Annotated in this window: 93 protein-coding genes, 1 tRNA gene and 1 pseudogene; 53 read left to right on the top strand and 42 right to left on the bottom strand. The window is 71.1% G+C overall.

What is annotated here, in order from left to right; translation table 11 throughout:
- Nucleotides 1–30 precede the first annotated feature (30 nt).
- Genes ACIBTV_RS04640 through ACIBTV_RS04625 form a run of 4 tightly spaced genes read left to right on the top strand, consistent with a single transcriptional unit; the run spans nucleotide 31 to nucleotide 6674 of the window.
- Nucleotides 31–3198 carry a type 2 lanthipeptide synthetase LanM family protein gene (locus ACIBTV_RS04640; protein ID WP_396702369.1) on the top strand — a complete coding sequence of 1056 codons (3168 nt, stop codon included), beginning with the start codon at nucleotides 31–33 and terminating at the stop codon, nucleotides 3196–3198.
- Entirely contained in the window at nucleotides 3186–5420 is a 2235-nt protein-coding gene (locus tag ACIBTV_RS04635; RefSeq protein WP_396702367.1) for a peptidase domain-containing ABC transporter, read from the top strand. The genes ACIBTV_RS04640 and ACIBTV_RS04635 overlap by 13 nt, the downstream gene beginning before the upstream one ends.
- Nucleotides 5402–6025 (top strand): flavoprotein, encoded by a 624-nt coding sequence (locus ACIBTV_RS04630; protein ID WP_396702365.1) that lies wholly within the window; start codon nucleotides 5402–5404, stop codon nucleotides 6023–6025. Before ACIBTV_RS04635 ends, ACIBTV_RS04630 begins: the two co-directional genes overlap by 19 nt.
- Nucleotides 6018–6674 carry a DUF3105 domain-containing protein gene (locus tag ACIBTV_RS04625; protein WP_396702363.1) on the top strand — a complete coding sequence of 219 codons (657 nt, stop codon included), beginning with the start codon at nucleotides 6018–6020 and terminating at the stop codon, nucleotides 6672–6674. Before ACIBTV_RS04630 ends, ACIBTV_RS04625 begins: the two co-directional genes overlap by 8 nt.
- Before the next feature lie 41 nt (nucleotides 6675–6715).
- Here ACIBTV_RS04625 and ACIBTV_RS04620 read toward each other — a convergent pair whose 3' ends face one another.
- The 4 genes from ACIBTV_RS04620 to ACIBTV_RS04605 form a co-directional block, all read right to left on the bottom strand.
- The gene (locus ACIBTV_RS04620) at nucleotides 6716–7432 is read right to left on the bottom strand and encodes an alpha/beta fold hydrolase (protein ID WP_396702361.1); all 717 of its coding nucleotides are present in this window, start codon (nucleotides 7430–7432) and stop codon (nucleotides 6716–6718) included.
- Between the two features lie 114 nt (nucleotides 7433–7546).
- A complete protein-coding gene (locus ACIBTV_RS04615; RefSeq protein ID WP_396702359.1) occupies nucleotides 7547–8251 on the bottom strand; it encodes a hypothetical protein in 705 nt (234 codons plus the stop codon).
- Nucleotides 8252–8272: 21 nt separating this feature from the next.
- Nucleotides 8273–8482, bottom strand: coding sequence for a hypothetical protein (locus ACIBTV_RS04610; protein WP_396702357.1), 210 nt, complete (start codon nucleotides 8480–8482; stop codon nucleotides 8273–8275).
- Between the two features lie 111 nt (nucleotides 8483–8593).
- Nucleotides 8594–9028 (bottom strand): VOC family protein, encoded by a 435-nt coding sequence (locus tag ACIBTV_RS04605; RefSeq protein ID WP_396702355.1) that lies wholly within the window; start codon nucleotides 9026–9028, stop codon nucleotides 8594–8596.
- A gap of 102 nt (nucleotides 9029–9130) precedes the next feature.
- Between ACIBTV_RS04605 and ACIBTV_RS04600 the strand changes: the two genes are divergently transcribed.
- From ACIBTV_RS04600 to ACIBTV_RS04590, 3 genes are all read left to right on the top strand, one after another.
- On the top strand, nucleotides 9131–9649 hold the full coding sequence (locus ACIBTV_RS04600) for a GNAT family N-acetyltransferase (RefSeq protein ID WP_396702353.1): 519 nt from the start codon (nucleotides 9131–9133) through the stop codon (nucleotides 9647–9649).
- A gap of 35 nt (nucleotides 9650–9684) precedes the next feature.
- Nucleotides 9685–9812: transfer RNA gene (locus tag ACIBTV_RS04595), tRNA-OTHER, on the top strand.
- 54 nt (nucleotides 9813–9866) lie between these two features.
- Nucleotides 9867–12026 carry a hypothetical protein gene (locus ACIBTV_RS04590; protein WP_396702351.1) on the top strand — a complete coding sequence of 720 codons (2160 nt, stop codon included), beginning with the start codon at nucleotides 9867–9869 and terminating at the stop codon, nucleotides 12024–12026.
- 163 nt (nucleotides 12027–12189) lie between these two features.
- On the opposite strand, the gene ACIBTV_RS04585 is transcribed toward ACIBTV_RS04590, so the two are convergent.
- Nucleotides 12190–12456: a helix-turn-helix domain-containing protein gene (locus ACIBTV_RS04585; RefSeq protein WP_091588259.1), complete on the bottom strand. Its 267-nt coding sequence runs from the start codon at nucleotides 12454–12456 to the stop codon at nucleotides 12190–12192.
- Nucleotides 12457–12529: 73 nt separating this feature from the next.
- Between ACIBTV_RS04585 and map the strand changes: the two genes are divergently transcribed.
- The 6 genes from map to ACIBTV_RS04555 all read left to right on the top strand — a co-directional run bounded on the left by map (nucleotide 12530) and on the right by ACIBTV_RS04555 (nucleotide 19203).
- Nucleotides 12530–13348, top strand: coding sequence for a type I methionyl aminopeptidase (gene map / locus ACIBTV_RS04580; protein ID WP_396702349.1), 819 nt, complete (start codon nucleotides 12530–12532; stop codon nucleotides 13346–13348).
- Nucleotides 13349–13472: 124 nt separating this feature from the next.
- Nucleotides 13473–14360 (top strand): SdrD B-like domain-containing protein, encoded by an 888-nt coding sequence (locus ACIBTV_RS04575; RefSeq protein ID WP_396702347.1) that lies wholly within the window; start codon nucleotides 13473–13475, stop codon nucleotides 14358–14360.
- A gap of 111 nt (nucleotides 14361–14471) precedes the next feature.
- Nucleotides 14472–15788, top strand: coding sequence for a hypothetical protein (locus ACIBTV_RS04570; RefSeq protein ID WP_396702345.1), 1317 nt, complete (start codon nucleotides 14472–14474; stop codon nucleotides 15786–15788).
- An 84-nt stretch (nucleotides 15789–15872) separates the two neighbouring features.
- Nucleotides 15873–17018: an acyltransferase family protein gene (locus ACIBTV_RS04565; protein WP_396702343.1), complete on the top strand. Its 1146-nt coding sequence runs from the start codon at nucleotides 15873–15875 to the stop codon at nucleotides 17016–17018.
- Nucleotides 17015–18160, top strand: a complete 1146-nt coding sequence (gene alr / locus ACIBTV_RS04560; protein ID WP_396702341.1) for an alanine racemase — start codon at nucleotides 17015–17017, stop codon at nucleotides 18158–18160. The genes ACIBTV_RS04565 and alr overlap by 4 nt, the downstream gene beginning before the upstream one ends.
- Entirely contained in the window at nucleotides 18157–19203 is a 1047-nt protein-coding gene (locus ACIBTV_RS04555; protein ID WP_396702339.1) for a D-alanine--D-alanine ligase family protein, read from the top strand. Before alr ends, ACIBTV_RS04555 begins: the two co-directional genes overlap by 4 nt.
- Before the next feature lie 21 nt (nucleotides 19204–19224).
- On the opposite strand, the gene ACIBTV_RS04550 is transcribed toward ACIBTV_RS04555, so the two are convergent.
- The 9 genes from ACIBTV_RS04550 to ACIBTV_RS04510 form a co-directional block, all read right to left on the bottom strand.
- Nucleotides 19225–19755, bottom strand: coding sequence for a hypothetical protein (locus tag ACIBTV_RS04550; protein WP_396702337.1), 531 nt, complete (start codon nucleotides 19753–19755; stop codon nucleotides 19225–19227).
- On the bottom strand, nucleotides 19752–21230 hold the full coding sequence (locus tag ACIBTV_RS04545; protein ID WP_396702335.1) for an ATP-binding protein: 1479 nt from the start codon (nucleotides 21228–21230) through the stop codon (nucleotides 19752–19754). Before ACIBTV_RS04545 ends, ACIBTV_RS04550 begins: the two co-directional genes overlap by 4 nt.
- The gene (locus tag ACIBTV_RS04540; RefSeq protein ID WP_396702333.1) at nucleotides 21227–21919 is read right to left on the bottom strand and encodes a response regulator; all 693 of its coding nucleotides are present in this window, start codon (nucleotides 21917–21919) and stop codon (nucleotides 21227–21229) included. The genes ACIBTV_RS04545 and ACIBTV_RS04540 overlap by 4 nt, the downstream gene beginning before the upstream one ends.
- Before the next feature lie 16 nt (nucleotides 21920–21935).
- Nucleotides 21936–22898 (bottom strand): phosphatase PAP2 family protein, encoded by a 963-nt coding sequence (locus ACIBTV_RS04535; protein ID WP_396702331.1) that lies wholly within the window; start codon nucleotides 22896–22898, stop codon nucleotides 21936–21938.
- A gap of 101 nt (nucleotides 22899–22999) precedes the next feature.
- Nucleotides 23000–23332, bottom strand: coding sequence for a hypothetical protein (locus tag ACIBTV_RS04530; protein ID WP_396702329.1), 333 nt, complete (start codon nucleotides 23330–23332; stop codon nucleotides 23000–23002).
- 136 nt (nucleotides 23333–23468) lie between these two features.
- A complete protein-coding gene (locus ACIBTV_RS04525; protein WP_396702327.1) occupies nucleotides 23469–24050 on the bottom strand; it encodes a sigma-70 family RNA polymerase sigma factor in 582 nt (193 codons plus the stop codon).
- 446 nt (nucleotides 24051–24496) lie between these two features.
- A complete protein-coding gene (locus ACIBTV_RS04520; RefSeq protein WP_396702325.1) occupies nucleotides 24497–25258 on the bottom strand; it encodes an oxygenase MpaB family protein in 762 nt (253 codons plus the stop codon).
- A 232-nt stretch (nucleotides 25259–25490) separates the two neighbouring features.
- A complete protein-coding gene (locus tag ACIBTV_RS04515; protein WP_396702868.1) occupies nucleotides 25491–29873 on the bottom strand; it encodes a S8 family serine peptidase in 4383 nt (1460 codons plus the stop codon).
- 259 nt (nucleotides 29874–30132) lie between these two features.
- Nucleotides 30133–33504: a S8 family serine peptidase gene (locus ACIBTV_RS04510; protein ID WP_396702323.1), complete on the bottom strand. Its 3372-nt coding sequence runs from the start codon at nucleotides 33502–33504 to the stop codon at nucleotides 30133–30135.
- A gap of 509 nt (nucleotides 33505–34013) precedes the next feature.
- Here ACIBTV_RS04510 and ACIBTV_RS04505 point away from each other — a divergent pair.
- From ACIBTV_RS04505 to ACIBTV_RS04495, 3 genes are all read left to right on the top strand, one after another.
- The gene (locus tag ACIBTV_RS04505) at nucleotides 34014–35546 is read left to right on the top strand and encodes a hypothetical protein (protein ID WP_396702321.1); all 1533 of its coding nucleotides are present in this window, start codon (nucleotides 34014–34016) and stop codon (nucleotides 35544–35546) included.
- 5 nt (nucleotides 35547–35551) lie between these two features.
- Nucleotides 35552–36469, top strand: a complete 918-nt coding sequence (locus tag ACIBTV_RS04500; protein ID WP_396702866.1) for a ricin-type beta-trefoil lectin domain protein — start codon at nucleotides 35552–35554, stop codon at nucleotides 36467–36469.
- A gap of 76 nt (nucleotides 36470–36545) precedes the next feature.
- Entirely contained in the window at nucleotides 36546–40139 is a 3594-nt protein-coding gene (locus ACIBTV_RS04495) for a right-handed parallel beta-helix repeat-containing protein (protein WP_396702319.1), read from the top strand.
- 40 nt (nucleotides 40140–40179) lie between these two features.
- On the opposite strand, the gene ACIBTV_RS04490 is transcribed toward ACIBTV_RS04495, so the two are convergent.
- Both ACIBTV_RS04490 and ACIBTV_RS04485 read right to left on the bottom strand, forming a co-directional pair.
- The gene (locus ACIBTV_RS04490) at nucleotides 40180–42966 is read right to left on the bottom strand and encodes an ATP-binding protein (RefSeq protein ID WP_396702318.1); all 2787 of its coding nucleotides are present in this window, start codon (nucleotides 42964–42966) and stop codon (nucleotides 40180–40182) included.
- Between the two features lie 218 nt (nucleotides 42967–43184).
- A complete protein-coding gene (locus tag ACIBTV_RS04485; RefSeq protein ID WP_396702316.1) occupies nucleotides 43185–44066 on the bottom strand; it encodes an SDR family NAD(P)-dependent oxidoreductase in 882 nt (293 codons plus the stop codon).
- Between the two features lie 377 nt (nucleotides 44067–44443).
- Here ACIBTV_RS04485 and ACIBTV_RS04480 point away from each other — a divergent pair, with 377 nt between their 5' ends.
- The 6 genes from ACIBTV_RS04480 (at nucleotide 44444) to ACIBTV_RS04455 (ending at nucleotide 54317) form a co-directional block, all read left to right on the top strand.
- On the top strand, nucleotides 44444–45241 hold the full coding sequence (locus tag ACIBTV_RS04480; protein WP_396702314.1) for an acetoacetate decarboxylase family protein: 798 nt from the start codon (nucleotides 44444–44446) through the stop codon (nucleotides 45239–45241).
- 137 nt (nucleotides 45242–45378) lie between these two features.
- The gene (locus ACIBTV_RS04475; protein ID WP_396702312.1) at nucleotides 45379–46479 is read left to right on the top strand and encodes a hypothetical protein; all 1101 of its coding nucleotides are present in this window, start codon (nucleotides 45379–45381) and stop codon (nucleotides 46477–46479) included.
- A 21-nt stretch (nucleotides 46480–46500) separates the two neighbouring features.
- Nucleotides 46501–46902 carry a tautomerase family protein gene (locus tag ACIBTV_RS04470; RefSeq protein WP_396702310.1) on the top strand — a complete coding sequence of 134 codons (402 nt, stop codon included), beginning with the start codon at nucleotides 46501–46503 and terminating at the stop codon, nucleotides 46900–46902.
- Between the two features lie 74 nt (nucleotides 46903–46976).
- Nucleotides 46977–48713, top strand: coding sequence for a ubiquinone-dependent pyruvate dehydrogenase (gene poxB / locus ACIBTV_RS04465; RefSeq protein WP_396702308.1), 1737 nt, complete (start codon nucleotides 46977–46979; stop codon nucleotides 48711–48713).
- Between the two features lie 211 nt (nucleotides 48714–48924).
- Complete coding sequence (locus tag ACIBTV_RS04460; RefSeq protein WP_396702306.1) at nucleotides 48925–50979, top strand: DUF5010 domain-containing protein; 2055 nt, start codon at nucleotides 48925–48927, stop codon at nucleotides 50977–50979.
- A gap of 113 nt (nucleotides 50980–51092) precedes the next feature.
- On the top strand, nucleotides 51093–54317 hold the full coding sequence (locus ACIBTV_RS04455) for a glycosyl hydrolase family 95 catalytic domain-containing protein (protein ID WP_396702304.1): 3225 nt from the start codon (nucleotides 51093–51095) through the stop codon (nucleotides 54315–54317).
- A gap of 61 nt (nucleotides 54318–54378) precedes the next feature.
- On the opposite strand, the gene ACIBTV_RS04450 is transcribed toward ACIBTV_RS04455, so the two are convergent.
- On the bottom strand, nucleotides 54379–55227 hold the full coding sequence (locus ACIBTV_RS04450; protein WP_396702302.1) for a hypothetical protein: 849 nt from the start codon (nucleotides 55225–55227) through the stop codon (nucleotides 54379–54381).
- Nucleotides 55228–55391: 164 nt separating this feature from the next.
- Between ACIBTV_RS04450 and ACIBTV_RS04445 the strand changes: the two genes are divergently transcribed.
- Entirely contained in the window at nucleotides 55392–55760 is a 369-nt protein-coding gene (locus tag ACIBTV_RS04445) for a RidA family protein (RefSeq protein WP_396702300.1), read from the top strand.
- A gap of 60 nt (nucleotides 55761–55820) precedes the next feature.
- Here the strand turns inward: ACIBTV_RS04445 and ACIBTV_RS04440 are convergent, their stop codons facing one another.
- On the bottom strand, nucleotides 55821–56738 hold the full coding sequence (locus ACIBTV_RS04440) for a helix-turn-helix transcriptional regulator (protein WP_396702298.1): 918 nt from the start codon (nucleotides 56736–56738) through the stop codon (nucleotides 55821–55823).
- Between ACIBTV_RS04440 and ACIBTV_RS04435 the strand changes: the two are divergent.
- Together ACIBTV_RS04435 and ACIBTV_RS04430 are read left to right on the top strand one after the other, a co-directional pair.
- Nucleotides 56686–57231, top strand: a pseudogene (locus ACIBTV_RS04435) (SDR family NAD(P)-dependent oxidoreductase); the annotation flags it as partial. The gene ACIBTV_RS04440 and the pseudogene ACIBTV_RS04435 sit on opposite strands and share 53 nt — an antisense overlap.
- A gap of 61 nt (nucleotides 57232–57292) precedes the next feature.
- Nucleotides 57293–57778, top strand: coding sequence for an SDR family NAD(P)-dependent oxidoreductase (locus tag ACIBTV_RS04430; RefSeq protein ID WP_396702296.1), 486 nt, complete (start codon nucleotides 57293–57295; stop codon nucleotides 57776–57778).
- 42 nt (nucleotides 57779–57820) lie between these two features.
- Here ACIBTV_RS04430 and ACIBTV_RS04425 read toward each other — a convergent pair whose 3' ends face one another.
- The 3 genes from ACIBTV_RS04425 to ACIBTV_RS04415 form a co-directional block, all read right to left on the bottom strand.
- Nucleotides 57821–58519, bottom strand: coding sequence for a VOC family protein (locus ACIBTV_RS04425; protein WP_396702294.1), 699 nt, complete (start codon nucleotides 58517–58519; stop codon nucleotides 57821–57823).
- Nucleotides 58520–58574: 55 nt separating this feature from the next.
- Nucleotides 58575–58994, bottom strand: a complete 420-nt coding sequence (locus ACIBTV_RS04420; RefSeq protein ID WP_396702292.1) for a hypothetical protein — start codon at nucleotides 58992–58994, stop codon at nucleotides 58575–58577.
- A gap of 161 nt (nucleotides 58995–59155) precedes the next feature.
- Complete coding sequence (locus tag ACIBTV_RS04415) at nucleotides 59156–61198, bottom strand: hypothetical protein (protein WP_396702290.1); 2043 nt, start codon at nucleotides 61196–61198, stop codon at nucleotides 59156–59158.
- 145 nt (nucleotides 61199–61343) lie between these two features.
- Here ACIBTV_RS04415 and ACIBTV_RS04410 point away from each other — a divergent pair, with 145 nt between their 5' ends.
- From ACIBTV_RS04410 to ACIBTV_RS04400, 3 genes are all read left to right on the top strand, one after another.
- Nucleotides 61344–61946 carry a class I SAM-dependent methyltransferase gene (locus tag ACIBTV_RS04410; protein WP_396702288.1) on the top strand — a complete coding sequence of 201 codons (603 nt, stop codon included), beginning with the start codon at nucleotides 61344–61346 and terminating at the stop codon, nucleotides 61944–61946.
- 50 nt (nucleotides 61947–61996) lie between these two features.
- Nucleotides 61997–62833, top strand: coding sequence for an alpha/beta hydrolase fold domain-containing protein (locus ACIBTV_RS04405; RefSeq protein ID WP_396702286.1), 837 nt, complete (start codon nucleotides 61997–61999; stop codon nucleotides 62831–62833).
- Nucleotides 62834–63018: 185 nt separating this feature from the next.
- Nucleotides 63019–63459 carry a VOC family protein gene (locus tag ACIBTV_RS04400; protein ID WP_396702284.1) on the top strand — a complete coding sequence of 147 codons (441 nt, stop codon included), beginning with the start codon at nucleotides 63019–63021 and terminating at the stop codon, nucleotides 63457–63459.
- A gap of 69 nt (nucleotides 63460–63528) precedes the next feature.
- Here the strand turns inward: ACIBTV_RS04400 and ACIBTV_RS04395 are convergent, their stop codons facing one another.
- Together ACIBTV_RS04395 and ACIBTV_RS04390 are read right to left on the bottom strand one after the other, a co-directional pair.
- A complete protein-coding gene (locus ACIBTV_RS04395; RefSeq protein ID WP_396702282.1) occupies nucleotides 63529–64026 on the bottom strand; it encodes a YcxB family protein in 498 nt (165 codons plus the stop codon).
- Nucleotides 64027–64067: 41 nt separating this feature from the next.
- The gene (locus tag ACIBTV_RS04390; protein WP_396702280.1) at nucleotides 64068–64820 is read right to left on the bottom strand and encodes a phosphotransferase family protein; all 753 of its coding nucleotides are present in this window, start codon (nucleotides 64818–64820) and stop codon (nucleotides 64068–64070) included.
- A 106-nt stretch (nucleotides 64821–64926) separates the two neighbouring features.
- Here ACIBTV_RS04390 and ACIBTV_RS04385 point away from each other — a divergent pair, with 106 nt between their 5' ends.
- Nucleotides 64927–65502, top strand: a complete 576-nt coding sequence (locus ACIBTV_RS04385) for a GNAT family N-acetyltransferase (protein ID WP_396702278.1) — start codon at nucleotides 64927–64929, stop codon at nucleotides 65500–65502.
- A gap of 69 nt (nucleotides 65503–65571) precedes the next feature.
- Entirely contained in the window at nucleotides 65572–66414 is an 843-nt protein-coding gene (locus tag ACIBTV_RS04380) for a hypothetical protein (protein ID WP_396702276.1), read from the top strand.
- A 70-nt stretch (nucleotides 66415–66484) separates the two neighbouring features.
- Here ACIBTV_RS04380 and ACIBTV_RS04375 read toward each other — a convergent pair whose 3' ends face one another.
- The 3 genes from ACIBTV_RS04375 to ACIBTV_RS04365 form a co-directional block, all read right to left on the bottom strand.
- On the bottom strand, nucleotides 66485–66931 hold the full coding sequence (locus tag ACIBTV_RS04375; protein WP_396702275.1) for a GNAT family N-acetyltransferase: 447 nt from the start codon (nucleotides 66929–66931) through the stop codon (nucleotides 66485–66487).
- 77 nt (nucleotides 66932–67008) lie between these two features.
- A complete protein-coding gene (locus tag ACIBTV_RS04370; protein ID WP_396702273.1) occupies nucleotides 67009–67500 on the bottom strand; it encodes a DinB family protein in 492 nt (163 codons plus the stop codon).
- Between the two features lie 87 nt (nucleotides 67501–67587).
- Nucleotides 67588–68085: a DinB family protein gene (locus ACIBTV_RS04365; protein ID WP_396702271.1), complete on the bottom strand. Its 498-nt coding sequence runs from the start codon at nucleotides 68083–68085 to the stop codon at nucleotides 67588–67590.
- Nucleotides 68086–68300: 215 nt separating this feature from the next.
- Between ACIBTV_RS04365 and ACIBTV_RS04360 the strand changes: the two genes are divergently transcribed.
- From ACIBTV_RS04360 to ACIBTV_RS04345, 4 genes are all read left to right on the top strand, one after another.
- Nucleotides 68301–68678, top strand: a complete 378-nt coding sequence (locus tag ACIBTV_RS04360) for a YciI family protein (RefSeq protein ID WP_396702269.1) — start codon at nucleotides 68301–68303, stop codon at nucleotides 68676–68678.
- Between the two features lie 31 nt (nucleotides 68679–68709).
- A complete protein-coding gene (locus tag ACIBTV_RS04355) occupies nucleotides 68710–69954 on the top strand; it encodes an RNA polymerase sigma factor (RefSeq protein ID WP_396702267.1) in 1245 nt (414 codons plus the stop codon).
- Nucleotides 69955–70091: 137 nt separating this feature from the next.
- The gene (locus ACIBTV_RS04350) at nucleotides 70092–70781 is read left to right on the top strand and encodes an AraC family transcriptional regulator (RefSeq protein WP_396702265.1); all 690 of its coding nucleotides are present in this window, start codon (nucleotides 70092–70094) and stop codon (nucleotides 70779–70781) included.
- Between the two features lie 55 nt (nucleotides 70782–70836).
- Nucleotides 70837–71496 carry a dihydrofolate reductase family protein gene (locus ACIBTV_RS04345; protein WP_396702263.1) on the top strand — a complete coding sequence of 220 codons (660 nt, stop codon included), beginning with the start codon at nucleotides 70837–70839 and terminating at the stop codon, nucleotides 71494–71496.
- Between the two features lie 48 nt (nucleotides 71497–71544).
- On the opposite strand, the gene ACIBTV_RS04340 is transcribed toward ACIBTV_RS04345, so the two are convergent.
- Both ACIBTV_RS04340 and ACIBTV_RS04335 read right to left on the bottom strand, forming a co-directional pair.
- Entirely contained in the window at nucleotides 71545–71964 is a 420-nt protein-coding gene (locus ACIBTV_RS04340; protein WP_396702261.1) for a VOC family protein, read from the bottom strand.
- 126 nt (nucleotides 71965–72090) lie between these two features.
- Nucleotides 72091–72981: a pirin family protein gene (locus tag ACIBTV_RS04335; protein WP_396702259.1), complete on the bottom strand. Its 891-nt coding sequence runs from the start codon at nucleotides 72979–72981 to the stop codon at nucleotides 72091–72093.
- Between the two features lie 88 nt (nucleotides 72982–73069).
- Between ACIBTV_RS04335 and ACIBTV_RS04330 the strand changes: the two genes are divergently transcribed.
- On the top strand, nucleotides 73070–73414 hold the full coding sequence (locus tag ACIBTV_RS04330) for a winged helix-turn-helix transcriptional regulator (protein WP_396702257.1): 345 nt from the start codon (nucleotides 73070–73072) through the stop codon (nucleotides 73412–73414).
- 221 nt (nucleotides 73415–73635) lie between these two features.
- On the opposite strand, the gene ACIBTV_RS04325 is transcribed toward ACIBTV_RS04330, so the two are convergent.
- On the bottom strand, nucleotides 73636–74298 hold the full coding sequence (locus ACIBTV_RS04325; RefSeq protein ID WP_396702255.1) for a nuclear transport factor 2 family protein: 663 nt from the start codon (nucleotides 74296–74298) through the stop codon (nucleotides 73636–73638).
- A gap of 521 nt (nucleotides 74299–74819) precedes the next feature.
- Here ACIBTV_RS04325 and ACIBTV_RS04320 point away from each other — a divergent pair.
- From ACIBTV_RS04320 to ACIBTV_RS04305, 4 genes are all read left to right on the top strand, one after another.
- The gene (locus ACIBTV_RS04320) at nucleotides 74820–75281 is read left to right on the top strand and encodes a nuclear transport factor 2 family protein (RefSeq protein WP_197677525.1); all 462 of its coding nucleotides are present in this window, start codon (nucleotides 74820–74822) and stop codon (nucleotides 75279–75281) included.
- Nucleotides 75282–75647: 366 nt separating this feature from the next.
- A complete protein-coding gene (locus ACIBTV_RS04315; protein ID WP_396702252.1) occupies nucleotides 75648–76394 on the top strand; it encodes a DsbA family oxidoreductase in 747 nt (248 codons plus the stop codon).
- Nucleotides 76395–76462: 68 nt separating this feature from the next.
- Nucleotides 76463–77446 carry an NADP-dependent oxidoreductase gene (locus ACIBTV_RS04310; protein ID WP_396702250.1) on the top strand — a complete coding sequence of 328 codons (984 nt, stop codon included), beginning with the start codon at nucleotides 76463–76465 and terminating at the stop codon, nucleotides 77444–77446.
- Between the two features lie 50 nt (nucleotides 77447–77496).
- Nucleotides 77497–78255, top strand: a complete 759-nt coding sequence (locus ACIBTV_RS04305; RefSeq protein ID WP_396702248.1) for an SDR family NAD(P)-dependent oxidoreductase — start codon at nucleotides 77497–77499, stop codon at nucleotides 78253–78255.
- 243 nt (nucleotides 78256–78498) lie between these two features.
- On the opposite strand, the gene ACIBTV_RS04300 is transcribed toward ACIBTV_RS04305, so the two are convergent.
- Both ACIBTV_RS04300 and ACIBTV_RS04295 read right to left on the bottom strand, forming a co-directional pair.
- Nucleotides 78499–84741: a hypothetical protein gene (locus ACIBTV_RS04300; RefSeq protein WP_396702246.1), complete on the bottom strand. Its 6243-nt coding sequence runs from the start codon at nucleotides 84739–84741 to the stop codon at nucleotides 78499–78501.
- A gap of 449 nt (nucleotides 84742–85190) precedes the next feature.
- A complete protein-coding gene (locus ACIBTV_RS04295) occupies nucleotides 85191–85871 on the bottom strand; it encodes a DUF305 domain-containing protein (RefSeq protein WP_396702244.1) in 681 nt (226 codons plus the stop codon).
- Between the two features lie 279 nt (nucleotides 85872–86150).
- Between ACIBTV_RS04295 and ACIBTV_RS04290 the strand changes: the two genes are divergently transcribed.
- From ACIBTV_RS04290 to ACIBTV_RS04280, 3 genes are all read left to right on the top strand, one after another.
- Nucleotides 86151–87920 (top strand): LVIVD repeat-containing protein, encoded by a 1770-nt coding sequence (locus ACIBTV_RS04290; protein WP_396702242.1) that lies wholly within the window; start codon nucleotides 86151–86153, stop codon nucleotides 87918–87920.
- Nucleotides 87921–88019: 99 nt separating this feature from the next.
- Nucleotides 88020–88583, top strand: coding sequence for an adenylate kinase (locus tag ACIBTV_RS04285; protein WP_396702240.1), 564 nt, complete (start codon nucleotides 88020–88022; stop codon nucleotides 88581–88583).
- 141 nt (nucleotides 88584–88724) lie between these two features.
- On the top strand, nucleotides 88725–89312 hold the full coding sequence (locus tag ACIBTV_RS04280) for a DinB family protein (protein ID WP_396702238.1): 588 nt from the start codon (nucleotides 88725–88727) through the stop codon (nucleotides 89310–89312).
- Between the two features lie 43 nt (nucleotides 89313–89355).
- On the opposite strand, the gene ACIBTV_RS04275 is transcribed toward ACIBTV_RS04280, so the two are convergent.
- Nucleotides 89356–90729: an amidohydrolase family protein gene (locus ACIBTV_RS04275; protein WP_396702236.1), complete on the bottom strand. Its 1374-nt coding sequence runs from the start codon at nucleotides 90727–90729 to the stop codon at nucleotides 89356–89358.
- A gap of 266 nt (nucleotides 90730–90995) precedes the next feature.
- Here ACIBTV_RS04275 and ACIBTV_RS04270 point away from each other — a divergent pair, with 266 nt between their 5' ends.
- Nucleotides 90996–91463, top strand: a complete 468-nt coding sequence (locus tag ACIBTV_RS04270) for an SAM-dependent methyltransferase (RefSeq protein ID WP_396702234.1) — start codon at nucleotides 90996–90998, stop codon at nucleotides 91461–91463.
- 460 nt (nucleotides 91464–91923) lie between these two features.
- Here ACIBTV_RS04270 and ACIBTV_RS04265 read toward each other — a convergent pair whose 3' ends face one another.
- Nucleotides 91924–92541, bottom strand: a complete 618-nt coding sequence (locus ACIBTV_RS04265; protein ID WP_396702232.1) for a TetR/AcrR family transcriptional regulator — start codon at nucleotides 92539–92541, stop codon at nucleotides 91924–91926.
- A 29-nt stretch (nucleotides 92542–92570) separates the two neighbouring features.
- The gene (locus ACIBTV_RS04260) at nucleotides 92571–93431 is read right to left on the bottom strand and encodes an aldo/keto reductase (RefSeq protein WP_396702230.1); all 861 of its coding nucleotides are present in this window, start codon (nucleotides 93429–93431) and stop codon (nucleotides 92571–92573) included.
- 267 nt (nucleotides 93432–93698) lie between these two features.
- Here ACIBTV_RS04260 and ACIBTV_RS04255 point away from each other — a divergent pair, with 267 nt between their 5' ends.
- A complete protein-coding gene (locus tag ACIBTV_RS04255) occupies nucleotides 93699–94238 on the top strand; it encodes a sigma factor (RefSeq protein WP_396702228.1) in 540 nt (179 codons plus the stop codon).
- 46 nt (nucleotides 94239–94284) lie between these two features.
- Here ACIBTV_RS04255 and ACIBTV_RS04250 read toward each other — a convergent pair whose 3' ends face one another.
- The gene (locus ACIBTV_RS04250; protein ID WP_396702226.1) at nucleotides 94285–94953 is read right to left on the bottom strand and encodes a GntR family transcriptional regulator; all 669 of its coding nucleotides are present in this window, start codon (nucleotides 94951–94953) and stop codon (nucleotides 94285–94287) included.
- A 191-nt stretch (nucleotides 94954–95144) separates the two neighbouring features.
- On the opposite strand from ACIBTV_RS04250, the gene ACIBTV_RS04245 reads away from it, so the two are divergent.
- The gene (locus tag ACIBTV_RS04245) at nucleotides 95145–95618 is read left to right on the top strand and encodes a sigma-70 family RNA polymerase sigma factor (protein WP_396702224.1); all 474 of its coding nucleotides are present in this window, start codon (nucleotides 95145–95147) and stop codon (nucleotides 95616–95618) included.
- Here the strand turns inward: ACIBTV_RS04245 and ACIBTV_RS04240 are convergent.
- From ACIBTV_RS04240 to uxaC, 4 genes are all read right to left on the bottom strand, one after another.
- Nucleotides 95608–98481 (bottom strand): AfsR/SARP family transcriptional regulator, encoded by a 2874-nt coding sequence (locus ACIBTV_RS04240; RefSeq protein WP_396702223.1) that lies wholly within the window; start codon nucleotides 98479–98481, stop codon nucleotides 95608–95610. The two genes, ACIBTV_RS04245 and ACIBTV_RS04240, sit on opposite strands and share 11 nt — an antisense overlap.
- Before the next feature lie 318 nt (nucleotides 98482–98799).
- Nucleotides 98800–99612: an alpha/beta fold hydrolase gene (locus tag ACIBTV_RS04235; RefSeq protein WP_396702221.1), complete on the bottom strand. Its 813-nt coding sequence runs from the start codon at nucleotides 99610–99612 to the stop codon at nucleotides 98800–98802.
- 293 nt (nucleotides 99613–99905) lie between these two features.
- Nucleotides 99906–101237: a mannitol dehydrogenase family protein gene (locus ACIBTV_RS04230; RefSeq protein WP_396702219.1), complete on the bottom strand. Its 1332-nt coding sequence runs from the start codon at nucleotides 101235–101237 to the stop codon at nucleotides 99906–99908.
- Nucleotides 101234–102631 carry a glucuronate isomerase gene (gene uxaC, locus ACIBTV_RS04225; protein ID WP_396702217.1) on the bottom strand — a complete coding sequence of 466 codons (1398 nt, stop codon included), beginning with the start codon at nucleotides 102629–102631 and terminating at the stop codon, nucleotides 101234–101236. The genes ACIBTV_RS04230 and uxaC overlap by 4 nt, the downstream gene beginning before the upstream one ends.
- Nucleotides 102632–102800: 169 nt before the next feature.
- On the opposite strand from uxaC, the gene ACIBTV_RS04220 reads away from it, so the two are divergent.
- The 7 genes from ACIBTV_RS04220 to ACIBTV_RS04190 are packed head-to-tail and all read left to right on the top strand — an operon-like array spanning nucleotide 102801 to nucleotide 109664.
- Nucleotides 102801–104132, top strand: coding sequence for an ABC transporter substrate-binding protein (locus ACIBTV_RS04220; RefSeq protein ID WP_396702215.1), 1332 nt, complete (start codon nucleotides 102801–102803; stop codon nucleotides 104130–104132).
- On the top strand, nucleotides 104133–105086 hold the full coding sequence (locus ACIBTV_RS04215; RefSeq protein ID WP_396702213.1) for a carbohydrate ABC transporter permease: 954 nt from the start codon (nucleotides 104133–104135) through the stop codon (nucleotides 105084–105086).
- The gene (locus ACIBTV_RS04210; RefSeq protein ID WP_396702211.1) at nucleotides 105083–105946 is read left to right on the top strand and encodes a carbohydrate ABC transporter permease; all 864 of its coding nucleotides are present in this window, start codon (nucleotides 105083–105085) and stop codon (nucleotides 105944–105946) included. The genes ACIBTV_RS04215 and ACIBTV_RS04210 overlap by 4 nt, the downstream gene beginning before the upstream one ends.
- Complete coding sequence (locus tag ACIBTV_RS04205) at nucleotides 105946–106905, top strand: Gfo/Idh/MocA family protein (protein ID WP_396702209.1); 960 nt, start codon at nucleotides 105946–105948, stop codon at nucleotides 106903–106905. The genes ACIBTV_RS04210 and ACIBTV_RS04205 overlap by 1 nt, the downstream gene beginning before the upstream one ends.
- Before the next feature lie 19 nt (nucleotides 106906–106924).
- On the top strand, nucleotides 106925–107752 hold the full coding sequence (locus tag ACIBTV_RS04200; protein ID WP_396702207.1) for a sugar phosphate isomerase/epimerase family protein: 828 nt from the start codon (nucleotides 106925–106927) through the stop codon (nucleotides 107750–107752).
- Nucleotides 107749–108798: a Gfo/Idh/MocA family protein gene (locus ACIBTV_RS04195; protein WP_396702205.1), complete on the top strand. Its 1050-nt coding sequence runs from the start codon at nucleotides 107749–107751 to the stop codon at nucleotides 108796–108798. Before ACIBTV_RS04200 ends, ACIBTV_RS04195 begins: the two co-directional genes overlap by 4 nt.
- Entirely contained in the window at nucleotides 108795–109664 is an 870-nt protein-coding gene (locus ACIBTV_RS04190; RefSeq protein ID WP_396702203.1) for a sugar phosphate isomerase/epimerase family protein, read from the top strand. The genes ACIBTV_RS04195 and ACIBTV_RS04190 overlap by 4 nt, the downstream gene beginning before the upstream one ends.
- A 15-nt stretch (nucleotides 109665–109679) precedes the next feature.
- Here ACIBTV_RS04190 and ACIBTV_RS04185 read toward each other — a convergent pair whose 3' ends face one another.
- From ACIBTV_RS04185 to ACIBTV_RS04175, 3 genes are all read right to left on the bottom strand, one after another.
- Nucleotides 109680–110705 carry a LacI family DNA-binding transcriptional regulator gene (locus ACIBTV_RS04185; RefSeq protein WP_396702201.1) on the bottom strand — a complete coding sequence of 342 codons (1026 nt, stop codon included), beginning with the start codon at nucleotides 110703–110705 and terminating at the stop codon, nucleotides 109680–109682.
- Nucleotides 110706–110829: 124 nt separating this feature from the next.
- Nucleotides 110830–113457: a rifamycin-inactivating phosphotransferase gene (gene rph, locus ACIBTV_RS04180; protein ID WP_396702199.1), complete on the bottom strand. Its 2628-nt coding sequence runs from the start codon at nucleotides 113455–113457 to the stop codon at nucleotides 110830–110832.
- Between the two features lie 177 nt (nucleotides 113458–113634).
- Nucleotides 113635–114039: an anthrone oxygenase family protein gene (locus ACIBTV_RS04175; protein WP_396702197.1), complete on the bottom strand. Its 405-nt coding sequence runs from the start codon at nucleotides 114037–114039 to the stop codon at nucleotides 113635–113637.
- 270 nt (nucleotides 114040–114309) lie between these two features.
- Here ACIBTV_RS04175 and ACIBTV_RS04170 point away from each other — a divergent pair, with 270 nt between their 5' ends.
- Entirely contained in the window at nucleotides 114310–115212 is a 903-nt protein-coding gene (locus ACIBTV_RS04170) for an acetoacetate decarboxylase family protein (protein WP_396702195.1), read from the top strand.
- Nucleotides 115213–115343 lie beyond the last annotated feature (131 nt).

The following is a 115343-nucleotide window of genomic DNA, read 5'->3' as shown; positions in this document are numbered from 1 at the left end:
ACCGTCCGATCCCCGCCGCTGGAGCACCGCATGTCCACTGTTCCGCATCCCGCCGACGAAGATCCGACCACCCGGATCGAAAAGCGGCTGCTGGCCGCGTTGACCATCACGGAACGGCTGGCCGCTCCCCCGCCGTCGAACCCGCAGCCCGGTGATCGGTCCCGGTGGCGACTGTCCCGCTGGCGCACCGGCGGCGCCTTCGCCGGCGACGCGGACTGGCGACGCCGGCTGACGGCGGAGGGCCTGGACGAGTCGACCCTGCTCGCGCTCCTGGACGAGTCGACGCAGCGGCTCGCCGACCGACTCGGCCGGACCCCGGAGTGGGTGCGCGACCTCGTGTCGTGCTACCGCCCGTCGCCGCCCGTCGAGATCGACCCGGAGCTGCTGCCCGGCCGCCCGCTCGACGCCTCCCTCGCCCTGGTGGCGCCGCTGGTCGCGCGGGCCCGGGCCCGCGTGGCGCGACAGGCCCGGCAGCTCGCCGACACCGCCCCCGACCTGCTGCCGCCCGACGCCGACCGGCTGGGCGTGACCGGGCTGCTCGACGAGCTGGTGGTGCTGCTCAGCCGCGCCGTCGTCCTGGAGCTCAACATCGACCGCCTGCGGGGCACGTCGCCCGGCGACACACCGCAGGAGCGGTACGCGGCCTTCTTCCGCCGTCACCACGCGCCCGAGGCGGCGCTGGCCCTGCTGGCCGACTACCCGGTCCTGGCCCGTCAGGCGTACGACCTGACGCGTGGCTGGGCCGACCGCACCATCGAGTTCCTGGAGCGCCTCGTTGCCGACGCGGCGACGCTGGGCGTGGCCTTTCACGACGGCGCCAGACCGGGACGCCTGCTCGACGTCGAGGAGACCGGCGACCCGCACCGCGACGGCCGGCGGGTGCTGGTGGCGACCTTCGACAGTGGGCTACGGCTGGTATACAAGCCCCGGCCGGTCGCCGTCGAGGCCCGGTTCCAAACTCTGCTGACCTGGCTCAACGCGCGGGGCAGCGACCTGCGCACGTTCACCGTCCTGCCCCGTGGGCAGTACGGCTGGGCCGAGTACGTCGAGACGAGTACGCCGGGCACGTCCGGTGGGCAGCGCCGCTTCGCCCGCCGATACGGAGCGCTGCTGGCCCTGCTTCAGGCCGTCGGCGCCACCGACTGCCACCGGGAGAACGTGGTCGTCGCCGGTGAGCATCCCGTTCTGGTCGACCTCGAAACGGTCTTCACCCCTGCGGTCTCCCGGGCCGCGACAGCCTCCGGTGACGGCGACGCGATCGCCGACTCGGTGCTCGCGGTGGGGCTGTTGCCCCGTGCCGACGAGGCGGCGGGCCCGGCGGGTAGTGGCTGCAACTGCTCGGCCTGGCAGGCCGCGGGCACCGACGAGATGCGGGTGTGCGCGCCGGGCCACCACCACGACGAGCAGGACACCGGCGACGCCGCACCGGTCCCGGTCGACGTAGCCGCGCACCTGCCACAGGTGCTGGACGGCTTCGCCGCCACGTACCGCCTGCTCACGGCCGTACACGACGACCTGCTCGCCGCGGACGGTCCGCTGACCGCGTTCGCCGCCGACGAGATCCGGGTGGTGCTCCGTCCGACCCGCACCTACCTGCGGCTGCGGGACGCCGCCCTGCACACCGACGCGCTCCAGGACGGCCTGGACACCGAGCGGCTGCACGACTGGCTCTGGTCGGGCGTGGCCGAACTGCCGCTGCTGGCCGCGACCGTCGCGGCGGAACGGGCCGATCTGGCGCGCCGCGACGTGCCGATGTTCACCACCACGGTGGACTCCCGTGACCTGTGGACCAGCCGGGGACGCCGGCTGCCCGATCTGCTGGCCCGGTCCGGCCTCGCCGAGGCGCGGCGGCGGCTCGCGGGGCTGGGCGAGACCGACCTGGCCCGGCAGCGCTGGCTCATCGCGGCTGCCTTCGCCACCCAGGTGGACGCGGCCGACGCGCCGCACGCCCGGGTGCGCTGGCGGCTGGCCGAGGTGCCGGCGGCTCCAGTGCCGTCGCCGACGGCGTACCTGGACGCCGCGGCCGAGGTGGCCGACGCGGTGGCCGCCCTGGTCTGCCCCGGGCCCGAGCCGACCTGGTTCGGGCTCACCCCCGATCGCAACGCGCCGGGCCGGTGGGCGCCGGCGCCGCTCGGCCCGCACCTCTACGACGGGCTCGCCGGCGTGACGCTCTTCCTGGCCCACGCCGGCCGGCTCACCGGCGAGCAGCGCCTCACCGACCTCGCCGATCGCAGCGCCGCCGGGCTCACCGCCCGGATCGTCGAGCGCCGGCTCCCCGGCGACGGGATCGGCGCGTACGCCGGTTGGGGTGGGCTGATCTACACGCTCGGCCACCTCGGGCAGCTGTGGCAGACCCGCCGGTTCGTCCCGGCCATCGACGTGGCGCTGGCGCGGATCACCGCGCTGGCCGCCGCCGACCCGGCCGCGGACCTGGTCGACGGGTCCGCCGGAGCCGTCCTCGCGGCGTCCCGCGCCGGCCTGGACCCGGAGCGGGTCGGGCCCGCCGTGCGCGCCGCGGCCCACCGGCTGCTCGCCGCCGCGGACCGATACACCCACCCGACCGGAGGTACGTCCGGTGTCCCGCTCGGTGGCCTCGCGCACGGGGCGGCCGGGATCGCCGCCGCGCTGGCGCATGCCCGGGCGATGACCGGCGACCCCGCGTACGCCGACGCGGCCACCCGGGCGCTGGCCTACGACCGCAGCCTGTTCCGCCCCGCCGAGGCGAACTGGGCCGACCTGCGCCGACCGGGACGTTGCGGGCTGACGTGGTGCCACGGCGCACCCGGGATCGGGCTGTCGCGCCTGCTGGTCCGCGACGCGCTCGGTTCGGACGACGTGCTGGACGGCGAGATAGCGACCGCGGTCGGCACCACGATCGCCGCCGGGTTCGGGCGCAACCACTCGCTGTGCCACGGCGACCTCGGCAACCTCGACCTGCTGCTGGCCGCCGCACCGCGACGGGCGGCCGCACCGGCCGCGGCGGTGCTCCGCGACGGCCGCACCGGCGGCTGGCGCTGCGCCAACCCGACCGCGCTCGCGTCGCCGGAGCTGATGACCGGCCTGTCCGGGATCGGGCTCGCCCTGCTGCGGCTCGCCGCGCCCGGGCGGGTGCCGTCGGTGCTTCTGCTCGCCCCACCCGCGACGGCCGGCCACGGCACGAGCACCGCCGACGCCAGGGAGCCACAGTGGGCAGCCTGACCGGGAACGGGACGCGCCGGCTCCGGCCGGGTCGACGGCGGGTGCCGCTGGTGCTGCAGATGGCCGACGCCGACTGCGGTGCCGCCTGCCTGGCGATGATCGCCCGCTGGCACGGCGTGCGCGCACCGCTGGCCGCCGTGCGCGAGCGGCTCGACATCGGCCGGGACGGTGTCACGGCGCGGGCGCTGCTCGCCGCGGGGCCACGGTTCGGGCTGCACGGCCGGGCCTTCCGCGCCGACCCGGACCAGGTCGCCACGCTGCCCCTGCCGGCCGTCGCGCACTGGGAGAACGCGCACTTCGTCGTCGTGGAGCACGTCAGCGAGCGCGGCGTCCGATTGGTCGACCCGGCGCTCGGACGCCGGCTGCTCACCCCGGCCGAGTTCGCCGCCGGGTTCAGCGGGACGGTGCTGACCTACGCCCGTGATCCGCAGTCCCCACCCGAGTCGCCGGCCGTCCGACCCGGACCGATCGCCCGACTGCGGCGCGCCCGACCGCTGCTGCGGCCGTTCCTGCCGCAGCTGGGCGGCGCGTTCACCGTGTCCCTGGTCCTGCAGGCACTGGGCCTGGCGCTGCCGATGGCCACCACGGTCGCCTTCGACCGGATCATGCCGGCCCGCGAGACCGCCCTCATGCCGTACCTGGCGCTGGCCATCGCCGCGCTCGTGCTCACCCAGTTCGGTGTCGCCTACCTGCGGTCCCGGCTCCTGGTCACCCTTCAGGCCCGGGTGGACTCCGCGCTGATGAACCGGCTGTTCGGGCACCTGCTGCGGCTGCCGTACGCCTTCTTCCAGCAACGCGCCAGCGGCGACCTGATGCAGCGGCTGTCCAGCAGCATCCTGCTACGCGAACTGGTCACCACCCAGGTGCTGACCGCCGTGATCGACGGCGTGCTCGTGATCGCGTACTTCGGTGTGCTGCTCGCCAGCGACCTGGCCTTCGCCGGGCTGGCCGCCGCGATCGGCATCGCCCAGGTGGTGGCCGTGGCGGTCGTCAACGGCCGGCTGCTGCGGCTGAACCAGCGGCACCTGACCGTGCAGGCCGACGCGGAGAGCGCGCTGATGGAGGCGTTGTCCGGCATCGCCACGGTCAAGTCGATGGGCGCCGAGCGGCAGGTCTTTGACGGCTGGCTGCGCCGGTACACCACGGCACTCGACGCCGACGTGGCCCAGAACCGGCTCTCCGCCACGGTCGCCAACATCACCGCCAGCGTCCAGCTCGCGGGTCCGCTCGCGCTGCTGTGGCTCGGCACCGGTCGGCTCTTCGACGGCGCGAGCCTCGGCGAGACCCTCGGCCTGCAGGCGCTGGCCCTGTCCGCGCTCACCCCGCTGGCCTCGCTGGTGGCCAGCGCCCAGGTCCTCCAGTCGGTGCTGTCGCACCTGCAACGGCTGCGGGACGTCTTCGCCGCGCAACCGGAACCGGCCGGCGACCCGGCCCAGCCCGCGCCCCAGCTCACCGGCCGGATCAGCGTCCGCGACGTGACGTTCCGCTACGACGGGACCGCGCCGCCGGTGCTGCGAGGAGTCTCGTTCGACGTCGCGCCCGGGGAGAAGGTCGCCATCGTCGGCCGCTCCGGCAGCGGCAAGAGCACCCTGGCCATGCTGCTGACCGGTCTCTACCGACCGACCGGCGGGGAAATCCTGTTCGACGGGGTGCCGCTGTCCCGCATCGACCCGACGGCGCTGCGCCGCCAGTTCGGCGTCGTGCTCCAGGAGAGCTACCTGTTCCGCGACTCCATCCGGCGCAACGTCAGCCTCGTCCACCCGGGCATCGGCATGCCGGCGATCCGGGCGGCCGCCGGGGTCGCCGCGATCGACGAGGACATCGCGGCGATGCCGATGGGCTACGACACCCAGGTCGCCGAGCGGGGCCAGGCCCTCTCCGGCGGGCAGCGGCAGCGGCTGTCCATCGCGCGCGCGGTCGCCGGACAGCCGGCCGTGCTGCTGCTCGACGAGGCGACCAGCCACCTCGACGTGGCCACCGAACGGCGCGTCGACCAGGCGATCTCGGCGCTGCGCTGCACCCGGATCGTCGTGGCCCACCGGCTGAGCACCGTGCGCAACGCCGACCAGATCCTCGTGGTCGACGGTGGGCGCGTCGTCGAGCGCGGCCGGCACGAGGAGCTGCTGCGCGCCGACGGCGTCTACGCCGACCTGGTCCGCTGCCAACTGACCGACGACAACCCTGCCCTGCCCGGAGGCGAGACGTGGCTACCCGTACCGTGACCAGCACCGACCAGCCCCAGCGACCATCCACGGCCGACGCCGGTCCGTTCCCGGCCCGCCGGGTCCTGGTGGCCGCCTGCGGCTCCGCCGACGTGCTCACCCTCCCCCAATCGATCATGGTGATGCGGCACGCGCTGCGTCTCGACGTACGGGTCGTGCTCACCCCGGCCGCGGCACGGTTCGTGCCGGCCCGCTCGTTCACCCTCCTGACCGGACACCCCGCCCTCGTCGACGAGGAGACGACCACACAGGTGCCGCACCTGGACCTGACGGCCTGGGCGGATCTGGTGCTGGTCCTGCCGGCCACCGCCAACACCCTCGCCAAGGCGGCACACGGGATCGCCGACAACCTGGTGGGCACCTGTCTGCTCGCCGCCACCGCACCCGTCGTGCTGGTGCCCTCGATGAACCGGGCGATGTGGGAGCGACCCGCCGTGCAGCGGAACGTGGCGCAGCTGCGCGAGGACGGGTACGGCGTGGTGCCGCCGGTGCCCGTCCTCGCGCTGAGCACCGGCACGCTCGACGGGCGGGGCATGCCACCCATCGAGGCGGTGCTGGAGTTCGCCGCGGGCCACCTGCGACACCTGGACGGCCGCCGTGGCTGAGCCGCGCCGGGCGGCCGGGCCGAGGGTCGCCGCCGTCGCCGTCGCGCTCGGCGCCCTGCTGCTGGCCGTGGCGGTGGTCCCGTTCGTCCGCGCGTACGCCGACTCGGCGACGCACCGGCCGGCCACCGACATCGGCGTCGGCCTCGACCGGTCCGGCTGCGACCCCGAGCTGACCGACCCGGTCCGGGGCGCCGGCGTGCACGTCGGGCCCGGCACCGCCGAGCCACACGCCACCCGGATCCGGTACGACCTGGTGCCCCCGTCGTCCGGGCCGCACTTCGTGGTGCCCGCGCCGGCGGTTCGGCGGTTCTACACCACCCGCGACCGACCGGCCATCGAGATCCTGGTGCACAACCTCGAACACGGCTACACGATTCTCTGGTACGTGGAGCCGCTGGTCCGGGACCAGATCGAGACGCTGCGGGCGGTGGCGCAGAAGTTCGGCGACGACCGGTACGGAGGCAGGTTCGTGGTGGCGCCGTGGGACCCCGCGTACGGGGAGTTCCCCGCCGGTCGGCCGCTCTCCCTGTCGCACTGGGGCGCCACCGCCGGTTACCGGCAGTTCTGCGCGGCCGTCAGCGGGGCCGCCGTCGAGCGGTTCGTGCTGGCCCATCCCCCGAACGATTCGCCCGAACCAACCGGCATGTGACGCACCGGACGGCGCGGTCGGAGGGCGGGGGCCTCCGCGACTCAGCCGCCCACACCCCGGACCGCCTCGATGATGGTCTCGGCGACCTCGCTCGGTCGGGCCGCGGCCATCGCATGCGAGCCGCCGGGGAGCTCACGCTGGCCCCGCGGGTTGGCCCGCTCGGCCATGAACCGGTGCGCGGCGACCGGGATGTTCATGTCGGCGTCACCGAAGATGAACCAGCTCGGCAGAGACCGCCAGGCCGGGTCCCCGGAGAGCCCGTCGCCCAGGGCCTGCTCGGTGATCGGCCGCTGGGTGCGAGCCATGAGCGCGGCCTCGTCGGCCGACACGTCCGCGACGAACTGCCGGTGGTAGGCGTCCTGGCCGATCGCCACCTCGTTGCCGCCGGTCGAGACCGGGTACTGCACCAGCGTCTCGGCGAGCGTGCTCCCGGGAAACTTCGCGGACAGCGCCAGCGCCGACTCGCCGGTGTCCGGGGCGAAGGCGTTGACGTAGACGAGGGCCCGCACCGTCGGGTCGTCGCTCGCGGCCTGCGTGATCACCATGCCGCCGTACGAGTGGCCGACGAGGACGACCGGGCCGCCGACCCCTCCCATCACGTCCCGCACGTACGCGGCATCGCCGGCGAGGCTCCGCAGCGGGTTCGCGGCGGCCACCACGTTGTACGCCGCGCCCAACCGCTCGATGACACCGTTCCAGCTCGCCGACTCGGCGAACGCGCCGTGCACGAGGACGATGGTGGGCTGCCGATCGGACATGACGCGCACTCCCTCACTTCGTGCCACTGTTCACCCGCCGGCCACGCCGGCACGCCTGATTACCCGTTAGGTGCGGGCGAAACGTCCCGATGGCGCCCGCCGCGGGGAGGCGGATCAGTCCGGCGCGCGGATGTCGCCGTCCGGCGAGCGCCAGTGCTCGAGCGCGGAGTCGACGAACCGTCGACGCGCGCCCGGCAGCAGCACGAACAGGCCGGCGACGGCCGTACCGACCGCCAGCGGAATCACCACCTCGTAGGGCGATTCGTCGGCGAAGATGACGTCGTTGAACCCGGTTGCGGGGTCGTAGACGACTTGGAGCCGGTCACCGACGGTCAGCGGTGGGTCGTCGCCGGCCGCCTGCAACAGGCCCAGCCGATCGCCGTCCCGCGCCGCTACCGTCAACGTGACGGAGCTGCCGTCGACCTTCGTCACGACCCCCTCCGCCGTGATCCCGTACCGGTCGAACCGCCATCCGCTGTAGAAACTGACGGCAGTCACCAGCAACAGCCCGAGGAAGAAGACCCAGAGGACCACCCAACCGGCTTTGAGCAGCGCCTGGTCCCACTTCCACCGCATCCGCTCGTTCGCCCGACGGTCACGATGTCGGCCTCGGAGCAGCCAGTGCCAGGCGTAGACCGCCGCGATCGTCATGAGCACGCCGAACAGCCCGGCGCACGAGCCGACGCCGACGGCTGCCTCCGGGACCGTGAGCACCGCCACGACGAGCGTCGTCCAGCACGCCACCGCGGCGGTTGTCATGAAGATCGTGTAGAAGTAGGGGTGCCTGCCCCACCAACCGAGGTCCGACCTCCGCGCCATGACGCCATGGTGCGGAGGCTGTCAATGCGGTGACCGCGGACGGACCACCACCTGCCACCAGACCAGGACCATGGGGCCGCCGAAGGCCAACATCGCCGGCCGCATCCACAACGCGGTATCGCTGCCCCGCACCGTGCTGATCACGAGGAGGAGCACGAACATGGCGGCCGTGGCGACGGGCGGCCCCAGGACCGCCCAGCGACGACGTAGCGGCCTAGGTTCATTCGACACGGCGGGAACGGTACGGGACATCGTCCAGTCCCGAACCGCCGAGCCGGCCGGTGACCGCGGGCAAGGATGTCCGCCGGCCGACCAGCCTGAGCCAGGGGTCGTTCCGGCTGCTCAGGCGAGGCAGAACTCGTTGCCCTCGACGTCCTGCATCACCATGCACGACTCGTTCTCGTCATCGGCGGGCAGCAGTCGCACGCCTACCGCGCCGAGCGCGACCAGTCGCGCGCATTCGGCCTCGAGCGCGGCCAGGCGCTCCTCCCCCACGAGCCCGGTGCCGACCCGCACGTCGAGGTGCAACCGATTCTTGGCGGCCTTGCCCTCGGGTACGCGCTGGAAGTACAGCCGCGGGCCCGCGCCGGTGGGGTCGACGCAGGCGAACGCCGAACCCTGCTGCTCCGGCGGTAGCGCGCGGTCGAACTCGTCCCAGGTGGCGAACCCCTCCGGCGGAGGCGGTACGACGTAGCCCAACACCTCACACCAGAACCGCGCGACCCGCTCGGGCTCCGCGCAGTCGAAGGTCACCTGGAACTGCTTGACCGATGCCATCGGGCCACCCTACAAAGGCGGGGGCCGTCTCCGTGCATCCGCCCTCTGCCCCCGTGGCGTAATCGGCTTGTGCGCGGTGCCGCGGATTGCTTGGCTGCCCCCGTGACCGCACTCCGAACACCGCGACTGTCCCTGCATCCCATCGACGCGGCGGAGGGTGAACGCATCGTCGGGCGGCGTCCCGCAGCCGGTGACGCCTGGGTTGAGGACTTCCCCTTCGACGGCGATGTCATCGGCGTCACGAACTTCCTCAGGGCCACGGCCGCCCACGGGGACCAGCACCCCTTCGGGCACTACCGGATCACGCGGACCGCCGATGGGAAGGCCATCGGCGGAATTGGTTTCAAGGGGCAGCCGGACGACGGATGCGTCGAGGTCGGCTACGGCCTCTCGCCGTCAGCGCGGGGCCACGGCTATGCCGCGGAGGCACTCGTCGCCCTGTTGGTGGTCGCGGCCGATCACGGCCTGTCCCGGGTCGTCGCGGACACCACCAAGGACAACGTCGCCTCCCAACGCACCCTCGAACGGGCCGGGTTCCGCCGCACCGGCACCACGGAGGAGCTCCACCGGTACGAGGTGCTCGTCGCGATCCCTTCGGGCCCCTCGGTCCAAACTCGATAGCCACGTCGACGCACCCGGTGCGATGATCGACATCTGGGTCGCTAGCTCAACTGGCAGAGCATTCGACTGAGTAGTGCGTCCGCTCTCCGCCTGTGCGGTGATGGGCGCGCTTCCTTCTCCTAGTTGGATCGAAGGGTTCGGGGTTCGAGTCCCCGGCGACCCACTTCGCCGCGGTCGCAGGTTGGCGACCGCGGGGGCGACCGGAAGGAGGGACCGCGTGCTCGAGAAGCTGATCATCCAGAAGACGCTGCGCGTGCCGGCGAGCACCGGCGCGGCCGGCGACGGCACGTCGGTGGCCCGGCAGCTGGACGCCGCGCTGCTGGATGTCGGATTCGCGGCGTCGCGGCCTCTGCTGGAGCACATCGGCGCCCTGGCCCCCGCGTCGGCGATGGACCTCGCCGCCACGGTCGTCTCGGCGGTGCGCGAGCTGGTGGGCGACCATGTCCAGCACAACGCTTACTTCATCGGTTTCCCGGCCGACGTGCCGGACACCGTCGACTTCTGGGTGGACCGGCTACGCGCGGCCGTTCTCACCGGCGGGGGCACCGCGACGGACGCCCAGCTGCGGGACGCCGTCGCCTCGGCCGCGGTGAACCTGCTCGACCTGCCGGCCTACGGCACCTACCAGCACACCTACGCGGAACTGCTGGCCGCGCACGACGACCTGATCAGCTCAGCCGGTGATCGGGTGACCGTGCTGCGTCTCGGCGACACCACCGACGTGGAGGCGTCGCGGCTCTATCTGGCCCTGGCCGGCAGCGCGACACCACACGGCGAGGCGGACCTCGCGATCCTCAGCGAGCTCACGGTCACCTGCCTGGACGGCCCGCAGCCGGCCGAGATCCCGGTACGGGAGAACCGTGCCGTACTCAACGGGATCCGGCTCGTCCTGGGCCGTCCGCTGCTCGGCGTGGACACGACGACCGACGTGCTGCGCCTCGCCTGTCAGGTCTCCGGCGGCGACGCCTCGCTCGTGACCTCCACGCGATTCCGTGCGTTCCGGCGCCCGGAGCGACGGATGCTGCTGGCCGCGCTCGACGACGTCGTCGGCACGAACCCGGACAAGCTCGGTGACGTCGTGCGGTACGCGGAGCGGTGGAAGCGGCTCGGGGAACGGCTGCACCCGCACGAGTACGGCCGGTGGCCCCACGCGCAGGAGGTGTTCGCGGTCGCGCGCGGCGAACGGCCGGTACGCAACCTCGCCGGCCGTGCCGAGGCGGCGATCCGCGCCGGCGCCATCGGTCCGGCGGCGAGGGTGCTGTCGGCGACACCGGGTCTGCTCCTGCGGTCCGCGGACCGGCTGCTGCGGCTGGCGTCGACGGCGGAGCGTTCCGCCGTTGTCGCAGCGGTCACCGGTGCGCTCGGCTCGGCGTCCGGCCGGGTGCTCCTCTCCCTGCGGGAGCACGTCGACAACCGCCTGACACCCGCCTCCGCCCGCATGTACGCAAGCCGCTCGCGCAGCGCGTGGGTCGGTCCCGACACCCGGCCGCCGCTGCCCGCCGAGCTGGTGGCCGAGCTGTCGTCGCTGCTGGACGCCGAGATCGGTGCCCGGCTGCCGGAGCCGGAGCGACCGCTGGTGGTGGACCCGGAGGTGCTCGATGTCGCACTGCCGCTGTCCGGTAAGGCGGCCGAGGCCGGCTTCGCGGTCCTGCCCCGGGGCTCGCGCGCATCAATCTCCGGTGAGCTGCTGCGCTTCTTCACGTACTGGCGTCAGGCGAGCCGTCGCACCGACTACGACCTGTCGGTGCTGATGCTCGACGACGAGTTCCACAGTGCGGGCCAGGTGTCCTGGACGAACTACCACCACGACGGGGTGGTGCACTCCGGTGACATCACCGACGCGCCGAACGGTGCGACCGAGTTCATCGACGTGCCCTTGACCGTCCGCGGGACCTACGTGGTTCCACAGGTCCACATCTACACGGGCGAGTCGTTCGACGAGGTGGCCGAGTCGATGTTCGGGTACCAGACCCGCTCCCGGGACCAGCGCGGTGCGCCGTTCGACGCACGGACCGTGCGGGCGCGTTCGCACCTGCGGGGTCAGGGCCGCGTCGCGCTGCCGATGGTGTTCGCCCGGGGCACACGCGGCTGGGAGGCCGTATGGCTGCACCTCTATCTGCGCGGTAGGCCGTCGTTCAACCGGGTGGAGGGGAACATCTTCACCACGGGCGACCGGGTCCGGGCTCTGATGGAGCGGCGGTATCTCACCGTGTCCTACCTCGTGGAGCGATGGCGTGCGCGGGCCGAGGTGACGATGTGGGACGGCCGGCTGCCGGACGAGCCGGTGACCTTCGTCGGGATCGCGGCGCCCGAGGATCTGCCAGCCGGGTCCGAGGCCTATACCCTTGATCGACTCAGCGAGCTGATCCCCGGCTAGCCGAGGCCATGTGGGCGCTTCCTTCTGACCCCGTTCGATTCGGGACCTCCGCTGCGCGGGGGATCTGGTATTCAGCGCCCACGCTCTCCTCGGCCTCCGCCGGTCCTGCCGCCCAGGTCGTCGTCGACCTGGGCGGCAGGACCGGCTGCGGGGTGTCCGATCGTCAGGACGCCTGGCGGACGGCCATATCGGTCAGCCAGACGTCGGCCAGGTCGCTGAGGGGGACGTCGAGGGCCCGACTGAGGCCGACCACGGTGCCGAACGCCGGCGCGGGAAGCCGGCCCGCCTCGATCTTGCGCAGCGTCTCGGGCGAGATGCCGGCCGCCAGGGCCACCTCGACGAGGCTGCGATCGGCCCGCGCGACCCGCAGGGCGGCTCCGAGACGTTGGCCCGCGGCGATCTGTTCGGCGGTGAGTGGTTGGCGAACCATGGCAGCAGGATACCCCCGGAGCGGCCCCGACCTGGCGTGGTATAAAAATACCGCCACGGAGAGGGAGGCTGTCGTGATCGAGCTCAAGTCCGCCGAGGAGATCAACCGGATGGCGGTGACCGGCCAGTTCGTCGGCGAGTTGCTCGCCGAACTGAGCGGTGTCGCCGCCGTCGGCGTCAACCTGATGGACCTCGAACACCACGCCCGCCGCCGGATCTCCGAACGCGGCGCCGAATCCTGCTACTGGGACTACGCCCCCTCGTTCGGCCGCGGCCCGTTCCGCAACGTGCTGTGCCTGTCGGTCAACGACGCGGTCCTGCACGGCCTGCCGCACGACTACGTCCTGCGCGACGGCGACCTGGTCAGCATCGACATGGCGGTCGGCATCGACGGCTGGGTCGCCGACTCCGCGGTCTCCGTCGTCGTCGGCACCCCCGACCCGGACGACCTGAGGCTGATCGAGGCCACCGAGGTCGCGCTGGAGGCCGGCATCAACGCCGCCCAGCCCGGTGGCCGGCTCGGTGACGTCTCCGCCGCGATCGGTGAGGTCGCCCGCGACTACGGCTACGGCGTCAACTCCGAGTTCGGCGGCCACGGCATCGGCCGCACCATGCACGAGGCCCCGCACGTCCCCAACAACGGCCGGGCCCGCCGCGGCATCCGGCTCGACCCCGGCCTCACCATCGCCATCGAGCCCTGGTTCTGCCGCTCCACCGACAAGATCAGGTTCGACCAGGACGGGTGGACGATCCGCTCCGCCGACGGGTCCCGCACCGCCCACTCCGAACACACGGTCGCCGTCACGGCCTCCGGCCCCCAGGTTCTGACCCGGCGTCCCGTGCCGGACTCCACTGCGGCCGACCCGACGAAGAGGCCCGCCGCAGCGTCCTGACCCCATCGCCGCGTCGGTCGCCTCACGGCTCCGGGACCGGTCTGCGCGCGAGCGCCCGGAAACCGGGCGGCGCGGGGTGGCGGGGCCACCTAGGGTGGAGGTCCATCGACGCGGGAGATCATCAATGTACGTACGGAGAGCCATCGCCGCGGTGGCCGGCCTCGGCGCGGTCCTACTGTCGGCGGTCCCGGCGATCGCCGCACCACCGGCCCCGTCATCGGTCGGGTCCGAGCTGCCCCCGCCGTGGATCGCGGACGTGACCGTCGACGTGAGCAGTGAGCGTTTCATCCTGCCCAGCGACGGCTGGACCTCGGTGGACGCGGTGGCGCGCAACGTCGGCACCAGGGCGGCGGCCGGGGTCCGGCTGGTGTTCACGCTGCCCGCGCCCTTCCAGATCTCGCAGATCGCCACGACGAACGCGTGGGACTGCGACTTCGCCACCCCGACCGTCACCTGTGACCTGGTGGAGGACCTGGCGCCCGGCGCGTCGGCGCCCGCCGTCAACCTCACCGGAAGCCTGTACGGCGCACCGGTCGGCACGCCGGTCGACGCCGTCGCCGCGGTCTCCACCACGACGTTCGAGCGCAGGGTCGGCAACAACACGGGCAGGAAGCAGTTCCAGATCGTCGGCAAGGGCACGCTCCGCGGCGTCATCTGGAACGATCTCGACGCCGACGGCATCCGGGAGTCGGGCGAGCCGCTGGTCACCGGCGTGGGGTTGGGCTTCTGGAGCGTCGACGACGACGACCAGTACGGCTTCTCCAACTCCCACGACGGCACCTACCGCTTCGACGTCCCGGCGAAGGCGTACGTCGGCCGGGTCCAACTCTCCAAAAGCAACTGGCGGTTCACCACGCCGAACGTCGGCACCAACGACGCCGTCGACTCCGACGTGACCCAGGTCTCCGAGACCACCTACACCAGCAACGGGGAGACGCCGGTCCTGTCCGTCGTGGTGGGACAGACCGCCACCGTCGACATCGGCGTCGTCGCCACCGGCACCACGTCGTGACCTGGGCGCGGTGATCGGTCAGCCGGCCGACGGGCCGGCTGACCGTGAACGGCCACGACGGCCTCACCACAATCTGACAGGTTCCTCACATCTGGTCGATATCGTGCGCCGATGCGAGGAAGAACAGTAACGGCGCTTCTCGGCGTTCTGACAACCGCGACGGCACTCCTGCCGGCAATGCTCGGCCCCGCCTCGGCGAGCGCCGCGGCACCGATCGACACCACCAGGACCGGGCCGGCGATCCGGCCGGTCGACTCGGTCCGCTACGACCTGGGCGACCGCGCCTTCCACCCGGCAGCGGAGCTCGACTACGACGGGGACAACGAACTCAACGGCGTCGTCTACTTCCCCACCGACCTCGGCCGCGGCACGCACCCGCTGGTCATGATCGAGCACGGGCAGTGGCACACCTGCGCCGACGCCCGGGCGCAGGCCCGGATGGATGCCGCGAAGGCCGCGCTGCCCGCCGCCGAACAGGCCGGGAACACCGCCGAGGTGGACCGGCTGTGGGAGATCATCGCCGCGGCGGGCAGTGAACTGTCGCGCTGGCCCTGCACGGCGGGCACGCCGCAGCTGCCCAGCTACCTCGGCTACGAGTACCTCGGCCGGAGGCTGGCGTCGCTGGGCTTCGTGGTGGTGTCGATCGGCACCAACGGCATCAACGCGACGTCCTTCGGCCAGGGGGCGACGGTCTACCAGACGCGTGCGGCGCTGCTGAACAGGCAGCTCGCCATGTGGCAGCGGCTGGCGGCCACCGGCGGCGGGCCGCTGCGCGGCAGGTTCGTCGACTCCCGCACCCACCGGCCGCGGAACGTCGACTTCCGGGGACACGTGGACCTGACGCGGGTCGGCACCGTCGGGCACTCGATGGGTGGCGGAGGCGTCATGCAGCACGTGGCCGACGGGCACCAGCAGTGGCCGGCCGGCGTCACGGTGAAGGCCGTCTTCACGCTCGCCCCCGCCGGCACCTTCGACCCGGTGGAGGTCACGACCGTCCCGTTCGCGGTGATGTGGGGCACCTGCGACGCCGTCAACACCGGCGGCTACGTCGAGTCGACGGCCGGCCGCAACCGCGCGCCGATCTACAAGTACACGCTCGCCGGCGGCAACCACGACTTCTACAACACCCAGTGGTCGCCCGACAGCGGGCAGGTCGGCGGAGTGGACGACGCTACCCCGGGCACCCGGCGCGGTTACTGCAAGGCCCAGTTCCCGCCGGACCGCGACGGGGCCGCGCCCGCGCAGCCCGACCAGAAGGCCCTCACCGAGTCGCAGCAGCGGCAGGTCACGGAGGCGTACGCGGCGGCGTTCTTCCTGCGCCACCTGTCCGGACAGCGGCAGTACGACCCGCTGCTGCAGGGCGCCGTGACCTCCCCCGGCCTCCCCGCCGTGGTCGGCGTCCGGTACGCCCCACCGCTGGCCCGCTGACGCCCCCGGCCGGTCCGCCTTCCATTACCGGCTCGTGACAATTCGCGCGCCGGGCACGGATATGCGGATGACAACGTCGGGCGGGTGATCGGAGAACGAGAACTGCGCGCCGTCCGGCCCGCGGTGTGGGAGGCCGACACCGTCCCCCTCGCCGCGGTGCCGGGCGCGGCCGCCGACCGGGGGCCGGGCCGGGTGGAGTGGGCCGACGCGGCGAAGGGCTTCTGCATCGTGCTGGTCGTCGCGTGGCACGTCGTGGTCAAGGACTACCTGCAGGTCGACTGGCGCCTGGGGATGCCGGTGCCGGGTCTGTGGGGGGCGCTGGGCGAGCAGTTCCTGCCGCTGCGGATGCCGCTCTTCTTCACCATCTCGGGCGTCTTCGCGGCCAACGCCGTCCAGCGCCCCTGGCGGGCCGTGGCACGCAAGCGGGTCGCCCGCTTCGGCTACCTGTACGCCGTCTGGCTGCTGATCCACACGGCGGTCCTCGCCCTGGCCCCGGGCTTCCCGACCGACCGCGCCACCTCCGCGGCCGGGCTTCTGGAGCAGCTCACCATCACCCCCTCGAACCTCTGGTACCTCTACGCCCTGGCGCTGTACTTCACCGTCGCCAAGGCGGTGCGCCGGGTACCCCGGGCGTTGGTGCTCGTGCCCGCCGCGGCCCTGTCCGTCGTCACCGCCGCCGGCCTGCTCGACACCCCCGGCAACCGGGGCGGGTTCTACCAGAACCTGGTCTTCTTCCTCGCCGGCCTGTACCTGCGACCGTGGATCGAGGCGTGGGCGGCCGGCGCGACCGGGCGGCGGCTCGTGCTCACCGGCGGCGCGTACGCCCTCGCCCTGGGCGCGATGGCCGCGCTCGGGGCACAGACCTGGCTCGGTGTGTGGCCGCTGGTCTCGGTGGTGGCGGTCGCCTTCGGGATCACCGCGGCGGCCCGGCTGTGCCGGTGGCGGTCCCTCGCCGGCCCACTCGTCGCGCTCGGGCGCAACACGCTGCCCGTCTACGTCATCCACATGCCCGTCCTGGCCCTGCTGCACCGGCTGCTCGTCGGGCCGCTGTCCGGGCTCGACCGGGTCGGCCAGGAGATCGTCGTCCTCGGCTACCCGATCCTGCTGACCGCGCTCGTCATGGGGCTGAGCCTGGCCGTTCACCGGGCCCTGTCGGGGCGGGCCCCGTGGCTGTTCGACCTGCCCGGCCGCGGCCGGTCGACCGCTCACCGGTCGGCGGTGGCCCGATGAACGCGTTGGCCGAGGCGGCGGTCGACCTGACGGCGATCGAGGCGAACGTCCGCACGATCGGCACGGCGGCCGACACCGGGCTGATGGCGGTCGTCAAGGCCGACGGCTTCGGGCACGGCGCGGTGCCGGTGGCCCGGGCCGCGCTGCGGGCCGGCGCCGGCTGGCTCGGGGTCGCCACGGCGGCCGAGGCGCTCGCGCTGCGCGCGGCGGGCATCACCGCACCGGTGCTGAGCTGGTTGCACCGCCCCGACGACGACTTCGCGGCGCTGATCGCGGCCGAGACGGACATCGGCGTGTCGACGGTGGCGCACCTGCACGCGGTCGCCGACGCGGCCCGCGCGCTCGGCGTGCCGGCGACGGTGCAGCTCAAGGCCGACACCGGGTTGTCCCGCAACGGCGCCGGCGAGCGGGACTGGCCCGAGGTGACCGGTTGGGCCCGCAAGTTCGAGCTGGAGGGGGCGGTACGGGTGCGCGCGGTCTGGTCGCACCTGGCCGACGCGGACGTGCCGGACAGCCCGGGCCTGTCGCGGCAGGTGACCCTCTTCGAGGAGGCGTTGGCGCTCGCGCGGGCGGCGGGACTCGACCCCGACCTGGTGCACCTGGCCAACTCGGCCGCCGCGCTCGGCGCCCCCCGGACCCGCTACGACCTGTGCCGGATCGGGCTGGCGCTCTACGGCGTGGACCCGTTCGGCGGGAACGGGCCGGGCCGGTACGGGCTGCGCGCCGCGATGACCCTGCGGGCGGGCGTGGTCAACGTGAAGCGGGTACCGGGCGGCACGGGTGTCTCCTACGGGCCCGAGCACGTGACCCGCGGGCCGACCACGCTGGCCCTGCTGCCGCTCGGCTACGCCGACGGTCTGCCCCGCGCGGCCGAGGGTCGCGCCGCGGTGCTGCTGGCGGGCCGGCGGTGCCCGATCGTCGGGCGCATCGCCATGGACCAGTGCGTCGTCGACGCCGGGGACCTTCCCGTGGAGATCGGCGATGAGGCCGTGGTTTTCGGTCCCGAGCGGGACGACGGCCGCACGCAGCCGACCGTGGCCCAGTGGGCCCGGTGGGCGAGGACCATCCCCAATGAGATCTTGACCGGTATCGGAGCCAGAGTGGCCCGCCGATACCGACACGACGAAACGGAGCTGTCATGAAGACCCGACTCGCGGTGCTGTTCGGCGGGCGGAGCGGCGAGCACGAGGTGTCCTGCCAGTCGGCGGCGAGCATTCTCGCCGCGGTGGACCGGGATCGGTACGAGGTGACGGAGGTGCTCATCGGCCGGGGCGGCGGATGGCACGTCGACGGGGAGCCGCTGCCGATGGCGGAGGCGCTGCGTGTGCTGGCCGGACAGGACGTGGTCTTCCCGGCCCTGCACGGCCCGTACGGCGAGGACGGCACCGTGGCGTCGCTGCTGGAGTGGCTCAACGTGCCGTACGTCGGAAACGGGGTCCTGGCCGGCGCGGCCGGCATGGACAAGGAGGTCACGAAGAAGCTGCTCGCCGCGGACGGTCTGCGGGTCACCCCGGGTGTCACCCTCCGGGCCGACGAGGAGCTGCACGCCGACGACCAGCGGCGGCTGGGCCTGCCGGTGTTCGTGAAGCCGGCCCGGGCCGGCTCCAGCCTCGGTGTCACCCGGGTCGACGACTGGGCCGCGCTGCCCGACGCGCTGCGGCTGGCCCGGACGTTCGACACGAAGGTGCTGGTGGAGCAGGCCGTGGGGGGACGGGAGATTGACGTGGCCGTTCTCCAGTACCCGGACGGTCGGCTCGCGGCCGGCCCGCCGCTGGAGATCAGCGTGACCGGCACCGGCTTCTTCGACTACGACGCGAAGTACGACGGCGGGGCCGTGTTCCAGATCCCCGCCCCGCTCGATCCCGCCACCACCGCGCTGCTGCAGGATCGTGCGGCACGTGCCTTCCACGCGCTCGGCTGCCGCGGCCTGCTGCGGGTCGACTTCTTCCTGCCGGAGCTGTCCCCCGGGGCCGGGGCGCGCCGGGACGGCGGCTCGACGTACGGCGAGCCCATCCTCAACGAGGTCAACACCTTTCCGGGGTTCACCGCCGCGTCGCAGTATCCCCGCATCTGGCAGCAGGCCGGGGTCGGGTTCTCCGCTCTGATCGACATCCTGATCGGCGGCGCGCTGACCGATCGTTCCCTGCTCAAGGTGGGCCACGGCCCGGACGGCGACCCACGGTAGGACGGGCCAGGGTGCCGCGGGTCAGAGTGGACAGACCCGCGGCGCCCGGGACCCGTCGGATCCGGCGATCGTGACCGGGACCGACTTCCGCCCGAGGTCGGCGAAGCCCGTGGCGTCGGACGCCGTGCAGATGATCTGGTCGGCGGCGACCGCCGACAGGGTCGTCACCGTCCCCGTCATGGTCAGCGTGACACCGACCGCGCCGGGTGTCGGCACCGGCGAACCCGTCGGCACGAGACCCGGCGGCACCTCGGTGGTGAGCCCCTGGCTCCGCTCCCGCTCGGTGGGCCCCGCCGGCAGCAGCCCGACCACCTGCTCGGGCGTGAAGCGCTGCTTGGTCAGGCGGACGACCGGCGTCAGCTCACCCTGCCGGACCAGGTACAGCCGGGCGCCCTCGGTCGGGCCGGCCGGTGCGGGGCGGCCGATGACGACCCCGCTGGGCCGCACCCCGCAGCCGGCGGCGACGAGGGTGACCAGCATCAAGCCGGCCAGCAGCGCGGCGAGCCGGGACACGCCCGCCCGCCGGGCACGTTGCGCCGTCGGTCCGGTCACGGTACGCCTCCAGGGTCCGCGGTGTCGGTGGCAGCGGGGTCGGCGGTCACCGACGGCAGGCGGAGCGTGAACAGCGCCCCACCGTCCGGACCGTTCGCGGCCACCAGGTCACCCGTCCGTCCGGCGTACCGGTGCAGTCGGGCGTTCTCCCACGAGATGGCGAGGCCCAGTCCGCTGCCCTCGGACCGGGTCCGCGCGGTGTCGGCCTTGTAGAACCGGTCGAAGACGTGCGGCAGCACCTCCGGGTCCAGCCCCGGTCCGCTGTCGCCGACCTCGATGGTGATCCAGCCCGACGCGGCGCTCAGGCGCAGCCACACCGGCGGGGCGCCGTGCCGGAAGGCGTTGCCGACCAGGTTGGCGACGATGACATCCAGGCGGCGGGGGTCCAGTCGCGCCACGATTCCCGCTGGCAGTTCGGTCCGTACCCGGTCGGCCCAGCCTCGGGCCCGCAGCGTCGCGGTCACCGCGGCGGCCACGTCGATGTCGTCCAGTGCCAGCCGTGCGGTGCCCGAGTCGAACCTGCTCACCTCGATCAGGTCGTTGACCAGCAGGGTGAGCCGCTGCGTCTCCTGACTGACCAGCCGGGCGGCCTGACCGGCGTCGCCGGGCAGCCGGTACGCCTCCTCGTCGAGGACGTCGGTGACCGCCGTCATCGCCGCCAACGGCGTACGCAGCTCGTGCGACACGTCTGCCACGAAGCGGCGGGCGTCGGCCTCCATCCGGCGCAGCTCCCCCACCTGCCGCTCCAGCAGCTCCGCGGTGTGGTTGAAGGTGCGCGCCACCTCGGTCAGCTCGTCGGAGCCCCGGACCGTCAGCCGGGTGCTCAGGTCACCCTCGCCGAGGCGGTGCGCGGCTCGGCCCAGCTCGCGTACGGGCCGCAGCACGCCGCTCGCGGCCACCGAGGCCAGCACGGCCGCGACGAGCAGGGACAGCCCGCCGGTCAGCCAGGCCCAGGTGGCGAGCCGGTCGATGCTCTGCTGCTCGGCCAACAGGCTGCGGATGGAGTAGACCTCCACGCCGGAGGGGATCGACGTGCCGTTCGGCTGCTCCAGCCGCAGCTGCACCCCGATGACCAGGGCGGGCATCCCGTGGAACGAGACCCGCTGCCAGAAGACACGGTCGCCGCTCTGCACCTCCCGGCGGAGTTCCGCGGAGATCGGGTCGGGCGTCATGCCGTTCCCCGACGTGCGGTCGTGGTACCTGACGATGGCGGATTCGTCGCGGTCCGAGAGCAGCTGCGCCAGCCGGTCGAGCTCATCCTGGCCGGGCGGGAGCTCGCGGATCGGGTACACCTCCGTGAGCTGGTCGACCAGGGACACGACCGCGGCGTCCTGTGCCTGTTGCAGGATGACGTTACGCGCCTGGAAGTAGCTTCCACCGGCGACGGCGGCCGTGGTCAGGAGCCCGAGCAGCACGAAGGCGAGAAGCAGCCGGACCCGGAGCCCGGCCGCCCGCAGACCGGGCCGGCGCGTCACAGCGGCCCGAACCGGTATCCGAATCCGCGCACCGTCTGCACGTAGACCGGCGCCGACGAGTCGTCCTCGATCTTCGCGCGCAACCGCTGCACGCAGGCGTCCACGAGTCGCGAGTCGCCGAGGTAGCCGTGTTCCCAGACGGCCTCCAGCAGTTGCTGCCGGCTCAGCACCCGACCCGGGGTCCGGGAGAGTTCCAGCAGCAGGCGCAGCTCGGTCGGCGCGAGGCTGACCGGCGCGCCGTCCTTGCCGACCACCAGGGCGGCCCGGTCGATGGTGAGGCGGCCGTGCCGTTCCACGCCCGGCGCGGCGCCGCCGCGCCGCGACTCGCCGACGGCCCGCCGCAGCACCGCCCGGATGCGCGCCTCGAGCACCCGAGGCTGTACGGGCTTGACCACGTAGTCGTCGGCACCGGCCTCCAGGCCCGCCACCACGTCCATGTCGTCGTTCCGGGCGGTGAGCATGATGATCGGCAGGTCACCGAGCGACCGGATCCGGCGGCAGACCTCGAACCCGTCCATCCCGGGCAGCATGAGGTCGAGGACCACGACGTCGGCGTCGCCGGCGTCCAACCGCTCCAGCCCCTGCTCACCGGTCGCCACGGCGTCCACACTGTGCCCCTGCCGGGTCAGCGCCAACCGCAGGCCGTCGCGCACGGTCTGGTGGTCTTCGATCAGCAGGACTCGGGACATGTCGGCAAGTATCGCATCATGAGCGGGTTTCACCGTTCCCCTCCTTCCCCGGCCACGGCCGGTCCGGGGCGCCCCGGAGGTCGGCCCTATGCAGGGGAAGCAGCACCGAGACCACGATCGCCACCGTCAGCCCGGTGACCGTCATCACGGCGGTGAGCGGCCCCGGCTCGACCGAGGCGACCAGACCGGGTAGGACCACCAGAAGCGCCCAGACCAGCAGGACCAGCCCCAACGCGACGCCGAGGGCCGCCACCGCGCCGCGATCGGTGGCGTGCTCCCGATCGGCTCGCCGACGCCGGGCCAGCGCGGCCGAGGCGAGGCAGCAGAGCGTCGCGGCCAGCAGGACGCCGCCGACCGCGTCACTGGCGCGGTGCCACCCGGTGAGCATCGTGGCCGAGGCCACCACCGAGACGCCCACCGCGCCCGGCACGGCGACCCAGGGCCGGGCCCAGCGGGGTACGACCAGCAGAAACGCCATCAGCAGCGCGGCCGCGGCCGTGACATGCCCGCTCGGGAAGCTGTTGTGGGTGGTGGAGCTCTCCACCTGCAGGTCGGGGCGGATCAGCACCGACTTGGCCACGCCGGCCACGACTACCGCGCCGAGGACCATGGCGACGCCGACCGCCCCCGCCAGCAGCCGCCGGCCGAGCAGGCCCAGCAGCAGCACCCCGCCGAGCAGGGCCGCCAGCACCATCGGGTCGCCGAAGACATCCAGCACGGTCCTGGCCGGGCCCAGCAGGGCGGTGCGCTGCTCGTACCCGCCGCCCCGCTCGGCGCGGGGCAGCAGGAGACCGTCCAGCCGCTGACCGGCCCGCGTCCAGAGGAACACGCCGCAGGTCACGCTCAGGGCGAGCAGGTAACAGACGGCCGCCCCGAGCAGCGGCAGGCTCGGGTGAGCGCCGTCGCGGGCGGGTGGCAGCGATCGCCGCGCCGGCGGGTCGGACACCGGCCTGGCGATGGTCGACGGTCCAGGGTTCACCCGTCCCATGTTCGGCGCGGTAGGTCTGGAGCCCGTCAGCGCCATGTCTTCGTTCTGTCACAGCACTCGGGGGTCAGCCCGGCTCCGACCGGCGAGCCCGATTACGAATCCGGATGGCCCAGCCACCGGGACTGCGGGGCGTTGCCCGGACCGGGGCAGAACCGACCCAGGCGTCGGAACACGCCGGGCCTCGACGACTTGCCCGGGTAGCGACGACGGGCCGGCGGCCGCGTGACAGCCGGTGACTCGGTGACATCGTCAGGTCCCAGCCCGAGCATGGTGCCGATCAGCGGGCCGATCTCCGCGCACTCCCGCTGGCAGTCGCGGCAGTCCAGCAGGTGCGCCTCGAAGGCCACGACGATGTTCGGGCCCAGCTCACCCAGCAGGTAGGGCCCGCAGCTGTCACACGTGACCTCGAGGCCGTCGTCCGTCATTGGCGTGCCTGATCTGCTTCGTTGACCCAGGCCGGTGTGCACGGCGCGGGTCCGGGCGAATTGCTGAACAGCGACACTCTACGTGTCGGCAACGGGTCAAGTAAGCAGCGCCGCAGGGAAAGTCGGTTACAGCCCGTCAATTCACGGTGGTCCGGCCGATTGCGGCACGCAGTGCCCGCAACGCGTAGTACGCCCGCGATTTCACCGTTCCCTCCGGTATTCCGAGCCGCCGCGCGACCTCGTCGGTGCTGTGCCCGTGGAAGTACAGCTCGATCAGCACCGCGCGGTGGGCCGGGGTCAACTTCGGCATCGCCCGACGGATCGTCTGCGCGGCCACCACCGCTTCGGTGATGTCGTCCTTCGAGGGCAGATCCCCGACATCATGCAACCCGACCTCGATCGGGCGCGCCTGGCGGGCGCGGGCCGCATCGATGGCGATCCGGCGGGCGACGATGAACAACCAACGACGGGTCGACTCCCGGGAAGTGGGCAGGCGGTCCAGGTGCCGCCAGGCCTGCAACATCGTCTCCTGCAGCAGGTCCTCCGCCAGCTCCCGCTCGCCCCAGCTCAGGCGGAGCAGGAAACGGAAGAGCGCCTCGGAATGCTCCGCGTACACCCTGCGCATCCGGGCCCTCGCCAGCACTGTCTCGTCTGGCTGGTCGTCGCCACGAACGTCGCTGTACAAAGCCCGGCCGGAGTCGCTGAGTTCCAGCAACAACGAACCGCCTCCCCAATTGCCATCATCCGTCGCTCCCGTGGACGCCCCTGAAGGGGCCCCCGGCAGCTTCGGTGCAGCATACGGTCGGGCACACGGTCGGCAGAAGAAGCTCCTACACATTCAATACAAACACTCGCGGACGCGGAAGAACTTCTCGTTACGTTCACGCAGCGGTCACGGCCGCGCCATGCAGTGGTCACATCTCGCCACCCGGGGACCCCGGAAAGCCGCGGATCGACCGCGTAGTGCAGCCGTCGACCAGCGTGCGAACGGACAACAGAGGTCGAGCCGGCAGTGAGCTGAATCGGTCACCGCAGAACGCCTCAGGCGGTCCGGCCGCAACGCGACCGGACCGCCTGAGGCGCGAGTACGCGGGACGCCGGTCAGCCCGGGATGAGGGAGGGGAGGCGTCGATCACGCCGTGCCTGTTCGTTCGGCCGGAGCCGTCAGAAGCGATCGTCGAACCGGCCGGCCGCCATCATCGTCGGGATCGGTCCACTGGCGATCTCGGCCAGTCGGGGAACGCCCAGGAACCTCGGCGGGAGCGCCCGCGCGGCCAGAGCGGTCAGCTCCCGCATCGGCGCGCCGGCGAGGTCCTGCTCGAAGGACCGCTCGAACAGTTCGGTGAACCGGCGGTCGAATCTCAGTTGCCGTTCGACGATCAGACTGTAGTGGAATCGCAGTTCGTCGTAAGTCTGCGGAACTCGCCCGCGAGGGGCCAGCACCGCGCCGATGCCATGCGTCGCGTCGCGGCAATATGCCTCCCGCTCGCGGTCGGTGAACCGCCGGCAGAACAACTCCTGCACGCGCATCAGGCTGTACAAGACGATGGTGTAAACGGCCGTCGAATGCAGCGGATCCTGCTGCTGAAATGTCGAGGCGTCACGCCGTTTCCGCCACCCGAGCTTCCGTGCGGGCTCGGGGGTCCGGTTGAGTCGCAGCCGCTGCTCGTCGTCACCGAACACACCGGCCATGGCCAGCTCGAGCAGCTCTTCCACGGGGTTGGCGTGGTGGTCGCCACGGACCGTGCGCGCGATCGACGCGGCGACGGGCTCGTACGCGAAGAGCGTTATTGCGGCCGTCCAGATTCCCCCCAGAACCGGCAGTCGCAAGGAATTCAATTCCTTGATGACCGATGACCCGGCCCGGTGGGCACCGACGGGTGCCTCACCCGGGTACGGCAACAAGGGCTGCGACTGGCTGAGCAACTTAATCCTCCGGTAGCGACGGTGACACCCCTCTTGACGCAATGGGGCGAAGAAAGTTCAGACCGGTCGCCTGTCGGGAACATCACAGGCCGGTAACCGGAGCCTGAATGGTCGCGGAGACACTTCGCGGAAATCGTTCAGCGCCGGCGATACCGCCGCTTCCCGCGGACAAACGGGCGATGGCCGCCGACCCCAAGGGGCCGGCGGCCATCGCCGTCAGGTGACCGTCCGGTCAGATCCCGCCCACCCGACTACCGCACGACGTCGCGGGTTGCAGGGTGACGTCGTACGTCAGCGTGATCCCCGCCTCGACCGTCCTCCGCTTGACGGTGGCGGTCCAGCCGTCCCTGCTGACCACCGTCTGGTACGTCCCGGCCGGGAGCCAGTGGACGTAGCGTCCCTGGCTGTCCGCCTGCACCGTGTAGCCGGTGTCGCCGCCCGTCCCGGCGAGGTTGAGGCGGACGTTGGCCGCCAGCGGGAGCCGCTGCCCGGCGCAGGTCTGACCGGTGACGGTGCCCTGGATCTTCCCCCAGTCCGCGGGGGCCGCGACACCGACGGTGACGTCGACATTCGACACCGGATACGGGGTGTCGGTCAGGAGCCCGAACTCGGCCCGGTAGGTGCCGGGTTGGCTGATGCCGACCTCGGGCGTGGCCGTCACGGTGACGGTGATCTTCTTCGACTCCCCCGCCGCCAGGGTGAAGGCCGCGGGCGTCGTCGTGAGCCACGGGGCGTCCGCCGTGTCGCAGCCGCCGAATCCGCCCAGGTGCTCGGCGTCGCTGAGCCTGCCGGCGGGCCGGACACCACCGATCTTGTACAGCCCGCACGCCATGGCGCCACGGAACGCGGCGACCTGCGCGTTGGGTAGCTGCCTCCAGACCCGGGCGCCGGGGTCGTAGGCCACCGTCCGGTTGGTGACGCTGGTCGAGTCGGTGGTGAGCCCACCGGACACGATCAGTGCTCCACCCGCCACGGCGGTCTGCGCGCCCCACACCTCGACGGGCAGGTCGGGCAGTTGGGTCCAGGCGTCCACGGCCGGGTCGTACCCGTAGGTGCTGCGCAGGGTCTGCCCGTTGGTGCCACCGGCACAGTAGACACCGGTGCCGATGCCGCCGCACGCGATGAACGACACGGGCACCGGGTAGCGGGCCCGGGTGCTGAACGTGCGGCTGCTCGGGTCGAAGACCAGCACATCGTCCGACTCGGCGCAGTCACTGTCGACGCAGCCGCCGACCAGGACGATCCTGCCGCCGACGACCGCCGTGCCGGCCGCGGCACGGGGCGCCGGGCTCATCACGCCGACCAGGGTGCTCCACGTGCCCGCCTTCGGGTCGTAGACGTCCACGGCCGGGATCGGGGCGCCCGTGGCGGACCAGCCACCGAGCACGTAGATCTTGCCGTTCACCACCGCCGCCGACGGCTGGATCCGGCCCCTGGGCATCTCGGCCAGCGCACTCCAGACGTCGGTGTCGGGGTCGTAGCGCCAGAGCGACCGCTCGGCGCCCTGTCCACCCAGGGAGTAGACCTTGCCACCGAAGGTGACGGCGGCGTTGTCGTAGATCGGCGCCGGGGTGTTGGCGATCCTGCTCCACGCCGGGTCACCGCCCGACGGCTGACCGGCCGCAGCCGAGACCTCAGCTGCGACGGTGGCGACGCCGGTGCGGGCGTTGGTCACACCCGCGACCCGCTGCTCGATCAGTGGCGTCCTCTTCCGCGCGGCGAGCGCGTCGAGTTGGCTGGTCCGCTTCAGCACCTCGACGGTGGCAGGGGCGCTGCCGGTGTTCTTGACCGTCACGGTGGTGGACCGCGTGCCGCCGTACGGCTGGTTGACCTCGATGCCGGTCTGGTTGACGGTGACCCGTCCCGCCGTCAGGGCGATGTTCGCCCTGGTCGTCTTGTCGGCCGCGACCGCGACGTCCTTGGCCACCGCCTGGTAGGGCCGCTTGGCGGCCTCGAACGGGTGGGTTCCGGTGAGGGTCGACGTGAGCCAGTACAACCCGTCACCGATGTTCGGGTCCTCCGGCGTCGCCACGGTGACCGCCCGCTCCTGCGGGCCGTCCGGACTGGCGACGGTGACGCCGGTGAGTCCGGCGCCGGTGTTCTTGTCCGTGACGAAGCCCGCGACCAGTCCGGCCGGCGTCGGCACGCAGACCCGGTCGACGACCTCGACGTTGTCCACTCCCCACCACCAGCCGTAGTAGCCCTGGTAGCGGAACCGCACCAGGACGTTCGCCGCGCCCGCGGCGGCCTCCAGCGGGACCACCTCCTGCCTCGGGCCCGTGCGGTAGTCGTCGCCGTGCCAGACGTTCTGCCAGCTGGTGCCGCCGTCGAGCGAGAGGTCGACGTCGCCCATGTCCTCCGGGCTGGTGGCCAGCAGGTCACTGTTGAACCGCAGGTAGGGGGCGCGGGTGCCGCTGAGGTCGTACGGCCGGGAGACGAGGTCGGAGTCCTGCGGCTCGCTGCCCTGCCGGATGCTGTCGGCGACGGCGAAGTTGCCGCTGCCGCCGGTGTTGTTGCCCCGGTGGCCGGGGTCGTCGAAGGACCAGGCCGCGGACGTGGTGCGGTCGCGTACCGACCAGCCCGCCGGGACGGTGGCCCCGTCGAAGGTCTCGGTGCCCGCCAGTGGCGCGGAGAAGCTGCCGGAGTAGCCCGCCGCGGTGCAGCCGTGGTCGACCGGGACCTTGACGTTGAACGTCTTGGCCTCACCCGCCACCCGCAGCGTGCTGACGACCTTCCGGTAACCGGGGTAGCGCGCGGTCGTGCCGACGGTGTACGTGCTGTCGGCCGGCACCGTGAACGAGTACTTGCCGGTGATCGGGTCGGTGAAGACCGGCCCGCCGGGGCGGCCACCGACCTCGATCGTGGCGTAGAGCGGCCAACCGTGGCCGGAGCCGTCGGTGACCTTTCCGGAGACCGTGACCATCGGCAGCGGCGCCAACGCGAGGTTCGCGGTGTAGGAGCCGCCGGCGACGACGGTCACCGTCGCGGTCCGGGTCGCATAGCCGTACGCGGTGGCGGTGACCGTGTGCGTGCCGGGCGGCAGGGCGAGCGCGTAGCCGCCATCGTCGCCGGTCGTCGCGCGCAGGTCGCCGGCCGTGACCGTGACGCCGGCCAGGGGCGCACCGGTGGCGGCGTCGGTGACGGTGCCACCGACCCGACCGACGGCGCCCCGGGGCGCCTTCAACACGGCCTGGTACGCGTTCAGCCGCCCCTCGCCGAAGACGTTGTTGTTGGCGGGGGTGCCGCCGCACTCGGTCGCGTCGACGTCCGTGGCGGTCTCGTTGAGCAGCTTCTCGGTCGCGGCGACGTCACCGCGCAGGCTCGGCGCCGCGGACCAGATCAGTGCCACCGTCGCGGAGACGTGCGGCGTGGCCATCGAGGTGCCGCTGATCGTCTGGTAGCCGCTGCCGGGCCAGGTGGACCGGACGTTCTCACCCGGCGCGGAGATGTTCGGCTTGATGCCGCCGTCCGCCCCGGAGCTGCCCCGGCTGGAGTACTCGTAGACCTGGTTGGCGACGTTGTAGCCGCCGACGGCGTACGACGTCGGGTAGTCGCCCGGTGAGTCGGCGGTGTTGCAGTCCGGGCCCTCGTTGCCCGCGGCGAACGCGGCGAAGATGCCGGCCGCGCGCCAGGCGTCGACCACCTGCTGGTACCACAGGTCGCCCTGGCCCCCGCCCCAGGAGTTGTTGACGATGTCGGGCCGCAGGTCGGGCCGCGGGTTCTGGCCGTTGCGGTCGGTCGGTGCGAGCATCCACTGACCGGCGAGCATCAGCGAGCTGTTCGAGCAGAAGGCCCGCTCGCAGGCCTTCGCCGCGATCCACGTCGCGCGGGGGGCGACGCCGACCTGGTTGCCGGCGCCACCATCGCCGACCATCGTCCCCATGGTGTGGGTGCCGTGGCCGGCGGTGTCGCAGGGCGTGTCGGCGCCGCAGACCCCGGACGGGTCGAACCAGTTGTAGTCGTGGGTGAAGGTGCCGTCACCGTTGTTGCCCCGGTACGTGTCGACCAGTGCGGGGTGGTCGTACTGGACCCCGCCGTCGATGTTGGCGACGACGATGCCCTCGCCCCGGTCGGCGAACTCGTCCCAGACCCGGTCCGCCCCGATGTTCGTGACGCCCCACTCGGGCGCGGCCGTGGCGACCGTGGCGGCGTTCGTGCCGGGCTTCGGCGTGACCACCGGGTACTGGCGTACCGGCTCGATCCTCGCGACCTCGGGGCGAGCGGCGATCGTGTCGAGCAGCGCGCGGTCGCCGGTCACCTGGACGGCGTTCGCGATCCAGTACGAGGTGTACGCGGCTCGCTTGGTGCGCAGCAGGTCGCGTAGGCCCGCCTGGGCGCGATCGGCGGTGTCCCTGAGCTGGTGGTGCACCGCGGCGGCCCGGGCGTCGGCACCGCGGACCCTCGCCGCCTGGTCCAGGTGCGCCCGCTCCTTGAGGTAGACCAGGAAGGTGGTGTTGGCGCCCTCGGTGGCCACCGCCGTGGTGACCTGGGCGTCCACCGTGGCCGATGACGGTGCGGCGTGCGCGGCCGCCGGTTGTGCGACGAGGCCGAGCAGGGCGACCGTCGCGAGGACGAGCGCGGGCCGTGTCCTCCGTCTACCGGACGCCGAGCGCATGTGTCGTGCTGACAAGCGTTCCTCCAGTTCGACCGGCGCCCCACTGATCGGGGCACCGGTATCCGCGCCACGGCGCTCCCCGGTCGTGCGGAAGCGCCGTGGAGCACGCGAGTTGCCACCTCCACGTCGAGCGCCGGACGTTCTCGGTTCATCCGACGTCGAAATCGTGATCTTGTGGCGGGGAGGAGCGCCGGCACGATGCGGGTGCCGATGGGCCCGGTGCGGCCGGCTGTCGAGCCGGCCGCACCGGGCGCGACGGTCAGCCGGCCTGGTACGCCCGGATGATCGTCTGATCGATGCCGCTACCGGCGTTGCCCTCGGCCTTCACCCGGAGCGAGACCGCCTTCCCGGTCTTCACCTTGGGCAGCTCGATCCGGTAGCTGTCCCCGCTGCGGGTGACCCGGGCCGTCTGCCACGTGCCACCGTCGTCGGTGGAGGTCCAGACCTGGAACGTGGTCACCTTCTGCGCGGGCAGGTCCCGGGACTGCCGGACGGTGAACTCCGCCGTGCCACCCGCGGGGTGGTTGGCGAGGTCCAGCGGCAGCACGTAGTCAAGCGCGAGCAGCGGCAACGGCACGCTTCCGGTCCCCTCCGGGCCGGCGGACCGGAACGTCCAGGTGGTGCTGGTCCGGGAGGAGACGGGCAGCAGCAGGCTCGCGTCGACGTCGTAGGTCAGCCGGTAGTCGGCCGCCTGCCGAGGCACACCGAGGTCCGCGTACGGGCCGCTGCCCTTGGCGACCAGCTTGCCGTCGCGGTAGAGGGCCAGATCGCGGGTCACCCCGATCAGCGGCCCCCGGAGGCAGTCGACGCGGTCGTGCTGGTCGATGAACGTGACGAGGTCGACGTGCAGGTTGCCGCGCGTCCGCGACGGAGCGGTCGGATTTTTCACGCACCCGTAGCCGGTGCCGGCCGGGTTGTCGGACCAGCCGGGGTGCAGTGGCTGACGCGCCCAGATCTTGGTCTGCTGGCTGCCCGGCACGTAGGTGCGCGGCGGCTCGTGGGCCGGCGTGCCGCCGTACGTGCCGTGGTCGCGCCAGACGACATCGGGCGAGAGGTAGTCGGTGCGGTTCCCCGTCAGGCCGCCCTCGGAGGTCTGCGCCACCGGGATCCCGTCCGCGGTGTACCCGCCGCGCAGGAGCTGGGTCTCCATCGACTCCAGGTCGACCTGGTGGAACCGCTCGTCGATCCGGGCCAGCTTGGCCCGCTCGGCCGCGGTGATCCGGAACGCCGGGTCGGCCGGCACGCCCTTCGGGTACTCGTGCACCAGGTAGTAGTGGTACGGGGTGGTTGCCGCGGCCGGCGACTCCAGGCTGACGGCGGACCAGGCACGCTGGGAGCCGATGCCGGGCTGGGGCAGCTCCCCCACCGACACCTTCGCCGCGGGGCCGACGCCGTTGACCTGACTCAGCCACGAGAAGCCGTTGGCGGCGCTCCGGAGCATGGTGAAGTCGACCTGGAAGGGGTTGGCGGAGACGCCGTCGACCTTCGCGGTCACGGGCCGGGCCCGTGCCGGGTCGAGGGTCAGGCTGCGGGCGCCCGTCACCGTGATGTCGGTGCTGCCGACGACCGTCGCCTGCTGCTCGGTGGTCCAGCCGCCGTAGAACGAGATGTACGCGCCGATGATCGCGTACCGCCCGGCCGGCACCCGCACCGTGAGGGTTTCGCCCTGCGCGCCGCTAACCATGCCGGCGTAGATCAGCGGATCGCTGAGGTTGGTCACCTCGACGAAGACCGAATTGTCCGCGTCCTCCCGCACCGCCGGTATGGGCTTGGTGTGGATCGTCACGTCGTAGCTGGGAGGCTCGACGTAGAAGCTCACCGGCGTGGTAGAGACCAGCGTGCGTCCGGTGCGGGCGGTGACGGTGGCCACGTAGTAACCGGGATGGTCGGCCAGGGCCGGGCGGTTGAGCCGCAGCGTCACGCCGGCCGGGCCGCCGCGCTTGAGTGCCAGCCGGGACGACGACAGCGACGCCGCGTCGCGCGGTGCCGGGGCGCCGTCGTGGGCGGTGACGGTCACGTCGAGATCGAGGTTGACGGTCGCCGGCGTCTTGTCGCCGCTCCAGGTCAGCGTCGTCTCGCTGGCGCCGGACTGCGGGTAGGCGAAGGTGCCGAGGTTGACCACCGGCTGGTTGCTGACCGGGCCGTCGAGGGCCCGTACGGCGTTGAGCCGTCCCGCGCCGACGGTGTACGGGTCGTTGTCCGCCAGCGGGTCGGCGGCGCCGACGAGGGCGGCCTTGAGCTGCGCACCCGTCCAGTCCGGGTGCCGCTGCGCGAGCAGGGCGGCGGCGCCGGCCACGTGCGGGGCGGCCATCGAGGTGCCGGTGGAGACCTCGTAGTACTGGTCGATCGGGTCCTGCAGGTTCGTCCCGGCGGCGCGGGCGGCGATGATGTCGACGCCCGGTGCGACGAGCTCGGGCTTCGCCACGCTGCCGCCGACCAGCGGCCCACGGCTGGAGAAGTACGCGAGCTCGTCGTCACCGTCGACCGCGCCGACGGTGAGGGCGGTCGCGGCGGAGCCGGGCGAGGAGATGGCGCCACCGCTGTTGCCGGCGGAGATGACGAACAGCGCGCCGCTGGACTTGCTCAGCTCGTCGACGGCGAGCGACAGCGGGTCGTTGCCGTCGTCACCGTCTTCACCGCCGAGGCTCATGTTGATGACGTCCGCGCGGGAGGCGGCCCACTCCATGCCGACGATGATGCCGGAGTCGTCGCCGTAGCCGTGGTCGTCGAGAACCTTGCCGATCACGAGGCGGGCGTCCGGTGCGACGCCGCGGCGCTGGCCGTCGGCGGCGGCGCCGGAGCCCGCGATGGTCGACGCGACGTGTGTGCCGTGGCCCATGTGGTCGACGGCGTCACCGCCCTCGACGGTGAAGTCGGCCCGGTCGACCACCCGGCCGACCAGGTCGGGGTGGGTGAAGTCGGCGCCGGAGTCGAGGACCGCGACCCGGACGCCCTTGCCGGTGTAGCCGGCCTTCCACGCCTCCGGCGCGGCGATCTGGCCCAGGTTCCGGTCGAGGTCGCGGCTGGAAGCCGCGCCGTGGCCACCGCCGGTCAGCGCGGTCGCGCGGACCTTGCGGTCGAGCCAGACCTTCGTCGCGCCGGCGAGCAGCGAGTCGGCGGCTTTCTTCGCGGTGGCTCCGGTCTTCTTGGGTACGTGGCCGGCCACCGCGTTGATGCTCGGCAACGCGAGCACGTCGTCGAGGCCGGTGACGCGGGCGTTCTGCGTGGCCGACCGCACGATGACGGGCAGCGCGTCGCTGGTCTCGTCGTCGTAGCCGTCGGCGATGAGGGCGCTGACGTCGAACAGGTCGGGGTCGAGGAGACCGCCGACCTTGGCCGCGACCTGCGCGGGGATGACGTGCAGGTGGCCGTCCGGTCCGCAGGTCTGCCGGATGACGGCGTCCGGCTGCGCGGGCCGCACGGTCGCCGTCGGGCATCCCTTGCCGGTGTCCTGGACCGTCACGACGTCTCCGGTCAGGAGGGTGACGGTGTGGGTCGTGCCGCCGGTGGGGTGGTCGGACGCGCCCGCCGGGGCGTCGCCGGGGTCGGCTGTGGCCGGGCCGCTCGGCACGACGCCGAGCGCCGTCGCCGTGACGGCGATGGCCAGCAGCCACCGCGTTTTCCTGAGCATCCTGCTCCCTTGTAGATGATGAAGGCACGCGCTCAGCGCGCGCGGGGCAAGATCATAAGTGCTGCCGGAGCGGGACCGGGGCTCTGCGGGAGGCCGTCACCCGTCTGCCGGCAACGCCTGCCACCGCCTCCGCACCCTCGCGGCACCGCGTTTCCTGATCATTTCCCGAGCGGCACAGTTTCGTGTCGCATCGCCGCCGGGCGGGACATCCGGTCGCACCTGACATTCAGCCGGCGGCAACCTTCCGGTCACGCAAACCGCCCCGGTCGTTCACACTCGGCCCCGACGTTCTCCCCCGCAAGATCGTCGCTATGCTCCGGTCGTGGTGTGGCGGCGTGGCCACCAGCAGACCGGAGGCGGACGCGAGCGACATCCACCCGCTGTTCCTGCCTGCTCGCGGTGACAGGTCGGACAGCCGTCAAGGACCAGCCCGCGAAGGTGACGCCCGCCGGGTTCAACCCGCCCGGGGCGGCCGCACCGGGACCCCCCTTCCGGAGGAGGCCTTTGACGTGGGTGACACACGAACACGGTGGTACGGCAGCACCCTGGTGATCGGGGCGGACGACCGGCTACCCGGCGACCTCGTGGCGGCGCTGCCCCGCGAACGTGATCGGCACACGGTGCTGCTGGCCGGCGACGAACCGATCCCGACCGAACTCGTCGCCGAGGTCGTGCGCACCGAGTTGCGAGACCCCACGTCGATCCGGCTCGCCGCGGCCGGAAGCCGTACCGTCGCCGCCGCGCAACGACTCGCCGACCAGGCCGGAATCGAGGTCGTCGCGCCGGCCGGACCGACCATGCTGGTCGCGCCGGGGGCCCTGTTCGTTTCCACCCGCTCCGGCCTGGGGGCGTGGCGCATCCACCGGCCGGGCAAGGCCGCCAAGTCCCTCGACCAGCCTCGCCACCCCACCCCGTCGTGGCAGACGCCGCTGCCCGGCCGGGCGGGGTGGCGGTACGGCGGGCTGTCAGCTCGGAACGTGCCGGCGGGCTACTGGGTGACCCGGACCCTTTTCGCGTCCGGCGCCCACGACGATCCCGCCTTCGCGATCGAGGTCGACGACGAGCAGGTGGTGGTCCTCGTCGGTCAGCCGGACCGCAGGCCACCGTCGGCGCGGCGGCTCTACCGGTGGCTGTCCCAGCTGCCCGAGAAGACCCTCAACCAGCTGACGCTGATGCCGTACGGGCCGTGGGACGCTCTGCTCGACGAGGTCGCCACCCACGCCAGCACCGAGCTGCACGTCACCGTACGACGCACCGCGGGGCTGCCCGTCCGGGTGCGGGGCGCGAGGTGCTACGTACCGGTCAACCGGGACGGCGGGATCGGCGTGAGGTCCGCCTCGCAAACGATGTCCTACGTCACCAACGACCCTGCGCCCCGCGTCGAGTCCTGGATCAGCCCGGTCAGCCAGCGCGTCGAGACGGGCTCACCGGTCGTGAAGATCGACGAGCGGTGGGTCCTCGAGGTGGTGCGCAGTGGGTACTGGCTGCGCGAGGCCGGCACCTCCGCCCCGGACGAGGTACGGCTGCGCCCAGCGCCGGCCGGCGGCAACGAGTTCGTCGTCTCCGCGTCCGGCACCGAGCCGCTCGACGTCGCTCGCCGGCTCGCCGAACGCCTGCCCGCCGACGTCCGTGGCAGCCTGCGCTTCGCACAGCTCCCGACACCGGTCGCGCCCAGCGCGCCGACGCCGGGCGCGGGAGTCAACCGCGCGGTCCGGCGGCCGGCTCCGGCCGTCTCGCCCGCTTCTCCCACGCGACCGGTCCCGGCCGCCCCGACCGCTCCGACCGCCCCGGCCGCCGCGGCTCGCGGCGCCCTGCCCGTCGTCCAACCGCTTCTCGCGCCACGGCCACCGCTGACGCCGGCTGAGCTACCCGCCGCCTCGGCGTCGGCTGAGCGACCGGCTACGTCAACGTCGGCTGAGCCAGCGGGCGCCCCGGCGTCGGCGACGGCCGGCCACCCGGGTCACGTCGCCGCCCCGCCGACCACCGCCGGGACGATCAGGTCCCGCGCGACCGACCGTGACCGGACCGAGGACCAGCTGTGACCGACATGCCCACCGACAGCGCGCGCGAGCGCCGCGACCTGCCGGACGCCCTTCCGCGCCCGTACCTGACGGCCGGGTTGCGCGGCGGCACGCCAGGGCGGTTCAGCCTGCACCGGTGGCAGGGCAAGGCTCTCGCCGCGGTCGGCCTGGCCGTCGTCCCCCTCCTCGTGCTGCCGTTCCTGCCCCACGGCGGCTCCGTCGACGGTGACCGGGCAGCGATGCCGGGAAGGGCGTCGGAGGAACTCCCCCGGGGTGGCAACCCGCCATCCGGCGCGCCCGGCCAGATGGATCCGTCGGGCAGCTCGGCCTCAAGCACGCCGGGCGCACCGCAGAGCACGCCGCCGGTCAGCGGCGCACCCCAGGCCCCACCGTCACCGGGCGCCCCGATGTCGCCGCCGGGCGGTCCCGGGCAGGCGCCGCCGCCGGGCACGTCCGCCCCACCACCGGGCAGCCCCGTGCAGGCGCCGACGCCAGGCGCACCGGCCGCACCGCCGGTCGCCACGACGCAGGCGCCCTCCGCGGGCCAGACGACCAAGCCGCCGGCGTCGAGCGGCCGCGCGATCGTCAGTCACGACTCGGGCAAGTGCCTCCAGGCCACCGCGAAGGACGGCTCACCGGTGCAGATCTGGGCCTGCGACGGCTCCACGAAGCAGCAATGGAGCGTCGGCTCCGACGGCACGATCAGGACCGGTGGCTTCTGCCTGGACGCGCCGTGGGGCGCCACCGCCGACGGCACCACCCTCCAGGTGGCCAAGTGCAACGGCAACTCGGCGCAGAAGTTCGCCCTGAACTCCGCGCACGACATCGTCGGCCGACAGTCGGGCAGGTGCGTCGACGTGCGGGACAACAGCACCGCCAACGGCGCCGCCGTCCAGTTGTGGAGTTGTTCGGGCACGGACAACCAGAAGTGGAGCTGGCGGTAGCCCGAGTCGGGTACGCCTCCGCGGGCTGACCCGCGCTGTTTCCGCCCGCCCGACCACATCCCCGAACGGCAGTCCTGTGAACCAGCCCCGTCTCACCGTGTCCGCCACGGCCACCGACGCCCACCGCACGATCAGCGCGGCGCTACAGGCGGCCCAGCCGGGCTCCGTCATCGACGTCGAGCCCGGTAGCTATCCCGAGTCGTTGACCGTCCGTTCGCCCTGCACCATCCGCGCCACGGACGGCCCGGGCACGGTCGTCATCTCGGCGGCCGCCGGCAGCGCCGTGGTGTCGCAGGCGGAGGACGTGGTGCTCGACGGCCTGACTCTCGCCGGCGTCGACCCGGACCTCGCCGTGCTGGACCTGTCCAGCGGTCGGCTACGCCTCGCGGAGTGCCGAATCGAGGCCGCGGCGGGTGCCGCGATCTGCGCCCGCGCGTCGTCGAGCCTGACGGTGACCGGCTGCCAGATCAGCAACACGGGCGGCGCGGGGATCATCGCGGTCGATGAGGCCGCCGTTCTCGTCCGGGACAGCAGTCTCACCGAGATCCAGACCTCCGCCGTGGTCGTCCAGGCGTCGGCGACGATGGTGCTGCGCAACAGCGTGGTCTCCGACGCCGGCGGCAACGGCATCTGCGGCACTGAGCAGTCCTGGCTCACCGTGGAACGCTGCAACGTCACCCGCGTGACGGGTCCGGCGATCGCCGTCGAGGGCGCCTGCAACGCGGTGGTGCGGTCGAGCGTCGTGGCGCAGACGTACGACGTCGGGCTCCTGGTGACCGGTGAGGCCCGCCCGGTCGTGGAGGAGTGCCGGATCACCGGCACGGCCGGGGCCGGCATCGTCGTGGACAGCGGGGCGGACCCGCACGTGGTCAACGCCTCGGTCGCCGCGGCGGCCACCCACGGCCTCGTGGTCACGGGAAAGGCCACCGGGACGTACGTGGGCCTCACCATCGCCGACAGCACAGCGGGCCTGGCGGTGCTCGACGGCGCCGATCCGCTCTTCCAACGGCTGTCGGTGACCGGTAGCCGCAGCCACGGGATCACCGTCGCCTCCGACGGGCGTGGGCGGTGGGAGGACTCGGCGGTGGACGGCTCGCGCGGCGCGAACCTGCACGTCTCCGCCGGCGGCGCTCCGGAGCTGGTCCGTACCCGCCTGACCGACTCCGGAGACTCAGGGGTGGTCGCCGACGACGGCGCGGTGGTCGTCCTGCGCGGCTGTGACATCGGCGCGTCCGGCCGCGACGGCGTGTACGCCAGGAGCGGCGGCGAGGTGATGTTGGAGGAGTGCACGGTCCGCGCGAACGGTGAGCAGGGTGTCCGGGTCGATGACGCCGCCACCGCCTGGATCCTCCGTTGCGAGGTGTTCGAGAACACCGCGGACGGCATCCGGGTCGACGGCCAACCGGTCGGATCGGTCGAGGGAGGTTCGGCGCACCACAACGGCGGCCGGGGCCTCCGTCGCGCCGCCGCGGACAGCGGGCTGGCGGTGACCGACCTCGCGATCCATGACAACGCCGACGCCGACGCCGACCACGACGCGGACACGGGCACGCACCCCGACACGGACGAGCACCCCGACACGGACGGGCACCCCGACGCGGACGCGGGCGAGCACCCCGACACGGGCGGGCACCCGGACGATCCGCCGCGGCCGGACGAACGTCCGATCGCGATCGGGCGGGCGGAGGTGCCGCGTCGCCCGGAGCCGGTCGGGTATGCCGAGGCGGGTGACGAGTGGGCCGTCGCACCGGCCGCCCCGGCGGACGATCCATCGTCGGTCGTCGACCCCGAGCCCGACGAGCGGCCCCGGCCGGTCGAGCCCTCGGAGTCCGCCGCGGACGAGCTTGCGGATCCGCCGGAGGGCTTCGGGGTCGACGCGGACCCGGAGCGGCTTCGCGACCCGGTCGGGACGACTCGGGACTCGGAGACGGACGAGACGCCCTCCGCGGGCGTCGTCGAGGTTGCGGAGTATCCACCGCCGGTCCGCGAGTTCGGCCGGGCCCCGGTGGCGCCGGCGTTGGCGGGCGTGCTGGCCGAACTCGACGGCCTGGTCGGCCTGACCGGGGTCAAGCAGGAGGTCACCATGCTGGTCGACCTGCACCTGCTGGCGGCCCGCCGCGCCGCGGCCGGGCTGCCGCCGCCGCCGATGAGTCGGCATCTCGTCTTCGCCGGCCCACCCGGCACCGGCAAGACCACGGTTGCTCGCCTGTACGGGCAGATCCTGCGCGCCCTGGGCACCCTGCGCAGGGGCCACGTGGTCGAGGTGGCCCGCGCGGACCTCGTCGCCCAGATCGTCGGCGGTACGGCGATCAAGACGGCCGAGAAGTTCCGGGAGGCGCTGGGTGGCCTGCTGTTCATCGACGAGGCGTACGCGCTCACCGACGACAGCCTCGGCACCGGCCCGTCGTTCGGTCAGGAGGCGATCGAGACCCTGGTCAAGCTCATGGAGGACCACCGTGACGACGTCGTCGTCGTGGTCGCCGGGTACTCGCCCCAGATGCGGACGTTCCTGTCGTCCAACCCGGGCCTCGCCTCCCGGTTCACCAGGACCATCGAGTTCGAGAGCTACTCCGACGACGAGCTGGTCACGATCGTCGAGGGCCTCTGCCGACGCCATCGCTACACGCTCGACGAGGAGGCGACCGGTGCGCTGCGGGACCACTTCGCCGGCATGCCGCGCGACGCCGCCTTCGGCAACGGCCGGACGGCACGGAAGGTGTTCGAGGACGCCATCGGCCGGCAGGCCCAGCGGCTGTCCCAGCTGGCGGAGTTGCCCGCCGACGAGTTGACCACCCTTCGCGCCCAGGACGTCCGGCCTCCGGTCGCCGGCCGCAGGCGGATCAACCGCGCCACCCGGGACGGCACGCTCACCGAGCTGCGCGCCAGGCTCGCGGGCATGGTCGGCCTGGCGGAGGCCAAACGGGAGATCGACAACACCGTCAACCTGCTGACCATCGCGCACCGGCGGGCCGAGGCGGGCCTGCCGATGCCGGCGCTGGCCCGCAACCTCGTCTTCTGCGGGTCGTCTGGCACTGGAAAGACGACCGTCGCGCGCCTCTACGGACAGGTGCTGGCCGCGCTGAACGTGCTCGCCACCGGGCACCTCGTCGAGGTCAGCCGGGCCGACCTCGTCGCCGAGTACCTGGGCCACACGGCGCAGCGCATGAGAGAGGTCTTCGAGCGGGCGCGCGGCGGGGTGCTCTTCATCGATGAGGCGTACGCGCTCGCCTCCCCCGGCCACGGCCATGCGGATGTCGCGCGCGAAGCCCGCGAGCTGCTGGTCAGGCTGATCGACGACAACCGCGACGACATGGTGGTGATAGCCGCCGGCCAGCAGGCCGAGATGACCGCCTTTCTCGAGGCCAGTCCGGCCCTGAGCGCGCGCTTCGCCCGCACGATCCAATTCGCGGACTACAGCCCGCAGCAGCTGGCCACGATCGTGGAGCAGCACGCCGGTGCGGCCGGCTACGAGGTGGGCCCGCGGACCCGGGCGAAGCTGCTCGACTACTTCGGCTCACCGAGCGGGGAGCCGGGGCTACGCAACGGCCGCCTCGCCGAGCGGGTGTTGGAGAACCTGATCCTCCACCAGTCGGGGCGCGTCTGCGGCATCTCCGAACCCAGCCGGGAAGACCTCGTCTTCCTGCTGCCGCAGGACCTGACCGGATCCTGACCGGGGTGCGGACGCGGGTCGCCGCGGGGCGGCTTCGCCGTCAGCCCCGCCCACGGCTGTCGAGGTCGGCCAGGGTGTCCCGGAGCGCGGCCCGCGAGGAGATCCCCAGCTTGGGGAAGATCTGGTAGAGGTGAGCGCCCACCGTGCGGTGGGAGATGAACAGTCGTTCGCCGATCTGCCGGTTCGTCAGTCCCGAGGCGGCCAGCAGTGCGATCTCCCGCTCCTGCGGCGTCAGCACCGCGTCCGGGTTCGCGTCGTCCTGGTCACCGACCCAGCGCGCGGCCCGCAGCTCGATTCGGGCCCGTTCCGCCCACGGCACGGCGCCCAGCTCCTCGAACGCCCTGAGGGCCTGGATCAACGGGCCCCGTGCCTCGCTCGTGGCGCGGGCACGGCGCAGCCGCTCCCCGTACGCCAGTCGCACCCGGGCCAGGTCGAAGGGCCACCGGTGGGCGCCGTCCTCGCTCACGGCGCGTTGGTACGCCGTCAGCGCCCGCTCGTCGTCCGGCTCGACCATCGCGGCGAGCGCCACCATGAGGAACCCGTGCAGCGGAGAGATCCGTGCCACGCCGGCCCGTTGCAGGGTCGTCACGTGCGCGACGGCCTCGGCGTGGCGTCCGGTCCGCAGTGCGGCCTCCACCAGGTCGATCGCCGCCCACAGGGAGACCTGCACGTGTGCGGCCAGTTCCCCGGGCTTGCTGATCCGCGCGGCGGCGAGGAATGCCTGTTCGTAGTCGCCGCCGCCGAGTTCGGCAAGCGTGCGGGCGTGGTGGCCCCAGCGGACGGCGGTCTGGGCACCGCGGACGGCGTTCATGCTGATCATCCGTTCGCTGAGCTCGATGGCCGTGGCGGTGTCTCCTCGGACGGCGGCGAGCAGCGCCTGGATGTACTCGAAGTACCAGGTGAAGAAGGAGCACTGCGACTGCTCGCACACCTGCAGCCCTTCGGCGGCGAGCTCGTCGGCCTCGGCCCACAGGCCCATCTTGAAGTCGTCCCGGGCGAGCTGCAGCAGCGCGCTGAGGTGCAGTCGGGCGGGGCCGCCGTCGCGGCCCTGCCGGATGACGTGCCACAGGGCGTCGCGCATGTCGCCGTGGCGGTCCGTGTGCTGGGCGGCGAGACCCAGGCGGAGGATGCGGGATGGATCGGTCTCCTGGTGGACGCCGGCGATCAGGGTGTCCAGGTGCTCGATCATCTCCGGCGAGACGCGTCCCGGGTCGAGGACCGTGGCGCCGGCCACCACCAGCAGGTGTTCGGGTTGCGGCCGGACCATGGCCAGCAGTCGGGCGAAGTCCGCCCACCCTTCGGGTCGCCCGCTGAAGAAGCACAGCAGGAGCAGCAGGTGCAGCGCCTCGGTCAGGGCCGGCTCACGCGCGTCGAAGCCGTGGTCACCGGACTCGATCGCGTGCACCAGCAAGCGGTGGGCGGTGTCCAGGTGGCCGCCGTTGTTGATGACCACGAGGGTCGTCGCCGCCGCCGCGTGCAGCGACGGCGCCGCGTGCGGCTGGGCATGCCGCGCCGACGCCAGCAGCTGCGCGGCGCTGTGGAAGTCCCCCGCCGCGTGCGCGTCGAGGTACGCGGCCTCCGCGAGACGGCGGGCTCGGCCGGCGGCGGGACTCAGCTCCGCGGCGCGGATCAGCGCGGCCACGGCCCCGCGGATGTCGCCCCGGGTCGCCTTCTGCCGCGCGGCGTCCTCCAGCAGGGCGGCGACCGGCTCGTCGGTGCCCACCGTCGCCTGCCCCAGATGCCAGGCTCGACGCTCCGAGTGGTTGGTCGCGGCGGCCAGCGCCGTGTGGGCGCGCCGACGGTCGGTGCTCGTCGAAGCTCGAATGACTCCGGAGCGCGTCAGCGGGTGACGAAACGTCAGCACGCCACTCGACTCGTCCACCGAGATGAGGAGGTCCGCCTCCGCCGGCGCCAGGTCGGCGAGCTCCGGCGGGTCGGCCAACCGCTGTGCCGCCGCCTGCAACACGCCCAGGTCGCCGGTGCCCTCCAGCGTCGCCAACAGCAGCAGCTCGCGGGTCGGGCGCGGCAGGTCCGCCACCCGGCGGACGAACAGCGCCTCCAACCGATCACCGAGGGGGAGCACCGCGGGCAGATCGACGTGCCCTTCACGTTGCCCCCGGCTCAGGGCCGAGGGCAGTTCCAGCAACGCCAGAGGGTTACCTTTCGCCCCGGCGAGGACCCGGTCGGCCACCGTACGGGTCAGCCCGGGGTGGCGGGCGTCGAGCAGTTGTCGGGCCGCCGTCTCCCGCAGCGGCGTCACCACGTGCCGGCGCAGGCCGCTGTTCTCGAACACCCCGCAGCTGCCCGTCCGGATCGCGCCGAGGAAGCGTACGCGGGTGCCGGACAGCCGGCGGGCGACGAACGCGACGGCATCGGCGCTGGCCCGGTCCATCCACTGCAGGTCGTCCATGAGCAGCAGCAGGGGCTGCTCGGCGGCCCCGCGCTGCAGCAGCATCAGCGCCGCGTGCGACGCCAGCAGCCGATCCGGCGTCGGACCCGTGCCGAAGCCGAGGGCGACCCGCAGCGCGACGCGGTGCTCGGGGTCGAGGTGCTCCATCTCCCCGGCCAGCGGAAACAGCAGTTGGTGCAGCGCCGCGTAGGCGACGTCGGCCTCGAACTCGACGCCGGAGGCGCGCATCACCCGCATCCCGGTGTCGGTCGCGGTGGCGGCCGCCGCCGCCATCAGCGCGGTCTTGCCGACCCCTGGCTCGCCGAGGAGCACCAGGGAGTTCGGCGCGTCGTCCAGGAGGAAGCCGCGGATCACCGCGAGATCGTCGTCGCGCCCCAGCAGATCGGTGTCGACGTCGCGCCGCCCCGCCTCACTCACCCTCGGCCTCTCCCCCGCGCCAACCGTCCTTGCGCGCGCCGCGACCACGGGTCAGCCTCCCGCACCACACCCCAGACGTCTCTCGGGCCCGACGACACGAGGCGGGATCATAGCGTCCGCAGATGACCGCAACGCGTCACGTCGGTCTCGGGCACCGTCCCACGAGAGGGGCGCGCGACCCGGGACGACCGCCGCCGGTTCGGCTGGGCGGTCGTTCCCTAGCCGCCCGCCGGGCCGGAGTCGGACACCTGGCGGGTCGCGGTCCGCGTCCGGTCGGCGGGCCGTCCCTGCTGGTCGAGCAGGACGTGGCGTGGCAGCGGATCGTCGCCGCCGAGCAGACCGGCGACGGCGCGGGCGATCGCGGCGGCGACCACCTCCTCCCGGCCCGGGACCGTCGTCTCCGGCCCGGCGCCGCCGGGGCGGCTCGGCGGTGTGGTCCATCCCACCCCGGAGAGAGCGTCGCTTCCCGGCCGGGCGCCATAGGACTCGGCGACTCCCCTGTCGGCGGGCAGCACGGGGCGCAACAGAGCGTGGTCGACCTCCGCCGTCACGCCGCACACCTCGACGCCCAGGGGCGCCAGCTCACTGGCGTAGCCGGCCACGATCCGATCGCTCAACGCACTCCACCCGGCGACCAGTCCGACGTCCGGGCGGCCCTCGGTGACCGGCCGTACGCCGACCCAGAGGATCCGCCCACGCCCCTGATCGCGCAGGAGCGGAAGCACGGCACGGTTCACCCGCTGCCCCCGCAGGACGGCCCGGTCGAACATCTGGGTGAGCTGGTAGACGGTGAAGGACTCGACCGGACCCACGACGGCGGACTCGGTCACATGCACCACGACGTCGAGCAGCCCGGCCTGCCCCACCACAGCGGCCACACCGCTCTCGACCGCACGCTGATCCCCCAGTGGCAGGTCGACGCCGGTGAGGGGCCGCCCGCGCCGCCGCGCGTGCTCGGCGTGCTCGGCCAGCGCCGCCCGATACCCCTCGCGCTGCGGGTCGACCCCGGCGAACACCCGGCGGCCACCGTCGGCCAGCGCCCGCGCCACCGCCGCCCCCAGCACACCGCCGGCGTCGGTCACCAGGACAACCTCTGACATAGGAACCCCACCACCAACTCGCACCGATGACAGCCCAACCGCGAGTATCGGGGGCTCCGCGCCGGGCGGCATGAGTCAAATGACTGTCTCCCTGGTGGCGACGCCTGCCGGGTGGGTGCGGGCGGCTCCTCGCGCTCGCGCCCACCCGGCCCGCCGAGCGACATGCCCGCCATCGACGCCAGGGCGCGCGGGGCGTCGACGCGGGCACTGCTCGATCACCGTCGGAACCACAGTTGTTTGTCAGATGAGGTCGTCCACCCGGTGGTCACAAACTTGTCGGCGTCGGTGCCGCCCGGTCCTCCGGCCGCGGCCCACGGTTCGCACCGACGACCAGGACGGCTCGTCGTGAACCGCCCGATCCCACGAAGGAGTGACCCATGCAGGGCTACACCGTTCCCCTGTCCCCACGCGGCATCGCCAACCTGGCTCCGGCCCCGCCGTGGCACTACGCGGGCACCGTGGTCGCCGTCGAGTTCGTCGCGGACCCGGCCGCCGCCGAGGCGACGCTGCCCGAGGGGCTCGTCCTCGACCCGGAGACGCCGGGACACGGTGTGGCCCTGTTCATCGACTGGCAGTACTCCTCGACGGGCAAGGAGTACCTGGACCCGGCCCGCGCCCAGTACCACGAGTTCTTCATCACGCTGAACGCCCGCTGGAACGACACCCCGGTGGCGTGGTGCCCGTACATCTACGTCGACAACGACGCCGCGATGGCCCGCGGCTGGGTCCAGGGCTTCCCGAAGAAGCTCGGCAGCGTCCACCAGACGCGCGCCTACCCCATCGGCGAACCCGCCACCCCGGCCGTCGCGGCCGGCGGGCAGTTCGGCGCCACCGCCTCAGCCTCCGGGCGGCGCATCGCGGAGGCCCGGGTCACGCTGCAGCAGCCGGTGGCCGACCCGCGGGTCCTCGCGACCCGACCGGTGGTCAACCTCCGCCACTTCCCCCGCCTCGCCAAGGAGCGGCAGGACCAGCCGGCCGTGCACGAACTGGTCCTGGCCGTCCTCGACGACCTCGCCGTCGCCGAGGCCTGGGCCGGCACGGGCGAGCTGTCCTTCCCCGACGCGGCGGGCGAGGAGCTCGCCGACCTCAACATCCAGCGCACCGGTGCCGGCTACCGCTTCCACCTCGCCTACACGGTGACCGACCTGAAGACCCTCATCGACTACACCGCCTGACCCGCCCACCCGCTGGCGAGGGCCCACGTCCGGGGCCGACCACCGGACGCGGGCCCTCGGCGGCCGGACGTCACCCACCGCCTGCCCGGCACCACTTCCGTACCTGCCCTCCCTGGCGCTGAACAACGAAGGACGACATGGCGACCACGACAACATTCGACACCGGCGACGGCTCGGCATCGAGCACACCGCGGTCCCGATTCGGCGCCGAGCTACGCGACGCCGTCAGCCCGCGCACCGTCCTGCTCGTCGTCGCCGTCCTCGCGGTGCAGATGGGGTTCGTCCTCTCCTACATCGGCGCGTTCCACGCGCCGAAGCCACATCACATTCCCGTCGCGGTGGTGGCGCCCGCCCCGGCGTCCGACACGCTCGTCGCGCAGCTCAACCGCCTGCCCGGCGAGCCGGTCCTCGCCCGCCCCACCACCGGCGAGCAGCAGGCCCGTGCCCTCATCCTCGACCGGAACGTCGAGGCGGCCATCTTGGTGGACGTCCGCGGCACCACCGACACCCTGCTGGTCGCGTCCGCCGGCGGCGTGGCGGTCTCCACCGCCGCGCAGCAGATCGCGCAGGCGGTGGAGGATCAGCAGCACCGGCAGCTGCGGGTGGTGGACATCCGGCCACCCGATGCCGGCGACGGCCGAGGGATGTCCTCGTTCTATCTGGCCCTCGGTTGGATCGTCGGCGGCTATCTCGCCGCGGCCATTCTCGGCATGGCCGCGGGAGCGCGCCCCGCGAACGTGCACCGCACCGTCATCCGGCTCGGAGTCCTCGCGCTCTACGCGGTGGGCTCGGGGCTCGGGGGAGCCGTCATCGTCGGCCCGGTCATGAACGCACTGCCGGGGCACTTCGGCGCGCTGTGGCTGTTCGGATCGCTCGTCGTCTTCGCGGCCGCGGCCACCACCGTCGCCCTGCAGAACCTGATGGGCATCATCGGCGTCGGCACCGCCGTCACCCTCTTCGTCGTCCTCGGCAATCCGAGCGCCGGCGGTGCCTACCCGTACAGCCTGCTGCCGCCGTTCTGGAGTGCCATCGGCCCGTGGCTGCCGCCGGGCGCCGCGACGACCGCGATACGCAACACCGTCTACTTCGCCGGTCACGCCGTCACCCGCCCGGTCTGGGTGCTCGTTACCTACGCAGTCGTGGGCACCGTCGCCGCGGTGGCGGCCTCGGCCGGACGCGTCAGCCGGGCCCGCCGCAGCGACGCGACCCCGTCAGCGCCCGTACCCCAGCAAGCCTGATCCAGTCGAAGGAGTCACGAGATGCCCGTGTACACCTGCACCACCGCCCGGGGAACCCTCACGGCCGAGGCCAAGAAGGCCCTGGCCGCGGAGATCACCCGGATCCACTCCACCATCAACCACGTCCCCGCCGCGTACGTCAACGTGGTCTTCGCCGAGCTGCCGCCGGACGACGTCTTCGTCGGTGGTGAGCCCGGGGCGCCGGTCCTGGTGAACGGCTGGGCCCGACGGGGCCACCCGCAGGAGGGCACGAGCCGGCTCGCCCTGGAGATCGCCACGGCGGCCTCCCGCATCACCGGCGTACACAAGGACCACGTGCTGGTGGTGATCCAGGACAGCCCCGCCCACTCAGCCGTCGAGGCCGGCCGGCTCCTGCCCGAGCCGGGCGAGGAAGCGGAGTGGGCGCGGCAGAGCCAGGCCTAGCCGAACCGATCAGGACTCAGCACCCGGCCGGCGGGCATCCGCGACGAGTGCTGTCGATGTCACAGGAGATAACCATGGGTACGACAGTCGCCGACGCCATCGTCGCCACGTTGTCGGCATCGGGTGTGCAGCGCGTGTACGGCCTGCCCGGTGATTCGCTGAACGGGTTCACCGACGCCCTGCGCCGCAGCGACGTGCGGTGGGCCCACGTGCGGCACGAGGAAGCCGCCGCCTTCGCCGCTGCCGGCGAGGCGGCGGTCACCGGGGAGCTGGCGGTGACGGCCGGCAGTTGCGGGCCGGGCAACCTGCACCTGATCAACGGGCTGTTCGACGCGCAGCGCAGCCGGGTGCCGGTCCTGGCGATCGCGGCGCACATTCCGCGCGAGGAGATCGGCAGCGAGTACTTCCAGGAGACGCATCCCCAGGAACTCTTCCGCGAGTGCAGCGTCTACTGCGAGTTGGCGAGCACCGCGGAGCAGGTGCCGCGGCTGCTGCGCATCGCGATGCGCAACGCCCTGGAGCGTCGTGGGGTCGCCGTCGTCGTGATCCCCGGCGAGCTGTTCCTCGCCGATGCCGTGGCCAACCCGCACCCCCGCCCGGTGACCGGCACCTCATCGCACGTGATCCCGGACGACGCCGCCCTGGCCCGCGCCGCCGACGTGCTCAACGCCGCGCGACGGCCGGCCATCCTGGCCGGCGCGGGGTGCCACGACGCGCACGACGAGACGGTCGAGGTCGCGCGGCTGCTGAAGGCCCCGATCGTGCACGCGCTGCGCGGCAAGGAGTACCTGGAGTACGACAACCCGTTCACCGTCGGGCTGACGGGCCTCATCGGCTACAGCTCCGGCTACCGGGCGATGGAGCACTGTGACGCGCTGCTCATGCTCGGCACCGACTTCCCCTACCGGCAGTTCTACCCCGACCCCCAGGTCCCGGTGGTGCAGGTGGATGTGCGCGGCGAGCACATCGGGCGGCGCACGGATGTCGACGTGCCGCTGGTGGGCACGGTCAAGGACACGGCCCGGGCGCTGGCGCCCCTGCTCCGGCCCAAGAGCGACAGCGGCTTCCTGGACACGATGACCGGCCACTACCGGCGCGTACGGGCGCGTCTGGATCGGCTGGCCGAGGCGACGCCGCCGGACCGGCCGATGCACCCGCAGTACGTCGCCGCCCGGGTCGACGAGATCGCCGGGGCCGACACGGTGTTCACCGCCGACGTCGGCACGCCGACGGTGTGGGCGGCCCGCTACCTGACCATGAACGGTCGCCGGCGACTCATCGGCTCGTTCAGCCACGGCAGCATGGCGAACGCCCTCCCCCAGGCCATCGGCGTCCAGGCCGCGCAGCCGGGCCGACAGGTCGTCGCGCTGTGCGGCGACGGCGGTCTGACCATGCTCCTCGGCGAGCTCGTCACGCTGCGTCAGCTGAACCTGCCGGTGAAGATCGTCGTGTTCAACAACAGCGCGCTGTCATTCGTGGAGCTGGAGATGAAGGCCGCCGGCATCGTGAACTACGGCACGGAGCTCGACCACGTCGACCTGGCGGCGGTGGCGCGCGGCGCCGGGCTGTTCGGGGCGCGGGTGGACCACGCGGAGCAGCTGGACGAGACGCTGCGCGCCGCCTTCGCCCACGACGGGCCCGCCGTCGTGGACGCCCGCACCGCGCGCCACGAGCTCGCGATGCCGCCGAAGATCACGTACGAGCAGCTCAAGGGCTTCACGCTGTTCGCGACGCGCACGGTGCTCTCCGGCCGGGGCGACGAGATCGTCGAGCTGGTCAAGACCAACCTGCACGAGCTTCCACTAGTTTAACGACACCCCTCGTCGAGGCCGGCCGGGCGACCCCTGGCCGGCCTCGTCGCGCATTGCGATGAACCGTACCCATTCGTGTTCCGTCGTGTACGCGGACAACACGCACCGCTGAAAGGATGACGCGCCGATGCGATCCGGCCGATCACCGAGCTTTACCCCCTCCGGCAACCCGCCGCCGACGGCCGACCGGCCCCGGCGGTGGTCCCGCGGGGTGCTTTCCCGCCCGCTCCTGGCGCTGGGCCTCGCGCTGCTGCTCCCGGCCGGCGCGCTGACCGTGACCACGACGACGGCCGCCGCCGCGCCGGTCAGCGTCACCGGCGGCACCACTCTCCCCGGTCGCAGCGCCACCGCGACCGGGCCGGTCGGCGTGACGTTCGGACTCAGTGACGGCACCCGCAACGGTGGCCCGTACAACGGGTACGGCAACACCATCTTCAACCTGCCGATGTATCTCGGCGGCGCGGACCGCACCAAGTTCTGGGACAACTACGTCGAGGAACTGGTGGCCTCGGGCGTCGACTTCGTCGCCCCCGTCCTGCGGGGCTACACCCCGGGCAGCGCGGTGCCCAACGGCGGCGGCGACCCGCGGCTGCTGGCCGAGCTGGTCCAGGCCATCAACCGTCGGGGCGTCGCGGACCAGCTCAAAATCGCCGCGTTCGACGACACGCCGGCGTCGATGACGGACCGGAAGAACCTGGCCGTGCACAACCGCGGCGGCTACGACCCGCCGTTCGACCTGGCCGACACCACCGGCACCGGCGAGGGCGGCTACCAGTACATCTGGGACAACAACCTGCGCGCCTTCTTCACCGCCGTACCGGACAACCTGCGCTTCAAGATCGACGGCCGTCCGGTGGTCTACGAGTGGTCGCTGAGCAACACCTTCTTCGTCAACCAGGGCAACGGCAACGCGGCCAAGATGCTGCAGTACGTCCGCGACCGGGCGAAGGCGGAGTTCGGCGCCGACCCGTTCTTCAACCTCGACCAGACCTGGATGCAGCTCGACCCGACGGTGAGCACGGTGGCCGGCGGTATGAACGCCTGGTTCAACATGCCCAACGGCGGACGCTCGCTGGTGACCTTCAACGGTCGCAGCTACGGGGTGGCGGTGCCCGGGTTCCGCATGGTCCGCGACACCACGAACATGGTCATCGAGCCCAACCACGGCCAGACGTTCGCCAACAACCTCAACGCCACCGTGAACGCGGGCGCGGCGGCCACCCTGGTCGAGGGCTTCACCGACTGGGAGGAGAACGCGGCGGTCTGGCGGATGGCGGCCGGCACGTACGCCGAGCGGCTGGTCGACTACCCCAACCAGATGCTCAACGTCCTGCGCCGCTACTCCCGCAACCCGTTCCCTACCGACCTGCGGGTGGAGGCGGAGACCGCCGACAGTCACCAGGACAGCACGCCCGGCAACCTGTGGAGCGAGTACCGGGCGGGCGACCTGGACGTCCAGACGTCGCTGGACGCGGGCGGGGGCTGGAACGTGGGCTCCGTCACCAGCGGTGAGTGGTTGCAGTGGCAGGAGGTGCCGCTGCAGAACACGGTCACGCTGAAGGCCCGCGTCGCCACCCCCAACCCGGACACCCGGTTCCGGTTCGTCGTCGACGGCGTCGCCGGGCCCACCATCACCACCCCGAACACCGGCGACTGGCAGACCTACCAGACCGTCGACGCGGGCACGTTCTCCCTGCCCGCCGGCAAGTACCACACCGTGCGGCTGGAGTTCCTCGGCGGTTCGCTGAACATCAACTACTGGCAGGCGGTCGCGACGACGCCGACGACGCCCACCGCGACGGCGACCGCGACGCCGAAGCCGACGGCGACCGCCACGCCGAAGCCGACGGCGTCCGCGACCCCGACGGCCACCCCGTCCCGCACCGGCCAGATCGTCGGGTACGAGGGCAAGTGCATCGACATCGCCGGCGCCAAGACGGCGAACGGCACGGCCGTCCAGCTCTACGACTGCAACGGCACGGCCGCCCAGAAGTGGACCGTGGCCGCCGACGGGACCATCCGGGGCCTCGGCAAGTGCATGGATCTCACCAGCGCCGGCACCGCCAACGGCACTCAGGTCCAGCTCTACGACTGCAACGGCACCACTGCTCAGAAGTGGCAGGCGGGAGCGAACAACCGGCTGGTCAACCCGAAGTCGGGGCGCTGCCTCGACGCGACGGGCCCGAGCTCCGCCAACGGCACCCGCCTGCAGATCTGGGACTGCGCGGGCAGCGCCAACCAGCAGTGGATTCTGCCGAGCGCCTAGCGCCCGAGCCCGCCGTGGGCCCCCACTCCGGCACCACGGTGCAACACCAGCCGAACCGGCCGCCGGGAGGAGACCCTCCCGGCGGCCTCGGCACGATCATCGGAAGGATCTTCGTGAAGTTCACCAAGCCGCTGCGTGCGGCGGCGGCCGTCCTGCTCGCGGGAGCGTTGGTCGCCACCGCCCCGCCCCAAGCGGCCCCGGCCGCGGCGACGGACACCGCGTTCAACGCGGCTACCGGCGCCCTCAACGTCGACTACGCGAGCTACCTCGCCAAGCATGACGTCGTCTACAACCGGCCGAACACCAACCCGCTGCACGGCCTGACCGTCGGCAACGGTCGGACCGGCGCGATGGTCTGGAGCGAGAAGGGCCTGTCGATGCAGGTCTCCGGGGTGGACCTGGCCGAGCAGTCCACCTACGCGGCCGGCAACGTCAACCTGTTCAGCAACCCCGGCTTCGACACCGGGTACACCACCTTCCAGCAGCGGCTGTCGCTGTACGACGGAACGCTGACCACGAAGTACGACAGTAACCGCACCGTCACCGTCATGGGTTCGCCGAACTCCGAGGTGATGGGCATCCACGTCGAGGACACCCGCACCGGGGTCAGCAGCATCGGCCTGGACCTGAGCCTCTGGGACCCGAACACGGTCCAGAACATCGCCGACGTGCCGGACCTCAACACCTGGCGCACGTACTCGACGTTCGCCGACTCGAACGGTGTCGGGATCAGCCGTGGCCAGACCGACGCGAACCACTTCGGTTACACCCTCGCCGCGACCGTCGAAGGGGCGAGCTTCACCTCCCAGGTCGTGGACGGCCGGCGGGTGCGGCTGACCATCACCCCGACGACCAGCTACACCATCTGGTTCACCGCGGCGAGCCGTATCAACGCGCCGAACTTCGACTCGGTGAGCCAGGCACGCAACCAGCTCGCCGCGGTCAAGGGCACCGGTTACACCAACACCCTGACCAGCTACCGCAACTGGTGGCACGACTTCTGGGCGAAGTCGTTCGTCCAGTACTCGAACGGGTCCGGTGACGCCGACTACCTGGAGAACGTCTACTACCTGGCGACGTACATGATCGCCGCGGGTGGCTACGGGAACTACCCGTTCCACTTCATCAACGGCGTGTTCCGGGCGACGCAGGACCAGAGCAAGTGGACCAACGCGTACTGGCACTGGAACCAGCGCGCCATCTACAACTCGTTCTACGCCTCCAACCACGCCGACCTGGTGGCGACCTCCAACCGGCTCTGGAGCCGCAACTACGACGCCCTGAAGGCGTACACCACGACGCGGTACGGCAGCGACGGTCTCTGGGTGCCGGAGACGATGGGCTGGGACGGCAACGCCCGGGGCACGATCAACAGCGACTTCGTCAACGACCTCTACTCGACCGGTCCCGAGGTCGCCTACCAGATGTACCTGCAGTACCGGTACACGAACGACGAGGCGTACCTGCGGAACACCGCCTACCCGTTCATGCGGGAGGTGGTGAAGTTCTACGAGGACAAGCTCTCCTACGACGCCGGCAAGGGCCAGTACTACATGGCGTCCTCGAACGCCCGTGAGACGTACTGGGACGTCCGCAACGCCATCAGCGACCTCGCCGCGGTCCGGATGCTCTTCCCGCTGACCGTCGCGGCCAGCCAGCAGCTCGGCGTCGACTCGGAGCTGCGCTCCAACTGGCAGACCATCGTCAGCAAGCTCGCGCCGTACCAGGTGCAGAACGGCGCCTACCTGCCGCACGACCCGCCGGCCGCGCAGATCCGCAACGGTGAGAACGTCGCACTGGAGCTGGTCTGGCCCAGCGACCAGACCGGCATCGGCTACTCCGACCAGCAGACCGCGATCAACACCTGGAAGACGCGGCCGCACCCGTACGACAACATCTGGGCCAACGACCACGTGCACGCCGCGCGGCTGGGCCTGGGCAACGAGGCGTTCCAGGGCATGAAGTACCTGACGCAGCGGTACCAGAACTACCCGAACGGCCTGACCGCCAACGACAACGGCGTCTTCGAGTACCTCGGCAACCACCTGATGGCGGTGAACGAGTCGCTGCTGCAGTCGTACAACGACAAGATCCGGGTCTTCCCGGCCGTGCCGACCGACTCCAGCTTCGTCGGGAAGTTCACCCTGCTGGCGAAGGACGGCTCTCAGGTCAGCTCCGAGCGCGAAGCCGGCGACGTCAAGTACGTCGGCGTCAAGAGCCTCTACGGCAAGCAGGCCACGGTGGTCAACCCGTGGAGCGGCCAGCAGGTCCGGGTGCGGCGCACGTCGGACAACGCGATCCTGACCACCAGCTCCGCCGCGGAGATCAGCTTCGCCACCGCGGCGAACACGACGTACGTGGTCGAGCGCACCGCCAAGCCGCTGTCCGGCTACACCGGCACCACCCTGCGCGGCACCGCCAACCAGGTGGAGAAGACCCTCGCCGGCACCGCCTCGACGCTCGGCCTGGACGCGAAGAGCTCCATGGTCAACAACACCCTGCTGACGTACGACCAGAACTGGCTCCTGACGAACAAGCGCGGCGTGGGTGACTACAGCGACGACGTCCACTACACCTCCGTGGTCGGGGCGGCCGCGTCGTACACCTTCGTGGGTACGGGCGTCGAATACCTCACCGAACGCAACGGTGACGAGGGCAGCGTCGACGTCTACCTCGACGACGTGTTCCAGAAGAACGTCAACCTGTACGTCAACACCGGGCGCCAGGTCCAGCAGGTGGTCTTCAGCCGCACCGGCATGACGAACGGCACCCACACCATCCGCATCGTCAACAAGGGTCCGTCGGGCATCGGCATGGTGGACGCGCTGCGGATCCTCGTCGGCACGAACACCACCGCGTCGCCGACTCCGACTCCGACGGCCTCCCCGTCGCCGACTCCGACTCCGACTGCCTCGCCGACGCCGACGCCGACGCCCAGCCAGCAGGGCCCGGTCGTGCTGCGTGCGGTCGTCAACAGCAAGTACGTCAGCGCCTCGGACGCCGGAGCGGGCCCGCTGATCGCCGCCGCCGGCGCGATCGGGGTCTGGGAGCGGCTCGACCTGGTCGACCTGGGTAACGGCAACGTCGCCCTGCGGGCCCGCATCAACAACCAGTACGTGTCCGCCGCCGAGAAGGGCACGCAACCGTTGATCGCCAACCGTGCCGCCATCGGCACGTGGGAGACGTTCGCGTTGATCCGGAACTCGGACGGCACGGTCAGTCTGCGGGCCGCGGTCAACGGCAAGTACGTCACCGCCCCGAACTACGGAGCCGATCCGCTGATCGCCGACCGCGACACGATCAACACCTGGGAGAAGTTCACCCTCGTCAACGGCTGATCCGAGAGCCGGGCCAGGTGTGGCACGACGACACCCGTGCCACACCTGGCCTCCTGGCCGGTCAGCGCGCCGAGCGTCCTCCGCGCCGTCGCATGAGCAGACCCGCACTGACCAGCAGCAGGGCCCAGGTGAAGCCGCTGACCACCATCGTGAGGGTGAAGGTCTCGCCGTGGTCACCGAGGGCGGTGCGAACCACCGCGGGTGTGACCGCCGCCGGCGGCAGAACTGCGATCGGGATGAGGAGCGCCAGGGGTGCCGACTCCTCGGTGGCTACCAGCCAACCGAGGGCCGCGGTGAGGACGCCGTACGGCACCGTGGCGATGACCGCGAGGCTCGCCAGGGCAGCAACCGGCGCGTGCCGCAGTGGGGCGATCAGGTTGCCGAGCCCCACTCCGGCGATCGCGGCGACGGGGAACAGGGCCAGCCCCGCGGTCAGCACCTGCAGGAACCGGTCATCGGCGAGCAGGTCCGAGCCGAAGTCCCCCGGGGACTTCTCGGCCCACCGGGTCAGCGCCCGTCGACTGACGGCCGACGAATGCCAGGCGACAGCGACGTTGACGAGCGCGAGGACCAGACCGGCCGACAGGGCCGCGGTGAACGCCCGGGGCAGTGCACGCAGGCGTACGGCAAGGAACGCGCCGAGGAGCAGCGTGATGATCTGACCCCAGAGGAAGCCGGACGTGTGGGCCATGAACACGTCGACCATGAGCTGCGCGCGCTGCTCCTCGCCGGTCTGCGCGTCGTTGTAGATCCAGACCTCGTAGTAGTCGCTGTTGAACGACGCCAGGCCTCTGGCGACGACCGCGACGAGGACGACCGCGACGAACACAGCCATCCACGACGGCGACAGCCGCCACCGACGCCCGGCCGGAGGCAGGACCGCGGGAGCACCGCTCGTCTTCTCGGTCACCGTCCTCCTCGTGGACCGACCACCACGCCGACGTCTTCGACGGGGAGTGGCGAAACCGCGATCGTATTCGATGACGGCCGACGTCGATGGCGTTACGCGCCCGTGGGGGGCCCGGCGCGTCCGTCGCTGGACGTTTCGGCGACACCACCCTTAGGGTGCCCGCCATGCAGCTCACCAGCATCGATCCGCAGCCCTGGTCCTACGCTCAGGGCGCCCTGGTCACGGGCGCCGACCGAGTCCTGTTCATCAGTGGCCAGGTCCCGGAGGCACCCGATGGGACCGTGCCGGACGACTTCGACAGTCAGTGCCGCCTGGCGTGGCGAAACGTGCTGACGGTCCTGGGCGAGGCGGGCATGACCGAGCGTCACCTCGTCAAGGTCACCATCTTCCTGTCCGACCGCAGCTACCGGGAAGCCAACGGCCGCATCCGCCGCGAGGTCCTCGGCGACCACTGCCCCGCGCTCACCATCATCATCACCGGCATCTACGACGAGGCGTGGCTGCTGGAGATCGAAGCGGTCGCCGCCGCCTGAGGGAAGATCCAGCACCCCCGCAGGGCGTCAGCGTCGCAGGTTCTCGCTGACGGCGTGCGCTCAACCGGCGTCGGTCACGCTGCTCGGGTCGAGCGATGCGCGCGTCGGCATCGCGGTGCCCGTCGTGGCCCGGCTGTCGTGGTCCGCGGCCCAGGAGGCGAGCAGGCGGAGGTTGTCGTGCGACGGGCTTCCCGGGTCGGTCGTGTAGATGAAGAGTGTCTGATCGGGGTCGCCGGGCAAGGCCAGCCCCTCGTAGCGAATGGTGATCTCCCCGACGGCCGGATGCCGCATGTGTTTGGTGCCGTGCGTACGCTCGTGCACCCGATGCCCGTTCCACCACGTGCGGAACTCCGGGCTCTTGATCGTGAGCTCGCCGACCAGTTCGTTGAGCCAGGGATCGTCGGGGAAGCGCCCGGCGTAGAGGCGCAGGGTGCCCACCACCTCGGCCGCCACCGTCGACCAGTTGACGAAGGCGTCGCGGGCGGCCGGGTCGAGGAAGACCCAGCGCGTGTAGTTGCGGTGCCGCGGTGGCAGGCGGGTCCAGTCAGTGAGCAGGGCACGCGCCAGGGTGTTGGACGCGAGCACGTCGGTGCGGCGACCGACGATGAACGCCGGGTGGTCGACCATCGACGCGATCATCTGCTGCAGCGCCGGGCGGACCCGCTGGGTGGTGACCTGCGCGCTGCTCCGGCGGGCGGGTCGGGCCAGGTCGACGAGGTGGGCGCGGGCGGCGGCGTCGAGCTGGAAGACCCGGCCGAGGGCGTCGAGGACCGCCTCCGAGGGGCTGGTGTGCCGGCCCTGCTCCAGGCGGGTGTAGTAGTCGACGCTCACGCCGGCGAGCAGGGCCACCTCTTCCCGGCGAAGGCCACGCACCCGCCGGCCGGTGTGACCGGCGTGATCGAGGAGACCGGCGGCCTCCGGCGTCATGTCGGCCCGGCATTTCCTGAGGAAGACACCCAGATCTGTACGCCCTGCCATGCGCTCAATGATGGCTCGGGTGGAGGCGGGGTCGCCAGCGGTTGGGTGGGCACGTCATTCCCAGGTAGGGCTGGGCGTGGCTGGCCGTGTCCCCGCCCCGGGGGCCGACGCAGCATGGGGTGGCGGCCCCGTCCGGGGACGCGCCGATGAGCAGCCGAGGAGACATCTCATGCCGTACCCCACCACCGGACCGGCGACCTGGTTCGTCACGGGCACGTCCCGCGGACTCGGTCTGGAGCTGGTCAGGCAGTTGCTTCAGCGCGGGGACAACGTCGCCGCCACCACCCGCTCGACCGAGCGGCTGACCGCCGCGCTGGGTTCCGTCGACACGGCACGGCTGCTGGCCCTGCCGATCACGCTCGCCGACGAGAAGGCCGTCGTCGCCGCCGTGGAGGCGGCCCGGGACCGGTTCGGCGCCGTCGACGTCGTGGTCAACAACGCCGGATACGGTCTGCTGGGCGCCGTGGAGGAGGTCACTGACGCCGAGGCGCGGGACCTGTTCGACGTGCAGCTCTTCGGCACCTGGAACGTGCTACGAGCGGTTCTGCCCGGGTATGCGAGCCCGCCGTGGCGGCCACATCATCAACGTCTCCTCCATCCTCGGGCTCACCACCTTCCCGGGTTGGGGCGCCTACTGTGCCGCCAAATACGCGCTGGAGGGCCTCACCGGAGCGCTCGCCGCCGAGGTCGCCGACTTCGGTATCCGCGTCAACCTGGTCGAGCCCGGCTACCTGCGCACCGACTTCCTGCGCACCCACAGCCTGCGGCTGCCGGCGCGGACCGCCGACGGCTACGACGCCGTCCGGCAGATGACCGACGAGCATCTGGCCATGCCCGGCACCCAGCTCGGTGATCCGGTCAGAGCCGCCACCGCGATCATCCACATCGCCGAGAGCGACAGGGCTCCCCTGCACCAGCTCCTCGGGTCCGACTCGTACGCCCTGGCCACCGCCGGCGTCCGCAGCCTCACCGAGGACATCGAGGCCGGCCGCGACCTGGCCACCACCACGGACATCAGCGAGGCCTCCCCGCTCTCGTGACCCTTGCTGACGGGCTCGGCGGTGCACCTCGTCGAGCGGACGTCAGTGCCCTCGCACGCGGAACTCGTTGCCGTCGGGGTCGGCCATCAGGACGACGCCGTCGTCATCGGTCTCCAGCGCAGTGGCGCCGAGGGTGACCAGTCGGTCGATCTGCGCCTGCTGGTCACCCTCGACGGTGAGCTCGAAGCACTGCCGGTTCCGCGCCTGCTTCGGGGGGACGGGCGGCCCTCCCCACGCGACCTTCGTGCCGCCCTGCGGTGACTGGATCGCCGTCTCCTGGTTCTGGTCCCAGACCAGCGGCCAGCCCAGCGCCTCGCTCCAGAAGACGCCGACCTCCCGGGTGCCGTCGCAGGCGACCTCCCCGAGCGGGCCGCACCCGGCGAGGAAGGAGTTGCCCGGCTCGATCACGCAGAACGCGTTGCCCTCGGGATCGGCCAGGACGATGTGCTCCTCCTCCGGGAGCTGCCCGACGTCGAGGTGGCTGCCGCCGAGCTTCAGGGCCGTCTCGACCGTGTCCTGCTGGTCGGTGAGGCTGGCACTGGTCAGGTGCAGGTGCAGTCTCCGGTGCGGCCCCACCTGCGCCGCAGGACCTGGCTGGAACCGCAGGCCGAGTTGGCCGCCCGCGCCGGGCAGGAGCACCCCGCCGCGATCCTCGACGGCGTCCCTGCCCAACAGACCGGCCCAGAACCGCGCCAGACGAGCCGGGTCCTGCGCGTCGAAGGTCACCGCCAAAAGTCGCATGACCGCACCCTAGGCACCGGCCCGACAAGGCAACAACGCATTAAATCGGGACCCGTCAACGGCCCGGACGGCTCGCCGTGAGAGGCACGAGGACGAGGATCGCGACGCCGAGCGCGGCCACGCCGATCGCCCACCACCAGAAGAATCCCGAGAAGACCGAGGCGATCAGGAGCCCGAGGCCGAGGCCGGCCAGCAGACCGAGGCCGAACAGGGCCCGCGGGGGCAGGGCGAGGTGCGGCAGGCGGCGTACGACGAGCACTTCCAGCCAGGTGCCGCCCACCGTCAGCAGCGCCGCGCCGATCCCGTCCACGGCGGAGAGGCCGTGACCTTCGCTGATCGGCACCAGGACCGGGCCTTCGTCACCGGCGGGAACGAAGAGAACGAGGACACCGGCGACGATGAGCAGCACGGTGATCGCCACCTGGGCGCGCGGCGCACCGCCGAGATCGTGGGATGTCACTGCGGGCTTGGTCATCCGCGCGGCCTCCGGAAGCCGAATCGGACGCCGATGTCGGCGCGCCGCCAGGCTAGCGCGACGGCGACACCGACGCCATCGCCGCAACGGCCGGACAGCCGGAGGCGGCCCACCGGGTCGGTGAAACCCGGCGGGCCGCGACGCCACGATTGTTCAGCGCGTCAGGAGCAGGGCTTCCGCGCGCAGACGTCGATGACCTTGCCGGTGAGCAGGAACACCGCCTTCTGCTTCTGGGCTGCGGCCTGGGCGCGGGGGAACTCGTGCGGATCGTCGCCGTACTCGGGCCCGGCCGGGGCGAGGTTGGTCGGGGGCGGCGCCTGGGCCGCGCCGCTGTTCCAGACCACCATCGCCGAGCCGGTGTACGGGTAGCTGCGGATCGGTGGGATGCCCCAGTAGGGGCGTACGTCCAGCGACCAGCCGCCGGCGAGCGCGGGTGCGTGCAGGCGGGCGCCGATGGTCCGCGCCTGGACCTCCGCCGCGGCGGGCGAGACCTGCTGGTCGCCGAAGGCCACGTGCATCAGCACCTGGTGTCGCGGGGTGCCGGGCAGGGGGCGGTCGGTCATGTGCTGGGCGTACCCGTTGGCCTCCGACCGGTCCCACAGCATCTGCAGCAGCGCGAAGATCAGCTGCTGGTCGACCTTGTCCGGGTAGTAGCCGTCCATGACCGTCTGGAACGGGGCGAAGTCCACGCTGCGTTGCAGCAGCGTGGAGTAGTTCATCGCCGGCACGCCGAGCACCGACCGGGTCCAGTCCTGGGCGACGGCGGTGAGCGCGCCGCCGTTGATGCCGCCCTGGCTGTTGCCGTCGTAGTGCAGCCCGCCGGCCACGTTGATCAACGGCCGCGCGGTGGCGTCCCGGAACGCTGGATGGGCGGCGAACCCGCGCGGGTGGATCATCGCGCGCCCCAGGAAGAGGAAGTTCAGGAAGCTCTGCTGCAACCGGTCCGCCACCGCGGGGAAGGCGCTGAGGTCGGTGAAGGCGCCGGCCACGTAGGGGACGTCGGCGGCGGCCATGCCGATCCAGCTGGTCGCGCAGAAGGTGAAGTCGTACGTGTTCGACATCGTCTTGACGTTGCCGGCGTTGATCTCGGTCGGTCTGCCGAGCAGGCCGTGGCCGTAGAGGGAGAGGTGCGCCGGATTCTTGGCGGAGGCGCTGCGCGGGATGTTGCAGACGAAGTCCGCCGCCACCGTCGCGCCGGACGGTGTGGGCAGCGCGTTCGGCGTCGGCGGCGTTCCGCGGCCACCGGCCGGGCCGTAGTGCAGCCGGGAGCCGGGCCCGCCGTCGCCGGTCAGGTAGGACGGTACGGCGACGGTGCCGGTGACCTGCCGGGCGATCAGTGGTTCCTGCTCGGGCGGGTAGTCGGTCACCTGGGTGACGGTGAACGACGGCGCGGCCCGGCCGAGGGCGGCGAACGCGCCATCCCGGATCGCCAGCATCCGCCCGGTCAGCCCCTGCCGGCTGGCCACGGTGAAGTCCCAGGCGAGGTAGAGGCTGTGCCGCTGCACGCCGGTCCTGGTCAGGTCGGTCAGGATCCGCTTCATCTGCGGGGCGCGATCGTCCCGGTGGCGCAGGCCGGCACCGGTGACGTACGCCGTGAACGCCTTCGGCGCGGGGATGAGGGAGCCGTCGCCGTCGCGCAGGCGGCGCAGGCCGACGACGTACCGGGTGCCCTCGGTCAGCGCCACCGCCGGGCGGATGATCAGCAGCTGCCGGTCGGGCTGGCCGGCGGCGTGCGCGTCCAGCTCGGCCCAGTAGGGCGTGCGCTTGCCGGTCCGGGTGTCGACCAGCACGATCGGCGCGTCCGGCGCCAGCGAGCGGCCGATGTCGGTGACCGGTGCGATCCCGGTCTTCGCGGTGTCGAGGCCGGGCACCCGCACCAGGATCGGGGAGCCGGGGCTGAACCCGTCCTGCCGGTTCCACTCGGTCGGGTCGATCGGCGTGCCCTGCACGTTGGCGGGCATCGCGGCGGCCGCGATCCGCACCCGCTTGCCGGTGGGGCTGCTCCGATCCGGGACGGTGTAGTAGTCGTTGGGGAACGGCAACAGGCAGGCCGCCGGGTCGATCGGGTCGCAGTTCGGCTGGGCGGCGGCGGGTCCGGTGGTCGCGGGTGGTGCCGCGGTCGTGGACGCGCCGGACAGGACGGCGCCGGCGGTCACCAGCACGGACACGGCGAGACGGAGCCGTCTGGAGGTGGTCACACGCATCTCCTTCGACACGGGACGGTGGGTCGGAGCACGGCACGACGGTGATGGATGTCGTCCTTCCTACGCTCGTGAAGGATTCTCAGCAAGGGCGCCGCCCGGTGCCGCGTCTCCCCCGCTCCCCCGGCCCGGGCGTATATTTCGCGCGGTGAACCAGGAGCAGGTCCGGCAGGCCTACGCATCCGTCGCCGATCTCTACATCGAGCTGTTCGGTAGCCGGGAGCAGGTGCACGCCGACGACCTCGCCTTCATCGGACGGCATCTGGCGGGACGGCCCGGCCCGGTGCTCGACCTGGGCTGCGGGCCGGGCCACCTCACCGGTTACCTTCGCTCGCTGGGCGTCGACGCGTCCGGGATCGACATGGTGCCCGAGTTCATCGCCCACGCGCGGGCGACCCATCCGGACGGGAGATATCAACTCGGCTCTCTCGACGATCTCGCCGTCGCCGACCACTCCGTCGCCGGCATCCTGGCCTGGTATTCGTTGATCCACCGACCCCCGCAGGATCTCGACGACGTGCTCGCCCGGTTCCGGCGAGCGATGGCCCCGGCCGGGACGTTGGTGCTCGGAATCTTCGTGGGCGACGAGGTCGCCGCCTTCGACCACAAGGTCGCGACCGCCTGGCGCTGGCCCGTCGACGAGTTCTCCGAGCGACTGAGCCGCGCCGGGTTCACCGAGGTGGAGCGCCTCCCACGGCTCGACGACGCCGCCCATCGGCCGCACGCCGCCATCGCGGCGACCGTCATCTGAGTCGCCGCCCGCACCCTCGGCTCGGCACGACCGTGCGAGGATCCTTCCCGATGACGATTCCCGAGCCGTCGCGTCTGGCGGACCGAATCCTCCACCGCGACATCGTGGTGGCCGCGCACGCCGGCTTCCGGCCGCTCACCCTGGACGTCGCGGTCCCCCCGGCCGCCTCGGCCCCGGCCCCCGTCCTGCTGTTCATCCACGGTGGCGCGTGGCTGCACGGCTCACCCAAGCAGCCGGCCGACTGGCTGATGGCCGCGGATCCCTTCACCACGGCCCTCCGCGCGGGATTCGCCGTCGCGTTCGCGCAGTACCGGCTCAGCGGCGAGGCACGGTTCCCCGCGCAACTCGACGACGTGCGGTCGGCCGTACGCTGGCTGCGGCGCGACGGCGGCGCGTTGGGGCTGGACGGCGGCCGCATCGGGGTGTGGGGCGAGTCGGCCGGCGGGCACCTGGCCTCGATGATCGCGCTCACCGGGACCGACGACGACAGCCGCGTCCGGGCCGCGGTCTGCTGGTACGCCCCGTCGAACCTCTCCCACATGCAACGACAGGCGCACCCGCTCGCCGAGATCGACCACGACGCACCGGACGCACCGGAGTCCCTGCTCATCGGCGGTCCCGTCCCGCAGCACCCCGACCTGGCGCGGGCGGCCAGCCCCGTCACGTACGTGAGCCCGCAGGCACCGCCGATGCTGCTGGTGCACGGCGACCGCGACCTGATCGTGCCGGTCGGACAGAGTCAGGAACTGGCAGCCGCCCTGCGGGCCGTCGGCGCCGACGTCGAACTGCTCGTGATCCCCGGGGCCGGCCACTGCTTCGTCGGTGTGCCGCTGACGCCGATCGTCGACACCACGCTCGCCCACTTCCGCCGCGTCCTGATCCCTTGAGACCGTGCCGCGCGACGGCGCGCCGCTGACGGCGACGCGGTCCGGCCGGCGGGCGGGCGATGGGCAGCGTCGCGTCACGCGAATCCCCGCGGGAGAAGATGTGCCAGTCTGTCGAGAACGGCCCGGTCGCTCCGTCCCCGCCAACAGATGCCGCCGCCGGGCCGCACCGGACCAGGGAGACCCGCATGACGATCCAGCGGATGGACAACGTCCTCATCGTCGTCGACGACCTCGACGCGGTCATCGCGTTCTTCGTCGAACTCGGCATGGAGCTGGAGGGCAAGGGGCCGGTCGAGGGACGCTGGGTCGAGCGTGTCATCGGGATCGACAACGTCCGCCAGGACATCGCGATGCTGAGGACCCCGGACGGCCACGGCCGGATCGAACTGGCGAGGTTCCACACGCCGAAGGCGATCAGCGCCACCCCGCGCGACGCACCGGCGAACACGCTGGGCATTCGTCGCATCATGTTCGCCGTCGACGACATCGAGGACGTCGTCGCCCGCCTGCGTACGCGGGGCGCCGAACTCGTCGGCGACCTGGCACAGTTCGAGAACAGCTACCGGCTCTGCTACGTCCGCGGCCCGGAGGGCATCATCGTCGGACTGGCCGAACAGCTCGGCTGAGGCAGGTCCGCGGCCGGCGCTGATCGGTCACCGGAATGGGCCGGCGGCCCCCGGACGGCACGTCCGAGATCACCGGGATTGAAGCAGACCGCGCTCGACCATGAAGGCGCGCAACGTCTCCGCGTCCTCGCCGGACATCAGGCGACGTGGGATGACGGTCGCCGGCATCCGGCCGACGTACACGATCCAGAACTCCGGAGTGTCTCCCACCTTGGCGACCCCGTCCCAGGCGATGCCGCCGGATTCTGAGCCGCTGCGCATCATGATGTTGTCGTCGGTGATGTCGTAGCCGCCCTCGACCGCGTAGCCCGCGGAGCGGCGCCGGGCGCGCCACCGCACCCACGGCGCGTAGAGCATCGACAGCAGGCCGGCCAGGACCATCGCCGTGCACAGCGGCACGATCCGGTCGCCCCACGCGAAACCCCGCGAGACGACGAAGACGATCACCCCGACCGCCGTGAGTACCGCGCCGATATAGCCGAACCGGCGCAGCCGAACACTGCTGAGCGCGGCGGCCACGCGGCCGGGGTAGGCGGGATCGGCGGGGACGTCAAAGCGAATGTGCACGGCAGAACGATAATCGGCCCGGACGCTGCTCAGGCGGCGCCTCACATCCGGGATCGCAGCACGTCGACCTCGCAGCCCGGCGCGAACGGGTCGAAGCCGTGTTCCGCCAGCCAGCGGATCGCCAGCAGGCTTCGCAACGACCACCATGCGCGGATCACGTCCAGGTCGACGTCGGTGCCGTAGCCGGCGACGACGTCGCCGAGGCGCTCCTCGTGACCGAGCGTCAGGATGGCCAGGTCGTAGAGGGCATCGCCCCGGCTCGCCTCGGACCAGTCGAGCACACCGCTGACGTCGTCACCGTCGACGAACACATGGGTGATCTGCAGGTCGCCGTGCGTGAACACCGGGGTCCACGGTCGGAGCGCGGCCTCGGCGACGAGACGGTTGCGCGTGACCAGGCCGGCGGGGAGGACGTCGTTCGCGACCAGCCGCTCGCACTCCTCGTCGAGGCGCGCGGCGATCTCGTCGACGCGGCGGCCGGGCCACGGCGGCAACGGCGCGTCATGCAGCATCCGTACGGCGGCACCGGCCGCGGCCCACGCCGCGGACGACGCCGTCGACGGCTCGCCGAGACAGCCGAGTGCCCGGCCGGGGAGCGCGGCGAGCGCCAGTACGGGCGGCTTGCGCCACAGGACCTCCGGAGTGGGGATCGGCGCCATGGCCATCGCCTCGACCTCGACGTCGGTGCGGGCCTGATCGGAGTCGACCTTCAGGAACACGTCGCCGACCCGCAGGGTCACGCGCTCCTGATGGCCGACGACGACCTCGACCTTCTCCACGTCGGCCAGTCTCACCGAGACGACCGCGGACGTCACCGGAATTTTGGGAGCCCTCCGCCTCCGGCCCGCTGGCACGAGATGCTGGCGTAGGTGACGAGCGGCTGAGAGCGAGGCCCATCAGGTGACAGACGTTTCGGTGAGGATCAGTCAGGCCGACGAGGATGACGTGACGGGGCTGGCTCGGCTGCTGTGGCGCGACACCCTCGACGAGGAACCAGCGAGCACGTCCGCTGACGCCTTCGCAGTCGACGTCGGGCAGTGGTGGACCGCTCACCGGCACACCCACGTGGCGTACGTCGCCCGGCTCCGCACCCCGGAGATCGTCGGTATGGCCTGGGTCGCCCTCCTCCCCCGGGTGCCGAGGCCCGGAGCGACCGGTCGGTTCTCCGCGGACCTTCAGAGCGTCTTCGTCCTGCCGGAACACCGCGGTCAGGGGATCGGTTCGGCACTCGTGGAGGCTGCGTCGGAGCATGCGACACGCCTCGGGGCGGCGCGTGTGACGGTCCACTCCGGTCGCAGGGCGGTGCCGGTGTATGAGCGGCTGAGCTTCGAGTCCTCTCGACAACTGTTGTGCCGGCCCGCGCGTAGGTTGGCAGTCCCCCCGGACGGTGAGCCATTCCTCGAGCCAGACCGATCCGCTAGGGTCGCGTCTCGGTCTGCCGGCAGCGCTCGGCCTGATGGTCACGAGCGGCCCTGACGACATCCCGGGGCCGGGGGGGGCAGGATCCAGGCGGGCAGCGTCAGGGTCTCGCGGGGAGGGGACGGTGTGGTCGAGGTCCGACGTGACGGCGCGTTCTCGGTCAACAGCGTTGGCCTCAACCGCGAGACGTTCCCGCTGAGCTTCAGCGTCCGCGAGGCCGCCGACTGCTGGGTGGTTCACGCGACGGCGGCGCAGGCCGCCGAACTGGCGGACATCCTGACCGATGCCGCGAAGGACACCGTCGTCGTGGTGGACCTCGAGACCACCAGCTTCCTGGACGACCAGTACGTGCAGTGGAAGCCATCGCGGATCGCCGCGGCTCAGGGCGTCGACTGCTCGACGCACGACCTGGGTGAGCTGGCTGCCGGCGTCGTAGGGCTCAGCGAGGAGGTCCTCGTGATGCGCGCTGATGACCTGCCCGGCTTCCTGGACGGCTGGTACCCGTACGAATTGACGATGCTCGGCCTTGCGGAGACGCCCGGCGCGGACAGGTTGGACGAGATCGCGCTTGCCGTCGGAACCGCCCGTCACGACCGACCTGTCCTGCCGACGCTCACCGGCTGCTGCCTCTGGTATTCCGGACATGACGACTGTTACGTCTGGGTGGAGGCAGGCGATGGCAGGGTTCCCCTGGCCGTCTTCGGTCGACTGCTGACCCTGCTGGCTGGATCGGCCCTGGTCACCGACGCCCTGTCGGTGGAGCTGTCGGATCCGCCCGAGGCCCTCGTCGGCGCTATGCTCGCCGAGAGCCAGCAGTGGGTGGGGACGCTCGGCACCGTCTCCCCGACAACGGTGACCGTGAGCCTGTCCGCCACGTCCCGGCCGTGGCGACTGGCCCACCCGCTTCCGGGCCGGGTCGACCGCACGGCGGTCTACGACATCGTCGACGCGACATGGCACCTCGCCTGACCGTGACGACGGGACCGAGGGTCGGCGGATGAGGGCCCATCCCCCGCCTCGCTTCGGTGGCTGCTACCCGTCAGGGCAGGCTGCGGCGCAGGATGTAGTTGAAGCCGAACTCCGTCTCCGTGGAGCGGACGTCGACGTAGCCGAGCCGATGGTAGAAGCCATGCCCGGTGATGCTCGCGCCGGTCTCCATGTGGTCGTAGCCGTCGGCCACGGCCAGCGCCTCGATGTGGCGCATGAGGAGCCGCCCTATGCCGCGACCGGCTGCCCGCGGGTGCACGAACATGGTGTAGACCTTGTTGCCGTCGCGGGAAACCGTGCCGACGATCCCGTCCTCCGCCGCCACGAACATCTGTCGTTGGGCGGCGAGTTGCTTGATGCGTTGTTCGGTGAAGTGGTCGCACATCCGCTCGATGACCTCGCTCGGATAGTCGCGGCTGTTGACCTCACGCAGGCAGCGTTCGATGAGGCCCGCCACGGCGGGGGCGTCGGCGTCGTCGAACCGTCGTATCGTCGCCATCGGTCTATCTTGCAACCGCGTCAAGCGTTGCGACGCCTGGCGACGCGACCCACACAAGGATCGGGGTGCCCGCTCCGTCAGCGTGGTCCCAGCCCGGTGCGCCCGTCGATGAGCTCGCGCACGACATCCAGGTGACCGGCGTGCCGCGCGGTCTCCTCGATGACGTGCAGAACGATCCGGCGCAGATCGGTGGTCTGCGACGCCAGCGGCTCAAACGGATGTCGCCCGGCGGGTGCCGCCGTCAAGGGGGCCGCGGCGATGATCGAATCCGAGATCGCACACTGGTCGCGATACCAACCGAAGACCTGGGACGACGAGCGGGTCGTGACGAGCGGTGTGTTGTCGTCGGGCCAGGGGAGCGGCTCTGCCGAACCGCGAAACACCTCCTGGAACCAGTGGCGCTCGGCATATCCGAGATGCTCCACCAGGCCGAGCGGCGACCATCCGGCGGGCAGGACCGCCGTGCGCAGCGAGGTCTGGTCCAGATCCGCGAGGATGGCTCGGACACTGGCACGCTGATAGTCGAGGAACTCACACAGCGCGGCCTTCTCCACATCGATCTGCACCATGCCGGGAGGTTAGCGGCCGCCACCGACGCTTTCGTCAGGTGAGCTCCACGCCGTCGCCGGCGGCACGATCCACGACCTCGGGGCGTACTACTCGTTCACGAGCTGCTCTCGGAGAATGTCGGCGTGCCCACAGTGCTGGGCGAGCTCGCGCAGCACGTGGAGATACACCCACCGCAGTGGAAGCGGCCCGCGCCGGTGCCCGGGGAGGATGTCGTCCAGACCCAGGGAAGCGGTCGCACGGCGGGACGCCTCGCAGGCTTCGCGGTGCGCCTGCCGGACCAAGGCGATCGTGTCGTCGTCGTTGAGGAGGAACGAGTCCTCCGACCTCTCCGGGATGCCCATTTCCGCGCGCGATCGGCCCGTGACGGCTTCGTCGAACCAGACCCTCTCGACGAACGTCGCATGCTTCACCAGGCCCAGCAACGTGGTCCGTGAGGCGACCAACGACCGGCGCGCCTGCTCCTCGGTCAGCCCGTCCAGGCAGGCATCGAGCGCGTCGCGGTGCTCGTCGAGGAAAGCCTCGAACTGGGCACCGAGCGGCTGCGCGATGACCTGGTCGGCGAAGGTGGGCGGGTAGGACGGCATTTGTCATGAGTGTAATCAGGGACCTGCCCTGGTTCGACCATGAGCGGAGTAGCCCGTCGCGGGCCGCTGAATCATCGTCCACCAACGAGAAATCTCCGGACCGGTGTCGTATCCGGGCCCTGCCGCTCGTGGAGGAGGTGTGTGCGGCGGCCGGGCCGGCCGCCACGCGCGGAGAATCGGCAGAGTCCTCGTCGAGGACTGAGAGGAGACGGCTAATGCCGGAGTACCTGATCGCCTTCAACGATGAGTGGGTCCCCCACCACACGGCGGAGCAGCTGCGCGAGAAGGGCATCGCCAGCCGTGCCGTGATGGCGGAGATGCAGGCCGCAGATGTCCTGATCTTCAGCAACGGCGCGCTCGACCGGTCCACCGCGCTGTGCAGCGTCGAACTGGTTGACGGCGAGCCCGTCTTCACCGACGGCCCGTACGTCGAGACGAAGGAGCACCTCGGCGGCTTCGCCGTCGTGGACGTGCCCGACGACGCCGCGGCGCGGTACTGGGCCGGCAGGCTCGCGAAGGCGCTCGACTGGCCGCAGGAGGTGCACCGGTTTCGGGGTCCCGGTGAGGCCCGGCGTAACGGGGCGGGGACGTGACCATCCCCGACCGGCCCTACCCGCTGGTGCCGTGACCGGTCCCACGGTCGAGCAGGCGATCACCCGCGCCCACCACGAGGAGTGGGCGCGGGTGGTGGCCCGCCTCGCACGCCGTTTCGGCGATCTCGACGTTGCCGAGGACGCGACGGCCGAGGCGTTCGCGGCGGCTGCCCAGCGGTGGCCGCACGAGGGCGTACCGCCCAATCCCGGCGGTTGGCTCGCCACCACCGCGACCCGTAAGGCGATCGACCACCTTCGTCGCGAATCGCAACGCGACGCCAAGCACCAGGCTGCCCTGATCGTGTCCGACGACACGCCCCCTCAGCCGACCGGCCCGGTCGAGGACGACCGGCTCAGGCTGCTCTTCACCTGCTGCCACCCCGCGCTGGCGATGGAGGCACGGGTGGCGCTCACCCTGCGCCTGCTCGGCGGCCTCACCGTCGTCGAGATCGCCCATGCCTTCCTCGTACCGGAGACCACGATGGCGCGACGGATCACCCGCGCCAAGGCGAAGATCAAGGCGGCCCGCATCCCCTACCGGGTGCCCTCGGCCGACGACATCCGCGAGCGGCTCGCCGGTGTGCTCGCGGTCGTCTACCTCGTCTTCAACGAGGGCTACCTCGCCAGCACGGGGGACGACCCGATGCGTCGCGAACTCACCAACGAGGCGATCCGCCTCGGCCGGTTGCTCCGATCCCTCCTCCCCGACAGCGGCGAGGTGACCGGCCTGCTCGCGCTGATGCTCCTCACTGACGCCCGGCGGTCGGCGCGCGTGTCCCGGTCCGGGGAACTGGTGACCCTTGACGAGCAGGACCGCGGCGCGTGGGACCGCACCCTCATCGCCGAGGGCAACGCCCTGCTCCGCGAGCGGGTCGCAGCGGTGGCGTCCGGCGGTGACCCGCCCGGCCGGTACCAGGTGCAGGCCGCGATCAACCTGGTCCACACGAACGCGCCCTCCGCGCGGGACACCGACTGGTCGACCATCGTCGCCCTCTACGGCCGCCTGGTGGTGCTCGACCCGTCACCGATCGTGCGGCTCAACCGCGCGGTCGCGATCGCCGAGGTCGACGGCCCGGCGGTCGGCCTCGCCGAGGTCGACCGGCTCGCCGATCTCCTCGACGGCTACCACGCGTTCCACGCCGCGCGCGCCGACCTGCTGCGGCGACTCCGGCGCGGCCGCGAGTCGCGAGCCGCGTACGACCGGGCGATCGATCTCGCCGGCAATCCCGCGGAGCGTGCCTACCTGACCCGCCGCCGCGACCAGCTCGGCGACTGACCCGGCCAGGATGCGGAGCCCGTCGGCGACCGGCTGGGCGGGCATCCCGGTCCCCTATGCTCGGGAGACGACGCCGCCCGGTTGCGGTCGAGGAGGCCTTTCGCTTGCGATTCGAGCATCGTGACACCGATACCGACGTGAGCATCGTCGACCGGGTGTGGCGCACGCACAGTGACCCCGCGGACACGATGACCTCCGCGGCGCGCACGTGCTGCCAACTGATCTTCACGCGGACGCGGGGGCATCTGTTCGCCAGTGTGCGCGGGCCGGAGACCAGGGCGACGACGGCACCGGTCCCGCCGGATGCCGAGTTCCTCGGGATCCGGCTCACGCTCGGCAGCGTTCTCCGTCCGCATCCCGCAGCATCGATCGTCGACGGGCACGCGCCCTTCCCGGTGACGGACTCGGGCCGGGTCATCATCGGCGGCGACGACTGGGAAGCGCCGACGTACGACAACGCCGAGCAGTTCGTCCGGCGCCTGCGGGACGCGGGTCTGCTGGTGCGATCCGGTCTGGTGATCGAGGAGCACTCCGCCGAGCAGCCCAGGCGGCGGCTGTCCCAGCGCACCCGTCAACGGCGGTACCGGGCGGTCACCGGCCTCTCGCGAACCGCGGTCACGCAGATCGACCGCGTCAACGCCGCGGCCACGATGCTGCGCGACGGCCACGACTGGCGCACGGTGGTCGAGGCGCTGGGGTACTTCGACCAAGCTCACCTCGCCCACGCGCTGCGACGCTACCTCGGACGCACCGCCCGGACGCTGCAGGCGGCCGACGACGTCACGATGTCGTTCTTGTACAAGAACGACCCCTCGCCGGGTAGCTAACCTCCGTCTGCCGGTCAACCGGCGGCCGTTCCCGATCCGGAACTCGGAGGAAACCGTGCTGCTCAGCGTCAACGTCTTCGTCAGCCTCGACGGGGTCATGCAAGGACCAGGATCTCCCGACGAGGACCGCTCCGGCGGCTTCGAGCGCGGCGGGTGGCTCGTCCCGCACGCCTCCGCGGAGACCAACAAGGTCGTCGAGGGCTGGTTCCGTGAGGCGGACGCCTTCCTCTTCGGCCGCACGAGCTACCACCTGCTCGGCGGGCACTGGCCGAAGGTCACCGCGGCCGACGACCTGATCGCCACCAAGCTGAACACGCTACCCAAGTACGTCGTCAGCAGGACGCTGTCGGACCGGGAGGCCGACTGGAGCCCGACGACGGTCCTGCGCGACGACATCGTCGAGGATGTGCGCCGGCTCAAGGAGCTTCCCGGGAAGGAACTCCAGGTTCACGGCAGCTGGAAGCTCGTGCAGGTGCTGCACGAGGCCGGACTCGTCGATCTCTACCGGCTGCTCCAGTATCCGGTCGTCGTCGGGACCGGAAAGCGCCTGTTCCCGGACGGATCGACGCCCTCGGCGTTCGCGATCTCCGAGGAGATCGGGCGCGTGCTGCCCGGCGGCGTCGTCTCGCTGACCCTGACCCCCACGAACCTCGGTGTGATCTCTGCGGGCGCGTACGCCGTGGAAGGGGGGCGCTCGACGACGGTCCTGGACTGACATCGATGCCCGGCTGAGCCCGAACTCAGGCCCGTACCCTACGGGTCGTCAGAGCCCCTGCCCGACCTCTACCAGATAGCCGTCGGGGTCGCGCAGGTAGCAGCGGATCTCGGTGCCGTGGTCCTTCGGCTCGGTGATGAAGTCCGCACCCCTGGCTTTCCACTCCGCATAGAGCTTGCGGATGTCCCGCACCCGCACGTTCATCGCGCAGCTCAGGACGTTGGGGTCCTGGGGCGCTCTGGCCTGCACCATCGGCTTGTCGTCCGTCGGACCTCCCTCGTCGTTGATGATGATGTAGCTGTTGAAGAACTTCATGATCAGCGGGTTGCACTCATGGACGCACTCCGCGCCGAAGACGCGCTCGTAGAACTCGCGGGAACGATCCACGTCCCGCACGATCAGCAGGGTCGCGAGGAACATCCCGTCGCCGGGCGCGAAATAGTCGGGTGCCGGGTTAACCAAGGCCATGATCACCCCCGTGTCGTTCCAAGGGCGGCGGCATGCCCGGTATGACCGGATCTAAACGGGTCGTCAGCCCGATGTCGACTGCCGGCGACATCGGGCTGCTCCCGAATCGAACCCCCCGTCGACCGATCACGCGCCGGCGGGCAGGCGGGTGTGCCGGGGAATGCTGCCGAACTTGCCGGAGTGGAAGTCGCGGTACGCCTGCTCGATCTCGGCGCGGTTGTTCATGACGAAAGGACCGCTGGCGTAGACGGACTCGCCGATGGGCCGCCCGGCGAACAGCATCACCCGGGTCTGCTCGTCACCGTCGCCGGTGGCCAGGGTCAGCGTGGTCGGGTCACCCTGCCGGGACACCGGATCGGACCAGGCGGTCTGCCCGGCGTGCACGGTCCGGCCGGCGATCGTCAGCCGGCCCGAGACCACGTGAACGAAGGCGCGCTGGTCCCCGTCGAGCACCTGCCGGTACTCGGTCCTCGGGTCGAGCGTGATCAACATGCCCAGGATCGGCCAGTGGTTTGCCGCCGGCCCACGCACGGAACCGGACTCCCCGGAGATCAGCTGGACCAGCACACCGGGCTCGGTGTGCACGGCGTGCTCGCCGGCGCGCAGGTCCTGGTAGCGCGTGGGGACGAACTTCTGACTCGCCGGCAGGTTGACCCACAGCTGGAGGATGTGGGCCCGCTCCGAGCGGGCGGCGACCTCGCGGTGGATGATGCCCCGTCCCGCTGTCATCCACTGCACATCCCCCGGCCCGAGCACACCGGCGTTGCCCAGGCTGTCGCCGTGCTCCAACGCCCCGTCGAGGATCAGGGTCACGGTCTCCAGCCCGCGGTGCGGGTGCCACTCGAATCCCGGCTGGTTGACCAACTCCTCCCCCATCAGCAGGAACGGATCGGTCCAGGCGTCGCGGCCCGGCGCGATGATCAACGCGCTGTGATCGGACGTGGCGGTCGGACCGATGTGCACCTTGTCGAGAACCCGATCCACCCCCCGGGTCGCTGGTGCGTGCTGCGTCGCCATGATGCGTTCCCCTCTCGTCGGTCGGGGAAAGCGTCCCGCCGGCCAATCCGGGTTGGCAAAGACCACCCAAGTTACTTACTCTAGGCAAGTGACAAAGCCACCCGGCACCCCTCCCGATGAGGAGATCTGCCTGCGCATCCTGCGGGCGCTCGACATCGTCGGGGTCCGCTGGACCGGGCCGATCCTGCTCGCCGCGGCTCGCGGCGCCCGCCGCTTCAAGGAGTACCGGGCCATGGTGGCGGGCATTTCGGATCCGCAGCTCACGCTGCGGCTCAAGGACCTACAGGCGCGCGGGCTCATCGAACGCACGGTGATCCCCAGCACGCCGGTCCAGATCACGTACGCCCTCACGCCCGGCGCTGAGGAGCTGATCGCCGCCCTCCAGCCCCTATCACAGTGGGGCGAGCGACACCTCCCCCGCGAGAAGACCTGACCGGAGAAGGACCGCCCGATCCGAGCTACCTCGCGTAGCGAGCCTCCGGATGACGGATCTGCTCGATGTTCAAGACGTCGATGTCGTTCATGATCTTCCTCTGCTCGTGGTGGTAACCATCGCGACCGGGCCCCTGGCCGGGGTTCCCCGGCCACGGGCACGGCCGCTTCGGCGTGTAGGCGGTGGCGCATCCGGTTGGGCAACCTGATACGCCACGCGCCTCACTTGCCGTTCGTGGTCGCGGGCGGGGTCGTGGTGCTCGACGGGCCCGTGGTCGTCGGCGGCGTCCAGGCGGGCAGCGGGTCCATCCAGAAGCGGGTCAGCACCACCGAATCGATCAGCCACTTGCCGTTGACCTTCTTGTAGGTCTCGCGGTACTGCCCGTAGCCGTTGTGCCCCTCCGGGGAGTTCGGGCCGGCCGGGAAGGTGAGGATGTCCTCCATGGACCAGATGCCGGACGCCGTGTTCGGCCCCGTGATGGTGATCTCCGGCATGGCGCCCGAGTGTGCCGACGGCGCGGCGCCGGTGAGGTCGCGGATCGTGTACGCGAACTCCTGCGGCGACTTCCACGTGATCCCGTCGGTCTCGAGCCTGGCGTCGGGCGTGAACAGCGCGGCCAGGTCGTCGTGCTTCTTCTCGTCCACGAATCGGAAGTAGCGGGCCTTGAGCTGGTGGATCTCCTCGATGTCCTCCAGTCGCTGCACGCGTTCCGCGAGGGACTTGGACGGGGCGCTCACCGTCTGCCCATGCCCGTGTGCGTTCGCCGGTGCGGAGATGAGGGATGCCGCACCCACCCCGCCGCCGATCAGCAGCGCGGCCGCTGCGGCGGCTCCGGTGACGCGAGCACGCAGCGTCGTTGCCTTCCGGGTTTCCTGCTTGTCCATGACGTGATTCCTTTCGTCGCCGCGTCGGTGCCGGCAGCCGTGGATCCCGACCTCGTGGGCAAAGAGATCAACTGACCGGCCCGCGCGACGGGTGACGTGTACGCCCATCCGGCGCCCCACATTCGGACGACTGCCGTCCGCTTCCACCGAGCCTACCGAGGAGGACGAGCATCGTCCGCTTATTTGCTCGGTCGACTGGGTGACCCTGGACACCGCCGCCCGAAACACGTCGGCCGCTCCCGAAAAGGGACGACGGGCACTGGAGCGGCGCACCGGGCGCACGAACCGGGGTGCGCAGCAGGACAGCCAATCCCGACCGCGCCCGGTTCCAACCCGAGCACGACTCCCGCCTGCCACGCCGCCGGTAGGAATTTGCCCCGAATCACCCGATGGCCTGGATCACATTGCCGACCCACGCGGAAATGCGGACGACCGTCGTCCTCTTGAGGTACGGTAGCCAACCGGACGAACGTCGTCCGATCAAGGGTTGGAAGGGTCAAGAAGCAAAGGGAGGCTCGATCATGAATCACCTCGACGAGATCGTCCGACGACTGGACGCGCTGGAAGCGGTCGAGAGCATCAAGAAGTTGAAGGCTCGCTACTTCCGCTTCGTCGACGAGAAGAAGCACGACGAGTTGGCCGCGCTGTTCACGCCCGACGCCCACCTGGTGACCGACGGGATCACCTGGAAATCGCCGCAGGAGTTCGCGTACACGATCCGCGACCTCACCGGCGCCGCTCCGTCCGTCCATCACGGACACATGCCGGAGATCGAGATCACGGGGCCGGACACAGCGTCCGGGATCTGGGCGATGGAGGACCTGCTGACCTTTCCCGTCGGCCCGAACGCTCCGGAGGGGCACAACGGCTACGGGCAGTACCGCGAGACCTACAAGAAGGTCGACGGGGAGTGGCTGATCGACTCGGTGCTGCTCACCCGGTTCCGGATGGACCCGCTGGAGAACTGGGCCCCCGATGCCTGACCTCCACAGCCTGCAGGACACCACGACGCGTTCCGACGGGGTGCCGGGCGCCCGGGTGGACGCACAACGCAACCGGCGCCAACTGATCGTCGCGACCCGGGAGGCGGTTGCCTCCCGGGGGCTCGACGTCTCGGCTCGGGACATCGCGACCGCCGAGTCCACGGGCGTAGCCCTTTCCAGGGGCCGGGCCCCCAGGTCCACCCCGGGATGACCGAGCCCGCGACGAACGGGGAACCTCCCGAGTAGCCCGACCTGACCCGCACCGCGCACCACGTCGTGTGCGCGGAACCCCCGCGCGGGAGATGCCACGCCGGCCCAGCGCGATCCCACCCCAGCGAACAGCCTTCACTCCGCAGGAGGAGAACCATGCGCGTCGACATCTGGTCCGACATCTCGTGTCCGTGGTGCTTCATCGGCAAGGCCCGATTCAAGAAGGCCCTTGCCGCGTTCCCGCACCGGGAGCACGTCGAGGTGGTGCACCGCTCCTTCGAGCTCGACCCCCACCTGACCGAGACCCGCTCGACCACCGCCCCGGCCCACGCAAAGAAGTACGGCCTGACCCCGGCCCAGGCCCGGGCGGCCGAGGAGAACCTCGGGCGTCTCGCCCGCCGGGAAGGACTCGGGTACCTCGTCGACTTCCGCGACCACGGCAACACCTTCGACCTGCACCGGCTGCTGCACCTGGCCGCGACGCGGGGCCTCGAGGAGAAACTGCTGGCCCTGTTCTACGAGGGCAACTTCGCGTCGGAGCGGTCCATCTACGACCCGGAGCACCAGGTGGAGCTCGCCGTCCGCGCCGGCCTGGACGAGGTCGAGGTCCGCGCCGTCCTCGCCGACAAGCTGGCGTACGCCAAGAAGGTGCGCAGGGACGAGGCGGAGGCCGCGCAGTTGGGCGTCACCGGCGTGCCGTTCTTCCTGGTCGACGGGGAGTACGGCGTGGCCGGCGCGCAGTCGGCCGAGGCGTTCGCCGAGGCGCTGAACCGGGCCTGGGCCGACGGCCGCCGCGACCTGGTCATCGTCGGCGCGGACGACCAGGCCGGATGCGACGCGGACGGCGCCTGCGACGTGCCGCCACCCCGTACGGCGGAGCGGGGCACAGCGCCCGCCGCCTAACAGCCGGTGAACTTTCCCAGCCCGGTCCGGGCTGGTCACCCCTTACCAGGAACACGAGAGGAACAGTCGTGCGAGCAGTTGGTCTGAACGAGTTCGGTGGACCGGAGGTGCTGCAGGTCCTCGACCTGCCGGAACCGCATGCCGGTCCCGGCGAGGTGCGGATGCGGGTGCGGGCAGCCGCGGTGAATCCCTCCGACACCCTGCTGCGCTCCGGTGTCCACGCGAACGCGCTGGCCGGGGTGCCGGGGCCGTACGTGCCCGGCATGGACGCCGCGGGCGTCGTCGACGAGATCGGCCCGGGCACGCGGACCGACCTGTCGATCGGTGACCCGGTGATGGCGATGGTCCTGCCGGTGACCCCGACCGCCGAGGGCACGCTGGAGAACAGCGGCGGTGGTTACGTGGAGCACCTGGTGCTCCCGGCCGACTGGGTCGTCCGGGCGCCGGCGGGGGTCGGCCACGAGAGCGCGGCGACACTGCCGATGAACTCACTGACCGCCCTGCTGGCGCTCGACCAACTGGCCCTCGCGCCGGGCTCGACCCTGGCCGTGGTCGGCGCTGCCGGAACGCTGGGTAGCTACCTGGTCCAGATGGCCAGCCACGCCAGGCTGACCGTGATCGCCGACGCCGCTCCGGCCGACGAGGCCCTGGTCCGTGAGTCCGGCGCGTCCCACGTGGTGGCCCGGGGTCCCGAGGTCGCCGACCGGATCCTGGCCCACTTCCCCGGCGGTGTGGACGCGGTCGTGGACGTGGCGCTGGTTGGTCCGCGGCTGTTGGACGCCGTCCGCGACGGAGGCACTCTGGTCCGGATCCGCCAGTCCGGCGAACCCGGTGGCTACGAGGTCGACAGCAGCCGCGGCATCAGGATCCTGACGCCGTTCGTGCCCGACTATGCCGGCCGGGCGGACAAGCTGGACGAGATCCGCCGCCTCGCCGAGTCGGGTGTGCTCATCCCACGGGTCGCGAAGTCCCTGCCCGCCGCCGACGCACCCGACGCCCACCGCCGGTTCGAGGCCGGCGGCGTGCGCGGCCGCCTCGTTCTCACCTTCTGAGCCACCCACCAACCCTCCGATCAACAGTCAGAAAAGGATTAATTGTGTCGATGCGTTTCACGGACAAGGTCATTCTGGTCACCGGTGCCACCTCGGGGATGGGGCGGGCCGTCACGGAGCGGGTCTCCGCCGAGGGCGCGGAGGTCGTGCTGGCGGCCCGCGGCAAGGAAGCCGGTGACGCCTTCGTCGCCGAGCTGCGGGCCGCCGGTCGAGAGGCGATCTTCGTGCCGACCGATGTGACGGTCGGGTCCGAGGTGGAGCAGTTGGTCCGGCAGGCGGTCGACCACTACGGCCGGCTCGACGGCGCCTTCAACAACGTGGGCGCGGCCACCGCGACCGGTCCGATCACCGACGTCGACGACGACGCCTGGGCCGCCGAGCTCGCGCTCAACCTCAACAGCGTCTTCTTCGGGCTGAAGTACCAGATCCCCGCGCTCCAGGCGTCCGGCGGCGGCTCGATCGTGAACAACGCCTCCAACGTCTCGGTCACCGGCGCCGCCGGCATGGCCGCCTACAGCGCCGCCAAGCACGGCGTCGTCGGGCTCACCCGGTCGGCCGCGCTCGACGTGGCCGCCACGGGTGTGCGTATCAACGCGCTCGTCACCGGCGGCGTCGACACCCCGCTGCTGCGTGGCGCGCTCGGCCCGAACCCCGAGGAGGCCATCCGTGGCTTCGGCGCGATGCACCCGGTCGGACGGGTCGGGCAGCCCGAGGAGATCGCCGCCTTCGCGGCCTTCCTGTTGAGCGACGAGACCAGGTTCATCACCGGTGCGGCGCTCGCGACCGACGGCGGCCTGACCGCCGCCTGACGTAGGACGCCCAGGGGGCCCGTCCGGGATATGCCGGAGCGTCAGGTCGCGGTGCCCAGCGCCTGACGCATCCGGTTCATCTCGGCCCCCTGCTCGCCGGCGACACTGCTGGCCATCCCGCTCACAGTGCGATCGACACCCAGCCGTCCAGCCTCAGTCTCGGCAACGGCCCTTCGAATATCCGATGGGCCCGTGTGGACAGGGCTGCCAGCTCTGATGCCGGTGGACCGGTGCCGGCCGGCATCATTGGCTCTGCCATGGGGGCTCCCCGTACATGGGTAATCCGCCAGGCAGGGAATACTCTCTCTGTTCAAGGTAATCAATCACAAATTCCACGGTGGTATATCCGAAGTATGGGCTGAATATCTCCTGATGCCCCTGCGGATCGCGGGTGCCGAGGCTGATAGCGACATGTTCGAGCCCGTTGAAGAGAACAACATATCCTGCAGGTATCGGCTGTTGTAGGTGCTGTTGCGCACCGTCGGGCCGTTGACCCCCGGTGCCGCCTGCGGGGTGCCGGAAGTATGGTTGAGGATTGACTGCCAGGGAGCTCGTCATCGATGCGATGTACTGACGGAGCGCGCTGATATCCTCGCCCGAGGTGTAGAATTCATTCTTCGCGGCGGCGGTGGCGGCGGCATGCGTCCCGCGCAACCAATCCTCGCTGATCAGTCCGACATACCAGGCCCAGAGGAAGATTGCCTCCGAGCTGGACATCGTTGAATCCACCCTTCCGGGAGCCTCGGCTTCGCCTCTCACCCAGAGCGCGAAGGGGCGCCGCACCTGGTATTCATCGACAGGCGACAGCGCCCAGTCTTCTGTAGCGTCGGGCAAGGTGAAACCATCGAAGCGCGGGCGGCCACTGACGAGAAATTGAGCCATCTCGATGATATCCGACAGCGACTGCTCAGGGTTTGGTGGCTGAGCGCTCTGGGGGTCGGGATGGTCGGGCGCCTGCGGCAACGTCTCGGCGTACCGAAGGGCAGCCTGCTGCGGGTGGCCGGGGTAGACGGGTAGCGCACCGTGCGCCTCACGGGCCTCACGCACCCTCGCGTGATGACTGTCGACGCGGTTGAGCGCCTCACCGGAATCTCGCGGTACGCCAGCCCGGCCAGCAACCGCCGCGGCACCACCAGACCTCTCAATCCAATGCTCGGCCGACGTCACCAACCGCCACGTATCACCCTTCGTCTCAGCGCGGTGGATCCTCACACTGAGACGAAGATCGCGGAAAGCTTCGTCCAGCTCATCGACCTTGTTGAATGGAAACTTGTAGTTGGTGGCATTGATGCCGAGTTCTCTCCGAAGCTGGGCCGAGGTAAGCCACCTGCTTCCCGATTTCCAGATCTTAAGAAGATGCTCCAACAAGAGCGCCGTCTGCGGCAGAATCCGTATCCGCTCTTCGGTGTTCTCCGAGTTGACCAGCCGCTCCTGTCCATACAGACCGACCCTCAGTTCGAATCCGGGACCTTCCACGGCCGCCTGGAGGTCAACCACGTCCGACTCATTCCCTACTAGCCACGCACCATCCGGAAAGCCCGGGGCCGGTTCCAAGATTCTCGCGGCAATGCCGACTTTCCGGAGAATTGTTCCGTTCAGCTTGTCGGCGAGGTTAGACAAATCGAGACTCTTTGATCTGTCTAGACCGAGCTCTGCGACATAGGCAGCCTTGAGGTCGTTTCCATAAAGCCACCCGGGCCCTTGCCCTCGCCGGGCTTCCAAAAGGCGGCGCAGAAAGACCGCATGCAATTGGGACACCGGCGCCACATCCCCCGTGTTTCTGTTGACGATCACCGATTTTCTACCCGGAAGGAAGATCAGTTTGATATCCGCAAATTGAATACCATTCGCAAACTCGGGGTGAAGCTCTTCCGGAGGACCGCCCTGCGGCACGATGGTGTTTGTGGGTGCTGGGGACGAGGTGGGGTCGGTGTCGCCGGTAGTGGCGGGTGGCTGGTCGGCGGTCGTTGGTTCGGCGGCCGTGGCGACGGGACCGGCTTGCCCTGACGGTGCGGGGGCAGTGCCGTTGGTGCGAACTGGTTGCGGCGGGATCGCATCCCAATGGGTTGGCTCTCCTCGCCAGAGGCGGAATTCCGACGACCGCGTCTGCGTTTCCAGCTCAATCCCGTACGGGGCGTGGGTGTAGCTGCCGTGGATGTGCACGCGCGCGTCGAGCGCCTCGACAAGAAGGCGAAGGAACTTGTTGCCGTACGGTCCGTTCCATGACGCTCCCCACGTCTCGACGGCCCGTGCCAAGCCGTCGCGATCGGCAGGACTGACGACACGATTCAAAGCGGCTTCGAAGTGGAAATCCTGAGGTCTCCTCACCATCTGAGCCAGTCGGGCGGCGACGACAAGCGCCGCGTCATGCAGGTAGTTGTCAGTGACCTCTCGCGCGGAACGTGGAAGCTCTTGAGCCATCAACGTCAACCATTGAGCGACCATCCCGGCTGCAAGATTGCCAACACCGTCGGGTTGGGTACGTGTGAGAAACTCTGCCACCTGACCGGGCGCCGACAACATCGTCGAGTAGAGCAGGCACCACCCATCGCCCTGCACCTGGACAACCTCGTCAGGTGACACCGGAGGCACATGTCGGTGAAGGCGCACGCCGCTACTGATGGCATCGCGAACACCAACGACGTCGTGCTCCGCGCTACTCGGCTGCGGATGGCTGGGGTAGATGGGTAGCGGAGCGGGGGCCGCAGGTACCGCAGCCGCCAAGTGGCGCCGGTCAACTTGACTCCCGGCGACGGCACCGCCAACATCACCCTCCCCCTGCTCATCCGGCGTCACCAACAACTCCCACACGCCGCGTCCACCGCCTGACAACGAAAGCTTGACCATCATGCCAATACCAAGCTTTGTGAAGGCATCGTTCAGCCTCTCGGCCGACAAGGTCAGGTAGTTATTTTTGGCACCGGGCACGCGCGCCTGATGCTGCTCCCCAGTAAGCCATCGCCTTTGCGGATAGACATCAAATAGATCAGACAGAAAGGCTGCCGGGTATGGACCGATGATCTTATAGGATTTCGTGCGCTTATTGATCACTCGCTCATGTCCACGAAGACCGAGAATTAATTCGACTCCTTCAACTTCCTTGGACCTTTGAGCAGCAATCACATCGGATTCATCCCCTATCATCCACACACCATCCGTGCCCCGGAGCGGGCGCAGGATCTTCGTTTTGATGCCGAGCCTCGGGAACATTCTATCGGTAAAATAATCGGCGATTTCACTCACCCAACGTGTCTGCAGGGAATCTACGCCGAGATCCGCGGCGCAGCCCACCCGGAGCGTTACCCCATCTGGCCATATTATTGGCTCAGGTCCTAGCCGGATTTGAAGGAGGCGACGCAGAAACACCGCATGCTCTGGACGTAAATCCGCCCATTCCCCCGTCACCGTGTTGGTCAGCGTGGAGTCTACGGAAGCCCCGCGGAAGATTAATTCGACATCTCTCCACGGAAAGGTTTCGGTGGACTCGGTGGTGAGGGCCTGTGTGGGTGTTGGGGGCAGGGCCGGGTCGGTGTTGCCGCTGGTGGTGGATTGCCCGGTGGTCGTCGTGCCGGTGGTGACGCGGCGGCCTGCGGTCGACCGCGATGGCAGGTCGTTGTCGGCCGGTCGGCGGCGGGGTGCGCCGTAGCGGTGGTCCAGTGGTGCGTCGATCAATGCATGGGCGGTGGATTCGGACGGGTTTGTGGGTCGTTTTGTTGTCGCGATGACGTGTTTGCGGTGGTGATCGTTGGTTGATGTGGGCACGATGCTGGCGGTGCCGGTCGGGTCCAGGATGATGGCGTGAGCGTGCAGGGGGGCGCCCAGGCGTGCGTGGACGGTCTCTCGATCGGGGCCGTTGAGGAGTCGGTCACCGGGTGGGTTCTGGGGTTCGAGCCAGTGCAGTCGCGATTCGATGGCGGTCGCGATGTCGGTGTCGGCGTTGGTGGGGGTGCTGTGGTGCAGCACGAGTGCGTGACCGATGCCGTGGGAGCGTTGTTGCAGGACGAGGGCTGTGCTGCCCGGCCCGGCCGCCTTGACGCTGTCCTCAAGGTCAGTCCAGGAACCCACGGGTCGCCACTGGGCCCCGCCACCGATCAGGTCGGTGACCTGCCCGGTGCCGACCCGGCTGTCGTCGGTGACGGTCTGGGCGCGGGCGATGGGCGCGCGGTGGGGGTAGAGCTGCTGCTGGATCTCGGCGAGGAGTTCCACACACAGTTGCGCTCGCCGGTCATCGTCGGCCGGGTTCGCCGTTGGGGCGGGCCGTGGCCGGTCGGCGACCTGATCGACGATCCGTTCCAACCCCGCCCGGTCAAACGCGGCGGGTGTCTGCGCACCGAAGAGCACCCGACGCACACCAACCGACATCCCACCCGCAGCCGCTACGCCCGGCAGCGACAGCCCCGAGGTGGTCTGCGGAGCCGACAGCACCGAGGAACCCCGCTGCCCCCGGGTATCCGCCACACCTCCAACCGGTAGGACGTCCGTGGTGGTGTCCGTGACCATGAACTGACACAACCTGTCGTCATCGCGAAGCGCCCGCAGCACGGTCCCCGACCCGCCAACGGACCAGGTAGCCGGATCGATCTCCGTGCGCACCGACGACCCGTCCCCCGCCCACTCGAGCTGCACCAACCGGCCATCCCCGAGACGCTCGACGAGCACCAATCCCATCGGCCCATCAGGCCTCTGCACCCAGAGGGGAGTCACCCACCCCGACTTCAACTGCGGCAGATCCGACGCCTGAAGAGCGCTCCACCCCCCACCGAGCCGCTCCGCAACGGACGTCATCCCGGCCAGAGTCAGACCCCCTTCGCCCTGCAACTCAGCCAGAACGGAATACACCTGCTCCGCGCTCGCGCCTGCCAACACACCAGGCTGACCCGACACCGGCCCCGGCCCGGGCCCCGACACCGGAGCCACCGAATCAACCGGACGAGCAACCTCCGAACCCGACTGCGGACTGACACCAGCCTCCGCGCCCGATTGCATGCCAACGCCGGTCTGCGGGCCGGCCTGCGCGCCCAACTGCACCCCAACGCCGGACTGCGGGCTGGCGCCGGACTGCGCGCCAGCCTGGAGGCCTGACTGCGGACTGACACCGATCTGCGGGACCGACTCAGGGGTAACGGCGGTCGGCGGGACCGTCTGCGTGTCAGCCTGCAGGCCGGACTGTGGGTCGACGTCGGTTTGTGGATCGGTGCGGGTGCCCGGGGTGCCCGAAGTCGGTGGAACACTTGCGCCGGTGGAGGCCGCGGCACCCGGGCCGCCCGCACTCGGCAGGGCCGTGCCCGTGCCGGTGGCTGCACCCGTGCCCGGGCCCGTGCTGGCGGCCGCGCCTGTGCCCGCGCCGGGGGCCGTGCCCGTGCCGGCGGCCGCACCCGCTCCGGTGCCGGTGCCGGTGCTGGTGCTGGGGTGGGGGTCGGTTTCGGCGTACGCCGGCGGTTGCTCTTCATACGCCGGTGGTGGCGGTTCATAGGCCGGCACCGGGTCGGTGCCGGCGACCGTGTCCGGGGGCGCGGCCGTTGGTGGGGTGCTCGACGTCCGCGGTGGGACCCCGTCGCTGCCACGCCCGCTGCCGGTGAGGGCGTCCCGGCCGGCGCCGATGCCGCCGAACGTCAGCCCGTTCAACAGCGACGACACCGCCGTCGGGCCCAAAATGTTGGTGTCGATCTGACCGTTCAAGATGCCACCGACGACCACCTCGGTGGCGACTTCCTCACCCGCGTTACCGGCCAGACCCGCCCCGGCCCCGAGGGCTTTCCCACCCTTGCCCGTGGGGAGATGCTCCGTGACGCTCTTCCCGCCGACGTGGGTGTGGCTGCCCAGCCGGCGCATCCCGCCCTTACCGAGGCCGAACAGGCCACCGACGAGGCTCTCCAGGGCGCCCGAGGCGACCGCGTCGCCGGTGTTCTTGTTGTTCCACCCTCGCTGATACCGCTTGGCCCGGTTCATCAACTGCGCGAACACGTCGACCAGCAACTCGTAGATGATGTTGAACGCCGCACCCAGACTGGCCTTCGCCGTGAGCTGCATGAACAACCGGAACAGACCCTGACGGACAGCCGGCGCCTTCGCCAACCACTCCATCAACAGAGCAGGGTTGATCCAGAACAGCTTCAACGCGACGATCAACTCGAACAGCAACAGGGCGGTGATCGCCATCACCGTGATGATCACATAGTTGAACAACGCGGAGAACTGATTCATCATCTGCGCCATTGTGCGCACATAATCCGGAGCCAACCCCAGCGACTCCGCCACGTTCTCCGACGAATCGACGAACGCCTCCTCGGCTGCGCCCATCACCCCGGAACGGATCGTCCGCACCCCGTCCAGGAACTCAAGCCCCGCCTCATCCAGAGAATCCGCGACCTGGTGCAACTCCTGCGCCAAAGCATAAAACCGCTCCGGCTGCAGACCCGGAAGCTCCTCACCATAAAACCACTTGAAGAACTCCGCCAGATCCTCAGAACTCTGAAAAGCAGGCACCGAGCCAGCACCTCCAAGACACACGGATGAAAGGCGGTCGCTCCCGGAGGCGACGTGACGCCACCTCGAATGCGATCAACCACAAATCAGACGAAGTGCCCCGCCACCGCTTCTCAGTCGACGACCCCGCGGAAGATAACATCTCGCGACGGCCCGAACTGCGAAGGGTGAGCCGTTGTTGAATGGCCAGCACTTCTGGACCGGGAGGGCAAATACGTGGTATCGGCCATAGGGTCCGCGCGCTGGCGGGAAGCCGGCCCTGAGAACGCGGCAACACTACCGATGAATCTCACCGACCGCGCTGCTGGCGCTCGACCAGCTAGCCCTCGATCGCCGTTCGCGGACCTTCCTGCTGAGCGACGAGACCAGGTTCATCGCCGGAGCGGCGCTCGCGACCGACGGCGGCCTGACCGGGGCGCACGGGGGTTCGTCCGCGATATCCCGGAGCGTCAGTTCGCGGTGCCCAGCGCCTGACGCATCCGGTTCATCTCGGCGCCCTGTTCGACGACGACGCTGCTGGCCATCTCGTTCACGGTGCGATCGACACCCAGCGCCAGCACCTCTCCGGCCATGTCGATCGCGCCCTGGTGGTGGTCGGTCATCATCGTCACGAACATCCGGTCGAACTCGACCCCTCGGGCGGCGGTGAGGCGGGTCAACGCCTCCGCCGGCTGCATCCCCCGCATCGTGTGCTGGTGGTCGCCGCCGGACGTGCGGTCCAGGCCCCGGTCGGTCAGCCAGGTCTCCAACGTCCTGATCTCCGGTTCCTGGGCGGCCAGGATCCGGTCGGCGATGATCCTGAGCTGGGGGTTCTCGCTCCGGTCCGCGACGAGCCGGGCCATCACCAGCGCCTGCTCGTGGTGCGGGATCATCATCGTGACGAACCGGATGTCGGCGTTGTTGTGCGACGCGCGCGGCGCCGCGGTCATCTCGTTCGCCCGGCCGCTCGCCGCCGGTTCGCCGGGACGCCCGGGCATCAGCACCGGCGCGGTGGAGTCCGGCAGGCCGGGCAGGTTGAGCGCCTGCGGCGCGTCCGTCTTCCCCGCGGGCGGCGGGCCGCCGCCGGGCCACCCGATCGCCAATACCGCCCCGATCGCCACAACCACGAAAATGCCGAGTTCAATCAGCACAATCGTTCGTGACTGCCGGGAAAACACGCGCATCTGTCCACCTAGCACAAGTCGACTCCCGCCGTAAGCCCGAGGTTGGCGGGGATGGTAGCGCGGGGTTGACCAGCGGCGGCGGTGCCACCGGCAGCGAAAAGGCTCTATTGCCTGACCTGCGGTTATTTGAGCGTCAACAAATCTCGTCGTGTTGCCGAAGCGTGATCAAAACCCGCGCCGGCTGAGTCTTGAGTCAGGGTTATCGTCCCGTTACCCATTGCTCACCACGACGAAGGGTGTCGCTACATGTCAGAACCAATCCCACGGGGACGCCGGAAGCTGGCCATCGGCCTGGCCGCCACCGGCGTCCTCCTCCTCGCCGCCGTCGGGGCGGCGGTGCCGGCGAGCGGCGCCGTCGACTCGACGGCCGGCACGGACAACTGCGAGTCGTTCCGGGCCGCCGGAGACAACTTCGCCGAGTACTGCATCGCGGAGGGCGCGGCCGACGACGTGACCGCCGCCGCGGAGATCCCGGGCGTCGACGAGATCTCCAGCAGCGACAACATCCGGCAGGTCGCCAACATCCCGAAGTTCGGCGGCTTCGCCGCCGAGGGGGCGTACAACTCGGACCTGGCATTCCAGGGCAAGTACGTCTTCGCCGGCAACTACGAGGGCTTCAACGTCTTCGACGTCAGCGACCCCACCGCGCCGCAGGTGGTCAGCCAGGTGGTCTGCTCCGGCTCGCAGGGCGACCCGTCGGTCTTCGGGAACCTGCTGTTCCTCGCGGTCGACGCGCCCCGCAGCGACGACTCGTGCAGCAGCACGAGCGCGTCGTCCGCCCTGCAGACCTCCTGGGAGGGCATCCGGATCTTCGACATCAGCGACAAGGCGAACCCGCGGTACATCAAGTCGGTCCGGACCGACTGCGGATCGCACACCCAGACGCTGGTGCCGAGCAAGGACGGCAAGAGCGTCTACGTCTACATCCAGTCGTACGGCCCGTCGAACGGCGCGTTCTACTGCAAGCCCCCGCACGACAAGATCTCCATCGTCAAGGTGCCGCTGGACAACCCGACCAGCGCCGCCGTGGTGGCCACCCCGGTCCTCTTCCCGGGCACCACCGGCGCCGGCTCCACGAGCGGCTGCCACGACATCACCGCCTACCCGGAGCTGGACCTGGCCGCCGGCGCCTGCATGGGTGACGGCGTCCTGTTCGACATCTCCGACCGTGAGAACCCGGTGGTCGTCAGCCAGGTCCGGGACACGAACTTCGCGTTCTGGCACTCGGCCACGTTCAACAACAGCGGCACGAAGGTCATCTTCACCGATGAGCTCGGTGGCGGCAGCAGCGCGATCTGCACCAGCAGCTACCGGACCAACCAGGGCGCGGACGCGATCTACGACATCGTCGGCTCCGGCGCCGACCGCGAACTGGTGTTCCGCAGCTACTTCAAGATCCCGCGGCTGAACACCACCCTGGAGAACTGCGTCGCGCACAACGGCTCGCTGATCCCGGCGATGGGCCGCGACATCATGGTCCAGGCGTGGTACCAGGGCGGCATCTCGGTGATCGACTTCACCGACTCCGCCAACCCGGTCGAGATCGCCTACTGGGAGCGTGGCCCGCTCTCGGACACCCGCCGGATCCTCGGTGGCGCCTGGTCGACCTACTACCACAACGGCTACATCTACTCGAACGACATCCAGAAGGGCCTGGACGTCCTGAAGCTGGACGACCCGCGTACGAACAACGCGCGGGCGTACTCCTTCGCGGAGCTGAACGTCCAGACCCAGCCCAGCTACCCGGCCTGCACCACCGTCCTGAACACGCGGCGCAACGGTGGCTTGACCGTTACCTCCGGCGTCACCTGCCTGGACGGGGCGACCGTGAACGGGGCGATCAAGGTCGCTCCGGGCGCGGGCCTGATCGCCTTCGACTCGACCCTCAACGGTTCGATCCACGCCGGCGGCGCCTCCGTGGTGTCGATCGTGGAGAGCCGCGTCAACGGTTCGATCGACGCGATCGGCGCCACCGTGCGGGACAGCAAGGTCAACGGCTCGGTGCGAACGAGCTGATCCACCCGGTCCGTTGACGAGTGACACTCCGGCCCGGCGGATTCCCGCCGGGCCGGAGCCTGTCGCGCCATCTCCAGTCGGCTGGCGCAGACTCGTTCCATGCGTACGCTTCCCGCGGTGACCGCCATCTCCCGCGTCCTGGTCTACGGGGTCCACGGCTCCGGGAAGTCGACGTTGGCGGCGCGGCTGGCCGTACGCCTCGGGTTGCCCTGGTATCCGGTCGACGACCTGCTCTGGGAACCCGGCTGGATCGAGGTGCCGGTCACCGAGCAGCGCCGGCGGATCGCGCAGATCTGCCGACGGGAGCGCTGGATCCTCGACGGCGCCTACCACGGATGGCGAGACGTACCGCTCGCGCGCGCCGACGTGGTCATCGGACTGGACCATCCACGGTGGCGGTCCTTCGGGTGGCTGCTGCGCCGCACTCTCCGCCGGATCGCCAGCGGTGAGGTGATCTGCAACGGCAACCGCGAGTCATGGGGCAGCGTCCTGTCGACGGAGTCGATCCTGATGTGGCACCTGACCGGGTTCGGCCGGGAACGGCGACGGATGCGCGCCTGGCAGGCCGACCCCTCGGCTCCACCGGTGCTGCTGTTCCAGCACCCGACCGATTTGGAACGCTGGCTGGCCGACCTGCCGGCGGGTGCGGACGAGCCACGCTGACCGCGGTGCAATCCCCGGAGTGCGGTCAGGCCGGGTATCCCTGGGTGCGGGTCCAGAGCGCTCCGCACCCTGGATGTCCACCCGGCCAACCTGGTTCATACGGGAGCATGCTGACTCGGCGCATAGGGAAGACTGGCCGGCATGGCTGACTCGAACGATGCGAAGGCTGTCCTGCACCGCTACCTGCGGTCCGTTCGCGAGAACCTGATCTGGAAGCTCGACGGGCTGAATGAACGCGAGGCCCGGCTGCCCCGCACCGCGACCGGCAACAACCTGCTGGGCGTCATCAAGCACTGCCTCAACGTCGAGGCCGGCTACTTCGGGCCGACCTTCGGGCGCGAGTTCCCGATGCCTGAGGAGTTGGTCCCCATGCGGGCGTACGACGAGGACCCTCAGGCGGACTGGTACGCGCGGGAGGACGAGACGAAGGACGGGCTGGTCGACCTGTATCGCCGGGTCGGGGCGTTCGCGGATCAGACGATCGATCAGCTGCCGCTCGACGCCCCGGGGCAGGTGTCGTGGTGGCCGGGGAACCAGTCTGTGACGCTCCAGCACATCATCGTCCACGTGACCAGCGACCTCGCCCGGCACGCCGGTCACGCCGACATCATGCGCGAGCAGCACGACAGCGCGGTCGGCCTGCGGCGCGAGGACACCAACGTCCCTGACGACTACGACTGGCCGGCGTACGTCAGCAAGCTGACGAAGCTGGCCGACCGCTTCGCGTAGCCCGCCCGATCCCCTCGGCCACGGTCAGCCGCGTCCATGGAGGTCAGGCCGACCAGTTCGGCCCGAGCACTTCGGCGAGGTTCGCACGGGTGAACAGCCGCCGGCGGGATTCCTCGATGAGCTGTCGGGCCCGGTCGGCGACGGGCCCGACCAGTTTGCCGTCCCGCTTCACGATCGCGCCGTCGACCAGGACGGTGTCGACGTCGCTGGGGCCCGCGTTGAGCACGATCGTGGTGATCGGGTCGTTCAGCGGTGCCAGGTGGGGCCGGGTTACATCGATCAGGATGAGGTCGGCCCGTTTGCCCGGACGCAGGGTGCCGATCCGTTCTTGCAGGCCCCAGGCGGCCGCGCCGGCGACGGTGGCGAAGCGCAGGACGTCGCGGTGGTCGAGGTCTACCGTGGCCGGCGGGTCGTCGTGGGCCAGTGCCGCCGCGTTGGCGCGGCTGCGTTCCGCGGCCAGCGCCAGTCGCATCTCGCTGAACAGGTCGGTGCCGGCTCCGGCGGAGGTGTCGGTGCCGAGTGCGGGGACGAGACCGTGGGCGAGAGCCCGGCCGGTGATCGGGAAGGTGCCCATCGCCATGGACATGTCGACGGTCGGGCAGGGCGTGACGGCGCCGCCGGTCGCGGCGATCCGGGCGAGATCGGTGTCGTCGAACTGCGCGCCGTGGGCGTGGTGGACGTCGGGGCCGAGCAGGCGGAGCCGGTCCAGGGTCTCGATCGTGCGGTAGGTCCGGAGGTAGCCGGGGATGCCGGAGTGGATGCTGATCGGGACGTCCAGTTCGCGGGCGAGGTGGAAGTCGTACGCGGTGGTTTCCGGGGTGGAGAATTCCGGTCCGCGCAGGGCGAGCCCCATGGTGACGCGGGCGTCGTCGTCGGCGAGTTCGTTCCGCATCCGGCGGACGTCGTCGGGGTGACGTTCGGTGCTCTCGTGGAACCAGCGCACCACGCCCTGGCCGACGGGTGGCCCGTAGAGGAACAGGCCCCGGATGCCGGAGTCACGCAGCGCGCGGACGTTCTCGTCGGCGTGCGCCGGGGAGGTGACGATGTGGGACCAGTCGGCGACCGTGGTGATGCCGGCGTTGAGGGCCTGCAACGCGCCCCAGAGGACACCCGCGTAGACGTCCTCGGGCTCGTACTTGTCGAGCAGTCCGGCGAGGACGACACCGAAGTATCCGCCCAGTGAGACCTTTCCACCGGCGCCGCCGATCGCTCCCTGCCAGACGTGCCGGTGGGAGTCGACGAGGCCGGGCAGCGCCACCTTGCCGGCGGCGTCGATGACGGTGGCACCGGCGCTGTCGAGGTCGGGGCCGATCGCGGTGATGGTGTCGTCGTCGATCCGGATGTCCGCACGGGCGAGGTCGCCGAGGCGGTCGTCCAGGGTGATGACGTGGGCGTTGCGGATGATGATGGCGGGCACGAGAACTCCAGGTTTCGGATAAGACGGGGTGACGTCGTCGCACCGACCATCCATGAGGCGGACGGCTGTCGTCCGGTTAAAACCGTAGCCCAGGGGGACGCCCATCGTCCGCTTGTCCGGGCGTCCAGCGGGGTGACTCCCACCACGCAGCAGCGGACACTCCCCCGGCTCCAGCACACGCAGGAGCCGGCGACCCGGAGGTGGGTCGGCAGCGGCGCCGATGGCCTCGACACCGGTGGATGCACGGTGGGGGTAGCCTCGGGCCCATGCCGAGCTTTGAGATCACGCCGATAGCTACGGTCCGAAACGACCGGACGGATGTCCAGGACACGGACAACTGGGGCGCGGTTCGCAGCACGATCACCGTCGACGAACGTTTCGGCGAGGCGTGTCTCCAGGGCCTGGAGGGCTTCTCCCACGTGGAGGTGCTCTTCGTCTTCGACCAGTTCCCGGAGAAGGGCGACTACCGCGAGCCGCGCCCCTACCGCGGTCGCTTCGACCTTCCGCCCGTCGGCATCTTCGCCGGCCGTGGTCCCCGTCGGCCGAACCGCATCGGCGTGACGTGCTGCGCCATCGAGTCCGTTGACGGTCGCGAGTTGACGGTGGTGGGCCTCGACGCGGTCTCGGGCACCCCGGTCATCGACCTGAAGCCGGCGATGCGGGAGTTCCTCCCGACGGACGTCACGCAGCCGGACTGGGTCACCGACATGATGTCGGAGTACTTCCGGCCGTGAGTGAGGTTGGGGAGGAACGACCCTGGGATCCCCGTTGCCGGAGGCCGCTTGGCGCATCGGTTTGCCGCTGATCGTCCTTGCGGGCGCCGTGACCGCCGTTTGCCTCGCCATTTCCGACCGACCCGACAGGCTCGCCCGGCCACGCGGTTGGGAGTGGGCGTGGGTGGGGACATGGCTGCTGGCGGTCGGCGATGCGGCGTTCGGCCACGACAGGTCATGGTTCGAGCGAGCCTGGAAGGGCGGCGCCGCGCTGCTCTTTGCCGTGGCGGCGATAGTCGCGGTGTGGCGCCATTACCGGTGGCGGAAGCGGGGTCGGCTCGCCGGCCACTCGCCTCCGCACGCAACTCGCCCACCGCGACCGGACTCCTAGACTCCCCTACCGGCAACCCGAGAACCGCCAGAAGCGCGTGGCCGCATGTGGTTGCCGGGCTGCGCGGGGACCGGCCTCGGCGGCCGGGAGTCAGTGGATCAGCAGCCCGTCCAGCGCCGCCGCGGCGAGACGGTCGGCCTCGGCCTCGGTCGGCGGCTGGTGGTGGGTCAGCAGCCGGAAGACGAGTGGGCCGAACAGCACGTCGGTCGCGGTATCCGCGTCCACGCCCGGCCGGGCCTCGCCGCGCTCGACCGCCCGCCGCCAGAGGACCGCGATCGCCGTGCGCCGACCGGCGAGGAAGTACTCCCGGAAGTACGCCGCGCCCTGCGGGTCGTCCACCCCGGCCGCGATGAGCTGGGCGAACACCTGGCCCTCCGGGCTGGCGTAGAAGGCACTCACCTGGCGCAGCTGGGCGGTCAGGTCGCCCCGGGCGCTGCCGGTGTCTGGCAGCGGCAAGGCGTCCGCCATCATCCGACCAAACGCCTTCGCCGCCACCGCGGTGCGCGACGGCCAGTGCTTGTAGATGGTCGCCTTGCTCGCCCCGGATCGCGCCGCGATCGCGTCGACAGTGGCCGCCGGCAACCCGCCCTCGCGGAGCAGCTCCTCGGTGGCGCGCAGCACCGACTCGTGCACCCGGTCGCTGCGCCGGCCGATGGGATGAGCCCGGATCGCGCAGTCGTCAATGGACGCTTCCTCCGGCCCTGGCACCGGGCCACCGTCCTTCCCGTGCCGGCCGGTCAGGCCGCGGTGCCGAGGGTGTCGAACTCGGCGTCGGTGAGGTCGATGCCGGCCGCGCCGATGTTCTCCTCCAGGTGGGCGACGGTGGACGTGCCGGGAATGGGCAGCATCACCGGCGACCGCTTGAGCAGCCAGGCGAGCGCGAGCTGCGCGGCGGTGGCGTGGTGGGCCGCGGCGATCCGCTCCAGCGGCCCGGCCTCGCGGGCGAGCGGCCCGCTGCCCAGCGGCCCCCAGGGGATGAAGGCGATGCCCTGCTCCTCGCTGTAGTCGAGCAACGCGTCATCGTCGCGCTCGGTCACGTTGTACCGGTTCTGCACCGACACGATCGGAGTGATCTTCGCGGCGGCCCTCATCTCGGCGACCGACACCTGACTCAGCCCGACATGCCGGATCTTGCCTTCGTCCTGGAGGGCGCGGAGCTCACCGACCTGGTCCTCCAGGGGCACCTTCGGGTCGATGCGGTGGAGCTGGAGCAGATCGATCCGGTCGACCCCGAGGTGGCGCAGGTTCAGCTCGACCTGCTGGCGCAGATACTCCGGCCGACCGACCGGGGTCCACACGCCAGGTCCCTGACGGGTGAATCCGACCTTGGTGGCGATGACCAGGTCGTTGGGGTACGGGTGCAGCGCCTTGCGGATCAGCAGGTCGGCGGTGAACGGCCCGTACGAGTCGGCGGTGTCGATGAAGGTGACGCCGAGTTCGACGGCTCGGCGTAGGACCCGTACCGCCTCCTCCGGGTCACGCGGGTCGCCCCAGATCCCCTCGCCGGTGAGGCGCATGGCGCCGAAGCCGAGCCGGGTCACCGGCAGATCGCCGCCGAGCCGGAAGGTGCCGCTGGGGGTCGCCGAGAGGTCCGTCATCTCAACTCCTGAAGCAAACTGAACGACCAGTTCACATTACGCCCGCGATCCCGTGTGCCGCTCCGGTTCGGCGAAACCTGAGGCGCGGCCCACCGCTGGTGGCCGGGTGGGTGTGAGCTTGCTCCCTCGGCGCGCTCGGCGGAGTGCTCACCGGTGAGATCTTCGCGGTTCCGCTGAATCCTGGCGCCCGCTGGCCGTAGGTAGCGACGGGGGCGCAGTGGCCGATATCGCGGCCGGCGCGGAGATCAGCGGGAAGGCGGGTAGTCGGTGCGGCGGTTCACGGGCCACCGGGAGGTGCCGGGCGAGGCGCTGGTCAGACAGCTCTGGCTGGAGCACGGCCGGGCGATGTTGGCGTACGCCGCGCAGCTCACCCGCGACCGCGCGGACGCCGAGGACATCGTGCAGGAAGCCCTGGTCCGCGCCGGGCGGCAGACCGACGACCTGCCCGAGGACCGGGTCACCGCACGGGTTTGGTTACTGACACTGGTGAGGCACGTCGCCAGCGTGGACGAGCACGCCGAGCAGGCGGTCGACCCGGTGGCGGTGGCTGAGCGCCTGCGCCGGCTGGCCCCCGGGCATCGGGTCGTGGTCGACCTCCTCTACCTGCGCGGCTACTCCGTGCTCGACGCCGCCGCCGCACTCGGCCTGCCGCCGGACAGCATCCGGTCACAGGCGTACCACGCCCTGCGGGCGCTGCGGGGAACGCAGCCGGAACTGCCGCTCCATCCGCCTTCGACCCGCGACCGCCGGTCGACGGTACGCCGACCGGCGCATCGCCGCTCGGGACGCAGGACCGGTCAGCGGTGAGGCAGCGACGCGCTGTCACCCTCACCGCCGGCGATGGGCAGGATGCTCAGTCGCCGGTCGGAGGCGCGTCGAGCAGCGGGTCCAATGCCAGCCAGTTGGCACGCATGGCCGCGGCCGCCCCTTCGACGTCACCGGCTTCACACAGGGCGATGATGCGCTCATGTTGAGCGACGGAGTCGCGGCCGTTCAGGGACGAGAAGCGTAACCGCTCCATCCGCCTCAGCACCGGGGTGAACTGGTCCAGCACGGCATGAAGTGCGGGATTCGCCGACGCCGTCACCGTGACCGCGTGGAATTCGTCGTCCGCGGCGATGGCGGCATCGACGTCGTCGGAGCACAACGCCTCCGCGAAGCGGGCATTGGCGGCCCGCATGTGCTCGATCTCCGCGGCGGACAGGTTCGACAGCGCCTCCCGGACGGCGAGCTCGTGCATGGCCGCGGTCACGGACTGCGCGGCGCGTGCCGCCCGCACGTCCAGCGGGCTGACGATCGTGTAGCGCCCGGGTTTGGTCTGCACCAGACCCGTCTCCTCCAGCCTGGTCAACGCCTCACGCACCGGCGTTCGGCTCATGCCCAGCCACTGGGCCAGATCACCGTCGTTGAGTCGCTCGCCTGGAACGAGCGTGCCGTCCACGATCGCGTCCCGGATCGACCGATAGGCATTCTCACGGAGCAGAGAGCGCGGCGTCGGCCCAGCACCCTTCGGAATCGGCATGCAACATATCATACCGTCGGAGTGATTTCCCGCCGACGGCAGCGCCTCGCGGGCATCACACTTTCGTCAGTGGCACGTAGGTGCACCTTCCCTACCTTCGGATCGAGCCGATGCCGGCGGCCCCTCCACCGAACGATGGGAAGCACCACCCGATGTCATGCCTGGCCGTCCAACCCGATGCCGACACACGGATGCGGGAGGTCCTGGCCACCCACCGCCGGCCGCTGAACCGCTTCCTGCTGAAGTTGACCTCCGGTAACCGTCAGACCGCCGAGGACCTGCTTCAGGAGACGATGATCCGGGCGTGGCGGAACCTCGACGTGCTCCCGGCCCTGGAGGAGGCCCGTCGGCGCTGGCTGTTCACGGTGGCGCGCCGCCTGGTGATCGACGATGTCCGCCGACGTCAGGTACGACCGGTCGAGGTGCCGTTGGAGGTCGAACCCATCACGCGCAGCGACGTGACGGCGTCGGCGGCGTTGGCGAACCGTGCTCTGCGGGATGCCGTGGCCGGCTTGAGCCGAGCCCACCGCCAGGTCCTGCATTTGGTCTTCTTCGAGAACCTTCCGCTGCCGGAGGTCGCCCGCCGTCTCGGCGTACCGGAGGGTACGGTCCGGTCACGCCTCCACTACGCCCTCCGAGCCGTGCGGCACGCCGTCAACGGCTGAGCACCTCGCGCCCCGCCGCCCGCTGCTCCGGAACCCGCGGGCCGGGCACCTCGCGGCGGTCGATCCGGGCGGTCATCATCCGCACCTTCTCGTCAGAGCCGAGCTCGACGTAGATCCGCCTGGCCTCCTGCCATGCCCGCACCGCCTCGACGGGCCGCCCAGCACACAGATAGACGTCGCCCAGTCCCCGTTCGTTGTCCGCCAGCTCGCTGTCGTTGCTGGCCTGTCGGAACAGGTGCCGGGCGCGGTGTCGCCATTCGATCGCCTCGTCGAGCCGGCCCAGGCCGGTGAGGGCGTCACTCATCACCGTCGCGCAGCTGCCCTCCCCGTTCTGGTCACCGAGCTCGCCGAGCATCGCGAACGCCCGGCGCAGCACCCGCTCCGCCAGATGGAACTGCGCGGCGCGGACCAGGCAGTATCCGATCCCGAGCAGAGAGAACGCCTGGCCGCGTTGGTTGCCCTCGACCTGGAAGAGGGCCAGGGCCTTGCGGTAGTGGGCGAGCGACTGGTCGATCTCGCCCTGGTGGTACCAGACCCAGCCCAGATTCGACAGCACGTACGCCTGCTCAAGGGTCCGGTCGAGGTCGACGAAGAGGGCGAGTGCCTGCTGGAGGTGCTCGATCGCCGAGCTCCGGTGACCTTCGAAGGCCGTCGCCCCGCCCAGCATCCGCGACATGCGTGCCTGGCCGTGGCGGTCCCCGATGCGACGGGCCGCCCGCAACGCCGTCTCGGCCGACGTCGCCCACGAGCGGAACATGTCTCGGCGCTGGTAGAAGGGCAGCAGGCTCTCCGCCAACTGCCAGGTCGGGAAATCGGGCCGGGCTTCGGCGATCGCCGCCTCCAGCACGGGCAACTCCGCGGTGAACCACGCCATGGCGTCGTCGGCGTCGGCGAGTCGATCCGGCGTCACGCCCTCACGGGCCGGTGGCGGCGCGAACAGCAACGCCTGCGGCATCAGGAGGCAGCTGGCCGCGTACGCCGTCTGCAGGAGATGGTCGAGAACCCGGGCCGACGCCTGTTCCCGTTCCGCCACGCCGTCGTGCCGGTCGCCCAGCTCCACGGCGTAGCGGCGGATCAGGTCGTGAAAGGCGTATCGGTGGATGCGCGACTCGTTGAGCAGCCTGGTCCGGAGCAGCTCCGCGATGAGCGCACGGGCCTGCTCCCGGGCGACGCCGGCGAGGCTCGCGATGGTGGACAGTCGGAAGTCGGGCCCAGGGTGCAGTGGCAGCAGCCGGAACAGCTGCGCGGCGGGCTCGCTGAGCTGGCGGTACGACCAGGAGAAGACGGTGCGGACGTCGCTTCGTGGCTCGTCACCGTTGAATACGTCCAGGGAGGCCGAATTGCGCAGTTCGGCGGCGAGTTCGCTGAGCCGGCACTCGGGATAGGCCGCGCCGCGAGCCGCGACGACGGCCATCGCGAGCGGCAGCCGGCCGCAGCGCTCGATGATCTCGTCGAGGACGACGGGATCGTCGGCGTCGCGGTTCGCACCCAATCGCGCCCGCAGCACGGTCCGTGCCTCCTCGAGCGAGGGTGGGTCGAGCGTGATGTGGTGGGCGCCCTCCTGCGCGACCAGCCCGGTGAGGCGGCGGCGACTGGTCACCACGACAAAACATCCCGGTGCTGCGGGGATGAGAGGGCGTACCTGTTCGACGTCGCGGGCATTGTCGAGAACGATGAGCATGCGGCGTCCGGCGGTCAGCGTCCGGTACAGGGTGGTCCGGGCCTCCGTGGTCGGCGGGATCTGGGCCTCCGGCACCGCCAGGGCGGCTAGGAAGACCATCAACGCACGATCGATGCTCATCGCCTCTTCGCCGTCGAAGCCCCGCAGGTCGACGAAGAGCTGGCCGTCCGGGAAACGTCCGGCGACGGCGTGCGCCCAGTGCACGACGAGACTGGTCTTGCCGACCCCGGGGAGACCGTCGACGGCCACGGTCACCGCGCCCGCGCTTTTCCTGCCCGAGGACGGCAGGAGATCGGAGAGCCGGCCGAGTTCACGCGCGCGTCCGGCGAAGAAGCGCACGCTGAGTGGCAGCTGCGCCGGCACGGTGGCGGGTTCGGCCTCGGACGGCCGCACGGCAGGCGCCTGGAGCCCCGGCTCGGCACCGACCGCCGCTTGTTGGCGCAGCACCCGCTCGAAGGCGGCCTGCAGTTCCCGCCCCGGGTCGACCCCGAGTTGCTCAGCCAGGCCGGCTCGCACCGCCGTGAAGGCCGCGATCGCCTCCGCCTGCTTGCCGTCCGCGGCGAGCACCAGCAGGAGACGCGCCTGGAGCGCTTCGTCGAACGGGTTCTGCTCGGCGATCTCCCGGAGGAGCGGCACCAGTTCACTCACGTCGCCCCGGTTCAGTGCCGCGTCGGCGGCGGCACAGGCCACCAGGGACCGTTCGTGGTCGAGTGCGGCGAACTCGGGCACGAAATCCGGATCAGGATCGAGCCCGGTTGCGCAGCGTCCGGTCCAGGCGCGCAGGGCCGAGAGGAATCGGGCCATCGCCGTCTCGCCGTCGCCGGCCGCGGTCGCTTCTCGAGCGGCGGCCGCGTGCGCGCGAAACCGCAGCAGATCCGACGACGGCACCTCCAGGTTCATCCGGTAGGCGCCCCCGTCCAGGTTGATCCACCGGCCGGACGCGCGAGGTGGCAGGCCCGGCTCGATCAACCGGCGGAGCGCTCCGATGTGCCGGTGGATGATGTTCGCCGCCCGGGCCGGTGGATCCTGACCCCACAACAGGGTGGCGAATTCCTCGCAGGTGACGGGATTGCCCGAGCGCACCAGGAGGAGGGCAAGCATGAGCCGAGCCTGCCGGGCGCCGAGGCGCAGCTCGTCGGAGCCGCGCCAGGCTCGGACCGGCCCCAGCACGCTGAAGCGCACGTCCTCCGTCTGATGCGGGTCGTCCCCACCGCTGATGCGGGACGCCTGCGGGTTCGCCGGTGGGCGAGGCTCTGCTGCCGATGTCGGCACGGGTCTCCCCAGAGGTTTCGAGGGCGTCGGTACTGGTCGTTGAGCCGTTTCGAGGAAGTTCTGGCCGGCCCGGAGCAGCAGCGGGCAACGCCTGAGCGCCTCCCCCGTGCCCCATCCAAAGTTAGCACGCGAAATATTGCATTCCAGGCACGGCCGGGGGTGCTCGCCGGGTGCGGAGGAACGTCGCACCGCGAGTACGTCGTTCCTCCGCACGGACGGTGCGAGCGATCAGCGGTTGGTGGCGCGGGCGGCCTTGTCGATCAGGTCGGCCACGGCGCCGGGCCGCGACACGGTCACGGCGTGCGAAGCCTTGATCTCGACGGTGTGCGACTTGGCCCGCTCGGCCATGAACCGCATCGAGTCGGCGGGGATGGCCAGATCCTCGGTGGTGATCATGCTCCACGACGGGATGGTCTTCCACGCGGTCCTGGTGGCCGGTTCGTTCAGCGCGGCCTCGGTGATCGGCCGCTGACCGACCGCCATCAGGTCAGCCACCGGGCGGGCGACGTCCGCCGCGAACACCGCCCGGAACTTGTCCTGCTTGATGTAGAGGTCGGTACCCGTACCCCCGCCGGGCAGCGGAACGGGCACGGAGTTGAGCGCGGGCCCGAGCTCCCCACCGGGGAACTTGGCGGCCAGCTCGGAGGTGCTCTCCCCCTTCTCCGGACTGAAGCTGGCGATGTAGACCAACGCCTTGACGTCCCGGTCGCCGTCGGCGGCCTCGCTCATCACCGAGCCGCCGTACGAGTGCCCGGCCAGCACGATCGGACCGCTGATGCTGTCGAGGACGCTGCGCAGGTAGGCCGCGTCGGCATGCAGTCCGCGCAACGGGTTGGCGGCGGCGACGACCGGGTAGCCGTCGCGCTTGAGGTCCTTGACCACGCCGTTCCAGCTGGACGAGTCGGCGAACGCGCCGTGGACCAGAACCACCGTCGGCTTGCGCGTCGAGGAACGTTCCTCGGCGAGAGCAACGGCGGAGCCGGTGAGTCCGGCGACCGCCAGGCCGGCGACCGCGGCCGTGACCACATTCTTGATCTTCATCAGGAACAGCCCTTCTGTGGTGATGGATCGAGGGGCGGGTTGGCCGCCCGGATCTCGATGGAGACAACCCCCGGCGATGTGCAATATATTGCGTATCGCAGCAGTGACCCCGGTCACAATCGACGCGAGCGCCCTGAGACCTCGGGGCCCGCACGCGCACGTGCGCCCACCACGTCGCCCGACGCCGACGACCAGGACCGCTCCCGCGCACCCGGTCACCCCCACCTGTCCGGAGCAGGCGCACGGGCGGCCGATCCTGACCTCTGTCGTCCGGCAGCCCGGCGGCGTCTCCGTCACCCGTTGAATGCGACGCAGGCCTCGTCGAGGGCGTGGACCAGCTCCAGGTCACCGCTCAGGTCCGGCGCGAGCAGCCCGACCACGTCGCGCGCCGACCCCGCTCGTTCCCGGTAGGGGTCGGCTCCCGCGTCGTCCACCGGCGCGCCGATCCCGCGCAGGTGTTGGATCCAGGCGGCCAGGACGCGGACAGCTCCGGGGGCGGCCCGGCCCGCGGCACGCTCGCCGCGCAGCACCGGCAGCACCCGGATCGGTAGCTTCTGCGAGCCGTCCGCGGCGATCTGCGCCAACGTGTGCCGGATACGCGGATTCGCGAACCGGTCGAGCAGGGCCTTCCGGTAGGCGGTGAGGTCGGCAGCGGGTAGCGGCACGTACCGGGCTGCCTCGTCCCACCACTGGTCGAGCCACCGTCGGCAGACCGGGTCGGCGGTCGCCGCCGCGACGGTGTCGTGCCCTCGGGCCCCGCCCGCGTACGCCAGCAGGCTGTGCCCACCGTTGAGCAGCAGGAGCTTGCGCGTCTCGTGGGGGGTGACGTCGTCGGTGAAGCGGGCGCCGGCGACCTCCCAGGCCGGGCGGCCGGCCGGAAACTCACCGCTGAGCACCCACTCGGTGAACGGCTCGGTGACCACCGGCACGGCATCCTTCCGCCCGGTCAGGTCGGCCACCGCGCGCACGTCGTCGGGTGTGGCCCGGGGAGTGATCCGATCCACCATGGTGGTCACGAACGAGATAGTTCCCGTGATCCAGTCGCCCAGCGCCGGTGCGGCCGCCACGGCCAGGTCGTGCACGACGCGAGCGGTCGCCTCGCCGTTGCCCGGCAGGTTGTCGCAGGAGACCACGGCGAGGGGCCCGGCGCCGGCGGCACACCGGGCGGCCAGGCCGACCAGGAGACGGCCGGGCACGGTGGTCACCGCGCCGCCGCGCCGGATCGCGTCGATGTCGGCGCGGACGTCCGGGTCGTCGAGGTTCAGGCCGCCGTCGCCTCGCCGCCGGTACGCCGCTTCGGTGACGGTCAGGGTGACGACGGCGACCTGCGGCCGGGCCAGGTACGCGCACCACGAGCCCAGGTCGGTGCCGGGGTAGGCGGCCGAGACCGCGGTCTGCACGGTCATCTCGTCGTGCTCGGGTCCGCGTACCACGAGCGTGTACAGCCCGCCCTGCGCGGACAACTCCTCGGCCACCGTGCGGGACCGGCCGGTGAACGCCGCGATCCCCCAGTGCGCCGAATCCGGCGCGGCCCCGGTGTACCAGGCCTGGTGGGCCCGGAAGAAGTTGCCGAGTCCCAGGTGGACGACGCGGACCGGCGGGCCGGCGGCCCGGTGCGGCCTCACAGTTTGAAGACCTTGCGCGGCTGGTCGTCGACCAGCGCGGTGAGCGCGTCGAGGGCCTCGTCCTCGTCGAGCCGGTGCGCCGCGACCAGCCCGGCGAGGAACCCCGCGTCGAGCCGGCGGGACATGTCGTGTCGGGCCGGGATGGAGCAGAACGCGCGGGTGTCGTCGATGAACCCGGACAGGCGGGAGAAGCCGGCGATCTCGGTGACCGCGGACTGGTAGTGGCGGATCTCCGACGGGTTGTCGAGGAACCACCACGGCGCACCGGCGTACACGCAGGGGTAGAAGCCGGCCAGCGGCGCGATCTCCCGGCTGTAGACCTCCGCGTCCACGGTGAACAGCACCAGGTGGAAGCCCGGGTGGGTGCCGAACCGGGCGAGCAGCGGTTGCAGCGCGCGCGTGAACTCGACGGCGGTCGGGATGTCGTGCCCGGTGTCCGGGCCGAACCGGGCGGCGGTGGCCGGGTGGTGGTTGCGGTGGATGCCCGGGTGCAGCGTCATGACCAGGCCGTCGTCGCAGGACATCCGAGCCATCTCGAAAGTCATGTGCCGGCGGAACGCGACCGCCTCGGCCGCCGAGACCGTGCCGGCGCGGGCCGCGCGGTAGATGCGCTCCGCCTCGTGCCGCTCGATCGGCTCGGCGCCCGCGTCGGCGTGACCGTGGTCCGCGGAGACCGCGCCGTGGGCGATGAAGTACCGGCGCCGGGTCTCCAGCGCGGCGAGGTAGCCGGCGTAGTCACCGACGTCGCCGCCCAACTCCTCGACCTGCTCCGCCCAGCCCGGCCGACCGATCTCCAGGTACCTGTCCGGGCGGAAGGTGGGCGCCACGGTGGCGTCGACCGCAGGGGCGTCGCGGAGCGCCGCATGGGCGGCGAGGTCGTCACCCGGGTCGTCGGTGGTGGCCAGGAAGTCGATGCCGAAGCGCCGCAACAGGGCTCGGGGACGGTGGCTCGGTTGCCGCAGCTGCCCGGCGATCAGGTCGTAGAGCGCGTCCGCGTTCTCCGCGCAGGGCCGCTCGGTCACGCCGAAGATCTCGACCAGCTCGGCGTCGAACCAGTACCGCACGGGGGTGCCGCGAAACAGGTCCCAGTGCGCGCACAGCAACCGCCAGGCCTCGCGCGCCCGGTCCTCCGGCAGCGGCTCCTCCCCCACTCCGAGCGCTTGCAGCGGCACACCGCCGGCGTGCAGCAACCGGGTCACGTAGTGGTCCGGCTGGAGGAACAGGCTGGTCGGATCGGCGAACGGGGTGTCGTCGCGCAGGATCCGGGGATCGACGTGCCCGTGCGGCGAGACGATCGGACGGTCGCGGACCGCCTCGTACAGGCGGCGGGCGATCGAGCGCACTCCCGGGTCGGTGGGCAACAACCGGTCGGGGTGCAACGTCAGAGCGGCCATGAGCCCGAGCGTCAGCGCGGTGGCGATCGGTACGCAAGCGGTTGCCACCTGTTGCCTCGGGTGCGTGGCAACAACTGGCAACTCGTTGCGTCGATCCTCGGCGTGCGGAAACCATCCCGTAACAGTGATGCGGCTCACTCCGCACCGGCAGACCCTAGGAGAGCAGCAGATGCGATACCGGAAGATGCGAGTGGCGGTGGCGGTGGCCGGTGCGACCGCGCTGGTCGCCGCGCTCGCTGCCTGCGGTGGCGGCGACGAATCCAGCGGCTCCGGCACGACACTCAACGTGCTGATCGGGGCGAACACCCAGTATCCGGCGGAACAGCAGGCGTGGCAGGAGTCGATCGCCCAGCGGTTCAAGTCGCAGACCGGCGCCGAGGTCAAGTGGGAGACGTTCGCCACCGCCAACGACGAACTGACCAAGATCCAGACCTCGGTGGTCGCCGGCAGCGGCCCGGACGTCTACGCGGTCGGCACCACGTTCACCCCGACCGCATACTCCACCAAGGCGTTCGTCACCCTCGGCGACGAGGAGTGGAAGAAGATCGGCGGCAAGGACAAGTTCATCCCCTCGTCGCTGGGCATCTCCGGGCCGGACGAGCGCAACCAGGTCGGCATCCCGTGGGTCGGCCGACCGTTCGTCATGGTCTACAACACCGAGCTGCTCAGCGCGGCCGGGATCGACAAGCCGGCGACCACCTGGGACGAGCTGACCCAGCACGCCAAACGGCTGACCAAGGGCGACCAGTACGGGCTGGCCGTGGCGTACAAGGACAACTTCGATCCGTGGAAGTTCATCTGGGGCATGTCGATCCAGGCCGGCAACCCGCTCGTGGACGGCAAGACCGCGCGGATCCAGGACCCGGCGGTGCAGAAGGCGTACGAGACCTTCTTCGGGTGGCTCGCCACCGACAAGGTGGTCAACCCGGCCGCGGTCGGTTGGTCCAACTCGCAGGCCGTCGCCGAGTTCGCCAAGGGCAAGACCGGCTACATGGCGCTGACCTCCGCGCTCGCCGCGAAGGCGCTCGACGCCGGCGCGGTCAAGGGCAAGTGGAAGTTCGCCCTGCTGCCGACCGTGCCACCCGGCGCGACGACGCGGCCGGCCAACGGCGTGGAGGCGGCCAGCATCCTCTCCGGCGACAACCTGCTGGTGGCGGATTACTCCAAGAACAAGGACCTGGCCTTCCAGTTCGTCAAGATGATCACCGACCAGGACGCCCAGCTGGACCTCTACCAGCGGCTGGGCCAACTGCCGGCGAACGCCGCCGCGGCGCAGACGCTGCTGTCGGACCCGACGTTGCAGGCGGTCGTGGAGGCCCAGCAGAAGTCGGTGTCCACCCCGTTCACCGGCGCCTGGGCGGACATCCAGCTGGCGCTGACCAACGCGGTGGTGCAGTCCATCCCGGACCTCTCCAACGGAGCGATCAGCCCCGCGCAGATCGACAGCCGGTTGGCCACCGCGCAGAAGACCGCCCAGTCGGCGCTGGACCGGGTCAAGTAGATGACGGTCGACAGCACCCGCACGCCCGAGGCGCGGACGGCCGACCCGCCGCCCCCGCGGCGCCGCCGGGGCGTCACGGAACGGCAGCGCCCGCTGTGGCTCCTCACCCCCGGCGGGGTGCTGATGGTCCTGGTCATCCTGATCCCGCTGGCCCTGGCCCTGTGGATCTCGACGATCGACCTCGACCAGTACACCCTGCGCCGCTGGATCGAGGCGCCGTTCATCGGCCTGGACAACTACGTCGAGTCGGTCGGGTCCGGTCTGCTGCACTCGGTCTGGATCAGCGTCTCGTTCGCCGTGCTGGCCACCGCCGCCACCGTGCCGATCGGGATCGCCGCCGCGTTGGTGACCCAGAACCCCTACCCCGGCCGGGCGATCGTGCGGGCCGTGTTCCTGATCCCGTACGTGCTGCCGTCGTTCGTGGTCGCCACGGTGTGGCGCACGATGCTGCAGCCGGACGGCATCGTCAACGCGACGCTCGCGAAGGTCGGCGTGGACGGCGGGCTGTGGCTCAGCGGCCCGAAGTCGTACTGGACGCTGGTGCTGGTGGAGATCTGGGCGGCGTGGCCGTTCATCTACCTGATGGCGCTGGCCGCCCTCCAGTCGGTGGACATCGAGGTGCACGAGGCATCCGCGGTCGACGGGGTGACCTGGTGGTCGAAGCTGCGCCGGGTCATCCTGCCGTACCTGCGCGGACCGGTGCTGCTCGCCTGTCTGCTGGCCACGCTGAACCACATCAACAACTTCACGCTGCCGTTCGTGCTGTTCGGCGCGCCCGCCCCGGACGACGTCAACGTGATGCCGATGCTGGTGTACGTCACAAGCTTCCAGAGCCTGCGTTTCGGGCTCAGTGCCGCCATGGCCGTGGTCTCGCTGATCTTGATCGCCATCCCGCTGTTCGCGTACCTGCGGGCGGTGCGGCTGGACGTGCACGAGGAAGGAGCCCGGCGATGACCGCCTCGGCCGAGGCCCAACGACTGCTCCCCCGACCGCTGCTGATCACCCTGACCGTGCTGCTCTGCGCCATGGTGCTGACGCCGATCCTCTACATCGTGCTGGCGTCGCTCAACACCGACGTGGGCGTGGCCGGCGGCGAGTTCTGGCCGAGCACCTTCTCCGGCGAGAGCTACACCCAGATCTGGACCACCGCCGCCCTGTCCACCGGCATCGTCAACAGTCTGATCGTCTGCGGGCTCACCGCGGTGGCGTCCGCCCTGCTCGGCACCACCACCGCGTACGTGCTGGTCCGCTACGCGTTCGTCGGGCGGCTGACCATCCTGCGCGGCCTGGTGGGCCTGCAGAGCATCCCGGGCACGCTGATGCTGCTGCCGGTGTTCGTGTTGTTCTCCTCGGCCGGCAACTATCTCGGCCTCACGGTGATCGGCACGCGCTGGGGTCTGTTCGTCGCCTACCTCACCTTCGCCCTGCCGTTCTCCACCTGGGTGATGGTCACCTACCTGCGCGCCATGCCACGCGAGTTGGAGGAGGCCGCGCGCACCGAGGGCGCCTCGACCCTCGTCATCCTGCGGCGCATCGTCTTCCCGCTGAGCCTGCCGGCGATCGTCGTCTCGGGCATCTTCGCCTTCCTGCTGGGCTGGAACGACGTCCTGTTCGCCTCGGTGCTGACCCGGCCCGAGACGCAGACCGCGGCGGTGGCGCTGCAGATCTTCGGGTCGACGCAGGAGGGCGGCGCGCTGCCGGTGTACTCCCAGATGATGGCGGCCTCGCTGATCTGCGCGGCGCCGGTCGTGCTGCTCTACCTCGCCTTCCAGCGCTACCTGGTCGGGGGCCTGACGGCCGGCGGGGTGAAGTAGTGGCGACCGCGGCGGTGATCGGTTGCGGGGACGTGTCGGTGGTGCACCTCGCCGCGATCGAAAGGCTCGGCGTCGAACTCGTGGGGGTCTGCGACACCGACCCGGCGCGGGCCGGGACGGGGCACGTCGACCACCGCGACCTGCTCGACGAGCTGCGCCCCGACGTGGTGCACATCTGCACCCCGCACGACCAGCACGTGCCGATCGCGATCGACGCCCTGGAGCGCGGCGTTCACGTGCTGTTGGAGAAGCCGGTGGCCCACACCCTCGCGGAGGCCGAGCGGCTGATCGCCGCCGCCAAGGACCACCCCACGGTCAAGGTCGGCGTCTGCCTGCAGAACCGGTACAACCGGACCGCCCGGGCCGCCCGTACGCTGCTCGCCTCCGGCGAACTCGGCGCCGTGCGCGGCGGCTCGGCCACCGTGCTCTGGCACCGGGACCGGGAGTACTACCGCGCCCGGCCCTGGCGCGGCCGGACCACGCGCAGCGGCGGCGGAGTGCTGATCAACCAGGCCATCCACACGCTGGACCTGATGCAGTGGCTGCTCGGCGACGTGGTCGAGCTGCGCGGTCACGCCGGCCGGTTCGGGTTCGGCCCCGAGATCGACGTGGAGGACACCGCCCATCTGCTGCTGGAACACGCCGGCGGGGCGCGCAGCGTGCTCTTCGCGACCGTGACGAACGTCCACGACGCACCGGTGGGCATCGAGATCGTCACCGAGCGGGCAACCCTGTCCATCCGCGGCGACCTGACGGTCAGCTACCGGGACGGGCGCACCGAGGTCGTCGCCGAGCGGCGGACCGGCCCCGACGGTCGCGCCTACTGGGGAGCGTCCCACGAGCTGCTCATCGCCGATTTCTACCGACGGCTGTCCGAGCCGGCGCCGTTCTGGCTCGGCGTCGAGGAGGCGACCAGCTCCCTCCGCCTCATCGACCAGGTCTATCGACAGCACACCTGAGCAGGGAAGGGTCACCGCGATGTGGACGCTGTCCGGATTCTCCGACGAGATCTCCCCCGACTTCACCGAGCAGTGCGCGGTGGCGGCGGGGCTGGGGCTGAAGTACGTGGAAATACGCAGCGCCTGGGGCGTCAACATCCTGGACCTGGACCTCGGTCAGCTCGCCCGGATGAAGGAGACCCTCGCGGCACACGACCTGGGGGTGTCCAGCATCGGCTCGCCGATCGGCAAGATCTTCATCGACGAGGACTTTCCGCCGCACCTGGAGCGGATGCGCCACGCCGCCGAGGTGGCCCGCCTCTTCGACGCGCCGTACGTGCGGATCTTCTCGTTCTTCCTGCGTCCCGGCGCCGCGCCGGCCGACCACCGGGCCGAGGTGATCGACCGGATGCGGGCGCTCGCCCGGGTCGCCGAGGACGCCGACCTGATCCTGCTGCACGAGAACGAGAAGGAGATCTACGGCGACAACCCGGCCCGGTGCCTGGACGTGGTGCGGTCCGTCGGCTCGCCGCACCTGCGGCTCGCCTGGGATCCGGCGAACTTCGTCCAGGTCGGCGTCCGGCCCTACACCGACGGGTACGCCATGTTGCGCGGGCACCTGGAGTACGTACAGGTCAAGGACGCGCTGGCGGCGGACGGCACGGTGGTGCCGGCCGGCCACGGCGACGGGGAGGTGGCCCGCACGCTGCGGGCGCTGCGCCACGACGGCTTCGACGGGTTCTTCTCCCTCGAACCGCACCTCGCGGCCGGTCACGCCACCGGCGGCTTCTCCGGCCCGGAGCAGTTCCGCCGCGCGTGGCAGGCGTTCACGGACCTTCTGACGACCGAGGGGATGGAGTACGCGTGAGCACACGGACGAAGTTCGCCCTGGTGGGCGCCGGCGTGATCGGCAACCACCACGGCCTCGTGATGAGTCAGCTCGCCGACCGGGTGGAGCTGGTCGCCGTCGCCGACATCAGGCGGGACCGGGCGGAGCGGCTCGCCGCGGCGCGCGGCGGCCGGGCGTACGGGTCGCTGGGTCAGGCCCTGGCCGCCGAGGAGATCGACGTCGTGGTGGTGTGCACGCCGACGGGACGGCACGGCGAGGTGGCCATCGAGGCTCTCGACGCCGGCAAGCACGTCATCGTGGAGAAGCCGGCCGAGGTCACCGTGGCGAAGACCGACGCGATCATCGCCGCGCAGCGCAAGGCCGGCACGCTGGTGACGGTGATCTCGCAGCACCGGTTCGACCCGGCCACCGAGACGACGCTCGCGGCGATCGGCCGTGGTGAGCTCGGCCGGCTCACCTCCGGCATCGCCTCGATCGACTGGTGGCGGGGGCAGAGCTACTACGACTCGGGCGACTGGCGGGGCACCTGGGAGCTCGACGGCGGCGGCGCGCTGATGAACCAGGGGGTGCACACGGTCGACCTGCTCGTCGCCGCGCTGGGTCGGCCGGTCGAGGTGTTCGCGTACGCCGGGCGGCTGGCGCACGAACGGATCGAGGTGGAGGACGTCGCGGTCGGCGTGGTGCGGTTCGACAGCGGGGCGCTCGGCGTGCTGCACGCGACGACGGCGGCGTACCCGGGGCTGAGCGCGCGGCTGCAGGTGCACGGCGACCGGGGATCGGCGGTCATCGACAACGATCAGCTGGCCTTCTTCCAGGTCACCGCCGGGGGCGAGGAGCGGGAGGAGAAGCTGATGGGTACGACGCAGAGCCGGGCCGTGCCGACGGCCGGCAGCGATCCGGGGCAGTTGTCCGACGCGCACCGGTCGCAGTACCTGAACTTCCTCGCCGCCGTGGACGGCACCGAGAAGCTCCGCGTCGACCTGGAGACCAACCGCCAGTCGATCGCCGTCATCAGCGCGGCGTACGAGTCGGCCCGGACGGGACGGCCGGTGAGCCTCTCGTGAACCGCATCGCCGCCAACCCCATCCCCTACTGGAGCCGGGCGGGCAAGACCCGGGAGGTGTTCGACGCGGCCTTCCGCGACTTCCAGGAGATCGGCTTCAGCGCGGTCAAGGCCGACGTGCCCGACGGCATGGACCCGGCCGACTACCTGGACTGGATCGGCGGCTACGGCCTGGCGCCGTCGCTGAGCCTGCTCAACTCCGCGTTCGACGAGACCGTGGACATGGCCGCGGAGGTGGAGCGGGCCAAGCGGTTCGCCGCCACCCAGACGGCCCTGGGCCTCGACCGCACGATGATCTCCTCGATGGCGCTTCCGGCCCGGATGGCGCAACCAGCCGTCGGGGCCGGCTTCGACGTGAGCCGGCTGGCCCGGGCGATCGACAACTGCGGCACGATCTGCCGGGTGTTGCGGGCCGAAGGGCTGCGCCCGCTGCACCACTCGCACGTCGGCGGCGTCTTCGAGACCGCCGAGGAGATCACCCGGCTGCTCGACGACCTCGGCCCGGACGTGCTCGGGTTCGGCCCGGACACCGGCCACCTGACCTGGGCCGGCGTCGACGCGGCGGCCTTCATCGCGCGGTACGCGGACCGCCTCGGCGGCATCCACATCAAGGACTGCTTCCCCGACCTGCTCTCCCCCGCCGCGCGCGACGGCATGACCTACCACGAGGTGCAGGCGACGAAGCGGCTCTGGGCGGAGCCCGGCCTGGGTGTGGTCGACTTCGACGCCGTGCTGGCCGCCATCCCGGACGGGTACGACGGCGACTTCATGATCGAGGTGGACGAACCGAGCGTGACGTCGAAGCGGGAGTCGCACCGCATGTCGTACCAGTGGGCGCGGCAGGCTCTGGCCGCCCGGACCGGATGAGGCGGGCGACCGTCGTCACCGGGGGCCGCGGGTCGGGTGGGCGCTCCGTTGCCTGCGCCTGGCGGTCGACTGGCGCACGATCAGGCGCACCGGCAGCACCAGCGGCTGGCCACTGGGCCGGGCGCCCTGCGCCACCGCGATGCAGTTCTGCACGCCCGTCAGGCCCATCCGGTACAGCGGCGACGCGATCGTGGTCAGCTGCGGCTCGACCAACTCGTCGAAGATGATGTTGTCGAAGCCGACCACGCTGACGTCCTCGGGCACCACGATGTCCAGTTTGCGCAGCCCTTTCATGATGCCGATCGCGAGCTGGTCGTTGTACGCCAGCACCGCGGTCGCGTCGAGCTCGGCGAGTCGCCGCGCCGCGCCGAGACCGGCGAGGACGGTGGGCTCGTGCGGGCCGATCCGCTTCGTCTCGAGCTCGAGCTGCGCAGTCGCATCCCGCAGAGCCCGCCAGCGGATCCCGTCCGACCAGCTCATCTCCGGGCCGGCGACGTAGGTGATCCGCTCGTGGCCGAGCGCCGCGAGGTGCTCCACGGCCCGGTGGATGCCACGCTCGGCGTCGTTGAGCACGCAGCTCGCCTCGGGGATGCTGCGGTTGAGCAGGACGACCGCCTTCTGCTTGGCCACCATCCGCAACGCCGAGTCGGTCATCCGGGAGCTGGCGATGACGATGCCGTCCACCTGGGCCAGCTCATGCTCGATGGTCTGCCGCTCCACCTCGGGCGACTCGTTGGTGTGGGTGAGGATCAGCTGGTAGCCGCCCTCCCGGGCGGCCTCGTAGGCGCCCTTGATGATGTCGCCGTAGAACGGGTTGGTCACGTCCGCGACCACCAAGCCGATCGCCTTCTGCGCCGGGCGGCCGACCGGATGCTGTCCGTCGAGTCGGTCGGACCGGTAACCGAGCTGTTCGGCGGCCTGGAACACCCGACGCGCGGTGTCCGCGTTGACCCGCCCGGGTCGCGAGTAGGCCCTGGACACGGTGGACGCGGCCACGCCCGCCGCACGCGCGACGTCGTAGATCGTCGGACGGCGTGCCATAAGCCATCCTACGTTCGCAACGCGATCGGTCGATGCCCGATGTGGACCCCGAGACGCGTTCGCGGGGCGGGCGACGCGTGGAAGGCGGTCCGCACCAGGACGGACCGCCTCGCCCGGAAGCGGGTCAGTCGGGCAGGATCTCGACGTAGCCGTCGCCTCCGTGGACGCGGATCCGCTGCCCGTCGCGGATCAGCCGGGTGGCATCGAGCACACTGACCACAGCCGGCAGGCCGTACTCCCGTGCGATCACCGCGCCATGGGTCATCAACCCGCCGACCTCGGTCACCAGGCCCGCGACGGCAACGAAGAGGGGCGTCCAGCTCGGGTCCGTGTGGGCCGTGACGAGGATGTCGCCCGGTTCGAGGTCGGCGTGAGCCAGGTCCAGGACCACCCGGGCGCGCCCCTCGACGACCCCGGCGGAGACCGGTAGGCCGATCAACGCGCCGGCCGGCACGTCGTCGCGTCGGTACGCCCCGACGTGCGCCTCGCCGTCGGAGGTCAGCACCCGGGGCGGTGTGAGCGCCTGGTACGACCGGAACGCCTCCCTGCGCCGCCGGATCAGCCCGTCGTCCACCTGGTGCGAGCGCGCCACGTCGTGGAACTCCTGGAAGGTGAGGTAGAAGACGTCCTCCCGGTCGGTGAGCACACCGGCCCGCACGAGGCGCTCGGCCTCGCCCAGCAGGGCCTGCTTGTAGATGAAGTAGCGGCTGACGATCCCGTACTTCGGGTACTCCCGGTAGCCGATGAAGGTCCGGACCCGGTCGATCATCCGCCTGGTCTCCTCGGCCTTCCGCTCCCCGTCCGGCAGCGACCGCAGGCGCTCCAGCACCTCCTGCGCCTTCCGCTGCGCCTGCTGCCGTCCGTGCTCGAAACGTCGCTTCGCCGCACCCGGCTCGAAGTTCCTGACGTTGTCGAGGATCAGCGGCACGAGAGTGCGGGGGCGTTCGCGCCAACGAGGCCTCGTGATGTCGATCTCGCCGACGCAGCGCATGCCGTACCGGTCGAGGTAGGCCTTGATGGCGTCACGCGCTTCGGTGCCGCCGGTGAGCTTCGGCAGCTCGTCCAGGAAGCCGTCGTCCTCGACGGTCTCCAGGAACGTCACCACCTCCCGATGTGGGCGGATCACGTCAGCGACGTCGAGCAGCGCCAGCCCCATCTCCGACGTGATGTTGCCGGGCGCGGACAGCGTGAGGGTGTCGGCCGCGTTCTTCTCGCCCAGCCACTCGTTCAGCTGGTCGTTGAGCCACCAGGTGGCCTCCATCCCCGCCATGATCGCCTGCATGCTCAGGGGATCACCGAGGGCGCGCTTGTGCTCCTGGAACGCCTCCAGCAGGAAGTCGAACAGCGCCGGCCCGGTCACCGTGGCGATGTCCCGACGCAGGGCGGCGATCGAGACCTCACTGCGCTCGATCAGCTCGGCGACGACGGCCGGATCGGTCTCGATCGGGGTGGGCGGGCCGCCGGCCGGTGGCCCCGCGGGTACGTCGTCCGGGGCCGCCAGGACGAAGTCGGGACGGTCGAGGACGCTCTGCAGCGCATCCCTGCTCAGCGGGTCGGACCTGCCCACCATCGCCAGGAAGCCGGCGCGGCTCGCCGGCGCGGCCAGCATCCGGGTCGCGTCGACGAACAGCCGCCCGCCGGCCTCGTGCATCGGCGCCATGGCCGTCAGCTGCCACACGGACAGCCCCAACGGTCTCATCGGGTCGGTCATCATCTGCTGGTGGCCGACGGACAGGTAGACGTGGTTCTCCTGATCACCGGTCGCGGGAACGGGGAACAGTGTGGTGATCGGCCGGCTCTGCACGATGTGGAAGTCGTCGTCGACCAGGCACCACTCGATGTCCTGCGGGCGGCCGAAGTGCGCCTCGATCCGCCGACCGAGCTGTACGAGCCGCACGACCTGCCCGTCGGTCAGCACCGGCTGCTCCTGCCGCTGCGGGTCGATCGCCACTTCCCGCGTACCACCGGCCGGCAGGGCGTGAACGGCCCGCTGTTTGGCGGCGACCGCCCTGGTGACGACGTCACCGTCGCGCACCGTGAAGACGTCCGGGTTCACCAGGCCGGAGACCAGGGCCTCGCCGAGGCCGAAGCCGGCGTCGACGGTGGCGACCTTCCGGTTGCCGGTGACGGGGTCGGCGGTGAAGAGAACGCCGGACGCCTCCGGGAAGACCATCCGCTGTACGACCACGGCCATGCGGACCGTGCGGTGGTCGATGCCGTTGCGCAGGCGGTAGGTCACGGCCCGCTCGGTGAACAGCGAGGCCCAACACCGGCTGACGTGCGCGAGGACCGCGGCCGACCCGAGCACGTTCAGGTAGGTGTCCTGCTGACCGGCGAAGGAGGCGGTCGGCAGGTCCTCCGCCGTCGCGCTGGACCGCACGGCGTAGGCGGCCCGCTCGCCGAACCGGCTGAGCGCGCGGGTGATCGCCTCGGCCAGGTCGTCCGGGACGGCGATCCCCTCGATGGTGCGGCGGATCTCCGCGCTGAGCGTGCGGATCGCCTCCCGGTCGTCCGGGTGCAGGCGCGACAGCCGGTCGAGCAGACCGTCGAGCGACGGCGCCTCGGCCACGATCCGCTGGTAGGCGTCCGTCGTGACGCAGAAGCCGGCCGGCACGCGTACGCCCTCGATCCGCGACAGCCCGCCCAGGTGCGCCGCCTTGCCGCCGACGGCCGCGACCTGCGTCTCGTCGACCTCTCGCAGGTCCACCACGTCGCGGTGACCGGGTCCCCCGTTCGTCGACACCACACCCATGTCCTGCCCCCGTCTCGTGGTCGGCGCTGGTCCGGCCGCCGATTCTGCGGCACGACCCGGGCCTTGCGGCAAGACCCCCTCTGTGCTATACGTTAGAGGTGGCAGGGAGAGCGATCTCCTTGCCTTTCTTGTTGTCTGCCCCGGGGCGGCCCTTCTCGGCGGCGTCACCCGATCTGGTCAGGTGACGGCCGGAACGGTCGCGAGGATCGCGAAGGCGGCGATGGCGGCGCACGTCCGGACGTGGTTCCAGGCCAGCCAGCGGGCTTCGCCAAACCTGGCCCTGACCTGGGTGACGTCGATGCGGTCCACGTCACCGGCCGCCTTGACGGCGTCGTTGAGAGGCACGTGCACCGCGATCGTGATGACCACCACGGCCAGGTAGAGCACGAAGGCCAGCGTGAGCCACGCCAACGCGACGCGGCGGTCCGGCCCCAGATGCAGGACAGCGGCCACGCCGATGGAGACGAGGGCGCCGAAGAACGTTGTCATGAACCACGGATCGATGACCGCCTGCAGGACCTCCACCAACAGCCCGTCCGGGCCGGCCACCTGGAAACGGCGCTGTCCCCACGGCTCGGTCACCAACGGCATGACGACCGCCCGCCGGACGCTCCGCCGCCACCGCCATCTGTGCAAACCTTCAGACCGGCGGTCGTGACGCCTACAGACTTCCCGGAATCGGCCCGGCGATCAAGGGCAAAGATCGCGACGACCGACGAGCCGGCGATGTCTCTGGCCGCTGTCCCCGGTGCGTGGGGCATGACGCAGACCACTCGCGGTTTCCTGACTGAACAACCAACCGAGGTGGGCGTCATCCACTGTGGAAGCGATGAGCTCCAGGAGAGGTAGGACATGGAGAACAACGTTCAACGGCGGACCATGCTCGCCGCACTGGCAGGCGGGACGGTCGGGCTCGCCAGCACGGCCGTCACGGGGTCACCGGCCGCGGCGACCACCACCACCGACCCGGAGCGGCTCAAGGGGTACACCCTTCCGCTCAGCGCGCGTGGCGTCGCCAACCTGGCGGGTCGGCCACCGTGGCACTACGTCGGCGACGCGGTCGGCGCGGAGTTCTGGACCAGCCCGGCGGCGGCCGCCGCATCCCTGCCCACCGGTCTCGACCCCGACCCGAACAGCCCCGGCCACGGGTACGGCGTCTTCATCGACTGGCAGTTCAACGGCGGCACCGACGACTACCTGGACCCGCCGTACAGCCAGTACTCCGAGTTCCTGGTGCTGCTCGACGCGCACTGGCGGGGCACCCCCGTCGCGTGGTGCCCGTTCATCTGGGTGGACAACGACTCGTCGCTCGCCCGCGGGTGGGTGCAGGGCTTCCCGAAGAAGTTGGGCGCGATCAAGCAGACCCGGGCCTTCGCTGCCGAGAGTCTGGCCGGTCCGGTGGTCGGCAAGGGCGGCCGGTTCGCCGCGGTGCTCTCCGCGAGTGGTCGTCGGCTGGCGGAGACCACGGTGACCCTGGATCGGACCGCCGACCGGTTGCCGGCGCTGACCCGGCCGATCGTCAACCTCCGGCACTTCCCGCAGCTCGCGGCCGGGCAGCACGACCACCCGCCGGTCCACGAGCTGACCATGTCGGTGCTCACCAGCCTTCGCTTCGCGGACACCTGGGTCGGCACCGGTGACCTGCGGTTCCTGCCGGCGCCGCGCGAGGAACTCGCCGACCTCGCGCCGCAGCGGGTGGGTGTCGGCTTCCGCGGCTCGCTCTCCTACACCGTGAACGACCTGCGGATCCTCTGAGAGAACCGTGCCGGCCGGGGGGGGGCCCCCGCCGGCCCGGCGCGCGGGGGGCCGCCGCGGCCCCCACCCCGCGGGGCCGGGCCGCGGCCGCAGCCGCGCGTGTGGTCGGCCGGGCGCCGGGGCTTGAAGAC

The organism is Micromonospora sp. NPDC049366, assembly GCF_044466625.1.
Classification (GTDB): Bacteria; Actinomycetota; Actinomycetes; order Mycobacteriales; family Micromonosporaceae; genus Micromonospora.
Note: the sequence above shows the minus strand (reverse complement) of the source record. Positions and strands in the feature narration are given on the sequence as shown.

Coding starts and splice junctions, on each gene's coding strand:
- ACIBTV_RS04640 (WP_396702369.1), top strand. CDS start 31: ATGTCCACTGTTCCGCATCCCGCCGACGAAGATCCGACCACCCGGATC.
- ACIBTV_RS04620 (WP_396702361.1), bottom strand. CDS start 7,432: ATGTCCGATCGGCAGCCCACCATCGTCCTCGTGCACGGCGCGTTCGCC.
- ACIBTV_RS04615 (WP_396702359.1), bottom strand. CDS start 8,251: ATGGCGCGGAGGTCGGACCTCGGTTGGTGGGGCAGGCACCCCTACTTC.
- ACIBTV_RS04605 (WP_396702355.1), bottom strand. CDS start 9,028: ATGGCATCGGTCAAGCAGTTCCAGGTGACCTTCGACTGCGCGGAGCCC.
- ACIBTV_RS04585 (WP_091588259.1), bottom strand. CDS start 12,456: ATGGTTCGCCAACCACTCACCGCCGAACAGATCGCCGCGGGCCAACGT.
- ACIBTV_RS04575 (WP_396702347.1), top strand. CDS start 13,473: ATGTACGTACGGAGAGCCATCGCCGCGGTGGCCGGCCTCGGCGCGGTC.
- ACIBTV_RS04570 (WP_396702345.1), top strand. CDS start 14,472: ATGCGAGGAAGAACAGTAACGGCGCTTCTCGGCGTTCTGACAACCGCG.
- alr (WP_396702341.1), top strand. CDS start 17,015: ATGAACGCGTTGGCCGAGGCGGCGGTCGACCTGACGGCGATCGAGGCG.
- ACIBTV_RS04555 (WP_396702339.1), top strand. CDS start 18,157: ATGAAGACCCGACTCGCGGTGCTGTTCGGCGGGCGGAGCGGCGAGCAC.
- ACIBTV_RS04540 (WP_396702333.1), bottom strand. CDS start 21,919: ATGTCCCGAGTCCTGCTGATCGAAGACCACCAGACCGTGCGCGACGGC.
- ACIBTV_RS04530 (WP_396702329.1), bottom strand. CDS start 23,332: ATGACGGACGACGGCCTCGAGGTCACGTGTGACAGCTGCGGGCCCTAC.
- ACIBTV_RS04515 (WP_396702868.1), bottom strand. CDS start 29,873: ATGCGCTCGGCGTCCGGTAGACGGAGGACACGGCCCGCGCTCGTCCTC.
- ACIBTV_RS04510 (WP_396702323.1), bottom strand. CDS start 33,504: ATGCTCAGGAAAACGCGGTGGCTGCTGGCCATCGCCGTCACGGCGACG.
- ACIBTV_RS04500 (WP_396702866.1), top strand. CDS start 35,552: ATGCCCACCGACAGCGCGCGCGAGCGCCGCGACCTGCCGGACGCCCTT.
- ACIBTV_RS04485 (WP_396702316.1), bottom strand. CDS start 44,066: ATGTCAGAGGTTGTCCTGGTGACCGACGCCGGCGGTGTGCTGGGGGCG.
- ACIBTV_RS04480 (WP_396702314.1), top strand. CDS start 44,444: ATGCAGGGCTACACCGTTCCCCTGTCCCCACGCGGCATCGCCAACCTG.
- ACIBTV_RS04475 (WP_396702312.1), top strand. CDS start 45,379: ATGGCGACCACGACAACATTCGACACCGGCGACGGCTCGGCATCGAGC.
- ACIBTV_RS04470 (WP_396702310.1), top strand. CDS start 46,501: ATGCCCGTGTACACCTGCACCACCGCCCGGGGAACCCTCACGGCCGAG.
- poxB (WP_396702308.1), top strand. CDS start 46,977: ATGGGTACGACAGTCGCCGACGCCATCGTCGCCACGTTGTCGGCATCG.
- ACIBTV_RS04445 (WP_396702300.1), top strand. CDS start 55,392: ATGCAGCTCACCAGCATCGATCCGCAGCCCTGGTCCTACGCTCAGGGC.
- ACIBTV_RS04440 (WP_396702298.1), bottom strand. CDS start 56,738: ATGGCAGGGCGTACAGATCTGGGTGTCTTCCTCAGGAAATGCCGGGCC.
- ACIBTV_RS04430 (WP_396702296.1), top strand. CDS start 57,293: ATGCGAGCCCGCCGTGGCGGCCACATCATCAACGTCTCCTCCATCCTC.
- ACIBTV_RS04425 (WP_396702294.1), bottom strand. CDS start 58,519: ATGCGACTTTTGGCGGTGACCTTCGACGCGCAGGACCCGGCTCGTCTG.
- ACIBTV_RS04420 (WP_396702292.1), bottom strand. CDS start 58,994: ATGACCAAGCCCGCAGTGACATCCCACGATCTCGGCGGTGCGCCGCGC.
- ACIBTV_RS04415 (WP_396702290.1), bottom strand. CDS start 61,198: ATGCGTGTGACCACCTCCAGACGGCTCCGTCTCGCCGTGTCCGTGCTG.
- ACIBTV_RS04405 (WP_396702286.1), top strand. CDS start 61,997: ATGACGATTCCCGAGCCGTCGCGTCTGGCGGACCGAATCCTCCACCGC.
- ACIBTV_RS04400 (WP_396702284.1), top strand. CDS start 63,019: ATGACGATCCAGCGGATGGACAACGTCCTCATCGTCGTCGACGACCTC.
- ACIBTV_RS04375 (WP_396702275.1), bottom strand. CDS start 66,931: ATGGCGACGATACGACGGTTCGACGACGCCGACGCCCCCGCCGTGGCG.
- ACIBTV_RS04370 (WP_396702273.1), bottom strand. CDS start 67,500: ATGGTGCAGATCGATGTGGAGAAGGCCGCGCTGTGTGAGTTCCTCGAC.
- ACIBTV_RS04365 (WP_396702271.1), bottom strand. CDS start 68,085: ATGCCGTCCTACCCGCCCACCTTCGCCGACCAGGTCATCGCGCAGCCG.
- ACIBTV_RS04360 (WP_396702269.1), top strand. CDS start 68,301: ATGCCGGAGTACCTGATCGCCTTCAACGATGAGTGGGTCCCCCACCAC.
- ACIBTV_RS04340 (WP_396702261.1), bottom strand. CDS start 71,964: ATGGCCTTGGTTAACCCGGCACCCGACTATTTCGCGCCCGGCGACGGG.
- ACIBTV_RS04335 (WP_396702259.1), bottom strand. CDS start 72,981: ATGGCGACGCAGCACGCACCAGCGACCCGGGGGGTGGATCGGGTTCTC.
- ACIBTV_RS04325 (WP_396702255.1), bottom strand. CDS start 74,298: ATGGACAAGCAGGAAACCCGGAAGGCAACGACGCTGCGTGCTCGCGTC.
- ACIBTV_RS04320 (WP_197677525.1), top strand. CDS start 74,820: ATGAATCACCTCGACGAGATCGTCCGACGACTGGACGCGCTGGAAGCG.
- ACIBTV_RS04315 (WP_396702252.1), top strand. CDS start 75,648: ATGCGCGTCGACATCTGGTCCGACATCTCGTGTCCGTGGTGCTTCATC.
- ACIBTV_RS04305 (WP_396702248.1), top strand. CDS start 77,497: ATGCGTTTCACGGACAAGGTCATTCTGGTCACCGGTGCCACCTCGGGG.
- ACIBTV_RS04290 (WP_396702242.1), top strand. CDS start 86,151: ATGTCAGAACCAATCCCACGGGGACGCCGGAAGCTGGCCATCGGCCTG.
- ACIBTV_RS04285 (WP_396702240.1), top strand. CDS start 88,020: ATGCGTACGCTTCCCGCGGTGACCGCCATCTCCCGCGTCCTGGTCTAC.
- ACIBTV_RS04280 (WP_396702238.1), top strand. CDS start 88,725: ATGGCTGACTCGAACGATGCGAAGGCTGTCCTGCACCGCTACCTGCGG.
- ACIBTV_RS04270 (WP_396702234.1), top strand. CDS start 90,996: ATGCCGAGCTTTGAGATCACGCCGATAGCTACGGTCCGAAACGACCGG.
- ACIBTV_RS04260 (WP_396702230.1), bottom strand. CDS start 93,431: ATGACGGACCTCTCGGCGACCCCCAGCGGCACCTTCCGGCTCGGCGGC.
- ACIBTV_RS04250 (WP_396702226.1), bottom strand. CDS start 94,953: ATGCCGATTCCGAAGGGTGCTGGGCCGACGCCGCGCTCTCTGCTCCGT.
- ACIBTV_RS04245 (WP_396702224.1), top strand. CDS start 95,145: ATGCGGGAGGTCCTGGCCACCCACCGCCGGCCGCTGAACCGCTTCCTG.
- ACIBTV_RS04235 (WP_396702221.1), bottom strand. CDS start 99,612: ATGAAGATCAAGAATGTGGTCACGGCCGCGGTCGCCGGCCTGGCGGTC.
- uxaC (WP_396702217.1), bottom strand. CDS start 102,631: ATGGCCGCTCTGACGTTGCACCCCGACCGGTTGTTGCCCACCGACCCG.
- ACIBTV_RS04220 (WP_396702215.1), top strand. CDS start 102,801: ATGCGATACCGGAAGATGCGAGTGGCGGTGGCGGTGGCCGGTGCGACC.
- ACIBTV_RS04215 (WP_396702213.1), top strand. CDS start 104,133: ATGACGGTCGACAGCACCCGCACGCCCGAGGCGCGGACGGCCGACCCG.
- ACIBTV_RS04210 (WP_396702211.1), top strand. CDS start 105,083: ATGACCGCCTCGGCCGAGGCCCAACGACTGCTCCCCCGACCGCTGCTG.
- ACIBTV_RS04200 (WP_396702207.1), top strand. CDS start 106,925: ATGTGGACGCTGTCCGGATTCTCCGACGAGATCTCCCCCGACTTCACC.
- ACIBTV_RS04185 (WP_396702201.1), bottom strand. CDS start 110,705: ATGGCACGCCGTCCGACGATCTACGACGTCGCGCGTGCGGCGGGCGTG.
- rph (WP_396702199.1), bottom strand. CDS start 113,457: ATGGGTGTGGTGTCGACGAACGGGGGACCCGGTCACCGCGACGTGGTG.
- ACIBTV_RS04170 (WP_396702195.1), top strand. CDS start 114,310: ATGGAGAACAACGTTCAACGGCGGACCATGCTCGCCGCACTGGCAGGC.